This is a genomic window from Allobosea sp. P4_H5, assembly GCF_056400825.1.
On sequence record NZ_JBFUKM010000006.1, the window covers coordinates 105,875 to 216,024 of the forward strand.

General features: G+C 66.2%; 108 protein-coding genes, 3 tRNA genes and 1 riboswitch (1 of these 112 cut by a window edge). Of the genes, 61 read left to right on the forward strand and 50 right to left on the reverse strand.

The annotated features are described in order from the left end of the window. A protein-coding gene (locus AC1DS0_RS14050; RefSeq protein ID WP_476814926.1) for a hypothetical protein crosses the window boundary here: on the reverse strand, positions 1–91 show its 5' portion. 65 nt of this gene lie to the left of the window's left edge; only the first 91 of its 156 coding nucleotides appear in the window; it begins with the start codon at positions 89–91; its stop codon lies off the left edge, out of view. 145 nt (positions 92–236) lie between these two features. Between AC1DS0_RS14050 and AC1DS0_RS14055 the strand changes: the two genes are divergently transcribed. The 3 genes from AC1DS0_RS14055 (at position 237) to AC1DS0_RS14065 (ending at position 2,898) form a co-directional block, all read left to right on the forward strand. After that, positions 237–1,304 (forward strand): class I SAM-dependent methyltransferase, encoded by a 1,068-nt coding sequence (locus AC1DS0_RS14055; RefSeq protein WP_476814927.1) that lies wholly within the window; start codon positions 237–239, stop codon positions 1,302–1,304. 8 nt (positions 1,305–1,312) lie between these two features. Then, positions 1,313–2,140 (forward strand): phytanoyl-CoA dioxygenase family protein, encoded by an 828-nt coding sequence (locus AC1DS0_RS14060; RefSeq protein WP_476814928.1) that lies wholly within the window; start codon positions 1,313–1,315, stop codon positions 2,138–2,140. A 428-nt stretch (positions 2,141–2,568) separates the two neighbouring features. Then, the gene (locus AC1DS0_RS14065) at positions 2,569–2,898 is read left to right on the forward strand and encodes a tyrosine-type recombinase/integrase (RefSeq protein WP_476814929.1); all 330 of its coding nucleotides are present in this window, start codon (positions 2,569–2,571) and stop codon (positions 2,896–2,898) included. 12 nt (positions 2,899–2,910) lie between these two features. Here the strand turns inward: AC1DS0_RS14065 and AC1DS0_RS14070 are convergent. After that, a tRNA-Cys gene (locus tag AC1DS0_RS14070) sits at positions 2,911–2,984 on the reverse strand. A 191-nt stretch (positions 2,985–3,175) separates the two neighbouring features. Here AC1DS0_RS14070 and AC1DS0_RS14075 point away from each other — a divergent pair. From AC1DS0_RS14075 to AC1DS0_RS14110, 8 genes are all read left to right on the forward strand, one after another. After that, positions 3,176–3,250 (forward strand) — tRNA-Asn (locus AC1DS0_RS14075). A 115-nt stretch (positions 3,251–3,365) separates the two neighbouring features. After that, complete coding sequence (locus AC1DS0_RS14080; RefSeq protein WP_476814930.1) at positions 3,366–3,737, forward strand: VanZ family protein; 372 nt, start codon at positions 3,366–3,368, stop codon at positions 3,735–3,737. 249 nt (positions 3,738–3,986) lie between these two features. Next, positions 3,987–5,159 carry a hypothetical protein gene (locus AC1DS0_RS14085; protein WP_476814931.1) on the forward strand — a complete coding sequence of 391 codons (1,173 nt, stop codon included), beginning with the start codon at positions 3,987–3,989 and terminating at the stop codon, positions 5,157–5,159. A gap of 95 nt (positions 5,160–5,254) precedes the next feature. Next, on the forward strand, positions 5,255–5,902 hold the full coding sequence (locus AC1DS0_RS14090) for a TenA family protein (RefSeq protein ID WP_476814932.1): 648 nt from the start codon (positions 5,255–5,257) through the stop codon (positions 5,900–5,902). A 59-nt stretch (positions 5,903–5,961) separates the two neighbouring features. Beyond that, a riboswitch (TPP riboswitch) is annotated at positions 5,962–6,058 on the forward strand. Positions 6,059–6,156: 98 nt separating this feature from the next. Next, entirely contained in the window at positions 6,157–6,900 is a 744-nt protein-coding gene (locus tag AC1DS0_RS14095) for an ABC transporter permease (protein WP_476815170.1), read from the forward strand. A gap of 43 nt (positions 6,901–6,943) precedes the next feature. Then, the gene (locus AC1DS0_RS14100; protein WP_476814933.1) at positions 6,944–7,903 is read left to right on the forward strand and encodes an ABC transporter substrate-binding protein; all 960 of its coding nucleotides are present in this window, start codon (positions 6,944–6,946) and stop codon (positions 7,901–7,903) included. A gap of 151 nt (positions 7,904–8,054) precedes the next feature. Further along, positions 8,055–9,278: an MFS transporter gene (locus tag AC1DS0_RS14105; RefSeq protein ID WP_476814934.1), complete on the forward strand. Its 1,224-nt coding sequence runs from the start codon at positions 8,055–8,057 to the stop codon at positions 9,276–9,278. A gap of 105 nt (positions 9,279–9,383) precedes the next feature. Beyond that, the gene (locus AC1DS0_RS14110; RefSeq protein ID WP_476814935.1) at positions 9,384–9,710 is read left to right on the forward strand and encodes an NIPSNAP family protein; all 327 of its coding nucleotides are present in this window, start codon (positions 9,384–9,386) and stop codon (positions 9,708–9,710) included. 253 nt (positions 9,711–9,963) lie between these two features. Here AC1DS0_RS14110 and AC1DS0_RS14115 read toward each other — a convergent pair whose 3' ends face one another. From AC1DS0_RS14115 to AC1DS0_RS14130, 4 genes are all read right to left on the reverse strand, one after another. After that, on the reverse strand, positions 9,964–10,971 hold the full coding sequence (locus tag AC1DS0_RS14115) for a DUF1254 domain-containing protein (protein WP_476814936.1): 1,008 nt from the start codon (positions 10,969–10,971) through the stop codon (positions 9,964–9,966). Between the two features lie 51 nt (positions 10,972–11,022). Next, complete coding sequence (locus AC1DS0_RS14120; RefSeq protein ID WP_476814937.1) at positions 11,023–11,856, reverse strand: acid phosphatase; 834 nt, start codon at positions 11,854–11,856, stop codon at positions 11,023–11,025. 41 nt (positions 11,857–11,897) lie between these two features. After that, on the reverse strand, positions 11,898–12,560 hold the full coding sequence (locus tag AC1DS0_RS14125) for a hypothetical protein (protein WP_476814938.1): 663 nt from the start codon (positions 12,558–12,560) through the stop codon (positions 11,898–11,900). Between the two features lie 395 nt (positions 12,561–12,955). Continuing rightward, positions 12,956–13,786: a transporter gene (locus tag AC1DS0_RS14130; protein WP_476814939.1), complete on the reverse strand. Its 831-nt coding sequence runs from the start codon at positions 13,784–13,786 to the stop codon at positions 12,956–12,958. A gap of 392 nt (positions 13,787–14,178) precedes the next feature. Between AC1DS0_RS14130 and AC1DS0_RS14135 the strand changes: the two genes are divergently transcribed. The 4 genes from AC1DS0_RS14135 (at position 14,179) to AC1DS0_RS14150 (ending at position 19,523) form a co-directional block, all read left to right on the forward strand. Further along, entirely contained in the window at positions 14,179–15,177 is a 999-nt protein-coding gene (locus AC1DS0_RS14135) for a helix-turn-helix transcriptional regulator (protein WP_476814940.1), read from the forward strand. Positions 15,178–15,424: 247 nt separating this feature from the next. Next, entirely contained in the window at positions 15,425–15,826 is a 402-nt protein-coding gene (locus AC1DS0_RS14140; RefSeq protein WP_476814941.1) for a BPSL0067 family protein, read from the forward strand. Between the two features lie 15 nt (positions 15,827–15,841). Next, positions 15,842–16,264 (forward strand): STY0301 family protein, encoded by a 423-nt coding sequence (locus tag AC1DS0_RS14145; protein ID WP_476814942.1) that lies wholly within the window; start codon positions 15,842–15,844, stop codon positions 16,262–16,264. 355 nt (positions 16,265–16,619) lie between these two features. Beyond that, on the forward strand, positions 16,620–19,523 hold the full coding sequence (locus AC1DS0_RS14150) for an autotransporter family protein (RefSeq protein ID WP_476815171.1): 2,904 nt from the start codon (positions 16,620–16,622) through the stop codon (positions 19,521–19,523). Between the two features lie 148 nt (positions 19,524–19,671). Here the strand turns inward: AC1DS0_RS14150 and AC1DS0_RS14155 are convergent. The 3 genes from AC1DS0_RS14155 to AC1DS0_RS14165 form a co-directional block, all read right to left on the reverse strand. After that, a tRNA-Leu gene (locus AC1DS0_RS14155) sits at positions 19,672–19,758 on the reverse strand. Between the two features lie 60 nt (positions 19,759–19,818). After that, entirely contained in the window at positions 19,819–20,469 is a 651-nt protein-coding gene (locus AC1DS0_RS14160; RefSeq protein WP_476814943.1) for a DUF1190 domain-containing protein, read from the reverse strand. Positions 20,470–20,498: 29 nt separating this feature from the next. Then, the gene (locus AC1DS0_RS14165; RefSeq protein WP_476814944.1) at positions 20,499–22,079 is read right to left on the reverse strand and encodes an AMP-binding protein; all 1,581 of its coding nucleotides are present in this window, start codon (positions 22,077–22,079) and stop codon (positions 20,499–20,501) included. Between the two features lie 133 nt (positions 22,080–22,212). On the opposite strand from AC1DS0_RS14165, the gene AC1DS0_RS14170 reads away from it, so the two are divergent. The 5 genes from AC1DS0_RS14170 (at position 22,213) to AC1DS0_RS14190 (ending at position 25,804) form a co-directional block, all read left to right on the forward strand. Then, positions 22,213–22,482: a hypothetical protein gene (locus tag AC1DS0_RS14170; protein WP_476814945.1), complete on the forward strand. Its 270-nt coding sequence runs from the start codon at positions 22,213–22,215 to the stop codon at positions 22,480–22,482. Next, positions 22,479–24,155, forward strand: a complete 1,677-nt coding sequence (locus AC1DS0_RS14175; RefSeq protein WP_476814946.1) for an SGNH/GDSL hydrolase family protein — start codon at positions 22,479–22,481, stop codon at positions 24,153–24,155. Before AC1DS0_RS14170 ends, AC1DS0_RS14175 begins: the two co-directional genes overlap by 4 nt. 218 nt (positions 24,156–24,373) lie before the next feature. Next, the gene (locus AC1DS0_RS14180; protein WP_476814947.1) at positions 24,374–24,898 is read left to right on the forward strand and encodes a hypothetical protein; all 525 of its coding nucleotides are present in this window, start codon (positions 24,374–24,376) and stop codon (positions 24,896–24,898) included. A 173-nt stretch (positions 24,899–25,071) separates the two neighbouring features. Then, positions 25,072–25,407 (forward strand): hypothetical protein, encoded by a 336-nt coding sequence (locus AC1DS0_RS14185; RefSeq protein ID WP_476814948.1) that lies wholly within the window; start codon positions 25,072–25,074, stop codon positions 25,405–25,407. 106 nt (positions 25,408–25,513) lie between these two features. Next, positions 25,514–25,804, forward strand: coding sequence for a hypothetical protein (locus tag AC1DS0_RS14190; protein WP_476814949.1), 291 nt, complete (start codon positions 25,514–25,516; stop codon positions 25,802–25,804). A 53-nt stretch (positions 25,805–25,857) separates the two neighbouring features. Here the strand turns inward: AC1DS0_RS14190 and AC1DS0_RS14195 are convergent, their stop codons facing one another. Further along, complete coding sequence (locus AC1DS0_RS14195) at positions 25,858–28,533, reverse strand: phosphoenolpyruvate carboxylase (RefSeq protein ID WP_476815172.1); 2,676 nt, start codon at positions 28,531–28,533, stop codon at positions 25,858–25,860. 372 nt (positions 28,534–28,905) lie between these two features. On the opposite strand from AC1DS0_RS14195, the gene AC1DS0_RS14200 reads away from it, so the two are divergent. Together AC1DS0_RS14200 and AC1DS0_RS14205 are read left to right on the forward strand one after the other, a co-directional pair. Beyond that, entirely contained in the window at positions 28,906–29,163 is a 258-nt protein-coding gene (locus tag AC1DS0_RS14200; protein WP_476814950.1) for a hypothetical protein, read from the forward strand. Between the two features lie 429 nt (positions 29,164–29,592). Then, the gene (locus AC1DS0_RS14205) at positions 29,593–29,820 is read left to right on the forward strand and encodes a DUF4167 domain-containing protein (RefSeq protein ID WP_476814951.1); all 228 of its coding nucleotides are present in this window, start codon (positions 29,593–29,595) and stop codon (positions 29,818–29,820) included. 34 nt (positions 29,821–29,854) lie between these two features. Here AC1DS0_RS14205 and AC1DS0_RS14210 read toward each other — a convergent pair whose 3' ends face one another. Next, positions 29,855–30,187 carry a GatB/YqeY domain-containing protein gene (locus AC1DS0_RS14210; protein WP_476814952.1) on the reverse strand — a complete coding sequence of 111 codons (333 nt, stop codon included), beginning with the start codon at positions 30,185–30,187 and terminating at the stop codon, positions 29,855–29,857. 108 nt (positions 30,188–30,295) lie between these two features. On the opposite strand from AC1DS0_RS14210, the gene AC1DS0_RS14215 reads away from it, so the two are divergent. Next, positions 30,296–30,718, forward strand: a complete 423-nt coding sequence (locus AC1DS0_RS14215; RefSeq protein WP_476814953.1) for a helix-turn-helix domain-containing protein — start codon at positions 30,296–30,298, stop codon at positions 30,716–30,718. Beyond that, entirely contained in the window at positions 30,715–31,587 is an 873-nt protein-coding gene (locus tag AC1DS0_RS14220; protein ID WP_476814954.1) for an alpha/beta fold hydrolase, read from the forward strand. Before AC1DS0_RS14215 ends, AC1DS0_RS14220 begins: the two co-directional genes overlap by 4 nt. A 282-nt stretch (positions 31,588–31,869) precedes the next feature. Here AC1DS0_RS14220 and AC1DS0_RS14225 read toward each other — a convergent pair whose 3' ends face one another. Further along, complete coding sequence (locus tag AC1DS0_RS14225; protein WP_476814955.1) at positions 31,870–32,343, reverse strand: hypothetical protein; 474 nt, start codon at positions 32,341–32,343, stop codon at positions 31,870–31,872. Positions 32,344–32,570: 227 nt separating this feature from the next. Here AC1DS0_RS14225 and AC1DS0_RS14230 point away from each other — a divergent pair, with 227 nt between their 5' ends. After that, the gene (locus tag AC1DS0_RS14230) at positions 32,571–33,641 is read left to right on the forward strand and encodes a serine hydrolase domain-containing protein (protein WP_476814956.1); all 1,071 of its coding nucleotides are present in this window, start codon (positions 32,571–32,573) and stop codon (positions 33,639–33,641) included. A 263-nt stretch (positions 33,642–33,904) separates the two neighbouring features. Further along, a complete protein-coding gene (locus tag AC1DS0_RS14235; protein WP_476814957.1) occupies positions 33,905–34,807 on the forward strand; it encodes a DMT family transporter in 903 nt (300 codons plus the stop codon). A gap of 165 nt (positions 34,808–34,972) precedes the next feature. Here AC1DS0_RS14235 and gpt read toward each other — a convergent pair whose 3' ends face one another. The 4 genes from gpt to AC1DS0_RS14255 all read right to left on the reverse strand — a co-directional run bounded on the left by gpt (position 34,973) and on the right by AC1DS0_RS14255 (position 39,625). Next, positions 34,973–35,482, reverse strand: a complete 510-nt coding sequence (gpt, locus tag AC1DS0_RS14240; RefSeq protein ID WP_152012686.1) for a xanthine phosphoribosyltransferase — start codon at positions 35,480–35,482, stop codon at positions 34,973–34,975. A gap of 107 nt (positions 35,483–35,589) precedes the next feature. Beyond that, positions 35,590–37,410 carry a methyl-accepting chemotaxis protein gene (locus AC1DS0_RS14245; RefSeq protein WP_476814958.1) on the reverse strand — a complete coding sequence of 607 codons (1,821 nt, stop codon included), beginning with the start codon at positions 37,408–37,410 and terminating at the stop codon, positions 35,590–35,592. Between the two features lie 445 nt (positions 37,411–37,855). Further along, the gene (locus tag AC1DS0_RS14250) at positions 37,856–38,620 is read right to left on the reverse strand and encodes a competence/damage-inducible protein A (RefSeq protein ID WP_476814959.1); all 765 of its coding nucleotides are present in this window, start codon (positions 38,618–38,620) and stop codon (positions 37,856–37,858) included. A gap of 126 nt (positions 38,621–38,746) precedes the next feature. Further along, entirely contained in the window at positions 38,747–39,625 is an 879-nt protein-coding gene (locus tag AC1DS0_RS14255) for an FkbM family methyltransferase (RefSeq protein WP_476814960.1), read from the reverse strand. A 118-nt stretch (positions 39,626–39,743) separates the two neighbouring features. On the opposite strand from AC1DS0_RS14255, the gene AC1DS0_RS14260 reads away from it, so the two are divergent. The 3 genes from AC1DS0_RS14260 (at position 39,744) to radC (ending at position 42,314) form a co-directional block, all read left to right on the forward strand. Then, entirely contained in the window at positions 39,744–40,664 is a 921-nt protein-coding gene (locus AC1DS0_RS14260; RefSeq protein ID WP_476814961.1) for an alpha/beta fold hydrolase, read from the forward strand. Between the two features lie 103 nt (positions 40,665–40,767). After that, on the forward strand, positions 40,768–41,589 hold the full coding sequence (map, locus tag AC1DS0_RS14265; protein ID WP_476814962.1) for a type I methionyl aminopeptidase: 822 nt from the start codon (positions 40,768–40,770) through the stop codon (positions 41,587–41,589). Next, complete coding sequence (radC, locus tag AC1DS0_RS14270) at positions 41,586–42,314, forward strand: RadC family protein (RefSeq protein WP_476814963.1); 729 nt, start codon at positions 41,586–41,588, stop codon at positions 42,312–42,314. Before map ends, radC begins: the two co-directional genes overlap by 4 nt. A gap of 148 nt (positions 42,315–42,462) precedes the next feature. Here radC and AC1DS0_RS14275 read toward each other — a convergent pair whose 3' ends face one another. Continuing rightward, on the reverse strand, positions 42,463–43,500 hold the full coding sequence (locus AC1DS0_RS14275) for a Bug family tripartite tricarboxylate transporter substrate binding protein (RefSeq protein WP_476814964.1): 1,038 nt from the start codon (positions 43,498–43,500) through the stop codon (positions 42,463–42,465). Positions 43,501–43,722: 222 nt separating this feature from the next. Here AC1DS0_RS14275 and AC1DS0_RS14280 point away from each other — a divergent pair, with 222 nt between their 5' ends. Then, positions 43,723–44,034 (forward strand): hypothetical protein, encoded by a 312-nt coding sequence (locus AC1DS0_RS14280; protein WP_476814965.1) that lies wholly within the window; start codon positions 43,723–43,725, stop codon positions 44,032–44,034. A 12-nt stretch (positions 44,035–44,046) separates the two neighbouring features. On the opposite strand, the gene AC1DS0_RS14285 is transcribed toward AC1DS0_RS14280, so the two are convergent. Continuing rightward, positions 44,047–44,670, reverse strand: a complete 624-nt coding sequence (locus AC1DS0_RS14285) for an NAD(P)H-dependent oxidoreductase (RefSeq protein ID WP_476814966.1) — start codon at positions 44,668–44,670, stop codon at positions 44,047–44,049. A 231-nt stretch (positions 44,671–44,901) separates the two neighbouring features. Between AC1DS0_RS14285 and AC1DS0_RS14290 the strand changes: the two genes are divergently transcribed. The 5 genes from AC1DS0_RS14290 to AC1DS0_RS14310 all read left to right on the forward strand — a co-directional run bounded on the left by AC1DS0_RS14290 (position 44,902) and on the right by AC1DS0_RS14310 (position 51,335). After that, positions 44,902–46,317, forward strand: a complete 1,416-nt coding sequence (locus tag AC1DS0_RS14290) for a circularly permuted type 2 ATP-grasp protein (protein WP_476814967.1) — start codon at positions 44,902–44,904, stop codon at positions 46,315–46,317. Positions 46,318–46,369: 52 nt separating this feature from the next. Beyond that, positions 46,370–47,311, forward strand: coding sequence for an alpha-E domain-containing protein (locus AC1DS0_RS14295; protein WP_152012696.1), 942 nt, complete (start codon positions 46,370–46,372; stop codon positions 47,309–47,311). A gap of 39 nt (positions 47,312–47,350) precedes the next feature. After that, positions 47,351–48,178: a transglutaminase family protein gene (locus AC1DS0_RS14300; RefSeq protein WP_476814968.1), complete on the forward strand. Its 828-nt coding sequence runs from the start codon at positions 47,351–47,353 to the stop codon at positions 48,176–48,178. 78 nt (positions 48,179–48,256) lie between these two features. Continuing rightward, the gene (locus AC1DS0_RS14305) at positions 48,257–49,006 is read left to right on the forward strand and encodes a proteasome-type protease (protein WP_476814969.1); all 750 of its coding nucleotides are present in this window, start codon (positions 48,257–48,259) and stop codon (positions 49,004–49,006) included. Between the two features lie 142 nt (positions 49,007–49,148). Then, entirely contained in the window at positions 49,149–51,335 is a 2,187-nt protein-coding gene (locus AC1DS0_RS14310; RefSeq protein WP_476814970.1) for a putative bifunctional diguanylate cyclase/phosphodiesterase, read from the forward strand. Positions 51,336–51,344: 9 nt separating this feature from the next. On the opposite strand, the gene AC1DS0_RS14315 is transcribed toward AC1DS0_RS14310, so the two are convergent. Continuing rightward, positions 51,345–51,941, reverse strand: coding sequence for an exopolysaccharide biosynthesis protein (locus AC1DS0_RS14315; protein ID WP_476814971.1), 597 nt, complete (start codon positions 51,939–51,941; stop codon positions 51,345–51,347). 82 nt (positions 51,942–52,023) lie between these two features. After that, entirely contained in the window at positions 52,024–52,293 is a 270-nt protein-coding gene (locus tag AC1DS0_RS14320; RefSeq protein ID WP_152012701.1) for an usg protein, read from the reverse strand. Positions 52,294–52,471: 178 nt separating this feature from the next. On the opposite strand from AC1DS0_RS14320, the gene bcsS reads away from it, so the two are divergent. Further along, positions 52,472–53,185: a cellulose biosynthesis protein BcsS gene (gene bcsS / locus AC1DS0_RS14325; RefSeq protein WP_476814972.1), complete on the forward strand. Its 714-nt coding sequence runs from the start codon at positions 52,472–52,474 to the stop codon at positions 53,183–53,185. A 3-nt stretch (positions 53,186–53,188) separates the two neighbouring features. Here the strand turns inward: bcsS and AC1DS0_RS14330 are convergent, their stop codons facing one another. The 8 genes from AC1DS0_RS14330 to AC1DS0_RS14365 all read right to left on the reverse strand — a co-directional run bounded on the left by AC1DS0_RS14330 (position 53,189) and on the right by AC1DS0_RS14365 (position 59,916). Beyond that, positions 53,189–54,805 carry an NTP transferase domain-containing protein gene (locus AC1DS0_RS14330; protein WP_476814973.1) on the reverse strand — a complete coding sequence of 539 codons (1,617 nt, stop codon included), beginning with the start codon at positions 54,803–54,805 and terminating at the stop codon, positions 53,189–53,191. A gap of 10 nt (positions 54,806–54,815) precedes the next feature. Further along, positions 54,816–55,508: an XdhC family protein gene (locus AC1DS0_RS14335; protein WP_476814974.1), complete on the reverse strand. Its 693-nt coding sequence runs from the start codon at positions 55,506–55,508 to the stop codon at positions 54,816–54,818. A gap of 3 nt (positions 55,509–55,511) precedes the next feature. Then, the gene (locus AC1DS0_RS14340; RefSeq protein WP_476814975.1) at positions 55,512–56,141 is read right to left on the reverse strand and encodes a LysE family translocator; all 630 of its coding nucleotides are present in this window, start codon (positions 56,139–56,141) and stop codon (positions 55,512–55,514) included. A 4-nt stretch (positions 56,142–56,145) separates the two neighbouring features. After that, on the reverse strand, positions 56,146–56,775 hold the full coding sequence (locus AC1DS0_RS14345; RefSeq protein ID WP_476814976.1) for a LysE family translocator: 630 nt from the start codon (positions 56,773–56,775) through the stop codon (positions 56,146–56,148). 12 nt (positions 56,776–56,787) lie between these two features. Then, positions 56,788–57,114: an XdhC family protein gene (locus AC1DS0_RS14350; RefSeq protein WP_476814977.1), complete on the reverse strand. Its 327-nt coding sequence runs from the start codon at positions 57,112–57,114 to the stop codon at positions 56,788–56,790. Between the two features lie 38 nt (positions 57,115–57,152). Next, the gene (locus AC1DS0_RS14355) at positions 57,153–58,352 is read right to left on the reverse strand and encodes a vWA domain-containing protein (protein ID WP_476814978.1); all 1,200 of its coding nucleotides are present in this window, start codon (positions 58,350–58,352) and stop codon (positions 57,153–57,155) included. Between the two features lie 163 nt (positions 58,353–58,515). After that, positions 58,516–58,890 carry a nuclear transport factor 2 family protein gene (locus AC1DS0_RS14360; RefSeq protein WP_476814979.1) on the reverse strand — a complete coding sequence of 125 codons (375 nt, stop codon included), beginning with the start codon at positions 58,888–58,890 and terminating at the stop codon, positions 58,516–58,518. Positions 58,891–58,998: 108 nt separating this feature from the next. Continuing rightward, positions 58,999–59,916 carry an AAA family ATPase gene (locus tag AC1DS0_RS14365; protein WP_476814980.1) on the reverse strand — a complete coding sequence of 306 codons (918 nt, stop codon included), beginning with the start codon at positions 59,914–59,916 and terminating at the stop codon, positions 58,999–59,001. Between the two features lie 125 nt (positions 59,917–60,041). On the opposite strand from AC1DS0_RS14365, the gene AC1DS0_RS14370 reads away from it, so the two are divergent. The 3 genes from AC1DS0_RS14370 to AC1DS0_RS14380 all read left to right on the forward strand — a co-directional run bounded on the left by AC1DS0_RS14370 (position 60,042) and on the right by AC1DS0_RS14380 (position 61,620). Then, positions 60,042–60,644, forward strand: a complete 603-nt coding sequence (locus tag AC1DS0_RS14370) for a trimeric intracellular cation channel family protein (protein WP_476815173.1) — start codon at positions 60,042–60,044, stop codon at positions 60,642–60,644. A 74-nt stretch (positions 60,645–60,718) separates the two neighbouring features. Further along, positions 60,719–61,075 carry a SnoaL-like domain-containing protein gene (locus tag AC1DS0_RS14375; RefSeq protein WP_476814981.1) on the forward strand — a complete coding sequence of 119 codons (357 nt, stop codon included), beginning with the start codon at positions 60,719–60,721 and terminating at the stop codon, positions 61,073–61,075. A 65-nt stretch (positions 61,076–61,140) separates the two neighbouring features. Further along, complete coding sequence (locus tag AC1DS0_RS14380; RefSeq protein WP_476814982.1) at positions 61,141–61,620, forward strand: hypothetical protein; 480 nt, start codon at positions 61,141–61,143, stop codon at positions 61,618–61,620. Here the strand turns inward: AC1DS0_RS14380 and AC1DS0_RS14385 are convergent. The 3 genes from AC1DS0_RS14385 to AC1DS0_RS14395 all read right to left on the reverse strand — a co-directional run bounded on the left by AC1DS0_RS14385 (position 61,617) and on the right by AC1DS0_RS14395 (position 65,472). Next, positions 61,617–62,426 carry an FAD binding domain-containing protein gene (locus AC1DS0_RS14385; RefSeq protein WP_476814983.1) on the reverse strand — a complete coding sequence of 270 codons (810 nt, stop codon included), beginning with the start codon at positions 62,424–62,426 and terminating at the stop codon, positions 61,617–61,619. The genes AC1DS0_RS14380 and AC1DS0_RS14385 overlap by 4 nt on opposite strands. Positions 62,427–62,443: 17 nt before the next feature. Then, the gene (locus AC1DS0_RS14390) at positions 62,444–64,807 is read right to left on the reverse strand and encodes a xanthine dehydrogenase family protein molybdopterin-binding subunit (protein ID WP_476814984.1); all 2,364 of its coding nucleotides are present in this window, start codon (positions 64,805–64,807) and stop codon (positions 62,444–62,446) included. Positions 64,808–64,971: 164 nt separating this feature from the next. Beyond that, a complete protein-coding gene (locus AC1DS0_RS14395; protein WP_476814985.1) occupies positions 64,972–65,472 on the reverse strand; it encodes a (2Fe-2S)-binding protein in 501 nt (166 codons plus the stop codon). Between the two features lie 336 nt (positions 65,473–65,808). On the opposite strand from AC1DS0_RS14395, the gene AC1DS0_RS14400 reads away from it, so the two are divergent. Continuing rightward, a complete protein-coding gene (locus tag AC1DS0_RS14400; protein ID WP_476814986.1) occupies positions 65,809–67,152 on the forward strand; it encodes a methyl-accepting chemotaxis protein in 1,344 nt (447 codons plus the stop codon). A 3-nt stretch (positions 67,153–67,155) separates the two neighbouring features. Here the strand turns inward: AC1DS0_RS14400 and AC1DS0_RS14405 are convergent, their stop codons facing one another. Then, positions 67,156–67,608: an SRPBCC family protein gene (locus AC1DS0_RS14405; protein ID WP_476814987.1), complete on the reverse strand. Its 453-nt coding sequence runs from the start codon at positions 67,606–67,608 to the stop codon at positions 67,156–67,158. A gap of 168 nt (positions 67,609–67,776) precedes the next feature. Between AC1DS0_RS14405 and pcaB the strand changes: the two genes are divergently transcribed. Further along, complete coding sequence (gene pcaB, locus AC1DS0_RS14410) at positions 67,777–69,147, forward strand: 3-carboxy-cis,cis-muconate cycloisomerase (protein WP_476814988.1); 1,371 nt, start codon at positions 67,777–67,779, stop codon at positions 69,145–69,147. 58 nt (positions 69,148–69,205) lie between these two features. Here pcaB and AC1DS0_RS14415 read toward each other — a convergent pair whose 3' ends face one another. Together AC1DS0_RS14415 and AC1DS0_RS14420 are read right to left on the reverse strand one after the other, a co-directional pair. Beyond that, positions 69,206–69,721: a flavin reductase gene (locus tag AC1DS0_RS14415; RefSeq protein WP_476814989.1), complete on the reverse strand. Its 516-nt coding sequence runs from the start codon at positions 69,719–69,721 to the stop codon at positions 69,206–69,208. A gap of 129 nt (positions 69,722–69,850) precedes the next feature. Beyond that, positions 69,851–70,537 carry a GntR family transcriptional regulator gene (locus tag AC1DS0_RS14420; protein ID WP_476814990.1) on the reverse strand — a complete coding sequence of 229 codons (687 nt, stop codon included), beginning with the start codon at positions 70,535–70,537 and terminating at the stop codon, positions 69,851–69,853. A gap of 118 nt (positions 70,538–70,655) precedes the next feature. Between AC1DS0_RS14420 and AC1DS0_RS14425 the strand changes: the two genes are divergently transcribed. The 4 genes from AC1DS0_RS14425 (at position 70,656) to AC1DS0_RS14440 (ending at position 73,702) form a co-directional block, all read left to right on the forward strand. Next, entirely contained in the window at positions 70,656–70,982 is a 327-nt protein-coding gene (locus tag AC1DS0_RS14425) for a cupin domain-containing protein (RefSeq protein WP_326877114.1), read from the forward strand. Beyond that, a complete protein-coding gene (locus tag AC1DS0_RS14430; RefSeq protein WP_476814991.1) occupies positions 70,979–72,211 on the forward strand; it encodes an FAD-binding oxidoreductase in 1,233 nt (410 codons plus the stop codon). The genes AC1DS0_RS14425 and AC1DS0_RS14430 overlap by 4 nt, the downstream gene beginning before the upstream one ends. Before the next feature lie 78 nt (positions 72,212–72,289). Beyond that, the gene (locus tag AC1DS0_RS14435) at positions 72,290–72,700 is read left to right on the forward strand and encodes a DUF3574 domain-containing protein (RefSeq protein WP_476814992.1); all 411 of its coding nucleotides are present in this window, start codon (positions 72,290–72,292) and stop codon (positions 72,698–72,700) included. Between the two features lie 129 nt (positions 72,701–72,829). Next, positions 72,830–73,702 (forward strand): bile acid:sodium symporter family protein, encoded by an 873-nt coding sequence (locus AC1DS0_RS14440; protein WP_476814993.1) that lies wholly within the window; start codon positions 72,830–72,832, stop codon positions 73,700–73,702. A 3-nt stretch (positions 73,703–73,705) separates the two neighbouring features. On the opposite strand, the gene AC1DS0_RS14445 is transcribed toward AC1DS0_RS14440, so the two are convergent. The 3 genes from AC1DS0_RS14445 to AC1DS0_RS14455 all read right to left on the reverse strand — a co-directional run bounded on the left by AC1DS0_RS14445 (position 73,706) and on the right by AC1DS0_RS14455 (position 77,160). Continuing rightward, the gene (locus AC1DS0_RS14445; RefSeq protein ID WP_476814994.1) at positions 73,706–74,953 is read right to left on the reverse strand and encodes an NAD(P)/FAD-dependent oxidoreductase; all 1,248 of its coding nucleotides are present in this window, start codon (positions 74,951–74,953) and stop codon (positions 73,706–73,708) included. A 188-nt stretch (positions 74,954–75,141) separates the two neighbouring features. After that, positions 75,142–76,089 carry a citrulline utilization hydrolase CtlX gene (ctlX, locus tag AC1DS0_RS14450; protein ID WP_476814995.1) on the reverse strand — a complete coding sequence of 316 codons (948 nt, stop codon included), beginning with the start codon at positions 76,087–76,089 and terminating at the stop codon, positions 75,142–75,144. Positions 76,090–76,107: 18 nt separating this feature from the next. Next, the gene (locus tag AC1DS0_RS14455) at positions 76,108–77,160 is read right to left on the reverse strand and encodes an ornithine cyclodeaminase (protein WP_476814996.1); all 1,053 of its coding nucleotides are present in this window, start codon (positions 77,158–77,160) and stop codon (positions 76,108–76,110) included. Between the two features lie 139 nt (positions 77,161–77,299). On the opposite strand from AC1DS0_RS14455, the gene AC1DS0_RS14460 reads away from it, so the two are divergent. The 5 genes from AC1DS0_RS14460 to rpe all read left to right on the forward strand — a co-directional run bounded on the left by AC1DS0_RS14460 (position 77,300) and on the right by rpe (position 81,116). Next, positions 77,300–77,743, forward strand: a complete 444-nt coding sequence (locus AC1DS0_RS14460) for an Lrp/AsnC family transcriptional regulator (protein ID WP_476814997.1) — start codon at positions 77,300–77,302, stop codon at positions 77,741–77,743. 104 nt (positions 77,744–77,847) lie between these two features. Beyond that, positions 77,848–78,846: a hypothetical protein gene (locus AC1DS0_RS14465; RefSeq protein ID WP_476814998.1), complete on the forward strand. Its 999-nt coding sequence runs from the start codon at positions 77,848–77,850 to the stop codon at positions 78,844–78,846. 67 nt (positions 78,847–78,913) lie between these two features. Beyond that, on the forward strand, positions 78,914–79,585 hold the full coding sequence (locus AC1DS0_RS14470; protein WP_476814999.1) for a glutathione S-transferase family protein: 672 nt from the start codon (positions 78,914–78,916) through the stop codon (positions 79,583–79,585). Between the two features lie 120 nt (positions 79,586–79,705). Further along, positions 79,706–80,383, forward strand: coding sequence for a glutathione S-transferase family protein (locus AC1DS0_RS14475; protein ID WP_476815000.1), 678 nt, complete (start codon positions 79,706–79,708; stop codon positions 80,381–80,383). A 52-nt stretch (positions 80,384–80,435) separates the two neighbouring features. Next, positions 80,436–81,116 (forward strand): ribulose-phosphate 3-epimerase, encoded by a 681-nt coding sequence (rpe, locus tag AC1DS0_RS14480; protein WP_476815001.1) that lies wholly within the window; start codon positions 80,436–80,438, stop codon positions 81,114–81,116. A gap of 5 nt (positions 81,117–81,121) precedes the next feature. Here the strand turns inward: rpe and AC1DS0_RS14485 are convergent, their stop codons facing one another. Continuing rightward, positions 81,122–81,472, reverse strand: coding sequence for a DUF1428 domain-containing protein (locus AC1DS0_RS14485; RefSeq protein WP_476815002.1), 351 nt, complete (start codon positions 81,470–81,472; stop codon positions 81,122–81,124). 367 nt (positions 81,473–81,839) lie between these two features. Here AC1DS0_RS14485 and purB point away from each other — a divergent pair, with 367 nt between their 5' ends. The 3 genes from purB (at position 81,840) to AC1DS0_RS14500 (ending at position 84,563) form a co-directional block, all read left to right on the forward strand. Next, positions 81,840–83,147 carry an adenylosuccinate lyase gene (gene purB / locus AC1DS0_RS14490; RefSeq protein WP_476815003.1) on the forward strand — a complete coding sequence of 436 codons (1,308 nt, stop codon included), beginning with the start codon at positions 81,840–81,842 and terminating at the stop codon, positions 83,145–83,147. 43 nt (positions 83,148–83,190) lie between these two features. Continuing rightward, the gene (locus AC1DS0_RS14495; protein ID WP_476815004.1) at positions 83,191–83,751 is read left to right on the forward strand and encodes an RBBP9/YdeN family alpha/beta hydrolase; all 561 of its coding nucleotides are present in this window, start codon (positions 83,191–83,193) and stop codon (positions 83,749–83,751) included. Between the two features lie 173 nt (positions 83,752–83,924). Then, positions 83,925–84,563: a LysE family translocator gene (locus AC1DS0_RS14500; protein WP_476815005.1), complete on the forward strand. Its 639-nt coding sequence runs from the start codon at positions 83,925–83,927 to the stop codon at positions 84,561–84,563. Positions 84,564–84,614: 51 nt separating this feature from the next. On the opposite strand, the gene AC1DS0_RS14505 is transcribed toward AC1DS0_RS14500, so the two are convergent. The 7 genes from AC1DS0_RS14505 to AC1DS0_RS14535 form a co-directional block, all read right to left on the reverse strand. Further along, positions 84,615–85,265 carry a glutathione S-transferase family protein gene (locus AC1DS0_RS14505; protein WP_476815006.1) on the reverse strand — a complete coding sequence of 217 codons (651 nt, stop codon included), beginning with the start codon at positions 85,263–85,265 and terminating at the stop codon, positions 84,615–84,617. A gap of 192 nt (positions 85,266–85,457) precedes the next feature. Beyond that, positions 85,458–86,573 carry a branched-chain amino acid ABC transporter substrate-binding protein gene (locus AC1DS0_RS14510; RefSeq protein WP_152012737.1) on the reverse strand — a complete coding sequence of 372 codons (1,116 nt, stop codon included), beginning with the start codon at positions 86,571–86,573 and terminating at the stop codon, positions 85,458–85,460. A gap of 147 nt (positions 86,574–86,720) precedes the next feature. Next, a complete protein-coding gene (locus tag AC1DS0_RS14515) occupies positions 86,721–87,074 on the reverse strand; it encodes a DUF6867 family protein (RefSeq protein WP_476815007.1) in 354 nt (117 codons plus the stop codon). Positions 87,075–87,102: 28 nt separating this feature from the next. After that, entirely contained in the window at positions 87,103–87,834 is a 732-nt protein-coding gene (locus AC1DS0_RS14520) for an ABC transporter ATP-binding protein (RefSeq protein ID WP_476815008.1), read from the reverse strand. Continuing rightward, complete coding sequence (locus AC1DS0_RS14525; protein ID WP_476815009.1) at positions 87,831–88,682, reverse strand: ABC transporter ATP-binding protein; 852 nt, start codon at positions 88,680–88,682, stop codon at positions 87,831–87,833. Before AC1DS0_RS14525 ends, AC1DS0_RS14520 begins: the two co-directional genes overlap by 4 nt. Further along, entirely contained in the window at positions 88,682–90,064 is a 1,383-nt protein-coding gene (gene livM, locus AC1DS0_RS14530) for a high-affinity branched-chain amino acid ABC transporter permease LivM (protein ID WP_476815010.1), read from the reverse strand. Before livM ends, AC1DS0_RS14525 begins: the two co-directional genes overlap by 1 nt. A 5-nt stretch (positions 90,065–90,069) precedes the next feature. Further along, positions 90,070–90,987: a branched-chain amino acid ABC transporter permease gene (locus tag AC1DS0_RS14535; protein ID WP_152012742.1), complete on the reverse strand. Its 918-nt coding sequence runs from the start codon at positions 90,985–90,987 to the stop codon at positions 90,070–90,072. 414 nt (positions 90,988–91,401) lie between these two features. On the opposite strand from AC1DS0_RS14535, the gene AC1DS0_RS14540 reads away from it, so the two are divergent. From AC1DS0_RS14540 to AC1DS0_RS14555, 4 genes are all read left to right on the forward strand, one after another. After that, on the forward strand, positions 91,402–92,544 hold the full coding sequence (locus tag AC1DS0_RS14540; RefSeq protein ID WP_476815011.1) for a dipeptidase: 1,143 nt from the start codon (positions 91,402–91,404) through the stop codon (positions 92,542–92,544). A 134-nt stretch (positions 92,545–92,678) separates the two neighbouring features. Next, on the forward strand, positions 92,679–95,192 hold the full coding sequence (locus AC1DS0_RS14545) for a methyl-accepting chemotaxis protein (RefSeq protein WP_476815012.1): 2,514 nt from the start codon (positions 92,679–92,681) through the stop codon (positions 95,190–95,192). A gap of 119 nt (positions 95,193–95,311) precedes the next feature. Continuing rightward, the gene (locus AC1DS0_RS14550; RefSeq protein ID WP_476815013.1) at positions 95,312–97,495 is read left to right on the forward strand and encodes a methyl-accepting chemotaxis protein; all 2,184 of its coding nucleotides are present in this window, start codon (positions 95,312–95,314) and stop codon (positions 97,493–97,495) included. A gap of 77 nt (positions 97,496–97,572) precedes the next feature. Continuing rightward, complete coding sequence (locus AC1DS0_RS14555) at positions 97,573–98,373, forward strand: RNA methyltransferase (protein WP_476815014.1); 801 nt, start codon at positions 97,573–97,575, stop codon at positions 98,371–98,373. 70 nt (positions 98,374–98,443) lie between these two features. On the opposite strand, the gene AC1DS0_RS14560 is transcribed toward AC1DS0_RS14555, so the two are convergent. The 3 genes from AC1DS0_RS14560 to AC1DS0_RS14570 are packed head-to-tail and all read right to left on the reverse strand — an operon-like array spanning position 98,444 to position 101,173. Continuing rightward, positions 98,444–99,460: an ABC transporter substrate-binding protein gene (locus AC1DS0_RS14560; protein WP_476815015.1), complete on the reverse strand. Its 1,017-nt coding sequence runs from the start codon at positions 99,458–99,460 to the stop codon at positions 98,444–98,446. A gap of 50 nt (positions 99,461–99,510) precedes the next feature. After that, complete coding sequence (locus AC1DS0_RS14565; RefSeq protein ID WP_454024124.1) at positions 99,511–100,377, reverse strand: ABC transporter permease; 867 nt, start codon at positions 100,375–100,377, stop codon at positions 99,511–99,513. A gap of 16 nt (positions 100,378–100,393) precedes the next feature. Next, a complete protein-coding gene (locus AC1DS0_RS14570; protein ID WP_476815016.1) occupies positions 100,394–101,173 on the reverse strand; it encodes an ABC transporter ATP-binding protein in 780 nt (259 codons plus the stop codon). A gap of 102 nt (positions 101,174–101,275) precedes the next feature. Between AC1DS0_RS14570 and AC1DS0_RS14575 the strand changes: the two genes are divergently transcribed. The 4 genes from AC1DS0_RS14575 (at position 101,276) to AC1DS0_RS14590 (ending at position 104,448) form a co-directional block, all read left to right on the forward strand. Continuing rightward, positions 101,276–101,941: a response regulator gene (locus AC1DS0_RS14575; protein ID WP_476815017.1), complete on the forward strand. Its 666-nt coding sequence runs from the start codon at positions 101,276–101,278 to the stop codon at positions 101,939–101,941. Beyond that, the gene (locus AC1DS0_RS14580) at positions 101,928–103,289 is read left to right on the forward strand and encodes a sensor histidine kinase (protein WP_476815018.1); all 1,362 of its coding nucleotides are present in this window, start codon (positions 101,928–101,930) and stop codon (positions 103,287–103,289) included. The genes AC1DS0_RS14575 and AC1DS0_RS14580 overlap by 14 nt, the downstream gene beginning before the upstream one ends. 46 nt (positions 103,290–103,335) lie before the next feature. Next, positions 103,336–103,695 (forward strand): VOC family protein, encoded by a 360-nt coding sequence (locus tag AC1DS0_RS14585; protein ID WP_476815019.1) that lies wholly within the window; start codon positions 103,336–103,338, stop codon positions 103,693–103,695. 114 nt (positions 103,696–103,809) lie between these two features. Next, complete coding sequence (locus tag AC1DS0_RS14590; RefSeq protein ID WP_476815020.1) at positions 103,810–104,448, forward strand: LysE family translocator; 639 nt, start codon at positions 103,810–103,812, stop codon at positions 104,446–104,448. Positions 104,449–104,508: 60 nt separating this feature from the next. Here the strand turns inward: AC1DS0_RS14590 and AC1DS0_RS14595 are convergent, their stop codons facing one another. Both AC1DS0_RS14595 and AC1DS0_RS14600 read right to left on the reverse strand, forming a co-directional pair. Continuing rightward, positions 104,509–107,580 carry an autotransporter outer membrane beta-barrel domain-containing protein gene (locus tag AC1DS0_RS14595; protein WP_476815021.1) on the reverse strand — a complete coding sequence of 1,024 codons (3,072 nt, stop codon included), beginning with the start codon at positions 107,578–107,580 and terminating at the stop codon, positions 104,509–104,511. Positions 107,581–107,794: 214 nt separating this feature from the next. Then, entirely contained in the window at positions 107,795–110,062 is a 2,268-nt protein-coding gene (locus tag AC1DS0_RS14600; RefSeq protein ID WP_476815022.1) for a TonB-dependent hemoglobin/transferrin/lactoferrin family receptor, read from the reverse strand. Between the last annotated feature and the right edge of the window lie 88 nt (positions 110,063–110,150).

The following is a 110,150-nucleotide window of genomic DNA, read 5'->3' on the forward strand; positions in this document are numbered from 1 at the left end:
CGCGGGACGTGCCGCGGAGCTCGGTGGCCATATCCATGATCTTCTGGCGGCCCTCGGCGGCGGCGCGGCGGGCCTTCTGGAAACTGGCCACCCGGCCTTCTCCTATGGTTAGCATTGAGACGGCCAACAAAAGGACCTCCAGCTTGCGGAAGCGCGGCGGCGTGTTAAGCCGGGGCGCGCAAAAGGGCCTCCGACGAATGGCTGAAGCATCTTGCTACCTCTGCGGGTGGGCCAAGTTGACCGCTCTCCCGCTTCTGCCGCAGTCAATGCTGAGCGACGGCCGCGTGGTGGATACCCCACTTGCCAAGCTGAGTTGCGAGCGGTGCGGCGCGGTCATGCATGTGACGCCTCCCGATCCAACAGAAGTCCAGTCCTGGTACGCGACCGACTACTCCTTGCCCGCGGCTGCCCCTGGGGCTGACCGCGACCGCGCAAGGCGTTACCGGAGGCTCATCGAGCCGCTACTTGCGATTGGCGCTCGTGATGTCCTCGAAATAGGAGCAGGCTCCGGGGCCTTGATGCTGGAGATGTCCGAAGCCCTGCCGGGCGCGGAATTGCTCGGAGTTGAACCCGCTTCAGCAGGAGATATTGCTCTTTCCGACAGGGTGCGCCTTCGCCGGGGCGACATCTCCGCCGTGCCTGATATCCAGGCCTTCGATGTCGCGATCACGGTCAACGTGATCGAGCACACGACCGATCCGGTCTCGTTCTTGCTGGAAATATCGCAGCGCCTTCGTCCGGGTGGTGAAATCATCGTCATCTGCCCCGACGGCGACACTCCCAATGTCGAACTGCTCTTCACCGATCACATCCATTCGCTCAGTAGCGCGGCGATGCAGCAAATCGCCCACGCCGCCGGCCTGTCGATCACCGGCTCCGGCCCGGCGGGGGCAAACATTGGCGACTTCCGTTACTACGTCCTGAGATCAGGCAGGCAGGCACCGCCACACCTTGCATCAGATCTAGCGGTTCCTCGGTCGGAATATTTGCGCAGATGGCAGTTGCTAGACGAAGCTCTGGCCGTCCGTGCCCCGAAAGGGGAACTCCTCGCATTCGGGGCCGGACAAATGGCGGCGCTGCTTCGAGCCTATGCCCCGGCGACGTGGTCGCGCGTATCGGCTATGACGCTTGACGCGCCCGCTGAAGCTTGGTCTCTCGACAAACCAATTCTGGCGTATCCCGACATCCCCAATAGCGCGAACGTCCTGGTTGCGGCTGCTCCTGCGTCCCAACAGAAAATCGCTACCCGCTTGAAGGCAGACGGTCACCTCCCGATTTGCTTTGACGATATGATCCCGAGGTAGAGGCCAATATGACCGATCAGCAGGCATTGCCACGTTACGGTGTCATTCATCAAACCACCTCGGCAGATGAAGTCGAGCGCGTTGCAGAGGCCATTCGTACCTTTGGCTATGCAGTTCTGGATTCAGGCCTCTCCCCGGCGGAGATCAACAGCATTCGCGCTCGCTTCGATGCGGCGCGGGAGAAATCCGCCGCCGAATATGGCGAGGAGCGGCTGAAGGCCATCGGCGAACACAACACCATCCGATGCCCCCTAGCCATCGACCCCATCTTCCTCGACCTAGCCATGAACAAGCGGGTTTTGGCGCTGGCCAAGAACCTGATGCGGACAGGTGTCATGCTCAACCAGCAGAACGGCATCATCAACCCTGGCAGCGGTGGAAGCTACAGCCAATCCCTCTACCATCGGGATTTGCCCTACCAGCATTTCGTCTCGTCGCGCCCTCTGGCGCTCAACGCCCTTTACTGCGTGGACGATTTTACGTCCGAAAACGGGTCTACGCTGGTGGTGCCGGCGACGCACAAGGAAGAGGCCTTCCCCTCTGATGATCTCATCCGGGCTCACGAAAAGACCGTGACCGCTCCGGCCGGCTCCTTCATCGTTCTGGACTGCATGGTGTACCACCGCGGCGGTGAAAACCGCAGCGGGCGCGATCGGCGCGCAGTCAACCATGTCTACACGATCGGTCTGATGCGGCAGCAGCTCGATTTGCCGGCGTATCTCGGGGACGGCTTCACCGACGACCCGGAGACAAGAGCGCTGCTGGGTTTCAATTTCGGGGCGCCCCGCAGCCCTGCGGAGTATTACGAGCAAAGAGAAGGCCGGGCTCGCAATTGAGCATCGCTGCGCCCTGGAGGGCCGGCACTCCGTCCAGAAATCATTGATTTCGGCGACATCGTAGCCACAGGCGGCGCTAATCGCATCCACTAGAGAACAGGATGCGCCGATGGAGTTCGTTTCTGATTGCGATCCGCTTTTTTGAGTGCCCCGCGTGCGGGCGTAGGCAGCGTCGACGTCCCTGTGGGATCAGCAAGGTCGGACAATGGGCGATAAGCGTGGGCCGCCTTCTATCGAAGAGTGCTCACTAGCCAAAAGCCAGTCGACTGCCGCTTGAACCGTGGAGACCCTCAGATTGGTCCCTCTCGCTGCCGGAGCCCTGGTTGCCAAGGATGGCACTGGAGCCGCAAGCCGCGATCGATGCGGCCAGCGTCTCACGCAAGGGCCCCCTGCATTTTTTGATCAACGAGTGAGACAAGCCCTTCTCAGTGAAGAGCCTCGGCCAGCACATGCGCAAATGGTGCGATTCGATCGGGCCGAACCGCTGCTCCAGCCACGGCATCCGCAAGGCCGGCGCAACGATCGCTACGGACAATGGCGCATCCGAGCATGAGCTCATGGCGACCTTCGGTTGGGAATCACCAAAGCAGGCCGCGATCTACACGAAGACGGCCAATCGGCGCCGTCTGGCGGGCTCCGGAGCGGCCAAAATCACGCTCTCGAAGGTCGAAAAGGCGAACAAAATTGCCCCGCCGCTTGAGAGGGTGGAAACTCAGCGGGACAATGAGGCCGAAAACCGTAAGGAAATCAGCGCATGAAAAAAGGGAATTTGGAGGCCTCGCCCGGAATCGAACCGGGGTGCAAGGATTTGCAGTCCTCTGCGTAACCACTCCGCCACGAGGCCATCCGAGAGCGTCGCCTGAAGCTCGCTCCACGGCTGGGCCTATAACCACATGCCGCGGCGCACCGCAACCGAAACTCTCGCGCCAATGTGAATTGACGATAGGGCAGATCGCCTGCCCACGATTTTCTAGGGCCCGATGCCAGCAAAGGGGTTGCGTGTTCCGGGCAGCGTCGGTATACGCCGCCCACCGATCCCGGATAGCTCAGCGGTAGAGCAATCGACTGTTAATCGATTGGTCGCAGGTTCGAATCCTGCTCCGGGAGCCAGCATTTTCGAGGGCTTGAGCGATGACCGCTTGGGCCCTTTCTGCTTTCCGGGGACGGAATGGTGCAACGGCAGACGCAGAAGGCGGCGATGCGGTTCTTCGGGGACGAACGTTCCATGCGCCGCTGGGCTGCGCTGATCGGCTGGGGCGCCGTCGCCCTCGTCGTGTTCGCGACGCTGTCGCCGATCGGCGCCCGCCCGCATCTTGCGCATATGGGGCCGCAGCTCGAACGCTTCATCGCCTATCTGGTCGCCGCAGCTGCACTCGCCACCGCCTACCCGGCGCGCAAGGGCGCGATTCTCCTGTGCATCGTCGCCGGCGCCGCCGGCCTCGAGATCGCCCAGCATTTCGAGGCGAGCCGGCATGCCCGCGCGCTGGATGCGCTGGTCAAGATCATGGGCGGCGTCAGCGGACTTGCCGTCGTGAGCCTGTGCGAGCGGCTCTGGTCGAAGCGCGCCGCCCTCGCGATCGCCCGCCGGCCGAACTGATTCCCCAGCGCCTCATCGCGCCGCAGCATGCTCGCGAACAGCGCGCACCCTGTACCAGCGATTCGCCCGGAGGGGCGGCGCCGGTGCGCCCCAGCTGGGGCCGCCCTCCGGCTGACAGTCCTTGTCAGCAATCATCATCGCGGCCTGTGCGGTGCCATGATCGCGCCACCATCGCCCCTAGCGTGACGCCTCCCTGAACGGCGCAGCCGCGATCGACCGTGGCGCGCCCGTCCCTGGAGACCCGATCCGATGCTCGCCCGTTCCGTGCTCGTGACCCCGCTGCTGCTGGCGCTCGCCGGCCCCGCTCTTGCCCAGACCGCAACGACGACGGCCACCACCGAGCCGATTGCCGCACCGGGCAAGACTCCCGACGCCTGCCGGCTGCTGCCGCAGGCCGATCTGGAGGCGCTTTTCCCCGGCCGCCCGATCACAGCCAAGGGCCCGACGCTGAGCCCGATCAGCCGCGGGCCGCAATATGCCGAGAGCTGCATGTATTCGGTGAAGCTGCCGAGCCCGACCTCGAAGCTCGACCATGCCCGCTTTGCCTCGGTCACGGTGATCCGCTGGGACGGCATCGCCAAGGGCCGCGAGACCCCGGCGCAGGCCTTCGCCTCGATCAAGACGACGCGCGAGAAGGTCGCGAGCGATCCCAAACTCACGCTCAAGCTCGAAGCGCTTTCCGGCGTCGGCGACGAGGCCTTCCAGGAGACGACAAGCTCCAGCGTGGTGGTCCGCGCCCGCAAGGACGATCTGATCTACGCCATCTCGCTCGACCTCTATTCCGAGCAGACCGCGCCAAATGCGCTCGCTTTGGCCAAACAGGCGGCGGCGCGCTGGCAGGGCGGCACCGGAATGGTCGACGCGTCGACCCAGGTTGCCGCCAATAGCGCGGTGACGGTGCCGGCGGACACCCGCCCCTCCTCCGTCGCCCCGGTCGATCAGTGGCCGGACGCCTGCGCCCTGCTGACGCCGGCCGATGTCAAGGCCGCCTTCCCCGGCATGACCGTCAGCGAGCCGCGCAAGCTGATGGGCAAGATCACCCATGAGAGCCGCGAGAACCGGCAGGAGGCGCTGCCGAACCCGATCGGCTGCCAGTTCGACGCCAAGCGCACCCTCGAGAAGGACGGCAAGCGCACGATCGAGCTCAACCAGATCCAGGTCAGCGTCCGCAACGTCGCCGCCACCGAGGATCTGTCGAAGCGCTGGTTCCAGAGCGCGATCAAGGTCTCCGAGGCGAAGACGCCTGTCGAAGGCCTCGGCGACGAGGCGGCGCTCGACATCATGAACCGCATCCACATCCGCAAGGGGCTGACGACGGTCGATGTCCGCGTCTCCGGCGGCGAGCGCGACCAGGCGCTGCACGCGGAGGCGAAGGCGCGCGTCGGCGAGCTCGCGAAGATTGTGGCGGCGCGGCTGAAGTAGCGCGATAGCGGCGCGATTGCCGCATGCAGCCGCCGCGAGTTCCGGCGCGGCGGCGGTGCTGCTAGGGAGGGGCCGATCAGCGAAAGGCCAACCTTATGACCACCCGCTTTACCGAGACCCTCCGCCAGGAAAGCCAGCCGGCCTGGGCGCAATCCGTCGGCCACCGCTTTGTGCGCGAGCTGCTGGACGGCACGGTGTCCGACGCGGTCATGGTTCGTTACCTCGTCCAGGACCATCGCTTCATCGACAGCTTCCTGACCTTGCTCGGCGCGGCGCTCGCCAGCGCCGACAGCTTCGAGGCCCGCATCCGCTTCGGCCGCTTCATCGGCATGGTCAGCGGCGAGGAGAACACCTATTTCCTGCGCGCCTTCGACGCGCTCGGTGTCGGCGAGCAGGAGCGCAGCACGCCTCCCGACAGCAAGGCCACCGCCGGCTTCAAGGAGCTGATGCGCGAGGCCGCCGCGACGCGCTCCTATGCCGCTGCCCTCTCCGTGCTGGTCGTGGCCGAATGGCTCTATCTCGACTGGGCCCAGCAGGCGTCGCCGCCGCTGCCGGCGAACTTCATCCATGCCGAATGGATCACCCTGCACGACAACCCCGACTTCCGCGATTTCGTCGGCTTCCTGCGCGCCGAGCTCGACCGCGTCGGCCCCGGCGAGGCAGAAACGAGCCGCGATTTCTTCCTGCGCGCCGTGGCGCTGGAGAAGGCGTTCTTCGATTCAGCCTATGATGGCGAGGGCTGATCGACGCCACCTGGCCTGAGACAGGCGTGACAGCCGCAAGCCGCTCTGTCACAAGGGCGGTCGAGAGACGGGGGCGTTCGCCGCAAGGCGAGCTGAGAAGCACCCTTCGAACCTGAACCAGATCATGCTGGCGGAGGGAGTCGCTCGGGGCAGCCTCGCCAGCGTTTCCCCGTGCTCGCCTTCCACCGGAAAGGCGAGCCTTGACGACGCAGGACGCGACAGAGCGGGACCCACCTCCCGGCGCAAAGCCGGTGATGGTCGTGCTCGCTCCGGCCCTGCGCACCATTCTCGTCCTGCTCCTGGCCTGGCAAGGCGCGATCTGGCTGTTCCAGCCGCCGCGCTACATCCTGCCCTCGCCGCTCGACGTCGCCCTGGCCTTCCAGCGCCAGCCCGGCTTCCTCTTCAGCCATAGCCTCACCACCATCGCCGAGATGGCGCTCGGCTTCGTGCTCGGCTCAGCGTTCGGCGCGTTGACGGCGCTCGCCATCGTGGCGCTGCCGCGGTTCGGGCGCCTGCTCTGGCCGGTGCTGCTCGTCCTCCAGTCCTTCCCGGTCTTCGTCATCGCGCCGCTATTGGTCGTCTGGTTCGGCTTCGGCATGGGCTCGAAGGTGATCATGGCGACGATCATCATCTTCTTCCCCATCGCCTCCGCCTTCACCGACGGCCTGCGCCGGACCGATCCCGAACTGATCGACGCCACCGCGCTGACCACGGCGACGCATTGGCAGACGCTGCGTTATGTCCGCCTGCCGCTCGCCATGCCCGCTCTCCTCACCGGCCTGCGGGTCGCGGCCCCGCTGGCGCCGCTCGGCGCGGTGATCGGCGAATGGGTCGGTGCCTCCGCTGGCCTCGGCTTCGTCATGGTCCAGGCCAATGCCCGCATGCAGACCGACACGGTCTTCGCCGCGATGACCGTGCTCGCCGTGCTCAGCCTCGTCCTGCGCCATCTCGTCGATGCGCTCGGCCCGCGCCTGCTTCCCTGGGCAAGCGAGCCGTGACGCCGCCCCGCCTCAAGCCGATCACGCAGAAGGATTTCGCCTGATGACCCTCCGCGCCCTCTCTAGACGCGCCCTCCTCGCCACCGGCCTCGTCCTGGCCGCCGGCCTCGCCAGCCCGGCCCGCGCTGCCGACAAGCTGACCGTGATGCTCGAATGGTTCGTCAATCCGGATCACGCGCCGCTGGTCGTCGCGCAGCAGCTCGGCCTGTTCAAGGAAGCCGGGCTCGAGGTCGCCATGGTGCCGCCCTCCGACCCCTCCGCCGTGCCCCGTCTCGTTGCCGCCGGGCAGGCTGATATCGGCATCCACTACCAGCCCAATCTCTATCTCGACCACGCCGCCGGCATTCCGATCGTCCGCGTCGGCACGCTGGTCGAGACCCCGCTCAACAGCGTCATCGTCAAGGCCGACGGGCCGATCAAGAGCCTCGCCGACCTCAAGGGCAAGACGATCGGCTATGCCGTCTCGGGCACGGAAACCACCCTGCTCGGCCAGATGCTGGCCAAGGCCGGCTTGAAGCTCGACGACGTCAAGCTGGTCAACGTCAATTTCGCGCTCTCGGCAGCCCTGATCGGCGGCAAGGTCGACGCCACCATCGGCGGCTACCGCAATTTCGAGCTGACGCAGCTCAAGCTCGAAGGCCATCCCGGCACGGCCTTCTATCCCGAGGAGCACGGCGTTCCCGCCTATGACGAGCTGATCCTGATCACCCGCCGCGACGCCCTCGCCGACAGCCGCCTGCCCCGCTTCCTCGATGCGATCGAGAAGGCGGCGCTCTACCTCACGAACCACCCGCAGGAGGCCTGGAAGCTCTTCATCGCCGCCCATCCCGATCTCGACGACGCCCTCAACCGCCAGGCCTGGACCGACACGCTGCCGCGCTTCGCCAAGCGCCCGCGCGCCCTCGACCAGGGCCGCTATGAGCGCTTCGGTGCCTTCCTCGTCGAGCGTGGGCTGATCCAGAAGGCCCCGGCACTCACTGAGATCGCAGGCGAGGTGAAATAACGGCGGCAGCACCTCATCCCGCGTCCACATCAGAGCGGCTCTGTGCCGATGGCTCTGGGTTTGGCGTCGATTGCGATGCTATGAGCCGACTTTGCAGCTATCCAGCGGGCCCTCGCCCGCCCTCCGGGCTGCCTCCGGTGAAATCAGCCGCATGAACGCCAGCCAGCCGATCGCCCAGACCCGCCGCGCCGACCTGCCGGTGCTGTTCGTGCTCAGCGCGACACATCTGCTCAACGACATGATCCAGTCGCTGATCCCGGCGATCTACCCGATCATCAAGACGGCCTATGCGCTCGATTTCGGCCAGATCGGCCTGATTACGCTCACTTTCCAGATCACCGCCTCGCTGCTGCAGCCGGTCGTCGGCCATTACACCGACAAGAATCCGATGCCCTATTCGATGGTCGTCGGCATGGGCTGCACCCTGACCGGATTGATCGGTCTCGCCTATGCCGGCAGCTATGCGCTGCTGCTGATTTCGGCGGCCTGCGTCGGCTTGGGCTCCTCGATCTTCCATCCCGAGGCGACCCGGATGGCCCGCAACGCCTCGGGCGGCCAGCAGGGGCTGGCGCAGGGCATCTTCCAGGTCGGCGGCCAGAGCGGCGGCGCGCTCGGTCCCTTGCTCGCCGCCTTCATCATCGTCCCGCGCGGCCAGACCAGCGTCGCCTGGTTCTCGGCCGCAGCCTTGCTCGCCATGGTCCTGATGGTCTGGACGGCGCGCCGCTATGCCGAGCTAAGCAAGGCGGCCGCTGCCGCGGCTGCGGCAAAGCCCGTGAAGGTCGCGGTGGCCGCACCCGCCGCCCCCACGCATACCAAGGGCCAGATCGCCTTCGCGATCACCATCCTGGTGATCCTGCTGTTCTCGAAGAACGCCTATTCGTCGAGCTTCAGCTCCTATTACACCTTCTACCTGATCGGGAAGTTCGGCGTCTCCGTGCAGGGCTCGCAGCTGATGCTGTTTCTCTTCCTCGCGGCTGCCGCTGTCGGCGCGCTCGCCGGCGGCATCATCGGCGACCGGATCGGCCGCAACCGCATCCTCTGGTTCTCGATCCTCGGCGCCCTGCCCTTCTCGCTGATCCTGCCCTTCGCCGACCTGTTCTGGACCGGTGTACTGACGGTGGTGATCAACCTGATCATGGCGAGTTCCTTCGCTGCGATCCTGATCTACGCGATGGAGCTGATGCCGGGCCGGATCGGCCTGATCGGCGGGCTGTTCTACGGCCTGTCCTTCGGCCTCGGCGGGCTCGCGGCGGCGATCCTCGGCGAAGTCGCCGACTGGATCGGCATCGAGGCGGTCTACCGCATCTGTGCCTTCCTGCCGGCGATCGGCCTGCTCGCCCGGTTCCTGCCCAAGGTCGAGCACCGGCGGGGATAGAATTTGCTAAGCCGTCAGCGGGATCGAGGTCGGGTCACTCGATCGGGGCAGGCCTCCTTGCGGCCAATTGCTGGCCGCAAGACCAATAATAGGACGTGATTTTCGATGATCTACGAAATGCGCGTGTATCGCTGCCTGCCTGGCCGGCTTCCGGCTTTGCTCGACCGCTTTGACAAAGCCACACTGAAGCTGTGGGAAAAGCACGGCATCCGGCAAGCCGGATTCTTCACCACGCTGATCGGGGAGTCCAATCAGGACCTGACCTATTTCCTGGCTTGGGAATCGCTCGCCGAGCGCGAGACGAAATGGACGGCGTTTGCTACCGATCCTGAGTGGACCGAGGCGCGCACCAAGAGTGAAGCGGACGGCCAGATTGTTGGCAACATCGTCAGCCAGATTTTGGCGCCGACAGCCTTCTCCGCGGTGAAGTAAGCGCCGGGCAGGCGATTGCCCATGCCAGAACAAAAGCAGCAAGGGCGATGTCGCCCTTGCTGTCAGGTGAGTTGAAGCCCCTGCGGCTACGCGGCCGTGGCAACGGTCCGGAGTTCGTCGCCGAGGCCGGTTGGGCTTGTAGTACCCCCGCACGGTGGGCAACCGCCGAGCCAGTTCAACATTCGGCCAACGGCAAGATTGGGCGGAAAGCTACCGCTGCTTTGCCGGACCAATCGGGCGAAGCTGATACCTTCTACGAAGCGGGCTGCGCCTCCGGCATCTTCCAGGTACCGTTCAGGAACACGGCGCGAGGACGGTAGAGCCGGAATGTGTAGTTCCAGCCTTGCGTGATCGGCAGGCAGTTCGCGATCTTGCCGTCGCAGCCGCCGAACTGGATGTCGATCGCGCCATCGGCGCTTGTCTTGCCGGTGATGCTGTTGACCGAATAGGCGTCGTACTCGTTCTTCTGGAAGAAGCCCTTGTCGTTGTAGACGCTGATCGACCAGAACGCGTCGACGGGGACCTCCTTGAGCTTGAGCTTGTAGACCGTCTTGCCGTCGTTCCTGGCCGGGGTGAATGAGGGATAGGACGCGTCCTTGTCAGGGTTGCCGCCCCAGCCGGCTGCCGTGCCGAGCAGGTGCATCACCGGATCGACCTTTCCCTTCGGGCCGAAAGCGTTGGTGAAGCTGCCCGATGATGCGGCGGACAGCCCTTCGAGCGCGTCACGGATCTTCTTCTGTTGCGCCAGGTCCCAGTTCGGGGCCTCGAACTTGCCGGCCGACTTCTGCTCCACCTTCAGCGCATCCTGCAGGGCGTGAACCTGCGCGAGGTCCTTAGCGTCATTGGGATCAACAAGGATACGAACCGCGATGAACACATAGCGGGTACCGACCTTGGCCCTGGTGAGCGTCGTACGGCCCGGCTTGTAGACCACCATCGGGGTGTAATGGTCTTCGCTGATGACCTGCATCGAGACAAAGCGCTTGCCGGCATCGGGAAGCGTGATGGTCACCGGGCCGGCGTCGAGGTCGAAGAGCGCCTGGGAATAGAGCGTATCCCGGTTCATCCGGACCACGGGCTGGTTGTCGATCGGCGTCGGCGTCCTGCTATGGGCGAACTTGCCGAGGGCGCCGGCGTCGGCCGTCTTGCGCATATAGAAATCGCTCTCGGCTCGCTTGAAGTTGTCGAGATTGACCGGAACGGACTGTGCGGACGCCACGCATGGCGCGAGAACCAGGAAACCCAGGCTGTAGACCGACATCATTCGCATCGAACGGTACCTCATTGGTGTCTTTGATCCACGTGCTCGTCGTTACCGCGCAGACAGCGCAGTAGCCTCCGCGGCGCACTCGGAGGCCGAGAGCGGCCGCCTCGCCTTCGCGGCCTTCACTTCCGCTTTCGCGGCTTTGAGATCGGCGAGGAAGGTCGCATCGGTCTGCAGCCGCGCGACGGTCGCCGCGCCCATGATCCGGCCGGCATCGACATCGCTCTGCCAATGCGCGTTGCAGATCACGCGGCTCTGCCCGAATTCGATGCCGCGTTTGAGCAGCGCATCCGCACGCTCGGGATTGATCTGCGCGAAGACGAGCGCCCAGCCCCAGCCCGCAGCCGTGTGGCCGGACGGATAGGAGCCGTCGCTGCGCAGGATCGCCTCCTGATCCGCCCGGCAGGTCGCTTCGTTATGAACCACGAAGGGACGGACCCGGTTGTACTTGTTCTTCACGCCATAGGTGGACAGGCCGAAATCCGAGAGCATCTTCTGCGTCATCGCATAGAGGCGCGGCGTCTGCTTGCCGTCGATCCTGACACCCATCGCGCAGGAGAAGTTGTCGGCGGCCTGCGGAAAGGCGAGGTCGGCGTCGGTATAGGCGAGCTTCGAGCGCGCGGTGTCTCGCAAAGGAATCGTCGCCTTGCGCGCTTCCTCGTCCCGGGCCAGCGCAGCAGAACCCGTCTCCGGCGGCGGGCCGAGCAGGACCAGGCTGTCCGGCAGGTCCGACCGCTTCAGATAGCCCAGCGCGATCTTGAAATGTGGGTCGGTGACCTTGGGCTGCGCTTCGGCCGCTTGCGCCAGAGCCTGCCCGCAGAGCGCGAGCAGCGCCAGCGCGGAAACACCTGCGGTCCGAAGCGCATTCGCAGTCATCGCCATTCCCATTCCTTTCGACATTGCCGAACTCATGAAGGCTCCCGTCAGAACCGGTACGTTGCTGCAACGGCGGGCCCGTGCTGGGTCACGTCGTACGAGAAGCCACCGCTGCGATAATCGACATGGAGCGCCCGGTAGCCGGCTTTCAGCGTCAGGTTTTCACTCCAGGCGTAGTTGACGCTGCCCAGGCCCTGCCAGGTCAGGCGCGAGCCGGCGCCGAAGCCGCCGCCATCTCCTGCGAGCGTCAGGCTCCAAGGACCGCCGAGCTTCACGCCGAGGCGGGCGCCGATGACGGGATCGGCCCACATCTCGGATTGACGGTGGTCGATCCGAAGATTGGCGAAGCCGGGCAGGATCTCGAGCTTGTTGTTCAGGTTCCAGAACCGGACGCCGCCGCCGACATCGAGCGCAAGCACGCTGTCCTCATAGACCCGGTAAAAGACGGAGCCCTGAATAGTGGTGGTCTGCGAGCGCAGCTTCAGCCCCGAAAAGAACGGCCCGGGCAGATTGCCGCCGGTGGTCACCTGCGAGAACTGCCCGTCGACCAGGACGCTCCAGCGGTCGATGCGCATCTCGGCAGATGCCATCAGCGCGCCGTTCAACTCCTTGAGCACGTCCCGGAAGCGCAGGTGGATATCCGCCGCTGGCAGCGGCGGCAGGGTCGCACTCTTGCCGTCGATCGCCGTCGCCCAGACATAGCTGGTCACCGAAAAGCTCGGTCCCGACGTAAGGACGGGAGCCGGCGGCGCGGGGGGCTGCCGGAGATCCGATGCCCAGGCCGGCCCGCACAAGGAAGCCACCATCGAGCCGATGGCGAGATTGCGCGCCGTTGCGCCTGACATTGCTGCTTGTCCCCTGCCTTGCCCGCCCTGACGGCACGTGCGCGAACGCTCCGGCTCAGCAGCACGCAATCGCGGCCCGAACGGCCGGCGACTATCGTTGCGAGCATTTCGTGCATGGGCAGCCCGCCCGTCTTGCCATTTCGCGCCAATCGCGACCGGCTATTCTTTATCCCCGCGGGGCGGAAATCCCCCGAGGACCAGCCTTTTGGCGCTGGTTTCACCGGGATGCGGCCGAACCTGCGTTGCATCGCCGACTGCAGCTATGTCGGAAACAGGAACGTCAACCCCACGCGGGGACCCCAGCCGCGCGGTCCGTTCTTCGGCGCGGCCGCCCAATAGCGCACTCCTGCGGAGAGACTCACCGGTTGCTCACCAAATTTCACAAGCTTCGAAATCTGGACGTTGATGGGCACCGACCATTGTTCGGCCGTCCAGTCATAGGTGCTCTCGGTATTGAGCGTGAACGTCCAGGCGTCCGATGTCCTGTAGGAGATGAAGGGCTGTAGGTAGGTCGCGCTGATGTCTGACCTGCTTCCCTTCCCCGCGACGGACCAGATGTGGTTTGCAAGTGCGCCGACCGTCCATGGCCCTTCCTGCTTCAGAACGACGGCAGTCAGACCCATCCCGAACTTGCCGCCTCCGAGCAGATCGTCGGTCGCCGTCGGAAGYAGGAAGACGGGACCTGCTCCCCAGATGATCCCGCCAGCGGTCGGCTGTTTCGGGGAAATGAAGAAGCTTTGCGTGACGTCTCCAAGACCGGACTGGTTGCCGGAGGGGCCTGCGATGTCGTGCTGCCAGATGATCGGGACGACGGTCCGGGAAATGACATTCCAGTCCTCGTTCAATGAAAACGGGATAACCGGTTGGATATCGAGCGTTTTTCGGTCGCCACGGTTGTTCGGTCCGAAGCCTCGGTCGTAGTTGAACTGGAAGGGCACGCTGATCAGCGCTGACACGGGATTGCTGAGCTTTTTCGCCAGATCGGCAGTCGCGTCCTGTGCCAGTGCGACACCGGTGCCAGTCAAGCCAATGCCTTGACCAACCAATGCGAAGGCCGAGAACACAGCCAGTTGGGAGAGTCTCGACAGCATTCAGGTCTCCTCAATATGCAATCTCAGAGGGCCATCTGCGGATGGCCGAGCAATTCAATGGCGATCAAAATGGCCGGCCAAGCAGGGCTTCGAGCAGCTTGCGGTGACGCTCACTCGCCAAATGATGACTGGAAGGCATGCAAGCCCCGGCTTTGCGAATAGGAAGGCCCCCTTGCCGACTTTCCGTGAGATGGAGGCTCCCGGTCGTGGATGCTCCGTGCGGCGGGTCACTTTCGGATCAGCCGACACGCCCTGTTTGGTGCATAGGCAGGTTGTCGGTCTTGCCATTTTGCGCCACCCGCAAACGGCTATTGTTCACGCTCGCCGGCCGCGAATCCTCGGAAGATTCGGCCTTGTGAAAAGCGTCAACGCGGTGACCGCGGCGAGGTCCGATGGCTGATATCCCCTTGACGCGCGGGCAGTTCCTGCTGCCCTTCGTCAGTATCCTCGACGATATCGGCGCCCCGACGGAGACGCTGCTGGAGCGCTCCCGGCTGCCATCGTCCCTGGCCGAAAAGAGCGAGCTCTATTTGCCGCTTCTGCCGGCGCTGCGTTTCGTCGAGAGCGCCCAGAGAACCCAAGGCATCGAGGATTTCGGCTTTCTCGCCGCCCAGCGCCTGCACTTCTCGCATATGCGGGAAAAGACACGGGCCTTGATCGCGCATTCACCGACACTGCTCGTCGCGCTCCGGCACGCCTGCCATGAGGCGTCACGGGAAGACACCATTCTGAGCATGTGGATCGAACATGACGCGGATCATGTTCGGGTCTGCAGCAGGCTCGCCGGGAAGGGGTTCCTGCATCTGAAATACGCGCAATGGATCCAGAATATCTTCTCGGTCTACATCATCAGGCAATTTGCAGGGCCTGGCTGGATGCCGACGGCGATCGCCTTTGAATCGTCTTATGCGCCAAGCCCGGCGACGCGGTCCTTCTGGCCGAATGTGCGGTTCCTGTCGGGCCAGCATGCCGCCTGGATCAGCCTGCCGATCGCGCTGCTCAGCCTTCCCAACCGTTCGACCCTCTCGTTTGCGCCGACACGCAACCAGGAGGACGGCCCTTCCGCCTACGACATCGTCGAACTGCTCAAGCTGATGCTGCCGGCTTACCTTGACGAGGGAACCACGGCTCTTGCAGACGTCGCCGAGATCGCAGGCGTCAGCACGCGGACGCTTCAGCGCAAGCTCGCCCTCATCGGCCTGTCCTACTCGGACGTCCTCGACACCGTCCGGTACGAGCATGCGAGCCGGCTGCTGCAGGACACCGATTGCAGGATCATCGACGTCGCCTTTTCCTCCGGCTACACCGATCCGGCGCATTTCAGCCGCGCCTTCCGCCGGATGACGGGCATCACGCCGCGCCAGTTTCGCGAGCAATCGCGCCTTGGCTAAACGGCACCGTGTTCGAGAGCGCGCCAGCAGGGGCCGGCGCAGGGCTCTTCCAGGTGACGGCCAGAGCGGCGGCGATCCTCGGCGAGGTCGCCGACCGGATCTCGGTAGATGTTACTACCGATAGTCGTTCAAATGCGCGTAAAGGCATCCGGGGCAAGGCTTCCGCCAATTTTATGCAGCCTGCTCGTTGAATTGACCCAATACCTTGAAGCCACCCGTTGGTTTAAATAGTTTATGGAGCTTCAGAATGGAGCATATCTTGAAGCCCGAGAGCGGCAAGTCTCTCGAGGCAAGCTACAGTGGAACCTCATATACAAACGCAAAAGGCAACGCCGAGTGCGTGGAGTTCATTCAGCAGACTCTCAAAGCGCCGCAGACCAGTGCCTGGAAAGAGGGGCGCAAGGTCACCAAGGACGGCCCCGTGCTTCCGGTGGGCACGGCCATCGCGACATTCGTCGACGGGAAATATCCGCAGACCGGGAGCACCGGCAAGCACGCGGCGATCTATCTGGGGCAGGATGCCGTCGGGATTCAGGTCCTGGATCAATGGCGCGCGCAAGGCGAAGTCAGACGTCGTACAATTCGCTGGACACCGACAAAATCGGGATTGAGCAACGACGGCAACGCGTTTTCAGCGATCGAATGGTAGCGAGGCGATAGCGGCATGAGCAGGATTCTAGTTGCAGCAGGACTGTTCGTGGTCCTCGCCGGCGAGGCGGTCGCAGCGCCGCAATGCCCGTCCGAAGTGGACACGCAGCAGCAGCTCACGGCGGCAGTTCCGGGCTGGCGCGACCTGCGCAGCAAAACGCCGCATCGCTTCAGCCAGGTCACCTTCTATGACGGCCAGCCGGCCGAGCAGGTCAGTTTGGCCCCGGATGCGACAAGGAAAGTTAGGGATCGCGAGGTCTCGACCTGGCGGTTCGCAAGCACATCGGAGCGCCGGATCTGGATCGAATGCGGCTATGCCGGCACCTCGATCTCATTGGCCCAGGAGCTTCCGGCTGGCACGAAAAGCTGTTCCGTCAGCTATAATTCCGAGGTCCGTCTGTCGGGCCTGCCGCGGATCGAGCAGCTGGAGTGCAAGTAAAGGCCTTCGGCAAGGCATCATTCGGGAGCCCGTCTCGAAAACCACTCCGGCAAGTCGGCAGATGCTGTTTTAGAGAACCGGACCGCAGCTGACCATCGAACCGAAAAGCAAAATCTGCTTTTCGGAGAAGTTCGACGCGATGCCAATGCGATAGATTCTCGCGATGGCGCCCGTTTGGACCCGCGATGACCTAATGCGCTCGCGCCTCTCACCTGCGCTTAAGTTTTGAACAACAGTTTACGAATTAGAAACATCGCTGATTCTCTCTTCAGTTGAGTTTGCACGCTCCGAGTCGCGTCCATGTGGCGTAGCTGACCACGTTGAGACACCGTCGACCGGGGGGTGACAATTGACGATGGGAACCGTGAAGGACGGCACAGCCGCTCGCAACTATCGCCGATCCTTGTTGTTCACGACGGCGCTCGCCACGCTGATCTGCGCGATCTCCGGCACACGGCCAGCCAGCGCGCAATCAGTAACGGGCGGAGGCGATCTGGTTCCCGGCCCCGCACAAACGCCGAACTGGAATGTCGGCAGCGATCTTAGGGTTGGAGATACCGGCACTGGTCAGCTCGATATCACAGCTGGCGGAACGGTGGTGAATGATCTCGGCTACATCGCCTTCGGCTTGGGCAGTGCTGGCACAGTCACTGTTTCAGGGGCCGACGGCAGCGGCAATCGGTCGACCTGGACCAATTCGAGCGACCTCGTCATCGGCCAGGCAGGAACCGGCTCGCTGACGATCGCCGACGGCGGTGTCGTCAATAATCGGGACGGCTACATCGGCGCCGGCTCGACGGCTGACGGGACAGTCACCGTTTCGGGCGTCGGCAGCAACGGCAGCGCCTCGACATGGACCAATGCCGGCGATCTCTATGTCGGGTACGACGGAGCCGGAACACTGAACATTCTGGCTGGCGGCCGGGTTTCAAACATCACCGGCAGCATCAATAGCAACAGCGCCGCGCTGGTCAGCGGACAGGGCTCATCCTGGCAGAACAGCGGCCGACTGACCGTCGGTGGGTTCTCTGCCGGAACCCTGCGCGTCGAAGGCGGTGCGACGGTTTCGAGCGCGGACGGCATCGTCGGCGGTAGTGCCCAAGGCAGTGCCGTGCTGACCGGCACAGGCACGACATGGACCAATACCGGGCAATTCACCGTCGGTAGCTTCGGCGAGGGCACCTTGCGTATCGAAGACGGCGCCACCGTCACCAGCAATCAGGGCTATATCGGCGCCAACGACACAGGTACCGTCACGGTGACCGGAGCGGGGTCGAAATGGTCGATGTCGCCGTACAGCCTGACCATCGGCAATATCGGCACCGGCTCGCTGACGGTCGAGAACGGCGGGCTGGTTCGCACTGAAGGCGGTGTCCTGCTCGGCGTTGCCTCGGGTTCCGGCGGGACGTTGCTTCTGCAGGGCTCCACGAACAATCGCGGCGTTCTGGAAACCAGCCGGATCTTCGCTGGCGATGGCACGGTAAGCGTCACGTTCAACGGCGGCCTGCTGCGTGCGACAGACGACAACTCCAATTTCTTCGCGGGTTTCGACACGCGCACCATCACCATCGGCGCGAATGGCGCCATCATCGACACGAATGGCCATGACATCGGCATCTCTACGACCTTCACCGGCGCAGGAGCCCTGATCAAGGATGGCCTAGGCAAGCTGACGCTGACTGGCGACAGCGGTTCGACCTTCACCGGTGCCGGCAGTGTCGTGGCGGGCACTCTCGCCGTGAACGGCATCCTCGGCGGGACGATCGAGGTCATCGGCGGCCGCCTGCAGGGCATCGGCGCGGTCGGGACCACGACCAATCAGCCAGGGGGCACGATCGCGCCGGGCAATTCGATCGGCACGTTGACCATCAACGGCGACTATGTCGGGAATGGCGGCCGGCTCGAGATCGAAACCGTGCTCGGTGGCGATGCCTCGCCATCGGACCGTCTCGTCATCACCGGCAGCACCTCCGGGACCACCACGGTCAGGGTGGTGAACCAGGGAGGGACTGGCGCAGGAACAGTCGAAGGCATCAAGATCATCGATGTCGGCGGAGCCTCGAACGGCACCTTCTCCCTGCAGGGCGACTACGTCTTCCAGGGGCAACAGGCCGTCATCGCCGGCGCCTATGCTTATACCCTGCACAAGAACGGCGTCCGCACGCCGAATGACGGCGACTGGTATCTGCGCTCGGCCTATACCGTGTCTTCTGATTCCGGCTCGTCGTCGACCGGATCGTCCGGGGACGGCACCGGCTCGGCGACGGGATCGCCCGGAGTAATCATCTCCCCGATCTATCAGCCGGGCGCTCCGCTCTACGAAGCCTATGGGCAAGTGCTGCAGAGCATGAACCGGTTGCAGACGTTGCGCCAGCGCGTCGGCGAGCGCTTCAACGGCCAGCCGGGTGCCTCCTCGCCCGCAACCGGGCGCGGGATCTGGGCGCGCATCGACGGCGCTCACGACCGTGTGACGCCGGCCTTTTCGAGCAGCAGCGCCGGTTACAAGATCGATAGCTGGCGGCTGCAGGCCGGTGTCGACGGGCAGGTGCTCGCCAGCGACGCCGGCATCCTGGTGGGCGGGCTCTCGCTGCACCATGGCGAAGCGCTGGCTGATGTCTCCTCGATCTTCGGGCGTGGCAAGATCGCCTCGCGCGGCAGCGGTTTCGCCGGCACACTGACCTGGTATGGGTCGAGCGGCTTCTATGCCGATGCCCAGGCGCAGCTCAGCTGGTTCGACAGCGATCTGTCCTCGACCACGACCGGGCGCCGGCTCGCCAAGGGCAAGGCCGGCTTTGGCTCCGTTCTGGGGCTGGAACTTGGGCAGCGCTTCGCGCTTGCCGGCGGCTGGTCGCTGACGCCACAGGCTCAGTTGAGTTATGCCCGCATCGATGCCGACAGCTTCGTCGATCCGTTCGGAGCCCGTGTCTCCCTCAGCGACGGCGATAGCCTGCGCGGCCGCCTCGGCTTCTCGGCCGACTATCGGACGAGCTGGCGCAACAGTATCGGCCAGAAGGTCGATATGGCCTTTTACGGCATCGCCAACCTGCACTACGAGTTTCTCGACGGGGTGACGGCAATGGTCGCAGACCTCCGCTTGACCAGCCGCGAGGAACGGCTCCAGGGCGGGCTCGGCCTCGGCGCGAAATACGCATGGGATCGTTATGCGCTCTATGGCGAGGTCGAGGCGCGCACCAGTCTCGCCCATTTCGCCGACAGCCATAGCATCACCGGGCGGGCCGGGCTCAGGGTCAGCTGGTAGAGAGCTCACTCTGGCCGCAAACCATATGCAGCCTGCGGTCGACTGAGCGCTGGTTGCCACTTCAGCCACTTGCCGCTTCCAGCCCGGGGCCGGCCAGGCGCTCCCATGCCGAAACGGGCGGATTACGGGCGCTGGGCCCTCAAGAGCATGGTGCGGACGGCGGGGATCGAACCCGCATGCCGTTTCCGGCGAGGCATTTTAAGTGCCTTGCGTCTACCAGTTTCGCCACGTCCGCGCGGCGAGACTGGTTAGCGATACCAGCGCCCGGCGACAAGCGCCGGTTGCGCACGTCCGCTCAGCGCCGATGCGCCGGCTTGTACCATTCGACCCCGTCCGGATCGACATAGAGCCCCGGTGCGACGTCGGAGCCGATCTTCTTCTCCTGCATCGGCACACGCACCGTGTCGTCGCGGTCGCCGCGGCGGACATAGGGGCCGCTCGCCTGCTGGCTGTGCTGGCCGCGCCCGCCATCGCCGCCGCCCATCACCGCCCGGCGGGCCGCGACCTTGTCGTCGAGCGCCGCGACTTGGCGCGCCGAGAAGGCGACTCTGGCCGTCCCCTCGATGATTGGCAGCGCCTTGCCCGCGGAGCCTTCGCCGGTGACGCGAATGCCGACGAAGCGCGGCACGTAAGTCTGTCCGCCGCCGCCGCGCGCCAGCGCGTCCCAGCCGCCGGTGGTCGAGACCTGGGCACCGCAGCGCTTATGGGCGCGCTCGCAGGCGCTGCGCGAGGCATAGCGCGGCGCCTTCTGCTCGAATTCGGCGCGGGCATTGCGATAGGCGTGCTCGCACTGCTCGGCCGAGAGCTTGCCGGCTTCGATGCATTCGTCGCGGCGGACATAGGTCTGGCCGGCGGCCTGGGCGGCGAGATCGGCAGGCGCAAGGGCGATCCCGGCCACGGCGAAGGCCGCCGCGCGGGCGAAGACAAGGGGAAGAAGCGTGATCATGCGGCTTCCCTGAGCATGCGATTGTGGCGTCACAGCAGCGGCCTCATCGTGATGGCGAGCTCGCGCGTGCCACCATAATCGATCTTGCCGTTGCCGAGCACCGGAATCGTGGCGGTGACGAGAATGGCCTTGGGCAGCCATAATTCCGGAAAACCCTGGCGCTTGGCCTCGTCCTGCAGCGCCTTCTTCTCGGCATCGGGCTTTTCGGTGACGAGGACGAGCTGCTCGCCCTTCCGCAGATCCGGCAGCGCCACGACCACGTGATTGTGACCGGGCCATAAGCCAGCGACCATCGATTCGACCGCCGCCAGCGAGACCATCTCGCCGCCGAGCTTGGCGAAGCGCTTGGCCCGGCCCTTGATCGCGACGAAGCCGTCATCGACCGTGACGATGTCGCCGGTGTCGTGCCAGCCGCCCTCCGGCGGCACGATCGCGCCGGGATTGTCGGCGTTGAGATAGCCGAGCATCACGTTCGGCCCCTTCACGCAGAGCCGCCCGCCCTCGGTGATGCCCTCGACGGGCTCGAGCCTGGCCGTGATGCCGGGCAGGAGCCGCCCGACCGTGCCCTCGCGCATCGCCACCGGCGTATTGCAGGCCAGCACCGGCGAGCACTCGGTGCAGCCATAGCCTTCGAGGATGGTGGTACCATAGGGCTCCCACATCCGGCGTGTCTCAGGCTTCACCCGCTCGGCCCCGGCTACGACATAGCGCACGCTCTTGAGGTCACCCTCATCCGCAGCGCGCGCGTACCCCTGCAAGAACGTGTCGGTGGCGAACAGGAAGGTCGCGCCGGTCTCCCCGATCAGCTTGGGCACCTGCTTGTAATGCAGCGGGCTCGGATAGAGCACGACCTTCATGCCGTGGATCAGCGGCATCAGCAGCGCCGCCGTCAGCCCGAAGGAGTGGAAGGCCGGCAGCGGGTTCATGACGATGTCGCGCTCGCTGAGAAAGCCGGCAGCGAGCTGGAAGATCTGGTTGGCGTTCGAGACCAGATTGGCATGGCTGAGCACCACGCCTTTGGGCTTGCCCTCGGTGCCGGAGGTGAACAGCACGACCGCCGGATCGTCGGCCCTGGCCGCATGGCTGCGAAGGGCCAGCCCGGGCGCCAGCGAGGCGAGCGCGCCGAGCGCCTTGTCGAGGCTGGTCAGCTCCTTGCGGACATCTTCGAGATAGATCACTCGCCGCCCCGGCGTGAGTGCCTCAACGATATCGTCGAGCTTGGCCTGGTCGATGAAGCGGCGCGAGGTGACGATGGTCGAGATCGGCCCGATCTCGCAGGCGGCGGTGAGGTTCTTCAGGCCCGCGGTGAAGTTGAGCAGCGCCGGCACGCGGCCGAAGGCCGAGAGCCCGAACAGCGTCACCGCCATGCCCTGCACGTTTGGCAGCATCAACCCGACCTTTTCGCCGGGCCTGGTCAGCGCCGAAAGCTTGCGGCCGAGCACCAGCGCGCCCAGCACCAGATTGCCATAGCTGAGCGGCTTGCGCTCGGGATCCTCCAGCGCGATGCGGCTCTTGCCGTGCCTGCCGGCGGCAGCCAGCAGCGCCTGGAACAGCGTCGTCCGGGCGCCTTCGACGTCGAAGGGCTGTGCCGGCAGTTCGATCGCGGCCATTCGGCTCGTGCTCCCCTTGTCGTTCCTCTTGCCCGCAACCTAAGGCCAATGGGCGGCGATACAATGCGCCGACGGCAACTTCCCCAGCGTTACCCAACCCGCTAGGGTTGTGCCGCCACTGGAGGCTGCCGCGATGCCTCGACTGCGCCTGCTCCTGTCATCGCTTCTCATTGTGACAGCCGGATTCGTCGCTGGCGGCGCATTCGCGCAGCCGCGCATCGAATGGGAAATCGCCAACCGCTTCCGTCTGTTCCGCGACGAGGCGCAATTCCGCAAGTTGGCCGAGATCTATGCCGCCCTCCCTTCAGCCGACCGGCGCGAGCGTCCAGCCTTCGCCTTCGAGGATGCGATGCAGCGCGCCGCAGCCGCGCGCATGCTCGGGCCGGCCTTCGGCGATCCGTGAGCATCGCGCGCTGGGGCTGGACCTCGGCGGTCACGCGCCGGACCTGCTTCCAGAACGGCAATCGCGGCCATTGGCAATGCCCGCTCGATACCGGCGACCAGTTCATGGAGCCACGCGTCGCCGATGTGCTCGTGCGGCTCGCCGAGCTGCCGCCGTCGCTCGCCGGCAAGACCTGCCGCTGGACGGCCGGCGAGCTTGCCGTAGCCGCTTCCTGTTCCGGGGAGGCCAGGCTGGCGCGCCGCGCCTTCGGCGAGCCGTTCGACATCGCGGTCAGCGCCGAGAATGCACCCCTCGCCGAAGCCAAAGCGGTCAAGCTGCGCCACATCGCCATCGCCGGCTTCGGCGATTCCTTCTCCTCGGGCGAAGGCAATCCCGACCGGCCGGCCGAGTTCGTCGACGACGGCATCAACACCTACCGGAATTCCTCGCCGCTGCCCGATCGGCCCGGCTTCCGCAATTATCCGCGGCGGCGCGGCGCGACCGACAGCTCGCTGGGCGGCGCAGCCGCGGCGATCTGGCTCAACGCGCAATGCCACCGCTCGCTCTATTCGCAGCATGTCCGCGCCGCACTCGTCCTGGCTTTGGCCCATCGCGACGTGGCGGTGACGCTGACGCCCTATAGCTGCACCGGGGCGGAGGTGAGCGCCGGGCTCCTCAGCTATTACGCGGCGCGCGACGATGTCGGCGATGCCGTTTACGATGCCTCGCCGCAATTGATGCGCTACTGGCGCGACTATTGCCGCAGCTTCGCCGGCTATAACCGCTTCGACGACGAGGGCTCAGGCTTCGACTGGCGCCGCGACCTCCCGCGCTGCAGCCAGCCGCGCGCCATGAAACCCGATGCGGTCCTGCTCAGCATCGGCGGCAACGACATCGGCTTCTCCAGCGTCATCGCCGAGGAGGTGATCGGGCGCGGCCGCTTCGGCCTGCGCATCGGCCTGCTCTACAAGCTCTGGCTCAGCCAGATCGACACCAAGACCTTCGCCGAGGCGCGCCGGGCCGTCGACGAGGTGATCCCGGCGCGCATCCGCGAGCTCTCCGCAGCCTTCGAGAAACATCTCGATGTCCCGGCTTCGGCCATCGTCCAGACCGCCTATCCGCAGATCACGCGCGGCGAGAGCGGCCCTTGCGGCGTCAGCACCACCGGCATGGACGTGCACCGCATCCTCGCGATCAGCAAGGAGAGCACGGGCAGCGAGGCAGCGTCGTTCGTCCCCCATCTCAACCGCGGCATCGCCGCCGCGATCGCCACCCTGCCCGAGGCGCGGCGCTGGCGTTTCGTCGATGCCCATGTCGAGCGCTTCGCCGGTCATGCTCTGTGCTCGGCCGGAGCACCCGCCGACGCGCCAGACCGTGTGGTCTCCGGCGCCATGCGCTTTCCGACCTGGAATTTCGTCCAGCGCCGCTGGGAGCCGTTCGCACCGAGCGCCTGGCGGGCCTATCGCCCGCGCCAGCGCTGGTTCGTCACACCCAACGACTCGTTCCTGACCGGGCACTATATGCGTATCGGCACCATCGAAGGCTCCGACACCACCGATCCGCTCAGCCCGGAGCAGCCGCTTTTCGCTGCCACGCTTGGCGGCTCCTTCCATCCCAACGCCAGCGGCCATGCCACGATCGCCGATGCGACCATTCCCGTACTGCGCGAGGTGCTAGGCCTTCCACAGCCTTGAACCCTTTTCTGGCGCATGACCGAGATGCGCCGGGCGCGATAACCATGCTGCACCGCAGCGAGAATCGCCGCAAAATCGCCCCCGGTTCAACGATCCCGAAACGCCGACGCTGCAATCGCTGAAATTTGACGAAGAAGCCGTTCATCACGTCGTGCTGTCGTCATTGAGATCGGGTATGTTTATCGCTATCTCCGGTTGCGGAGCTGGGGATTGCAGCCGTGCCGACCATTTCGAAACAGATCATCGCCGCTGCTGCCTTGGCAGCGGCTTCCGTCGCACTCGCCTCGCCGGCGAGCGCCGCGGGATTCTGGGAGACGTTGTTCGGCGTCCCGCAGCGGCCGACCTATGCGCCTGCCCCCGACAATCCGCTGCATATGACGGTGCGGCCGAAGCGCAAGAAGGCCACGGCCACGCTCGACGCAGGCAAGGACGGGCCGAAACCGAAGCTCGTCAAGCCGATGGAATATGCCAACGACCCGTTCTGGTACCTCAAGGACGAGACGCTGAAGAAGGGCGACATCGTCGTCCTGAAGGATCGCGTCGTGATCTTCGACGGCGGCACCCGTGGTTATGCCAACTTCGCCAGTTTCCAGTCGAGCCCACTGCTCTCGGCCAAGGCCAAGAGCCAGCTCAAATACCTGGTCTCGACCCCGCGGGACAACCACACCGTCTGGGAGCCGGTCCAGTCGATCTCGGATCGCAACACCAGCGCATCGGCCGAGCTCTCCGAGCGCACGCGCTGAGCCTCGGGGCCAGGCCAGCTCGATCGCATTCCCGTCGCATTGATACCTTCGAACGGTCAGACCTCGGACAGAGGCTGACCGGATTTCGGCTCTAGCCTTGCTCCGCATCGGGCGTTTGCCCCTCCCTCCAGCGATGGAAAGGAGCCAATGATGCGCAAGCTCGCCAGAGTCGCATGCCTGTCCTTCGCGCTGGTCGCGGTGCGGCCGCGTCGCAGGACCTGCCGCCATCCCTCCCCGGATCCGAGCATCCCGGCCTGGAGGAGCCCTCCGCGATCCGCACTGCAACGGTGATCGAGCGTCGCTCGCTGCCGCCGCAATTGCGCGTGCAGGTCGATAGCACCATCGCCCAGACCAGCCCCGACGACCTGCGCCAGCTCAGGCAGGCGATCGAGACCATCCCCGCCGCCACCCGGGCCCTTCAGGCCAGAGGCATGAACGCAGCCGCGGTGATCGCGGTCGCCGTCGATGAGGACGGCGATCTGACCCTGATCGCCGAAGAATCGATCTGAAGAACCAGACCATCCGCGGGATGCCGGCCGCACGGCCGACGCGTTTCCATGGGCAGTCCGGCGCTCCTGCCCGTTCCTGCGCAGCGCCGTACCGAAAGGATCGATCATGAAGCTCACTGAAGCACACATCGACAGCGCCCTGCACCAGATCGAGGCCCAGGCGATTCCGGAGAACCATCCCGCCACGGTGCAGCTCGGCGAGCTGTTCGGCGATCACACCTTCTTTCTCGACGCCGGCGGGCTGACCATCATCGAGCCGGTCAAGACGGATGGAGCCGCCGAAGCGATGGGCCGCGTGGTCAAGCTCGCCAGATGGGGCGACGAGACCCGCAGGAACCTGTCGCCGCATGAGCCGGAATATACCGACGTCGTGGTCGCGCTCGACAAGGCGGCCTGACGTCGTCCGACACCATCATGCTTGCCGCAAGGCGAGCATGATGGTGTTTGAATTCAACCGAACGCCCCGATCTCGTGCTGGATCGCGCCCGAGATCTCGCGCAGCAGCGCAAAGCACTCTCGCATCGGCTCGACCACGTCGCGATGGAAGGCCGCATAGGCGCCGCCTTCGCGAGGGCCGGCAGGCTCGCCGAAATCGAGCCCCAGCGCCGGGTCGGGGTTAAGCGGGAAAATCTCGCCGAGCAGCGCGAGCGCGCCGGTCATGTCGAGTCGCAGGATGCGCTCGAGCAGGAGTTCGCGCGTCACTCCGGCATGCGGCCGGAAGTCCGGGATATGCGTCGCCGACAGCCAGATCCGGTGCAGCAGCGAAAGGCGCAGCGTGTGCAGCGCCACCAGCCGGACCGGCATCGCCGGCGGCTCGCCCGCCGCCTCCTTTAGCTTCAGCCGATCGGAGGCGAAGCGCCAGAACAGCCTTCGCAGCGAAGGCGCAAGATCGAGTCGCGCCAGCGTCTCGGCCACCGCGAGCAGTTCGTCGCGGCGCCCCTCCTTCTCGGTACGCCGGGCCCGGTCGAACCAGGAGCCGGCATCGAGCGTGTCGAGATAGGCGCGCAGCACGTCAAGATCGCTGTTTGCCATGGCATGGGCCGCAAGCCGGTAGGCCCGGCCGAAGCGTTCGGAACTCTCGCGCATGCTGGCGAACAGATCCGGCGCCCGCGCCGCCGCCTGGCCGATACCGTGCACGCTGTTCGCCAGCCAGCCGAGCTGCTGCAGGATCGCATTGTTGGGTATGGCGCGCAGCTCGCGGGGATGGCGGATCACCGTCGGCCCGCCGGCATCGCTCTGCCGCGCCGCCGGGCGCGAGCCGGTCTTGTCGAGCAGCGACGGGCCGAAGGTACCGATGAGCGCCGCATAGCCGGGATCGTCGACGAGATGCGTCATCTCCTCGCGCACCGTCTGGAAGAACTCCGTGGCGAAATCCGGCTCGGCGTAGATCGGATCGTCTGCGCCGGCAGCCGCGTCAGCGAAGACGGCTTCGGCGATGCGCGCCACCGTCGCGCCCGCAAGCCCCTTGGTGCCGAACAGCAGATAGCCGTCGCTGCCCTGGAAGCTGGTCTCGCGCGTCACCTTGACACCAGCCTTGGCGAAGGCGCGCCGCGGCCATTCCGGATCGAGATAGGCCAGTCGGTCGGCCAGGCTGTCGGGATGGGCGCCGCGTCCGGCCGACTCGCCATGCGTGTCGAAGATCACCAGCTCGATATCGGTGAGCCCGTAGCGCTGTAGCAATTCGAGGATGCGGCTGCGCAGCCGCTCGACCCAGAAGGTCGCGGCGACCTGGCCGATATAGCGGCCGGAATCGGAATAGCCGAACTGGACGCAGAGCCGGCCGTGGCGCTTGAGATAGTCGCGCCAATGCGGGCTGCGCAGCGCCTCGTCGATGATGCGGGGCCCTTGCTCGAGCGCATCTGAAGTCTCAAAGAGCGGCGAGATCTCGACGAGATCGGCGATGCCGAAGCGCCTGGCGAGATAGAGCGCCGACAAGAGCGTATAGCCCGTCTCGGTTTCGGCGATCAGGAAGCGCACCGGCCGCGAGCCGTCGACATGCTTCACGATCTGCGCGACCATCATCATCATTCGCGCCGCCGAGGCGCGCTCGACCGCCAGCGCCCCGAAATCGACCGGCGTCGGCTTCACTTTGGCGAGCGCCTGGTTGACGGCGGCCAGGAAGGCGCGCCGCTGCGCCGGCTGGGCCGGCTCCTCATCGAGCGAGATCACGCCGCGCATGGCGTTGTGAAGCTGCGAGGCGTTCAGCCGGAAATGCGGCAGCGCGATCGAGACGCCATGGGCGATGACGCCCGCCCGCGCCAGGATCAGAGCTTCCGCCGTCGCCTCATCCTCGGCCAGCACGATCGCCTTGTCGAGCGCCGCCAGCAGCTTCGAGGCCTCCGGCAACGCCGCCTCGCGCTCGCCGACCAGCGCCAGCGAGAACGCCTGCAACGGCTCGATTGCGGGCTGGCTGTTGAGCGCCGGACAGAGCGCCAGCTGCCGCTCGACCGCGGCGAGCGCGCCCTCGACCAGCGCCTTCACCTCGGAGGTCGCCGGCGCCTCCGGCAGCTTCTCCAGCAGGCGGAAGAACTGGCCGCGCTTCGACTCCAGCCGGTAGCGCAGCGTGTCCCACCAGCCGATATCGGTGCGCCCGTCGGTGTCGCAGCCGACCCAGGACGCGAGCTGCAGGGCGCGCGGCCTAAGCTCGCGCCAGCGCTGCGGCCAGCGCGCCCGCGCCTCGGCCAGGAAGGCGCCGTTCAGCCGGTCGATCGCGTCGCGGGCGTTGCGCACCGAAAAGCGCGCCTGCTCGAACTCGTCCTGCAGGGTGATCGCCGCATCCGGCCGGAAGGAGAGGTCTGCGGCCCTCAGCGCCGTCGCCTCGCCCTCGTTCGAAGCGAGCTCGGCCAGCGCATGCGCCACTGCCCGGCTCATGCCGAAGGTTGGATGCGCGGTGAAGACGGCGGCGAAGCGTACCCGCGCCAGCGCCGCCGCGTAGGCTTCGAAGGGCTGCGCCGAAGCGCTCGCCTCGTCCGCGACACGCCGGGCCAGCGCGGCATAGGCTTCACTCTCATCGCGCTCCAGCCCGACATAGGCGGCGACGCGCGCTGCCCGGTCGGCGAGTGCGGCGCGGCCGAGCTGGCGGATCAGTGCGGCGGTGTCGGCAAGTGTCACCTCGCCGCGATCCATCTTCCGGGTCAGCCAGAGCGTGACGCGCAGGACCGGATTGCCGAACGGGTCCTCCCGCGCATCCGAGCGCGCCTGCACGATCGCCGCCGACAAGTCGCCCGCCAGCGCCGATGGCGACAATTCCTCCGCACCCGCCACGCCGCTCTCCGCTTTTCAATCGTTTGATGAGCGGGAGCAGGTGAGCAGGAATCCGATTTTGCTGCAACCGCGAAATGGAATGCGGCTCTGCAGCAAGAGTGTGTTGCGCCTGTTGCAGGCGCTCGCCCTCGCGTCGGCAGCGCGGCTGCGGACATGACGCCTGTGTCGCACGCCGCATCCCGCCCTTACAATCACCGTTTCCATAGCCATATCGATATGGACCCGGAGGAGGCCATGGATACGACCGTGCGGCGTAATCTCTCCGGCAACTGGGGCGTCTCCGACCTGCTCGAACGCTCGATCTGCTCGATCATTYGTGACCCGCATGGCAGCTGCTGGATCGTTCTCTCGCAGGATCAGGTCGCGCGCCTGAGCGATATTCGGAAGGGGCCGTTCCTGTCGGTGGATGCCGCCATGACGGCCATCGAGAAAAATCTCAACGGACCATGCCGTCATCGTACGGCAACTGTTCCGACAAACTATTTCCCGTAGAATCCCGGCAGGCGCGAAATAGCCGGCCCCGTCTGTACAACTTCATTTGGCCACATTGCTTCGATAGAAACAGCAAGCAGGCGAAGACTGACCAGCGGGCTCCCTTGATCGGAACCAGCGTCGAGCCTCCTACCCTACCCATCGAGAACAGATCGCTGCTCATGGCAGCCGCATCGCCGCACGCATGTGCTCGGCGAGCTCACCACAAGACCGTGCGGCCTTTGCCGAGCGGCACAAGGACTAAATGCAAGAATCAACCCGACTGAAGTCCCCCGAGACCAGGCGTGTCGCCGATGCGATCGCCAATATGCTTCCGCCGAAATCCGCGCCCGCAAAATCCGCGCCCGATTGGAAGCCGCAGCCCTGCGGCCTCTCCCGTGAGGAACTGCGTCGGATCGTCAGGAAGATGCTGGGATGAGGAGGCTGGACATGACCACACGCCAACCCGGATCCGCGGACTACGACATCCACTTCGCCTCTTCGGGCCCACGCACCAACGCCGCGCCGGTACGGCGGGGCTCATCCGCGCAGGCCAGTTACGAGCGTTATCTCGCTCTGGCCAAGGCCAAGGCCCTCGCCGGCGACCGGATCGAGGCCGAGCGCTTCTATCAATACGCCGAGCACTATCATCGCCTGATCAAGGGCACGGCGGCCTGAGGCCCCGTCTCACCTTTCCGGCGCACGAAGGTCATCACGCGACATAGCACCTGGCCAGGGCGATCTCGGCGCGCAGCGTTTCCGCCAGCTCGGCCCGTCCAAGACGCTCCATTTCGCCAGCCGCATGCTCGCGCTCGCCGATTTCCGCCAAGACCGCCGCCCGCACCTCGGAGCGGCCGAGCAGAAGCCGCTCGACCTCGGCCGAGCCGCTGCGGAAATCATGCTGGGCCATCGCCCCCTGGCCGGCCATTGCGGGCGGTGCCTCGGCATTGTCGATCGCGGCGATGAGTGCCCGGATCAGCTTTGCATCGCCAGTGCGCCCGTTCTTCATCGCGATGCGCAGATCGGTGCGCAACCGGGTTTTCATCTCCGCACCCGCGTCCATTTGCGGGACGATTCCTTCTGTCGTCATTATCCTTATTGATCTCTAAAATTCCTTATATTAGGATTTTATGGTAACAATAGGGAATATTCAATGTCGGATGGACTCGTCACGGTCGAGCAGGCGGCCGCGGAGCTGAACCTCCACCCCAAGACGGTCCTGCGCTACATCCGCGAGGGGCGACTGCCGGCGACGCGGGTCGGAAAATCCTATCGGATCGCCCGCTCCCGGCTGGACGCCTTCGCCGGTCTCGCCAGCGGCAAGTCGGAGGGAACGGCCGCCGCCCGGGCGACCTGCATCCTCGATATCCCCGACATTGCCGTCGAACGGGCGGAGCGCATCGCGACCTTCCTGCAGGCCGTGGCGCTGACCGGCGATGCCGACACCCCACCCTTGCACCTCAGCACAGCGTTCGATCCGCAGGCGAGGAGCCTCAAGGTCGTGCTGATCGGCGCTCCGGCCGATGTCGGACGGCTCCTCGAGATGCTGCAGATGCAGATCGGGAACCGGCCATGAGCGACCCCGTCTACGCGAGCGCCGAGACCGCCGCGGCGATCGAGGCGCATTACCGGCGTGTGCTCGCGAAATGGCCGGTGCCGAGCACGCAGTGGCATCTGCCGACACGCCAGGGCCCAACCTTCGTCGTCGCCTGCGGGCCGGAAGACGCGCCGCCCGTCGTACTGCTCCACGGCTCGCACGCCAATTCGGCAGCCTGGCTGCTCGATGTCGCGCTCTGGTCGACCAGGTTCCGGCTCTACGCGATCGACATGATCGGCGAGCCCGGCCTCAGTGCGAGAGTCCGGCCCGTGCTCGCCGGAGATGCCCACGCCCTCTGGCTCGACGACGTCTTCGCGGGCCTCGGGCTGTCGCAGGCTGCGCTTGTCGGCATGTCGCTGGGCGGCTGGCTGGCGCTCGACTATGCTAGCAGGCGGCCCGGCTTCGCTCGGGCGCTCGCCTTGATCAGCCCGGCCGGTATCGGCCGGCAGAAGAACTTCCTGCTGAAGGCGCTGCCGTTGCTGCTGCTCGGCGGCTGGGGCAGGCGCAAGGCGCGGGAACTGGTGCTGGGTCCCTTTCCAACAGTGCTGCCGGACGCCGTGCGGCCGCTCGCCGAGCTCATGGAGGATATCGGCCGGGCCGTACGTCCACGTATCGTCAGCATCCCCCGGCTGACGGATGCCGAGCTTGCCGACCTCGGCGTGCCGATCCTGGCCGTCCTGGGCGGGCGGGACGTCATGCTCGACTCGGCGGATACGGAGGTAAGGCTGCAACGCGCCGCCCCGCAGGCCGAAATCTGCTTCCTCGCGGACGGCTACCATTTCCTTCCGGATCAGACGGCCCGGGTGATGGCGTTCCTGGAACGGAGCGCCGTCCTGGCGGGGGGCTGACATAGATGAGGACCGCGCCGCAGAACCCCTCTCCTGTAAGGAGAGGGGGAGGGGTAAGGTGTTCGGAGCTGAATCGTTGGCCTGAACCCGACCGCGCGGTCAGCAGTCGCGGAACTGGTCGAACGGCCTGCATCTCACCCTGCCCTCTCCTTCCAGGAGAGGTTTCCCCGCGCCTTCGTCTGACACGCAGCAGCCTCCAACGGGGAAGAAAATGCAATAAGACAAAGACTTGGAGCAGGCCTGCGATTCAAAGAAGCGCGGAACTGCTCTGGCGATCCCGTCTCAAGGAAGCATGTGGCTCCACACACGTGGAAGAGGGGCTTGCATTTCTGTTTGAATGCCAAGCCAGGTTACAACCCAGTTATCCGACGCCCTCTTGTGAAGAACGAATCGGAAAAAATAGACATTAGTATCCGAAGAGATCTTGAATATCAGATCCTTACCTGTCTTTCCATAGAATCTGTCGATAATCTTGTCGTAATAAAAGGGGGTGCCGATGATATCGAGTCCCATAATGGTCTTCCTGAACTGGTCGCCCTCGTAAGGGTGACCAAGCAGGTTCATCGCGCGAATGGCTTCTTCGAATTTGCGAGCAGAAATATTGTCAATAAACTCGATTATTATCGCTTCAACGTCTTCAAGCCTCGTCTCCTTTGGAGCGGCTTGCGGAATGGAGGGATTGGTCTGAGCGATCGAAGAGGAAGGAGTCAGAAGAAGGAGTAAAACCAGCGAGATTGAACGAATAAGGACAGTCACGTCATTATCTCCAGCCTATCGGCAGCTAAGCTCAGAGCCACATCTATTGCAAGGCGTCGATTTCCAAAGCCATTGCCTATCGGCATATGCTGACGCCACGGCGGCGACCGCCCCGCATCCGCACCAGCCATTGCATCCGGCACAACTCATATGCGCCAGCAGCCGCAGACGCCTCCCGGCAGCAATGCTAAACCGGCCTCTTCAGCCACAGCTCGCGAGACCTCGCCTTGCCCAGCTCCCTCTCCCCCGCCCGACTCCAGGCCGCCGTCGATTTCGCGCAGGCGCATGACTCGCCCTGGCCGCGCAGCATGTTCTATCCGGACGGCGCCTATGTCGGGAATCGCGAATGGGACGAGAAGGGCCCCTGGACCGAAATCGTCGGACCGGTCGAGCCGCGCGGCGGACCGGCCGGCGTGGTGCTGCAGGGCGGCAAGGTCGTTGCCGAATGGGGCGATGTCGAGCGCGCCGACATGACCTTCTCGATCGCCAAGAGCTATCTCTCGGTGCTGGCCGGCCTCGCCGTCGCCGACGGCCTGATCGCCGATATCGACGAGCCGGTCGGCAAAAGCGTCGACGGCCCGCATTTCTCCAGCCCGCACAATGCCAGGATCACCTGGCGGCATCTGCTCAACATGAACAGCGAGTGGCAGGGCGAGATCTTCGGCAAATCCGACCAGGTCGACCATTTCAGGCAGATCGGCATCGGCGCCGACAATAGCCGAAAAGGCCAGCGCCGCGACTTGCGCGAGCCCGGCAGCCTCTACGAATACAACGACGTCCGGGTGAATGCGCTGGGATACGCGCTGCTGCGCCGCTTCCGGAAGCCGCTGCCGCAGGTGCTGCGCGAGCGGATCATGGACCCGATCGGCGCCTCAACGGGCTGGCGCTGGGAGGGCTACGAGACCTCTTGGCTCGAGATCGACGGTGAGCGCATGCAGTCGGTCCCCGGCGGCGGCCATTGGGGCGGCGGCCTCTTCATCAGCGCCCGCGACCATGCCCGCTTCGGCCAGCTGATCGCGCAGAAAGGCGTCTGGGACGGGCGCGAGCTGATCCCGTCCTCCTGGCTGGCGCAATCGGTCGTGCCCTCGCCGACCCTGCCGAATTACGGCTTCCTCTGGTGGCTGAACCGCGGCCCCGCCGCCAATCCGAAGTTGCCGGCGAGCGCCTTCAGCGCGCAAGGAGCGGGCAACAACCTGATCTGGATCGACCCCGAGCACGAGCTCGTCGCGGTGCTGCGCTGGATCGACAAGGCCGCGATCGACGGTTTCCTGGAACGGCTGGTCGCGGCGGTGGAATGAAGGGTCTCCTTCTCCCCTCGGGGGGAGAAGGTCCTGGCAGGGGGATGAGGGCGGTACGACCGGGTGAGACAAGGACAGACCGCAGTCAGTCCTTCCCTCATCCGTCAGCGCTTCGCGCTGCCACCTTCTCCCCCGAGGGGAGAAGGGTCGCGTCGCGGTTCGCTCGCCCATGCACCCAGCGTAATGCCTCGTGACGCGGCCACCCTTGCCGCCAACCCCTCCCGCGCCCATAAGCCGCCCTGCTCCCGCAAGGCCCCCGCCCCGTGCCCAATCCCACTTCCCCTCGCCTCGCCATCGGCTTTTCCTGCGGCATCCTCGCCTCGGTCATCTGGGGCGTGCAGGCGGTGGTCTCGCGGCAATCGGTGGCGGCCGGGCTCTCGGCCGGCGACGTCACGATCCTGCGCTTCCTCGCCGCCTCGCTGGTGCTGCTGCCCTTCGCGCTCAAGCGCTTGAAGCCGTTCCCGGTCGGCCGGCTCGGCTGGAAGCGGGCGCTGATCCTCACCGCCTTGGTCGGGCCGAGCTACAGCCTGTTCCTGGTCGGCGGCGCGCATTTCGCCCCGGCGCTGCACTCCTCGGTGATCACGCCCGGGCTGATCCCGGTCGCGACAGCGCTGGTCGCCGTCCTCGTGCTCGGCGACCGCATCAGCCCGCTGCGGGTCATCGGGCTTGCGATCATCGTCGCCGGGGTCGTGGTCTTCTCCTTCGAGGCGATGGCGAACACCCCGACGCGGGAAGGCGCCTGGATCGGCGACCTGCTCTTCGTCCTGATCGCCCTGCTCTGGTCGACATTCGGCCTGCTCGCCCGGCGTTGGGGGGCGGACGCGGTCGAGGTCACCATGGCGACCTGCCTGCTGTCGGTGCCGCTGCTGCCGCTGCTGGCGCTGGTCCAGCCGATCCATCTGCTGCAGGTGGCGCCGCAGGCGATTGCGCTGCAGGCCTTCTATCAGGGCGTGCTGGTCGGCGCGGGCGCACTCTTCCTCTACACCCAGTCCGTCGCCATCCTCGGCGCCGGCCGGGCGGCGCTGTTCCTGCCGCTGGTGCCGGTGATCACGGCACTGGCCGGCGCGATCCTGCTCGGCGAGCAGGCTTCGACGCTGGAGATCGCCGGCATGGCGCTCGCCGTCATCGGCATGGTGGTGGCGCTGAAGGCCCCGAGCAGCGCGTGATCTCCGGCGTCATTCCGGGGCAGGCCGCAGGCCTGAGCCCGGAACCCAGAACCGATGAGAGATATAGGAAGGGCGCGGCGATGGCAGCGCCGCATCGACGGGCGGTAACGGCTCTGGATTCCGGGCTCTTCGCTTCGCGAAGCCCCGGAAAGACGAGCAGCAGCCTCAGCCCTTGTGATCCTTGGCGATCGGCTCGACATAGGCCAGGCCCATGTCCCAGGGAAAATAGATCCAGGTGTCCTGGCTGACCTCGGTGACGAAGGTGTCGACCACCGGCACACCGGCCGGCTTGGCGTAGACCGTGGCGAAATGGGCGTTCGGCAGCATCTCGCGCACGATGCGGGCGGTCTTGCCGGTATCGGTCAGGTCGTCGACGACGAGCACGCCCTTGCCCTTGCCGTCGCCGATGGCGCGGATCGAGGGGGCGATCTCCTTCATCACCTTGAGCTCGGACTGGTTCTTGTAATCGTGATAGCTCGCGATGCAGACCGTCTCGATCATGCGCAGGCCGAGCTCGCGACAGATGATCGCCGCCGGCACGAGCCCGCCGCGGGTGATGCAGACCATCGCCTCGAACGGGCCGGCATCGGCAAGGCGCCAGGCAAGAGCCCGGGCGTCGCGGTGGAACTGGTCCCAGGAAACGGGGAAGGCCTTGTTGGCGGAAGCGTCGGCCATGGCTGGTCCTGCGGCAGGCTGGAAAAGAGCCTTTCGGCAAAGCGCATCCGGAGGGCGCTGGCAATAGCTGCGCGGCGATAATCCCCGCCGCGCGGCGCTTTAATCGCCTAGAACTCGGCCCAGCCGTCGTCGCCCCGGCCGCCGGCCACCCTGGCGCGCGGCGGCGGCATGGGCCTTGCCGGAGCGGCTGCGGCCTTCATCACCGGCAGGACCGCGCGCAAATCCGCGGCCAGTCGCGCAGGCTGGTCGCCGCCAAGCCGGAAGGCGCCGACCAGCGCCGCCAGCGCCTGCGTCTCGCCCTGCAGACCGCGCGACAGCTTCGAGCTGGCGTCGGCCATCAGCGAGTTGCGCTGGGTGATCTCGTCCATATGGGCGACGGTCTTGGCCATTTCCTCGACGCCATTGGCCTGCTCGGTCGCCGCGCTCGAGATCTCGGCGATGGTGCCGGCGACCCGGTTGGCCGCATCGACGATCTCGTCGAGCGTGCGGCCGGCATCCTTGACGAGCTGGACGCCGGAGCGGACCTGCTCGCTCGAATTGGCGATCAGCGACTTGATGCCGTTGGCGGATTCGCTGGAGCGGCCGGCGAGCGCCCTGACCTCCGAGGCGACGACCGCAAAGCCCCGCCCGGCATCGCCGGCGCGGGCCGCCTCGACCGCGGCGTTGAGCGCGAGCAGGTTGGTCTGGAACGAGATCTCGTCGATCATCGAGATGATGTCGGCGATCGAGGCCGAGGCCTGCTCGATCCGGCCCATCGCCGCGACCGCATCGGTGACGATCGCTCCGCCCCGCGAGGCGACGGTCTTGGCCTCGTCGCCGAGCGCCGCCGCCTGGCGCGAATTGCCGGCGCTGGTCTTGATCGAGGCAGCGAGCTCCTCGGTCGTCGCCGCCGTCTCCTGCAGGCTCGCGGCCTGGGATTCGGCGCGCTCGGCCAATTCGACGCTCTCGCTCGCCATCTTGTCGGCGGCGGCACCGACCTTGCTGGAGATCACGCCGACGGCGCTGATCATCTCGGCCATCGTCTCGATCAATTCGTTGATGCCGCCGCAGAGGACCGCGACCTCGCCCTCCTTGCCGGCCATGTCGATGCGCGTCGTCAGGTCCTTGTCCTTGGCCTGGCCGATCACGGCTTGCGCCTCGCCGACCGCCTTGGCGAGCTGGCGCGCAGCCTTCTGCTCGGTGATGTCGGTAGCGTATTTCACCACCTTGGTCGGCCGGCCCTTGGCGTCCATGATCGGATTGTAGCTCGCCTGGATCCAGACCTCGCGGCCACCCTTGCCGAAGCGCTGATACTGGCCGGAATCATATTCGCCGCGGCCGAGCTTCTCCCAGAAAGTGCGGTATTCCGGCGAGCTGCGATAGGCGGCTTCGCAGAACATGGAATGATGCTTGCCCTTGATCTCGCCAAGCGAATAGCCGGTGACGGCGAGGAAGTTCTCGTTGGCATCGAGGATATGGCCGTCGAGCGTGAACTCGATCACCGCCATCGCCTTGCGGATCGCCGAGACCTGCCCGGCCATGTCGGCCTCATGGTTCTTCTGCTCGGTGATGACAGTCGCGAACTTGACCACCTTGACCGGCTTGCCGCCGGAATTGAGGACCGGGTTGTAGCTCGCCTCGATCCAGAGCTCGCGACCGTCGGCGCCGACGCGCAGGAACTGGCGCGCCTCGTATTCGCCGCGCGCCAGCCGCGCCCAGAACGCCTTGTATTCGGCGCTCGCAGCTTCTTCCTTGGTAACGAAGATGCTGTGATGGCGTCCGCGCACCTGATCGAGCGTGTAGCCCATCGCCTTGAGGAAATTCTCGTTGGCATCGAGGATCGTGCCGTCGAGCGCGAAGCTGATCACCGCCGTCGAACGGTTCAGCGCCGCCATTTCTGCCGCGAGATCTCGGCGCGAGGCGCCGCTCCCGAAAGGATTGAGCCGCATGCCTCTTGCCCCCATTTGAATAAGTCAAGAGTGCAAGTAATTGGTTTATGGATTGATAACGACGACGCGAATGCTTTGCGCTCTAGCCGCCGAATACAACGAAAACGCCCCTGAATGTGTCGACGCCACAGATATACGCCTTCATATGCACACAAATGATACAGAAACGCCCCATCTCAATGGAAGACTAAGTCCCAATATCTGGGGCAATGGCAACGATCGCCGTAAAATCGCGAATCAGGATGAGTAACTCGACACTTTATCGGCTATGAACGGTACGTCACACTCTCATAAGGTGTATTTATATGCGCCACAATCAGAAGGGGAATCGCTCGCTTGAGGTGAGTTGATCCTGAGCCGAGGCAATTTTCATCAACTTGCTCCGTAATTTCGACCGCGGCGAAACACGCGCCGGAATGACGGCTCAACCTGACCCTGGCACGTTCTAGCCGCGCAGCCGTACCCGCTCCGCCTCGACCATCGCCCTCACCGCCGCCGTCGCCAGCGCCAGCTTCTCCGGGTCGCGCGAGCGGACGACGATGTTGGTGTCCGGGCCGGTCTCGGACCAGAACGGGTAGGAGCCGATCGAGCAGTCGCCATGGGCTTTGGCGATCTCGGCGAGCGGCGTGCCGATATCGCCCTCGCGCAGGCCCGCCTGCACCGTCTCCGATAGGATCTTGGCGCCGGTCTTCAGCGTCGGCCCGACGACATCGAGCATCGCCTGCATGATCGCCGGCACGCCGGCCATGACATGGACGTTGCCGATCTTGAAGCCCGGCGCCTTCGACACTGAATTGGCAATCAGGTCGGCCCCCGCCGGAATGCGCGCCATCCGCATCCTGGCCTCGTTGAGCTGGTCCTTCGGGAAACGCTCCAGCAGCATGTCGATCGCGCGCTGGTCGTAGTCGATCGGCACGCCGAAGGCGGTGGCGACCGCATCCGCCGTGATGTCGTCATGGGTCGGGCCGATGCCGCCGGTGGTGAAGACATAGGTATAGCGCGAGCGCAGCGCGTTCAGCGCCGAGACGATCTCGTCGGTCAGGTCGGGCACGACCCGGACCTCGCGCAGCTCGATGCCGATATTGGTCAGGTACTCGGCAATGTAGCCGATGTTCTTGTCCTTGGTCCGCCCCGACAGAATCTCGTCGCCGATCACCAGGATCGCGGCGGTGACCACGGGTTGGAAGGCGGGCGATGGCGCTGCCGTCATGGGCTTGTCCCTGCTGTTCGATGTCGCCGCATGCGTGCCCCGATAGGCCAGCGAGCTAAGCCGCTTGCGCGCGAGTGCTCAAGCGTCACGCCAGTCGGGGCGGCCATGCGCGCGCGGCGCAGCGGGTCACGAGGTCGTGCGCTCGTAGACCAGGTTGAGCCGGGTCTGGGCGATCAGCCTGTAGCCCTTGCTCTCCAGCAGGGCCGGCAGGTCGGCCTGCCAGCGGCCGCGCGAATCCTCGACGATGACGAAGCCGGGCCAGAGTGCCTCGGGCGCATCGCGCAGGAAGGGTTCGAGGATCAGGTCCTCGGCGCCCTCGACGTCGAGCTTGATCGCATCGATCCGCTCATAGCCCTCGCTCTGCACCAGAGCGAGCAGGGTCGTCGCCGGCACGCGCACCGAGTTCGCATTGCTGGAGCGCAGGATGCGCACGCTCGATTCGCCCTTGTTGGCGGGGTCGAGGAAGAGCGTCAGCTCGCCCGGCTTGTCGGCAAGCGCGCAGGCGATCGCCTTGACCGTGCCGAACGGGTTCTGGGCGATGTTGTAGGTCAGCCGCGCGAAGATGTCGGGCTGCGGCTCGACTGCGAGAATGCGCGCGCCCCGCCCTGCCCGCGCCGCGACGAACAGCGAATAGGCGCCGATATTGGCGCCGACATCAATGAAGCTGAAACCGTCGCGGATGCGCGAGGCCAGTAGTTCGCGCTCCTGGGCATCGAAATACTGCGGCGTGAACAGCACCCGCTTCTCGCAGACATTGCCCTCGGGGTAGAGCCGCATCTGGGCGCCGAGCGCCTCGATGTCGACGGGCTGGCCCTTGAGCCGGTTGAGCCCGAGGCGGCGCAGCGCGAAGGCGAGCTTGCGGCCGAGGAAGGTGCTGGAGGCGCAGCGCGTCCAGCCGATGATGCGGGCGATGAGCCCCTGCGGCGCGAAAGTGCCGAAAGGCTGGTCCTCGACCGGTCTGATCTCATTGAAAGCCATCGGCGCGCTGTACACCTCGCCGGCCATTCGCGCCAGCCGGATGACGGCGGGCCGCCGACCGCGCTTGCATCCCGCGAGATTCTGGCGCGCTGATGGAGCCCGCGCGCGCATCGTACCGCGAGAGCCCGTTGCATTGGGGTCCAACATGCTCAGATTCGCCTCCACTCTCGTTGCGGTTTTCCTTCTGGCGTTGCCGGCGCAAGCACAGGTCGAGCCGTTCCCCGCGGACTTCAAGACGCAAGAGATCGTCACCAACGGTACAACGCTGCATGTCCGCATCGGCGGCAGTGGGCCGGCGGTTGTGTTACTGCACGGCTACGGTGAGACGGGCGACATGTGGGCGCCAATGGCGGCCGACCTGGCGCGCGAGCGCACCGTGGTCATACCCGATCTGCGCGGCATGGGGCTTTCGGCCCAGACACCCGGCGGTTTCGACAAGAAGAACCAGGCGCACGACATCGCCGGTGTCCTCGACAAGCTCGGCATCGCCAAGGCCGACCTCGTGACCCATGACATCGGCAACATGGTCGGCTTTGCCCTTGCCGCCCAGTACCGGGACCGCATCTCCCGCTTCGTCCTGATCGACGCGCCGGTCCCCGGTGTCGGCCCCTGGGAGGAAATCCTCAAGAACCCGCTGCTCTGGCACTTCCGCTTCGGCGGGCCGGACATGGAGCGCTTGGTCGCCGGGCGCGAGCGCATCTATCTCGACCGCTTCTGGAACGAGTTTTCCGCGACGCCCAGCCGCTTCAGCGAGGCGGCACGCCAGCATTACACGGCACTCTACGCCCGTCCGGGCGCGATGCATTCCGGCTTCGCCCAATTCGCGGCTTTCGACCAGGACGCGATCGACAACAAGGCCTTCCTCGCGCAGCAGGGCAAACTCGCGATGCCGGTACTGGCACTGGGTGGCGAGAAGTCGTTCGGACTGACCATGGCCGTGGTGATGCGCTTTGCCGCGACAGATGTCAGCGAAGGCATCGTCCCGGATTCCGGCCACTGGATCATGGAAGAGAATCCGAAGGCGACCGTCGCGGCAGTCCGCAGCTTCCTCATCCGCGTACCCTGAGCGTCGCTGTCGCCGGAGCGAGCCATCGAGCCGGCTCGGTCGGCGGCGCTTGCACCGCTACCCAAACCCAATAGATAAGGAGGTCAAGGAGCGGCCTTACGGAATGACCCTGAACGAATCGATCTCGCGCGGGCGGCGCGACCCCGCCATCAAGCTGCATGGACCAGAGGCCTTCGCGGCGATGCGCAAGGCCGGGCAGCTGACCGCGCGCGGCCTCGACATGCTCGCCGGCGAAGTCAAGCCCGGCGTGACCACCCAACGCCTCGACGATCTCGCCTTCCAGTTCGCCATGGACAATGGCGCCTATCCGGCAACGCTGTTCTATCGCGGCTACACCAAGTCGATCTGCACCTCGATCAACCACGTCGTCTGTCACGGCATCCCTGACGACAAGCCGATGCGCGAGGGCGACATCGTCAACATCGACTACACCCTGATCGTCGATGGTTGGCATGGCGATTCCAGCCGGATGTTCGCGGTCGGCGATATCCCGCGCAAGGCCGAGCGGCTGGTCGAGATCACCTATGAGAGCCTGCTGCGCGGCATCCGCGCCACGCGCCCTGGTGCGACCACCGGCGATATCGGCTTTGCCATCCAGCGCTATGCCGAGGGCGAGCGCTGCTCTGTCGTGCGCGATTTCTGCGGCCACGGCCTCGGCCAAGTCTTCCACGACGCGCCGAACATCCTGCACTATGGCAGCCCCGGCGAAGGCGTCGAGCTCAAGCCCGGCATGCTCTTCACCATCGAGCCGATGATCAATCTCGGCAAGGCGAGCGTGAAGGTGCTCTCCGACGGCTGGACGGCGGTGACGCGCGACCGCTCGCTCTCGGCCCAGTTCGAGCACACGGTCGGCGTGACCGAGACGGGCTGCGAGATATTCACGCTCTCGCCCGCCGGCCTCGACAATCCGCTCGCCCGCACATGAAGACCAGCGGCAACGGCAAACCAGCCCCGATTGCCGCTGCCTCGGACGACGCCCCGCCGCACCATCTCGGCCATCGCGACCGTTTGCGCCAGCGCTTCCTCGACGCCGGCGACGCCGCTTTGCCCGATTACGAACTGCTCGAGCTCCTGCTCTTCCGCTCGATCCCGCAGCGCGACGTCAAGCCGCTCGCCAAGCAGCTGATCCAGTATTTCGGCTCCTTCGCCGAAGTGATCGGCGCGCCGGTCGCACGGCTGAGGGAGGTCAAGGGCGTCGGCGAGAGCGTCGCGCTCGATCTCAAGATCGTCGAGGCGGCGCTGAAGCGCACGATGAAGGGCCAGGTCGCCAAGAAGCCGGTGCTCTCCTCCTGGTCTTCGGTGATCGACTATTGCCGCCTCGCCATGGCCTTCGCCGAGCGCGAGCAGTTCCGCATCCTCTTCCTCGACAAGAAGAACGCGCTGATCGCCGACGAGGTGCAGCAGACCGGCACGGTCGACCACACCCCGGTCTACCCGCGCGAGGTGATGCGCCGGGCGCTGGAGCTCTCGGCGACCGCACTGATCCTGGTGCACAACCACCCGTCCGGCGACCCGACTCCATCCGGGGCCGATATGCGCATGACGCGCGAGCTCGTCGACATCGCCAAACCACTCGGCATCGCCATCCACGACCACATCATCGTCGGTCGCGACGGCCATGCCAGCTTCAAGGGGCTGGGGCTGATCTGACGCCGCTCACGGGCACAAACGCCGGGCAGCGTCATGGCCGGCCTTGAGCCCGCTATCTCGGGCCGAAAGAGGTTCCAGCCCGAGAATGACGAGAGCTGTCACACCTCCCGCATCGCGATGCCGAACTCCCCCAGCCTCCGCATCGCTGTCACTGCGCCGTGATGCCGATCTTCTTGATCAGCGCGCCCCAGCGCTCGGTTTCGGCTCGCACGAAGGCGTCGAGCTCCTCCGGCGTCGAATGCGTCAGCTCGATCGAACTCATGCGCTTGCCAACATCCGGCGAGGCCATGATGCGTTTCAGTTCGGCGTTGAGCTTGGCGATAATCGGCTTTGGCGTCGCCGCCGGCGCGAACAGGCCGTACCATTCGGTGACGACGACGTCGAAGCCCTGCTCGGCGAAGGTCGGCGTCTCCTTCATCGAGGGATAACGCTCAGCCGACGAGATCGCGAGCGCCTTGACCTGGCCGGCGCGGTATTGCTCATAAGCTTGGCCGACGGTGCCGAATTGCAAGGCGAGATGACCGGCGATGAGATCGTTCAACGCCGGCGCGCCGCCGCGATAGAGCACATGCGTCATCGCGGCGCCCGATGCGATCTTGAACTGTTCGGCGGTCAAATGCGTCATTGTGCCGACGCCGGCGGAACCGAAATCGACGCCTCCCTGCTTGGTCTTCGCCAGCGCGACGAGTTCGACCAGATCGTTCGCGGGCAGCGACGGCGTGGCGTATAGCACCACCGGCGTGCGCGCGAGCATGGCGATGGGCGCGAAATCGCGCTGCGCGTCATACGCGACCTTCGCATAGAGCGCCGGATTGGTGGTGAGGTTGCTCACCGTCATGAGCAGCGTGTAGCCGTCGGGCTCCGCCTTCGCCGCCGCGCCGGTGCCGACCATCGTGCTTGCGCCAGGCCGCGCCTCGACGATCACCTGCTGGCCCCATCGCTCCGACAGGCTGTGCGCCACCACCCGCGCCAGCGCATCGACCGATCCGCCGGCCGGAAACGGCACGATGATCTTGATCGGACGATCCGGATATTTCTCAGACCCGGTTTGCGCGTCGACCGCGGGCGCGAACGCAAAAAGGAAAACGCCCGCCAACGCAGACAGCCGCCTGCATGCGCGCCAAAGAAGCTGCCGCATCTCATCCTCCCAGAAGACCGCGGTCTGTTGCGCATCGCCGCCGGCCAACGCCAGGCGGCCTGCCTATTGCCGCGATTGCCGTGGACAATACCACTGAATAAGCAGATATTGCGAATCGTAACTGCTTATAGAGCAAATATATAAACATTAATCTGCTGAAACAGCATTATTTTTTGGATTCAGCAGCAAGCGGCAGGGCCTCCCTGCGCGGCCGCATTGGCATCGACGCATACGCGAGCCGGCTGCTGACGATCGATTGCCACCGCCTATATGAGCTGCGCCCGCGAGGTCGGCACCGAATGGTACGCGCTCTCTGCCGCGCTGAAGGGCAGCGAGGCCATGGAGGCGGTGCAGCGCGAGCTCGTCGCCCGCTATGTCGGAATCTGGCGTGACGCCTTCGCGCCGCATGCGAGCCATCTGCCAGCGGACGAATTGAACCTGCGCTGCACCGGCATCCTTGGCGCAGGCGAGGCGATCTCGCTCGAGCTGCTACGCAGCCATGTCGACGAGGCGCGGGCTGCCGCCAGCCTCGAGGTCTTGATCACGGCTGCGATCGGCGCCCCGCCCGCCTTCCCAGGCTGAACCCCACCGCTATCAATCCGGGTCAAACAGCGTCCGGCCGACGGTTTCGGCTTCGGTGAGCCAATGTGCCCGCTCGTCGTCGGAGCTGCCGACGACCGGCCGAAAAACATGCCGGGTATAGGTCTCCACGCCGCAATACGGCAGTACACAGCGCCCCCAGATCGCTTCGAGCGGATCACCCAACTCCTTCTCCTCACGCTGCGCTGGCGTGTCGGAGGTGTTCAGGATGAGCGCAGTCCTGATCGCCAGCAGCCCCTCCGGCAAACCGGCCGCAGTGCTCAGGCGATAGGCCACGCCTGGAACCAGAACGCGATCCATCCAGCCCGATAAAATCGCGGGTGGCTTACCCCACCAATTCGGATGGACGACGAACAGGCCATCGGCATCCGCGATATCGGACCGATGCTGTCGAACAACCGGGTCTTCGGCGCGCGAGAGCGCCGCCTCGAGCGTATCGCCGACCGTATAAGCTTCATCGGCCTTCAGACAGGGATCGAACCCTTCGGCGTAAAGGTCGTGATGGATGACAATGTGTCCAGCATCCGACAGCACGGTCCGAACACGGTCCGAAATCGCATGGCAGAAACTCGACTCGCGAGGATGAGCGACCAGGGACAGAATGCGCATGATCGACATGCGACTACACCGCGCCGGAGTCCGCAAGACCATTGCTGATCTCCTAAACCTGGCTCGCATCCGCGGTCTGCCGTCCTGTTCGATTGGGCTCGGCTGCGCTTCGGGCCAGACGACCGCGCGCCGTCACCTGCCCAAGAATGAGGCAAGCCCAGCCAAAGTGCTTGGCAAAGAACCCCTTTCCGAACGCGAGCGAATGCGCATAGGCTACCTCAAACAGGGGAAGACGGCTGCATGGTCGCATTCGACGAGATGACAGGGGGAGAAGGCGGCCTGCGGGCGGCCTATGGCGAACTCGATCGCTGGCTGAAGGAGGCGCCGCCAGAGATGCTGGCGCTGCGCCGCTCACAGGCCGAGCTGTTCTTTCGCCGGATCGGCATCACCTTTGCCGTCTATGGCGACGAGGAATCGACCGAACGCCTGATCCCCTTCGACATCATCCCGCGCGTGCTGACCAAGCCGGAATGGACAAAGCTGGAAAAGGGCCTGCGCCAGCGCGTCACCGCGCTCAACATGTTCCTGGCCGACGTCTACGGGAAGAAGGAGTGCCTGAAGGCCGGCATCATCCCGCCTGAGCTGGTCTATCGCAACGCCTGCTACCAGTTGCAGATGGTCGATTTCCAGGTGCCGCACGGCATCTACTGCCACATCGCCGGCATCGACATCGTCCGCGTCGACGCCGACACCTTCTATGTGCTCGAAGACAACGCCCGCACGCCGTCGGGCGTCTCCTACATGATGGAGAACCGTGAGGTGATGCTTCGGCTCTTCCCGGAGCTCTTCGCCACGCACCGTGTCGCGCCGGTCGACAATTACCCCGACCAGTTGCTGGCGACCTTGCGCTCGGTTGCCCCGCGCTCGGCCTCCTCCGATCCGACGATCTGCCTGCTGACCCCCGGCCAGTACAATTCGGCCTTCTACGAGCACTCCTTCCTGGCCGACAAGCTCGGCGTCGAACTGGTCGAAGGCTCGGACCTGCTGGTCAAGGACGACGTCGTCTACATGCGCACGACGCAGGGTCCGAAGCGCGTCGACGTGATCTACCGCCGCATCGACGACGACTTCATCGACCCGCTGGTCTTCCGTAGCGACTCGATACTCGGCGTACCCGGCATCATCGGCGCCTACAAAGCCGGCAACGTCACGCTCGCCAATGCAGTCGGCACCGGCGTCGCCGACGACAAGGCGGTCTACAGCTACATGCCGGAAATCGTGAAATTCTTCACCGGCGAGGAGCCGATCCTGAAGAACGTCCCGACCTATCGCTGCCGCGAGCGCGAGGCCAACGCCTATGTGCTCGACAATCTCGACAAGCTCGTCGTCAAGGAGGTCAACGGCTCCGGCGGTTACGGCATGCTGGTCGGCCCACATGCCAGCAAGGCGCAGCTCGAGACCTTCCGCCAGAAGCTGAAGGACCAGCCCGAGGGCTTCATCGCCCAGCCGACGCTGGCGCTCTCGACCTGCCCGACCTTCGTCGCCTCGGGCGTGGCGCCGCGCCATGTCGATCTGCGCCCCTACGTCCTCTCCGGTGCCAACGGCATCTCCTGCGTCCCGGGCGGCCTGACCCGCGTCGCGCTCAAGGAGGGCTCGCTCGTGGTCAATTCCAGCCAGGGCGGCGGCACTAAGGACACCTGGGTGCTCGACGCATGACGAAACCCGCCTTCACCCCAGTTCGCATCACCCCGGAAGCCCGGACCTGAGCATGCTTTCCCGTACCGCCGACAGTCTCTACTGGGTCTCGCGCTATGTGGAGCGGGCCGAGTACCTCGCCCGTATCCTCGATGCCACCACCCGCCTGACCAACCTGCCCTCCGCTTATGGCGGCGCCGGCACCGAATGGCAGAGCGCGGTCGCCACCGCCGGCTGCGAGGAGACCTTCGCCAAGGCCTATGGCGAGGCGAACGAGCGCAATGTCTGCGATTTCCTCAGCTTCAACCCGGACAACCCGACCTCGATCCGCAACTGCTTCGCGCTGGCCCGCTCGAACGCCCGCGCCGTCCGCACCGCGCTGACCTCGGAGATGTGGGATGCGCTCAACGGCGCCTGGCTCGAGCTCCAGCGCTTCGAGCGCAGGCGCATGGACCGCGAGGAGTTCGCCCGCTTCCTCGACTGGGTGAAGAACGTTTCACTGACCTTCGACGGCTCGGCCTACCGGACCATGCTGCGCGACGACGGCTACTGGTTCTCACGCCTCGGCGTGAACATCGAACGGGCCGACAACACCGCCCGCATCCTCGACGTGAAATACCATGTCCTCCTGCCCGAGACCGAGCAGGTCGGCGGCTCGCTCGACTATTTCCAGTGGACGACGATGCTGCGCGAGGTCTCGGCGCTGACGGCCTATCACTGGGTCTACCGCCAGGCTGTGAAGCCGACGCTGATCGCCGATCTTCTGATCCTCAACAAGCGCATGCCGCGCTCGCTGGCGAGCTGCTACGAGAACATCTCGCGCTTCCTCGACCAGATCGGCGATGCCTATAACCGGCATGGCCCGGCCCAGCGCCAGGCCCGCAAGACGCTGACCAATTTCGACAACACGCCGATCGAGCAGGTACTCCAGCGCGGGCTGCACGAATTCATCGAGGACTTCATCACCGAGAACAACCGCCTCGGACACGTCATCGTCGAACAATATCTGCAGTAAGGGCTTCCCTTCCGCTCCTCAATTTGGATTGCTTGCCGCATGCGGATCCGGATTTCCCACAGCATCGCCTATTCTTATGCCGAGCCGGTGCGTCAGCTTCGGCAGGTGTTGCGGCTGACGCCGCGCGATCATGAGGGCCAGCACGTCGTCTCCTGGCGGATCGCGCCCAATATCGACGGACGCCTGCATGCCGGACAGGATCCGTTTGGCAACATCACCCACGACTTCTCGGCTGAGGGCCCGATCGAAGGCTATACGATCGAGATCAACGGCCTGGTCGAGACGGTCGATCTCGCGGGCGCGGTCCGCGGCACGGTCGAGAAGGTGCCGCCGGACGTGTTCATGCGCGACACCCTCCTGACGCAAGCCAACGAGGCGGTGCGGGCGCTCGCCGGCACCGCCGCCGGCCGCGGCGGCAGCGACCTCACCAAGCTGCACGCGCTCATGGAGACGATCAACGCCGAGATTCGCTGCATCCCGACGGCCGACCATCTCGGCATCGGCGCCGCGGCCTGCGCGAAAGCCGGCGAAGGCATCCCGCAGGACGTCGCCCATGTCTTCATGACCTGCGCCCGCCTGCTCGGCGCGCCGGCGCGTTATGTCTCCGGCTATGTCGCGGCCTCGGACACCCTGCGCCATGCCGACGGCGCCCATGCCTGGGCCGAGGCCTGGCTGCCCGATTATGGCTGGATCGGTTTCGATGCCGCCAACGGGCTCTGCCCGATCGACACCCATGTGCGCGTCGCCGCCGGGCTCGACTTCGCCGACGCCGCCCCGGTCCGCGGTGCCCGTACCGGGGGCCAGGGCGAGAGCCTCCTGGTCGAGGTCAGCGCCCAGGCGGCCAAGCCACGATTCCAGGGGCAGTAACTGCCTGTGCGCATTGTCCCCGTCACGAGCGCCTGATACCAGCTCGCTCGCCCTTCCGGCGTGCCCTGGAGATCGATCGTGACCTATTGCGCCGGCATCCTCGTCCAGGACGGGCTCGTGATGATCGCCGACACCCGCACCAATGCCGGGCTCGACGACATCTCGACCTTCCGCAAGCTGCACGTCTTCTCCTGGCCGGGTGAGCGGACGATGGCGCTCGCCACCGCCGGCAACCTCTCGGTCACGCAGTCGGTCGTCAGCCTGCTCCATGAAGGCATTCCCAATCCGGAGACGGGCGAGGTCGAGACGCTGCAGAACGCGCCCTCGATGTTCCGCGCCGCGCAGCTCGTCGGCCGCGCCGTGCGCATCGTGCGCGAGACCGATGGCGAGGCGCTGCGCGAGGCCGGTCTCAAATACGACATGTCGCTGCTGTTCGGCGGCCAGATCGTCGGCCAACCGATGCGGCTCTTCATGGTCTATTCGGCCGGCAACTTCATCGAATGCGGCATGGACGCGCCCTTCCTGCAGATCGGCGAGCACAAATACGGCAAGCCGATCCTCGACCGCGCCGTCACCTTCAAGTCGCATCTCTACGACGCGCTCAAGGTCGGGTTGATCTCGATGGATTCGACCATGCGCTCGAATCTCGGCGTCGGCCTGCCGATCGATATCATCGTGCTCCGGCGCGATGCCGCAGCGCCTGAGCTGAACCGCCGCATCGAGGCCGGCGAGCCCTATTTCCATGATCTGCGCGAGCGCTGGTCGGCTGCCTTGCGCGCCGCCCATATGGCGATCCCGCGCCCGCCCTACGAGCCGACCGGCGAATAGCCTCGAGCCGGCGATTTCGGCCGGAAAATCCGTAGCTTCGCTGACTTCCCGGCGATTCTGGAAACCGGATAGCAAGATTCCCCTGCCAAAGTCCGCCGTCAGCGTGCCGCTACAGGTCTGAGTCTTGCCGACGAACGTTAAGATGACGAACACCGAATCGTCGGCACGGATGCTGACACGCACGCTGGCGACTTTGGCCGGTGCGTTCGCGCTCGTCCTGGCGGCGGTACTCGGCGTGATGTCGGCCATGGTGAGCGACACCAACCAGCTCGAAGCCACCCGCCAGCGTGACCGCGTCGAGACGGCGCTGGCGACGCAGGTGCGCCTGCGCCAGCTGCGCTTCGAGAATCTGCAGGCCGCGGGCGTGTTGCAGCCAATCCTCAACAGCCTCCTGCCGAGCGTCACCTTGCAATGGGCCTTTGCCCAGGTCAGCAATCGCTTCCTCGATTTCGACGGCACCTATCTGGTGACCGCCTCCGGCCGCATCCTCGCCGGCGTCCAACATGGCGAAACCGCAACCCAGGCCGACTACGACGCCCTGGCCCGGATCAGGCCGGACCTGCCTGGCGGCACGGCTCAGACAGAACCACAGGGCATCGGCGAAGGTCCGGTCACGGCCAGGCTGATCCAGAACGGCACCGACATCGTCGGTGTCATGGCCGCCGACCTGCGCAAGGGCGAGCAGACCGGCCGTCCCGCGTCGCCCGAGGCGGCTGCCTTCATCGTCGGCTATCGCAAGGTGACGCAGGCCCAGCTCGACGAGCTCGGCCTGCGCTATCGCCTCCCCCGTCTGGCAGTCGTGACCGAACGCCCCGTCAACCCGCTGGGACGGCGCGACATCTCCTCACCCGACGGCTCCGTCAACGCCTGGCTGAGCTGGACGCCGGAGCGGCCGGGCGATGCGATGATCCACCAGTTCGCCTGGGCACTCGGCGCGGTCGTCCTGCTGTTCGTCGCCCTGTTCGCCTATGTCTTCCATCGCCTGCGGAGCGCCGCCCAGCAGATCGCCGCACGCGAGAGCCAGATCCATCGCCTCGCCGGCCAGGACGAACTCTCTGGCCTGCCCAACCGCCGCACCTTCGACCTCCGGCTCGACCAGGAGATCGCACAGCTCGGTCGGACCAAAAGCGGCCTCGCCGTACTGCTGCTCGACCTCGACCGCTTCAAGGCCGTCAACGACACCTACGGCCACAATGCCGGCGACGAGCTGATCCGCCAGGCCGCCAGGCGCCTGACCACCGTCCTGCGGCTGGGTGACACGGTCGCGCGCCTCGGCGGCGACGAGTTCGGCATCATCCAGACCCATATGGAGGCGCCGAACGCCAGTGCCGTGCTCGGCCAGCGCATCCTCGACGCGCTGACCGAGCCTTTCGAGATTGGCGGCGTTGCCGTCAGCATCGGCTGCTCGATCGGCATCGCCCATGCACCGCGCGACGGCGCCGACCGCAGCACGCTGCTGCGCCTCGCCGACACCGCGCTTTATCAGGCCAAGAACGAAGGCCGGAACCGCTACTCCTTCTTCGAGCCGCAGATGAACCGGGCGCTGCATCTCAAGCGCATGGTCGAAGAGGATCTGCGCAACGCCATCGCCCGTGACCAGTTGCTGCTGCACTATCAGCCGCAGGTCTCGATCGACGGCTCCACCATCGTCGGCGTCGAGGCGCTGGTGCGCTGGCCGCATCCCGAGCACGGGATGATCCCTCCGTCCGAGTTCATCGGCATCGCCGAAGAGCGTGGCTTGATCGTGCCGCTCAGCGAGTGGGTGCTGCGCCGCGCCTGCGAGCAGGCGCGGCAATGGCCCGGCATCAAGCTCGCCGTCAACGTCTCGCCGATCCAGTTCCGCCATAAGGATTTCGTCGCGAGCGTGATCCGTGTCCTCAAGGAGACCGGCTTCGACCCCGAGCGGCTCGAGCTGGAGCTGACCGAGGGTGTCGTGGTCGAGGACGCCGATGCTGCCGAAGCCGCGATGATGGATTTGCGCGCCCATGGCGTCAGCCTGGCGCTCGACGATTTCGGCACCGGCTATTCGAGCCTGATCTATCTGCGCCGCTTCGCCTTCGACAAGATCAAGATCGACCGCTCCTTCCTCGAATACATGGAAGCGACCGGCGAATCGGCGATCCTGGTCCATTCGGTCGTGCATCTCGGCCGGGCGCTCGGCCTGCGCGTCTGCGCCGAGGGCGTCGAGACGGTCGAGCAGCACCGTTTCCTGCAGGCGATCGGCTGCCACGAATTGCAGGGCTTCCTGTTCTCCAAGGGCGTGCCCCCCGAGGAGATCGACCGCCTGCTGACACTCGACCGGCCGTTCGAGCAGGCGCTCGCAGCCTGAGCGAGAAGCTTAGAAGAAGCTCGCCAGCCAGCTCACCAGCGCGTAGGCGAAGCCCGCCGACAAAGCGAGGCCGACCGCGCCGACCACGGCTCCGGCGATGATCAGCACGCCGTCACGCTCGACCAGGCCGAGACCGACCAGGCAGACCGCGAGCCCAAGCGGGATCTGGCCGATGAAGGGCGCGGCCACGATCAGCCCGAGCGCCAGGAACAGCAGCACCGCGCCAAGCACCGGCAGCGCGAAGGGGCCGCCCAGCATGGTCAGCCGCGGCTTCGAGAAGCGCTCGAGCCGGATCAGTGGCGGCAAGGCGCGTTCGACGGCGCGCGCGAGGTCCGTCTGGGCGATGCTGCGGTTCAGCAGCCGCTGCGGCAGCCAGGGCGTCGCCCGTGCCATCAGCATCTGCGCGGCGACGAAGGCGAGGACCAGGCCGCAGACCAGCGGGATCGGCGGCGGCATCGGCAGGCAGTTCGGCAGGCCGAGCAGCACGACGAGCAACGCATAGGCCCGGTCGCGCAGCGCCGCGACGATGTCGCGGACGGCAACCCGCGGGCCCGGCAGATGAGCGAGCGCGATCAGCAGTCCGGAGGTGCGCAAAGGGGAGGACAAGCAGGCTCGCCAGGCGATGAGCAGGGCCTGCGGCCTAGCATGCCCCGCGGCGGACCAACAACCCCGCCGGGACGCATGCCTGTCAGTGCAACGTCAATACGCCGTTCACATTGACGATCTCGGCCGGGCGAATGAGGTGCGAATGCGCCACGGTGATCGAATGCAAGGGACCGTCGAGCTCGCGCCGCCAGAAATCGAGGAACTTGTGCAGCTCCGGGAAGCGCGGGGCGAGGTCGTATTCCTGCCAGACGTAAGCCTGCAGGAAGTCGGGATGATCGGGCATGCGGTAGAGGATTCTGGCTGTCGTCAGCCCGTAACCTGCAAGTTGGCGTAGGAAATCCTGCGAGACCATGACTGATACCCTCCTTGACCCAGGAAGACGATGAGCCGGCTGCCTTCAGGCTGCTCCGCGATGGTTAACAAACACTTGCGGGAATTTCTCCAACTGCCACACTCATGACATGTGGGGCGCCGTCCATCGGGACGGAAGGGGCGTTGGCGTGGCGTGGGGGGTCGCGAAGCGTTCGAGGTTGCTCGCGCGCGCCGCCGGCGCGGTGATCGCGCTCGCCTCCTCCCCTCTGAAGGCCGATCCGGCCCTGATGGAGCGCAGCCCGCTCTCGCTGGCGATCTTCGGCTCGCTCGAAGCCGACGCCAGCAAGACCTACGGCTCTGTCGGACTGAAATGGGCGTTCGGCAACAACGGTGGGCTCGATGCCAGCGGCTTCCGCCTCGGCCTGAAATGGGGCGAGAGCGTCGAGCCGGCCCAGCGCAAGCCGACGCAGGGGCGCCTCTACAAGACCGAGTTCAACGCGCTGCTCGGCCATGAATGGCGGATCGACGATACGTTCCTGTCGCTCTCGGCCGGCCCCGAGATCGAGGCCCGCTATAGCGAGAACCGCGGCAAGCGCAGCTTCGAGCAGCGCGGCATGTTGCGCCTGCAGGCCGATCTCTGGTCGAAACCCACCGATAACTGGCTCGTGCAGGCCAATGCCTATGCGATCCCTGGCGATCGCAGCCGCTATTGGGGGCGCCTGGCCGGAGGCTGGCGGCTGATGGATGAGCTTTATCTCGGCCCCGAGATCGAGGGCTACCGCGAGCGCGACTATCACAAGCTGCGGCTCGGCCTGCATCTCACCGGCTTGCGCCTCTTCGGCCTGGACTGGCGCCTGGCCAGCGGCGTCCAGAAGACGCGCGACGACAAGGCCGGCGCCTATGTCACGCTCGGGCTGCTCTGGAAGCGGTGAGGCTCAGCCGCGCGGCCCCTGCCCCGTCAGTGCGCGCAGCGCTTCCGGCGTATCGATGTCGAGCGCGATGGCGGGATCGTCGAGCGCGATCTCCTCGACCGCGTCGCCGACGGCATCGAGCAGGCGGCGCGCGCCCTGGTCGCCGTCGAGCTTGGCGACCTCGGGAAAGAGCTTTCGCGCCAGCAGCACCGGGTTGCCGCGCTGGCCGAGCAGCGTCGGCGCCACGGCGAGCGCATCGGCACGATCGGCGAAGGCCTGGGCCAGCCGGTCGATCACCCCCGCGGTGACGTTCGGCATATCGCCAAGCGAGACGACGACGCCGGGCACATCCTTCGGCAGCGCCGCAAGCCCGGCCTTGAGCGAGCCGGCGAGCCCCTCAGTGAAGGCCGGGTTGTGCACGAAGGTGACGTCGAGCCCGGCGAGCGCGGCGCGGACCTCATCCTGCTGATGACCGGTGACGACGATGACAGGCGCGGCGCGCGAGGCGATCTGTGCCTCGACCGCGTGGCGCACCAGCGGCTTGCCGCGCACCTGCTGCAGCAGCTTGTTGCCGGCGCCCATCCGGGTCGAACGCCCGGCCGCCAGCACGATACCGGCAACGGGGGCCGCCTCGCCACGTCCCGGCGCGCGCGGCTGCGGACGCGAGACGATCTCCATCAGCAGCCCGCCGACGCCCATCTTCTGGATTTCGGCGCGCGTCACCGGCACCTTGGCAAGGCTGCGCTGCAGCACCCAGTCGAAGCCGTTTTCCTTGGGCGAACGGGCGCAGCCCGGCGCGCCGATCACCGGCTTGCCGTCGAGTTCGCCGAGCATCAGCAGGTTGCCGGGATCGACCGGCATGCCGAGATGCTCGACCGTGCCGCCGGCTTCGACCAGCGCCTTCGGCACGACGTCGCGCCGGTCGGTGATGGCGGAGGCGCCGAAGACGACGACGATCTCGGCGGGCCCGGCGACCGCCTCGCGGATCGCCTGCGCCAGCGGCGGGCTTTCATGCGGCACGCGGGCATCGCGCTCGATCGCGGCGCTGGCCGGCTCCAGCCGCTCGGCCATGGTGCGCAAGGTCTTGTCGATCACGCTGGTCTTCAGGCCCGGCAGCAGGGTCGAGACCACCGCGACCGATTTCAGTTTGTATTCGGCGATCGAAATCGGCTTGTCGGCGCCAAGCCGTTCAAGCGCCTCGGCGATCCGCTTCTCCGGCACGGCATAGGGGATGATCTTGACCGTCCCGACCATCTCGCCGGCGACCACCGGCTTCAGAGCCGGCAGGGTCGCGACCGTGATCGCCTCGTCGACGGCGTTCAGCGCATCGATCACGGCGGTATCGATCTGCAGGATGCCCGCCGCCGCGGCGAACAGATTGACCCGGCCGGTGAACGGCGCCTCGGTCACCACCGCCCGGCCGGCCAGCGCCCGCGCCAGTTGCTCGGCGGCGGCGTTCTCGTCGATGTCGCCGGTTTCGAGCTGTACCGCGACGATCTCGGTCAAGCCGGCGGCGGCGAGCTTGCGCGCATCCTCCTCGCCGATCGTTGCGCCCTTGCGCACGATCGCCTCTCCAGCGCGTACGGTATGGGCCGCAACCGCACCCGCGGCTTCAGCGATGGGAATAGGACCGAACTTCATCAGCAGTCTTTCAAACAGGCTTGCGGCGCGGGCCACGCAGGGCCTGCACGATCTCTCCGAGGATGGCGAGCGCGATCTCGGCCGGCGAGACCGCCCCGATGTCGAGCCCGATCGGCGCGTGGATACGCTTCACATCGGCCTCGCCGAAGCCGGCCTCGGCCAGCCGCTCCAGCCGCTTGCCATGCGTCTTCCGGCTGCCGAGCGCGCCGATATAGAAACAGGTCGAGCGCAGCGCCGACTGCAAGGCGGGATCGTCGATCTTCGGATCATGCGTCAGCGCGACTAAGGCGGTGTAGCCGTCGAACCGCACCTTCTGCAGCGCTTCATCCGGCCACTCGGCGAGCAACGTCACCTCCGGGAAGCGCTCCTGCGTGGCGAAGGCGGTGCGCGGGTCGATGACCACGATGTCGAGATCCAGGAGCTTCGCCATCGGCGCCAGCGCCTGCGAGATATGGACCGCACCGGTGACGACGATGCGCGGCGGCGGCGCCTGCACGGTCAGGAAATAGGTCTTGCCGTCGACTTCGACAGTGCCGCTCTTGCCGCTGCGCAATTGCTTGTCGATGATCTCCGCCAGCACATCGCCGGCAAGGTCGATCTCCTTGACCAGGCGCTGCTCGCCCGAGCCGAGCTCAGTGACCAGCACCGTCGCGCGCCGGGCAGCGCGCTCGGCATTGAGCGTGGAGAGAAGCTTGAGATCCATGGCTCAGTTCCGGTCGAGCGCGATGCGGGCGCCAAGCCCGATCAGGATGGTGCCGCCGATCGCCCGGATCACGCGCTGCGCGGAGCCGTTGGCGGCAACCTTCGCCTGCATGTAGGAGGCGGTCAGCACCGTCAGGATCGACGAGGAGGTGAAGAGCAGGTTCACCACCACGCCGAGCACCAGGAACTGCGCCCAGAGCGGCAGGCTCGCCGACGGATCGACGAATTGCGGCAGGAAGGACACGAAGAAGATCGTCGTCTTCGGATTGAGCAATTCGACCGCGAGGCTGTCGGCAAGAGCTCGCATCGGCGTGCGCGGCGCGACATCGGCAGTGGCCTGCACCGGCGCCACGCGGCGGAAGAAGCTGATGCCGAGCCAGATCAGATAGGCAGCGCCGAGCAGCTTCATTGCCAGATAGAGTTCCGGCACATGCCGGAAGATCGCCGACAGGCCAAAGGCCGCGGCAAGGACATGGACATAATCGGCGAGGTGAACGCCGAGCACCGCCATGAAGCCGGCCTTGCGGCCACGCGACATGGTCTGGGCGGCGATGTAAAGCACCGCCGGTCCGGGGATATAGGCGAAGACGAGCGTCGCCAGGACGAGTGCGAAGAGGACTTCTATCGGCGCCATCGGGTCAGCCCTTGTCGGTGGCGAGCTTGAGGCCGAGCCCGATCATCAGCGAGCCACCGAGCCAGCGCCCGAAGGCAAAGCCGGCACGGCTCGCCTTCATCGTCTTCATCACCAGGCTGGCAGCGAGGACAGTGATCAGGTCGGCCGAGGAGAAGGCGAAGTTGACGATGGTGCCAAGGATCAGGAACTGCGCCCAGACCGGCAGCGCCGCAGCGGGATCGACGAACTGCGGCAAGAGCGCGATGAAGAACAGCGCGACTTTCGGGTTCAGCACTTCGACGATGAAGGAATCGACCAGTGCGCGCCGGACCGTCTTGGCCGGCACCACGGCCTGCGCCTCCACTCCCAGCTTGGAACGGATCATGCCGATGCCGAGCCAGACAAGATAAAGCGCGCCGACGATTTTCACGGCGACATAGAGCTCGGGCACATGCTTGAACACCGCCGACAGGCCGAAGGCCGCAGCGACGACGTGGACGTAGCAGCCGAGATGGATGCCGAGCATTGCCATCAGGCCGGCTTTGCGGCCATGGGCGATGGTCTGCGCCGCCGTGTAAAGCAGCGCCGGACCGGGAAAATAGGCGATGACCAGCGTCACCGTCGCGAAGGCGAGAAGCGTTTCCCAGGAGGGCATCGATAGGCTCCCTTAAGCCTTGACCGGCTCGACATAGACCTTGATCCGGCCTCCACAGGACAGGCCAACCTGCCAGGCAGCCTCGTCGGCGACTCCGAATTCGAGCATGCGAGGCTTGCCGTCGGCGATCACGTCGCCGGCTTCGGCGACGACCGCGCCCTCGACGCAGCCGCCCGAGACCGAGCCGAGGAAATTGCCCTCGCCATCGATGACGAGATGCGAGCCGACCGGGCGCGGGGCCGAGCCCCAGGTCTCGACCACCGTGGCGAGTGCGACGCCGCGCCCGGCCCTGGCCCAGGCCTCGGCGGTCGCCAGGATGTCGGTGTCGGTGCTGATCATGGAAGCGGTCCCGCTACGGATACGGTTGAGATCATGCCTCAACCGGCCTTCTTCAACCACTGGCGCGGATCGGTGATCTGCCGTGCATCGGATGACAGCGCGGCGCAGAGATCGGCCATCGCCGCGAGATTGTGGATCGGCCGGAACTGGTCGACATGCGGCAGCATCGCCCGGATGCCGCTGGCCCGCGCCTCGAAGGCGTCATAGCGCAGCAGCGGGTTGAGCCAGGTCAGTTGCCGGCAGGAGCGGTGCAGGCGGTCCATCTCGAAGGAAAGATCGGGGCCAAGATGTCGCTCCAGCCCGTCGGTGAAGAGCAGCACCACCGCCCCGCCCGTGAGCACCCGGCGGGACCAGACCCGGTTGAAGGCGTGCAGCGCCGAAGCGATGCGCGTGCCGCCTTCCCAGTCGGGCGCCGCCTTGCCGGCGAGCGCCAGTGCCTCGTCGGGATCGCGGGCGCGGAGCATGCGCGTGACATTGGTCAGGCGCGTGCCGAAGACGAATGAATGCACGCGCCGACGCTGCTCGGTGACGGCGTGCAGGAAATGCAGGAAGATGCGCGAATACTCCGCCATCGAGCCGGAGATGTCGACGAGTGCAACCAATGGCGGATGAACCTCGGCTCGCTCGCGGAAGGCCAGATCGATCGAGGCGCCGCCGCTGCGCAAGGAGCGGCGGAAGGTTCGGCGCGGATCGATCCGCGCTCCGACATGGGCGGGCTGGAAGCGCCGCGTCGGCACGGCATCATCGGGCAATCGCAGCTCGGCGATGAGCTGGCGTGCTTTGGCGATCTCGGCCGCGCTCATCTGGGCGAAATCGCGCGATTTCAGCGTCTCGCGCTCGGAAACGGTGAGCCGCGCGCTGAGTTCGGTCAGCTCGACCGGCGGCTCCTCCTCGCGCGGCGGCGGGGTGAAGGCCTCGGCGACGCGCAAGGCACCGGCTTCCGGCTTCTGCGGCTCGCTGTCGACCCGCGGCGTCACCGGCGACATCTGCGCCATCAGTTTCTCGATCAGCCCGCGCCGGCGCCAGAACAGCCGGAAGGCCTGGTCGTAGACGGCCGAATCCTCGTGCTTCTTCACGAAGATCGCATGCAGCGCCCAATAGACATCGTCACGCCCGCCGAGCGCGCCATCGGCCAGCGCCTCGACGGCCTCGACCACGGCACCCGGCCCGACGCGCAGGCCGGCGCCCCGCAAAGCGCGGGCAAAATAGGCGACGTTTTCGGGCAGCTTGCCGGTCATTGTTCCCTTCCCCCCGCTTGCGGTGGGGAAGGGTTAGGGATGGGGGGCCGGAAAGCTGGAACCCTACCCTTCATCGCCTCGCCAAGCGGCACTGCCCCCCACCCCAACCCWCCCCACCGCAAGCGGGGAGAGGGAGAAAGGCGGCAGCGCTTCGACGAAATCATCAAGCAGCCGTCTCGGTCATGAACACCTTCTGGGCCACGACCCATTTACCGTCGACCTTCAGGAAGGACAGAAGATCGGTGAAATAGCGCGGTGGCACCTGGCACTTGACCTTGACCAGCGCCATGGACGGCCCGATCAGGTCGACCGCCAGCACATGGTCGCCGCGCTCGAGGCCGTTTTCCTTCGGCGACTTGCGGTTGCGCACCGCCTCGAACCATTGCTCGGCCGGCAGAATCTTGAGCTCGCCGTCGAGCGACTGCGTCAACGCGCTGCTCGGATGGAACACCGAGATCAGCTTGTCGACGTTCCCCTCATAGAGCCCGTCGAGATAGGTCCAGGTCGCGGCCTCGATCGCCTTGATGTCGCTGTTCATCGCTTCTCTCCCACTGCCTGTCATGGCCGGCTTCGCGCCGGCCTTACGGAGACTAGTACCGTCTTGCGATGGAATTCTCGGGTCTGCGCTTGACCCAAGCATGACGACCTACCCCCGCGCCGCCTGCTTGGCCTGATCGAGCAGTTCGCCGACCTTGGAGCCCTGCATCGCCTGGATGTCGTCCTGGTACTTGAGCAGCGCGCCCAGCGTATCGGAGACGATTCTCGGGTCGAGCGCCACCGCGTCGAGCTCGACCAGCGCGCTCGCCCAGTCGAGCGTCTCGGCAACGCCCGGCGCCTTGAACAATTCCTCCTTGCGGATCGCCTGCACGAAGGAAACCACCTGCTTCGCCAGCTTGGCCGGGGCGCCCGGCGCCTTCGCCTTCAGAATGGCGAGCTCGCGGGCGGCGTCGGGATAGCCGACCCAGTGATAGAGACAGCGGCGCTTCAGCGCGTCATGGATCTCGCGGGTGCGGTTCGAGGTCAGGATCACGATCGGCGGCTCGGCCGCCTTGATCGTGCCGAGCTCGGGGATCGTCACCTGCGCATCGGCCAGCACTTCGAGCAGGAAGGCCTCGAAGGCTTCGTCGGTGCGGTCGAGCTCGTCGATCAGCAGGATCGGCGCTCCGCCTTCCTGCGGCTCCAGCGCCTGCAGCAGCGGGCGCTTGACCAGATAGCGCTCGGAGAACAGGTCGCTCTCCAGCCGCGCGCGGTCGCCAGCCACGCCACCGGCCTCGGCGAGGCGGATCGCCATCATCTGGCCGGCATAGTTCCACTCGTAGACGGCGGAGGCGAGGTCGAGCCCCTCATAGCATTGCAGGCGGATCAGCCGGCGCCCGAGCGCGGCGGAGAGCACCTTGGCGATCTCGGTCTTGCCGGTGCCGGCTTCCCCCTCGAGCAGCAGCGGCCGCTTCATCCGGAGCGCCAGGAAGAGCACGGTCGCCAGCGCCCGGTCGGAGACATAGCCCTGGGATTGCAGCAGGGACAGCGTGGCGTCGATGGAGGTCGGCAGTGAGGCAGTAGTCATGCGGTCCCGGTCTTGGCAGATGTCGCAGCGGCGCCAGCCTGGCAAGGCCGGTTTGACCTGTCACGATCCTTAGTCCCTAACAGGCCGAAGGGATAGCAAGCGGAGAGTCCGGCGTGCTCGGCGTAATGTACATCGTCGCGATCATCGTCGAAGCCATGTCGGCTGCATTGGCGGCCGGCCGCCGAAGCATGGACTGGGTCGGCGTCTGCATGCTCGGCTGCATCACGGCGCTCGGCGGCGGCTCGGTGCGCGACATGCTGCTCGGTCATTATCCGCTGAGCTGGGTCAAGCATCCGCATTACCTGCTGATCACGGCCGGCGCGGCGCTCGTCACCATCGGCCTCGCCCGGTTCATGCACAGGCTGCGCAAGATCTTCCTGCTGCTCGACGCCATCGGCCTCGTCCTGTTCACCGTGATCGGCTGCAATGTCGCGCTGGAGATGCAGCAGCCTTTCATCATCGTGATCACCGCCGGGTTGATCACCGGCTGCGTCGGCGGCGTGCTGCGCGACATGCTCTGCGCCGACATTCCATTGCTCTTTCGCAGCGAGCTCTACGCCACCGTCTCGGTGGTGACCGGGCTGATCTATGTCGCCGGGCTCGGCGTCGAGCTGCCGCATGATTTCGTCACGGTGCTGGCCATGACGGTCGGATTGCTGCTTCGCCTGCTGGCGCTCCGCTTCAACTGGAGCATGCCGAAATTCATCTACACGCGCGATCTGCACTGAGTGCCTCGGTCGACGTCACTCTGCTGCCGGGTTCTGGTCGCAGGCTCCGCCAGATTGCAGGCGGAGGACAAGCCATGACCGAGACAGCCCAACTCGCCGCCGATTTCGTCGCCCTTCTCAAGGACGGCAAGCACGAGGACGCGGCACGCAGCTACAACGCCGACGATATCGCCAGCTACGAGAACATGCCCGGGCCGATGGCGGAGTGCCATGGCAAGCAGGCGGTGAAGGGCAAGGGCGAGTGGTGGACCGCCAATCACGAGGTGCATGAGTTCACCACCGCAGGCCCCTATCTCAATGGCGACCAGTTCGCCGTGCACTTCTACTTCGACGTCACCGTCAAGGAGAGCGGCGAGCGCCGCAAGATGCGCGAGATCGGGCTCTACACCGTGAAGGGCGGCAAGATCGCCGAGGAGCGGTTCTTCTATTGACGGACCGCCGTCTCGGCGCTTCTTCTGCGCGCCCTTGAGCGCCGATACGCCGCGAAAGGCCTGTCATGACCCGCCATGTCGTTTCCGCACCGCTGGTCAGTCGCCATCATGTCCAGAGGATCGAAGGCTCTCCCGCGAGGGCCTTCGCGCTGCTCTGCCCATCCGCCGAGGAAGACTGGCTCGACGGCTGGCGTTTCGAGATGGTGCATTCCGTCTCGGGCATGGCGGAGAAGGGCTGCGTCTTCCTCACCCGGCAGCATGGCGCCGAGCCGACCTTGTGGTTCACCAGCGACTACGAGCCGGACGAGCGCATCCGCTTCATCCGCTTCACGCCGGGCGAAGCGCTGACCGAGATTGACATCCGCCTGACGCCGGCAGCGCATGGCTGCGATGTCGACATCCGCTATACCGTGACCGGCCTTGCCCCCGGGGCGGGAGCAGCGCTCGCTGCCTTTTCGCAGGAGCGCTGGATCGCAATGATGGGCTTCTGGGAGCAGTCCATGAACCACTACCTGAAGACCGGCGAGCGCCTGCTCGCCGGTTAGCCCGCCTTCCCCGTCGCCTGCGCCACGGCCTGCTTGGCCATTACGCCGATGAGATGGGCGCGGTACTCGGCATCGGCATGGATATCGCCGTTGATGCCCTTGGCGGTGTGCTTGAGGCCGTCGAGCGACTTGCCCGCAAAGCGCGCCTTCAGCGCCGCTTCCGCTTCCGGCCAGCGGAAGACACCGCCCTCGCCCGCCCCGGTGACCGCCACCGCGATCTCGCTGCCGCGCTTGGCGACGAAGACGCCGACCAGCGCATAGCGCGAGGCCGGATTGCGGAACTTGGCATAGCCCGCCTTGGAGGCGACCGGGAACGAGATCCTGACGACGATCTCACCCTCATCCAGCGCCGTCTCGTAGAGGCCGCTGAAGAATTCGTCGGCCGGCAGCTTGCGCTTGTTGGTCACCACCGTCGCGCCGAGCGCCAGCAGCGCCGCCGGATAATCGGCCGCCGGGTCGTTGTTGGCGACCGAGCCGCCGATCGTGCCGCGATGGCGCACATGCGGGTCGCCGATATGGCTGGCGAGATAGGCCAGCGCCGGGATCGCCTCCTGCACATCGGGCGAGGCGGCGACCTCGGCATGGGTCGTCATCGCGCCGATCACGAGGTTGCGGCCCTTGCGGGCGATGCCCTTGAGGTCGGCGCAGGAGGAAAGGTCGACCAGCGCGCCGGGTGAGGCCAGGCGCTGCTTCATCGTCGGCAGGAGCGTGTGCCCGCCCGCGAGGAGCTTGGCGTCCTCCTTCTTGGCGAGGAGGCTGGCGGCCTGACGCGCGGTCGCCGGGCGGTGATAGGTGAAGGCGTACATCGTCTCGTCCTTTCAGATCACTCGGCAGCCATGCGGCTGAGCGTTTTCTGTGCGGCGCGCCAGACGGCCTGCGGCGTCGCCGGCATGGCGATGTCCTCATGCCCGAGCGCGTCGGTGATGGCGTTGATGACTGCGGGCGGCGCGGCGATAGCGCCGGCCTCGCCGCAGCCCTTGATCCCCAGCGGGTTCGACGGGCACGGCGTCACCGTCATGCCGACCTCGAAGGACGGCAGATCGTCGGCGCGCGGCATGCAGTAGTCCATGAAGCTCGCGGTCACGAGCTGGCCGTCGGCATTGTAGCGGGCGCCTTCGAGCAGCGCCTGGCCGACGCCCTGGGCGATGCCGCCATGGACCTGGCCCTCGACGATCATCGGATTGATGACATTGCCGAAATCATCGACCGCGGCCCAGCGCTCGATCCTGGTGATACCGGTGTCCGGATCGATCTCAAGCTCGCAGATATGGACGCCGGCCGGGAAGGTGAAGTTGGTCGGGTCGTAGAATGCCCCCTCCTTCAGCCCCGGCTCGAGGTCCTGGCCGTTGAACTTGTGCGCGACATAGGCCTGCAGCGCGCAGGAACCGAAATCGAGCGTCCGGTCGGTGCCCTTGACGGTGAAGTTACCATCCTTGAAGTCGATATCGGCCTCGTCGGCCTCCAGCACATAGGCTGCGACCTTCTTGCCCTTGGCGATCACCTTGTCGATCGCCTTGAAGATCGCCGACATGCCGACGGCGCCCGAGCGCGAGCCATAGGTGCCCATGCCCATCTGCACCTTGTCGGTGTCGCCATGGATGATCGAGACGTTCTCCAGCGGCACGCCGAGCCGGTCGGAGACGAGCTGGGCGAAGGTGGTCTCATGGCCCTGGCCATGGCTGTGCGAGCCGGTCAGGACCTCGACCGTGCCGATCGGGTTGACCCGGACCTCGGCCGATTCCCACAGGCCAACGCCGGCACCGAGCGAGCCGACCGCAGCGGACGGGGCGATGCCGCAGGCCTCGATATAGGCGGAGAAGCCGATGCCGCGCAGCTTGCCGTTGCGCCCGGAGTCGCGCCGGCGCTTGGCGAAACCCTTGTAGTCGATCGTCTCCAGCGCCTTCTTCAGCGAGGCGCTGTAGTTGCCGGTGTCGTACATCATGATCACCGGCGTCTGGTGCGGGAACTTCCTGACGAAGTTCTGCGTGCGGAACTTGGCCGGATCCTTGCCGAGCTCGCGTGCCGCGACCTCGACCAGCCGCTCGACCACGAAGGTCGCTTCGGGACGCCCCGCGCCGCGATAGGCATCGACCGGAGCGGTGTTAGTGTAGACCGCATCGACCTCGCAATAGATCGCCGGGATGTCGTATTGGCCCGACAGCAGCGGCGCGTACAGATAGGTCGGCACCGACGACGAGAAGGTCGAGAGATAGGCGCCGAGATTAGCGGTGGTGTGCACCCGCATCGCCAGCATCTTGCCGTCGGCGTCCATGGCGAGCTCGGCATGGGTGACGTGATCGCGGCCATGCGCGTCGGAGAGGAAGGCCTCGGTCCGGTCCGAGGTCCATTTCACCGGCCGGCCGACCTTCTTCGCCGCCCAGACGCAGACCGTCTCCTCGGCATAGATGAAGATCTTCGAGCCGAAACCGCCGCCGACATCGGGGGCGATCACGCGCAGCTTGTTCTCCGGCGCGATGCCGATGAAGGCCGAGAGCACGAGCCGCGCCACATGCGGATTCTGACTCGTCGTGTAGAGCGTGAAGGCGCCCTCACCCTGGTCGTAATCGCCGACCGCGGCGCGTGGCTCCATCGGGTTCGGCACCAGCCGGTTGTTGACGATGTCGAGCTTGGTGACGTGCTTGGCCGCCTTGAAGGCTGCATCGGTCGCAGCCTTGTCGCCGAGATGCCAGTTGAACACCGTATTGTCCGGCGCCTCGGCATGAACCTGCGTCTTCGATTTCGCAGCGCCCGCCGTATCGACCACCGCCGGCAGCACACCGTAATCGACGACGATAGCCTCGGCAGCGTCGCGCGCCTGCGCCAGCGTCTCCGCGACGACGACCGCAATGTGGTCGCCAACATAGCGGACCTTGCCCTGGGCCAGCGCCGGATGCGGGCCGGCCCTCATCGGCGAGCCGTCCTTGTTGTGGATCATCCAGCCGCAGATCAGCCCGCCGACCTTGTCGGCAGCAAGATCGTCGCCGGTGAAGATCCCCAGCACGCCGGGCATCGCCGCAGCGGCTTTCGTATCGATCGTCTTCAGCGTGGCATGCGCATGCGGCGAACGCAGGAAATAGGCATGGGCCTGGCCAGGCCGGTTGATGTCGTCGGTATAGCGGCCCTGGCCCGTGATGAAGCGGTGGTCTTCCTTGCGGCGTACGGGAGCGCCGATTCCGGTGGCGGACATGGATTCCTCCTGGCGGTGGAGCAGGATCAGCGCGAAGAACCGGTTCCCACTTTTTCGCATCCTGCTCTGGCGTGGCACCTCTTGGCGGGCGCTATCAGCATGTTTCGGGGATCACATCGGAAGAAGGCGGCGCCGGCCTTAGCTGGCACAGCCTGGGGAACAGGCTATTCGGCGGCCTGCCGGGCCGGCTTGGCGCCCGTGCCCATCGCCTCGGCGCCGGCAGCGATCGCCTTGACGATGTTGTGGTAGCCGGTGCAGCGGCAGATATTGCCTTCGAGGTCCTCGCGGATCGTCTTCTCGTCGAGGTGGTTGCCGCGCCGGTTCACGATATCGACCGCCGACATGATCATGCCCGGCGTACAGAAGCCGCATTGCAGGCCGTGATGCTCGCGGAAGGCCTCCTGCATCGGATGCAGTGCCCCGCCATTGGCCAGCCCCTCGATCGTCGTCACCGAGGCGCCCTCGCAGGACAGCGCCAGCGTGGTGCAGGCCTTCACCGCCTTGCCGTCGAGATGCACGACGCAGGCGCCGCATTGGCTGGTATCGCAGCCGACATGCGTTCCGGTCAGCCGGAGATTTTCTCTGAGGAACTGCACCAGGAGGGTGCGCGGATCGACATTCGCGGTGACGGACTTGCCGTTCACCGTCATGGACAGATTGGCCATGGGGCACTCCTCCGAAAGCCTGTTTTCTGTACGGCCGACGACATCTCGAAGGCCGAACGATCCATGCGCCGGCCCGTCACGAGCCAGCGGAGAATTTCCTTGGAACAACTTCAAAAAACAATGTGGACCCGGGATTTTCCGCGGTCAAGCGGGCAGCCATTCCGCAAGCAGCCCCGTTTGGCGATGTTTTTGCATGGTTTTGGCAGTTGACGCTCGCGGACCATCATCGGGATGTCACAACTGGCGGGCGAGCGCTTCGCAGAATCTTAACGACATCGGAGCACCATCTCCCGCTGGAATGACGATCTCCGATCGTCGCGCTCACGGATGGCGCGGTTGGCCACGATCCTCGAACACGTCCAACGTCGCCTGATGGCGATCGGCTTCGACGAACGCCAGCGCCGGCGCCTGCGCCGTTACCGCGCCACGGTCGAGCGCGTCATCGTCGAGGTCGTCGAGCAGGATTTCGCGCGCGCCTTCTCGATCCATCCAATGCTGAAACTGGCGGTAGAGCCGGTTGCGACCGAGCTTTTCGCGGCCGAAGCCAATCATTTCCGCCTGCTCTTCGACGGCGATTTCGACCAAAATTACTGCGACTCGCTCGAGCAGCTCACGCTTCTGGAGCGGCACGGCCAGGTCGGCGCCCGCGCCCGCGCCTCGATCGCCTTCACCTTGTTCCGGATATTTCTGGAAGAGAGCCGCACCCGGCTGATCTTCTCGCGGCACGACATCCCGCATGATCTCTTCATCATCGAGCGGGTGCTGACCTATGACGTCAACACCGCCATGTCGCTCGACCGCGAATTCGAGGCAGCGGAGGCCCGCCGCCGCGGCGTCGCGCTCGACGAGGTCGCCGCGACGCTGACCTCGCGCATCGGCCAGCTCGACGGCGCGATCAGCAAGGCGGTCGATCTCTTCGTCGAAACCGCCGGCGAGACCTCGGCGGCCAGCAGCTTCATCAAGGATCAGGTCGGTTCGGTCACCCAGAGCTCGCTGCTCGTCCGCGAGAAGGCGATGCAGACCGCGGCCGCGACCGAGGAGATGTCGGCGAACATCGCCGAGATCGGCCAGCGCGCCCGCCAGAGCCTCGAGATCGCCAACCGCGCCGTCGCCGATGCCGAGGCGATGGACGAGGCGATCGCCCGGCTGCGCCACGTCACCAGCAGCATCGGCACCGTGGTCGGCATGATCGCCGACATCGCCGCGCAGACCAATCTCCTCGCCCTCAACGCCACCATCGAGGCAGCCCGCGCCGGCGAATCCGGCCGGGGCTTCGCCGTGGTGGCAGCCGAGGTGAAGTCGCTGGCGACGCAGACCGCCTCGGCGACGCAGGAGATCGCCGCCCAGATCGCCGAATTGTCGGCTAGCGCCGAAGCCTGCGGCGTCCGTGCCGCCTCGATCGGCGCGACGATCGGCGAGATCAAGTCGGATTCGGAGGCGATCTCGGACGCGGTCGCCCAGCAGAGCAGCGTCACCGGCGGCATCGCCCGGCACGCCGCCGAGGTCGCGCACGGTTCGGACGAGGCGATCGGCAGCGCGACCCGCGTCACTGACAGCCTCGGCAAGACCGAGAAGGCGCTGGAACGCGCCAACAGCGCCGCCGCCGACATCGCCCTCCAGGTCGGCGCGGCCGAAGCGACGGTCAGCGAGGCACTGGCGGCCCTGCGCCGCGCCTCGTGAGCGTCAGCCCTCGCTGACCGCCTTGGCGAAATTGGCGAAGAACTCGTCGGCCAGCTTCTTCGAGACCGAATCGATCAGGCGCGAGCCGAGCTGCATCAGCTTGCCGCCGACCTGAGCATCGACCTCGTAGCGCAGCAGGGTCTGTCCGCCCTCGGCATCTTCGAGCATGACCTTGGCGCCGCCTTTGGCGAAGCCGGCGATGCCGCCCTCGCCCTCGCCGACGATGCGATAGCCGTTCGGCGGGTCGAGGTCCTGCAATTCGACCTTGCCCTTGAAGGTCGCCTTCACCGGGCCGAGCTTGATCTTCACCACCGCCGAGAAATGCGTCTCGTCATCCTTGGTGAGCTGCTCGCAGCCGGGGATGCAGGCCTTCAGCACCTCGGCGTCGTTGAGCTTTTCCCAGACCACCTGCTTGGCCGCGGGCAGCGTCGCCTCGCCGTTCATCGTCATCGCCATGGGCTGAGTTCCTCACCGTTTTCCGAAGCCACTGACATGTTGCAGCCCGGCCCGCCTCGGGTCTATCCAAGTTCCCTTAATCCATGGCCGGAAACGACCGGTGCGCACAAGAGGACGAAGCTGGGATGTGGGTTGCAATGACCGCTCCGCACCAAGGCGCGCCCCGACATGGCTGAGGGTGGCCTCTATGGCGAGCTCTTCGCCGACCGCGAGATGGCAGCCGTCCTCGACGATCGCGCCGCGCTGCAGGGCATGCTCGATTTCGAGGCTGCCCTCGCCCGGGCCGAAGCGGAATCCGGCGTCATCCCTACTGCGGCGGCCGAGGCGATCGCTCCGCAGTGCAAGGCCGAGCTCTACGACATCGCCGCGATCGGCAAGGCCGCGACGCTCGCCGGCAATCCGGCGATCCCGCTGGTCAAGGCTCTGACGGCCCGCGTCGCCGCCGCCGATGCCGACGCAGCGAAATGGGTGCATTACGGCGCGACCAGCCAGGACGTGATCGATTCCGGCCAGGCCCAGCAGTACCGGGCCGCGCAGGAGCTGATCCTCGCCCGCTCCGCCCGCCTCGCCCATGCCCTTGCCGCTCTCGCCCGCGATCATCGCCGCACCCCGATGATCGGCCGCACCTTCCTCCAGCATGCGGTCCCGATCTCCTTCGGGCTCAAGGCGGCCAACTGGCTGGACCCGATCGTCTCCTTCCATGACGACTTCATGATCTGGGGAGAGTCGGCGCATCAGCTCGGCGGCGCCGCCGGCAGCCTCGCCTCGCTCGGCGACAAGGCCGATGCGGTCTCGGAAGCCTTCGCCCGCATCATGCCCTCGATCGGCGCCGTGCGCGTGCCCTGGCACACGCAGCGCCGGCGCCCGGCCCGGATCGCCACCGAGCTCGGCCTGCTGCTGGGCCATCTCGGCAAGATGGCCGGTGACATCGCCCTGATGGCGCAGACCGAGATCGGCGAGCTGGCCGAGCCCGAGGCGCCGGGCAAGGGCGGCTCCTCCGCCATGCCGCACAAGCGTAACCCGGTGCTGTGCACGCTGATCCTGACCGCGGCCAAGCGCGCGCCGGGATTGGTCGCGACCATGCTCGCGGCGATGCCACAGGAGCATGAGCGCGCCATGGGCGGCTGGCACGCCGAATGGCCGACTTTGCGCGAGCTCTTCCTGATCGCCGGCAGTGCGCTCGACCATGCAGTCGCCCTGGTCGAGGGGCTGCAGGTCTTCCCCGAGCAGATGCAGTACAATCTCGACCTCACCAACGGCCTCGTCATGGCCGAACGCGTCTCGCTCGCGCTGGCGCAGACGATCGGCCGCGGTGAGGCCCATCATTTGCTCGAGGATGCCAGCCGCGACTGCATCGCCACCGGCCGCCATCTCAAGGATGTCCTGGCCGAGCATCCGACACTGGCAGGCAGGCTCACCGGCGAGGAACTCGACGACCTCTTCGACCCGACCACCTATCGCGGCGCGACCGACGCGATCATCGACCGCATCCTCGTGCTCTACGAGGAGGAGCGGGAATACATGAGCGGCAATGCCTGAGGGCCCGGCCGGGCAAAGGTCGCGGCGAAAGGCCTGCCGAAGTCTGGAAAAGCCTGCTTCAGAAGCCTCCGAAGCGGCGATGGCGATAGACCAGCCCCGGACCGGAACCGCCCCCGCCGAGCGCGACCACCTGGCCGATCAGGATGCGATGGGTGGTGACGCGGTGAACAGCCGCCACGCGGCAATCGAAGCTGGCGAGCGCGCTCGCCAGCGCGGGCGCCCCGGTCGAAAGCTCGCCCCATTCGCCGATGGCGAAGCGCTCCTCGCCCATCAGGCCGCGCCGGCCCGAGAACACCGTGGCGAGCTCGTGATCGGCCGCCGCCAGCGTATTCACGCAGAAGATGCCGCTCTCCTCGATCGCCGCCAGCGTCCGGCTGGCGGCCTCGATGCAGACGAGTACGGTCGGAGGCGAAACCGAGACCGAGCTGACGGCGGTCGCCGTCAGCCCCGAACGGCCCGCCGGACCCAGGGTCGTCACGATATGGGTGGCGCTCGCCACCTGCGCCATCGCCTCGCGAAAGGCCTGCGCATCGGGAAGCGCGGCGCGTAAGGCGGCATCGACCATGCTGTTCATCGCCCAACTCTGCGCGAGGTTACTGCCTTTTATCTAAGCGCGCAGGGGTAAAAGGCCAGTTGCATCAATTGTCGACATTCCGGACGATTCTGCAGCAAGGTTAAGATATATCACGACGGCGCGCCTCGCTCACTCGCGCCTGAGGGCCGCGAGCAGCCCGGCACGCAGATGCCCCATCAACGCATCGCTCGCCTCGCTGGCCGCCTCCGGCTCACCCGCGACCAGCGCCTGGGCGAGGATCACATGATGCTGCGCGGCCGGCACCAGATCGATCTGCCGGTCGAAGAAGTACCAGGCCCGGCGGATCAGCGCCTGCAGCGGCTCGACCGCCCGGCTGGCATAGGGGCTGCGCGCCGCCGCCGCGACCAGCGTATCGAGCTCCTTGTCGAGGCGCATATAGGCGTTGACGTCGTCCGCCTGCGCCGCCTCGCGCATCGCCCGGGCTTTGGCCAGGATAGCGCTGCGCTCAGCCGGACCGGCACGCTTGGCCGCCTCGGCCGCGATCAGCCGCTCCAGTACCTCGCGGGCGTCGAGTGCCGCCATCACGTCGATCGCATCGATGGCAGTGACGGCGACACCCTTGCGCGGCAGGATCTCGACCAGCCCTTGCTGCGCCAGCCGGATCAGTGCCTCGCGCACCGGCGTGCGGCCGACGCCGACGAGGTCGATCATCTGCGCCTCGGTCAGCACTGCGCCCGGCCGCAGCGACAGGGTCACGATCGCCTCCTCGAGGCGGCGATAGGCCAAATCCGACAGGCTGGCGGAGGCGCGAGCGCCGACGGAATCCTCGCCGGAAACGCGGGCATCCTCGGTCATGAGCGGCACCCGCAATGCTTGACGCTTCGGATAGCATTGATATATCAGAACTTTCAACAGAACCGCAAGGCGGGCAAGCCGGCCGATCCGCGGTTAAGAATCCGCGCATGGAGGCGACATGGCGTTCACCTGCACGATCCCCGCCGTCGCCACGCTCCAGCAGGACGACGACACGGTCCGGATCACGCGCTGGGACTTCGAACCCGGCGCAGTCACCGGCTGGCACAGCCATGGCTGGCCCTATTTCGTGATCATGCTGGTCGCCGGGACCTTGCGCATCCATGACGGCGCCAAGGAGACCGACGTGCCGCTGGCAGAAGGCCAAGCCTATATGCGCCAGGCCGGCATCCAGCACGATGTGATGAACGGCTCGCCCCACCCGATCGCCTTCGTCGAGATCGAGGTGAAGCAGCCGGCGGCGCTCAAGCTCCTGCCCACCACATGAAGATCGCGATCATCGGCGCCGGCATCGTCGGCTCGGCAACCGCCCACGCTCTGCTCGACGAGGGTCACGAAGTCCTGATCCTCGACAAGGAAGGTCCGGCTTTCGGTCCCTCGCGCGGCAATGCCGGCATCATCGCGCATACCGACGTCCTGCCGATCGCCAGCCCGAACATGCTGCGCAAGGTGCCCGGCTTCCTGCTCGATCCGCTCGGGCCGCTGGCGATCCGCCTTGGCTATCTGCCGCAATTGCTGCCCTGGCTGGCGCGCTTCCTGCTCGCAGCCCGCCCTGCCGCCTATGAGCGTTCGATCGCCGGCATGATCGCCATCCAGCAACTGGCGCTGCCGGCCTGGCTGGCGCGCGCCGAGAAGGCCGGGATCAGCGACCATATCCATCGCCGCGGCGCGCTCTACACCTACAGCAATCCGCGCGACACCGCCGGGCTCGAAGCACTCGCCCGGCGCCAGCACGCCGCCGGCATCGCCGTCGACATGCTGCAGCCGCAGGAATTGCGCCAGCTCGAGCCGGCGCTCAGGGACCGCTTCGCCGGCGCCGCCTTCCATCCCGATTGTGCCCATATCAGCGACCCGCTCGCCCTCACCATGGCGCTGTTCGAGACGGCGCTGGCGCGCGGCGCCACCTATGAGAAGGCCGAGGTCACGAACATCTCGCTGGGCGAGCGCCCTGCCTTGGTCAGCCCCGATGGCTGGCAGCGCGTCGTCGATCGCGTCGTCGTCGCGGCCGGCGCCTGGTCGAAGCCCTTGGCGGCGGCGATGGGCGACACCATCCCGCTCGACACCGAGCGCGGCTACAATGTCAGCTTCCCGGGCGTGACCGGCCTGACCAGCCGCCCGATCGGCTTCAAGGATGACGGCTTCGTCATGACCCCGCTGGAAAGCGGCCTGCGCATCGGCGGAGCGGTCGAGTTCGGTGGCCTGCAGGCACCGCCGAACCACGCCCGGACCAGGGCCCTTTACGACAAGGCGACGAAGCTGGTGGACGGTCTGCCGGCCTTCGAGAGCGGCAAGCTCTGGATGGGCTTCCGCCCCTCGCTGCCGGACTCCCTGCCTGTCATCGGCAAGGCGAGCCGCAATCCCAATGTCGTCTACGCCTTCGGCCACGGTCATTACGGCATGACTCAGTCGACCGCGACCGCCGATCTCGTCGCCGCGTTGATCGCCGGCCGGCCGCCCGCGATCGACATGAGCTATTTCAGCCCGCAGCGCTTCTGATGAGACCTCGCCGGCGTTAGACTTTGAATCGGCTGCTGAAGCCGTTGAATCAAAGCCTCAGCCGACAAGGGCAACGTCATGATCCGATTCGGCTTTGCCTTTCTTCTCGCCGGCTTGATCTCCGGTTGCGCCGGCCTCGCGCCGCAGGCCTGCGCGCCCGGCCAGCAGGCGATGCTGAGCGCCGAATTGCTCTTCGGCCGCAAGATCGGCGACCGCATCGGCGTCAGCGACGCCGCCTTCCGCCGTTTCGTCGACGAGGAGGTGACGCCGCGCTTTCCCGATGGGCTGACCATCCTCGACGCGACTGGGCAGTATCGCGACAGCGAGCGTGGCCGGCTGATCCGCGAGCCGAGCAAGCTCGTGCTGATCGCCATGCGCAACGAGACCGATAATCGCGACAAGCTCACCGCCATCGCCGAGGCCTACAAGCAACGCTTCGATCAACAATCTGTCGGACTGATCCTGAACCCGGCCTGCGCCTCGTTCTAACGCCAGATCGCCCGGGCGAGGAAAGTGGAAACCTTGTCGCGAAAAGACTCCGCGAGGTCAGTGGCCTGGCCACCGTTCCTCAACTAGCCTGCCGCAACGGCATAGAAAATGCCGACAAGGGAAACGCGCATGCAGGCCTCGATCCTGACCGATCTGCTGTTGCCGCTCGCCATCGGCATCGTCATGCTCGGTCTGGGCCTGAGCCTGACGATCGAGGATTTCCGCCGCGTCGCGCGCTATCCGCTCGCCGTCGGCTTCGGCCTCTTTCTCCAGGTCCTGCTGCTGCCGCTCGCCGCCTTTGCGATCGCGATCGGCCTTGAGCTCTCGGCCGATCACGCCGTCGGGCTGATGCTGCTCGCGGCTGCGCCGGGCGGGGCGACAGCCAACATCTACAGCCACCTCGCCCGCGGCGACGTCGCGCTCAACATCACGCTGACGGCAGTCAACAGCCTGCTCTGCCTGTTCACCTTGCCGATCGTGCTCGACCTCTCGCTGAGCCATTTCCTCGGGGACGGCCAATATGTGCCACCGCCGCACCGCAAGGTCATCGAGGTCGGCGCGATCATCCTGATCCCGGTCGCGCTCGGCATGCTGCTGCGGGCGCAGGCTGCGCGCTTCGCCATCCGCGCCGAGAGGCCGATCAAGGTCTTCTCGATCCTGGTCCTCGCCGTGCTGATCGCCGGCGCGATCTATATCGAGCGCAAGGCGCTGCTGCCGAGCCTGATCGCGGTCGGCGGCGCCTGCCTCGCCTTCAACCTCGTGAGCATGCTCACCGGCTATCTCGCCCCGCTGGCGCTGCGCCTGCCAAAGGGCCAGGCGGTGGCGATCGCCATGGAGATCGGCATCCACAATGCCGCGCTGGCGATCTTCATCGCCCTCAACGTGCTGCGGAACCCGGCTGCGGCGGTGGTGCCCGGCATCTACAGCCTGGTCATGTACGTGACGGCGTCGGCCTTCGCCGTCTGGTTGCTGCGGCGGAACGCAACGCCACAGGCCGCCTGAGCCTTAGCCGAAGCGCGCCGGCGCGAATGGCGTCGGATCGACGAAGACCTTCTGGCCGCTGACCATCTCGGCGACCATGCGTCCGGTCACCGCAGCCAGCGTCAGCCCATGATGGGCGTGGCCGAAGGAGAACCACAGGTTCCGATGCTTCGGCGCCGGGCCGATGATCGGCATCATGTCCGGCGTGCACGGCCGGTTGCCGAGCCAGGGCTCGGCGTCGAGCCGCTCGCCCAGCGGGAACAGGGTCTTGGCGATCGGCTCGGCGCGGGCGAGCTGCACCGGCGTCTTCGGCGCGCCGCGATTGGCGAATTCGGCTCCCGTGGTGAGGCGCACGCCCTGGCGCATCGGCGCCAGGAAATAGCCGCGCTCGGTGTCGAGCACCGGATGATTCAGCACGGCGTTGCCGAGCGGCTTGTAATGCATGTGATAGCCGCGCTTGACCGCCAGCGGCAGGCGGTAGCCGAGCCGGTTCGTCAGCACGTCGGCCCAGGGGCCGAGCGCGACGATCGCGTCCATGCCGAGCGCCTTGGTACCATCAGCCAGCGTCACGCTCCAGCGATCGCCGTCCTGCGTGAGCGTGCCGGCATCGCCCTGGGCGAAACGTCCACCGAGCTTTTCGAACAGCGCCAGATAGGCCTTGGACAGGCCGAGCGGATCGATCACCGTCACCGGATCAGTCCAATGCAGGCCGCCGATCAGGCTCTGGTCGAGATGCGGCTCCTCGGCGCGCAGCTCGGCCGCGTCGAGCGCACGATGGTTCAGGCCGTAATCGCGCTTCCAGCGCGCCGCCTCGGCCAGGCGGGTCTCCTGTTCGAAGGGCGTCCGGAACACCTTCATCCAGCCCTTGCGGCGGAGCAGGTCGGTCGCGCCCGCTTCCTGCGCCAGCGCGTCGTGCTCGGTGACGCAATGCTCGATCAAGGTCGCATACTTGTGGGCGATCGCCTCGTGCTGCGAGGCGCGCGAATGCATCCAGTACGACCAGAGGAAGGGCGCGAGCTTGGGGATCGCGTTCCAATGGTAGTGCGCATCGATGGTGTTGTTCATCGCATAGCGGATGAGCGCGCCGAAATCGTGCGGGAAGCCATAGGGATAGACGCCCTCGCGCTGGATCAGCCCGGCATTGCCATAGCTGGTCTCAGCCCCAGGCTGGCCGCGATCGACCAGCAGCACCGAGCGACCTGCCTTCTGCAGATGCAGCGCCACAGAAATCCCGACGATGCCCGCCCCAACAACGATCGCATCCGTGCGCATCAGCCCTGTCTCCGCCAGCCTTCCCCGCCAGCAAGAATAACGCCAGCTGCAGCGCTGTCAGCCATTTCGTTGAATGTTGCGGATAAACCGGCAAAGTTTCGCAGCTTCTGCTGCACTTGTTGCAGTACAGCGACCCTGCTTGGCATCCAAGCTGATCCTGCGCAATTTTCTGCGTAGGCTCGCACCCGTCATTCAGATGAAGGGAAAGAACGCGGGCTCAGATGCACTCCGGCGATGGTGCAGCGGGTCGAGCCACCTGCCCGCTCGATCGTCGGGATCGCGAGCGGCAGCGGCCGCGCACTCTCGCCGATGATGGCAAGCTGTTCGGGCGTCAGGGCGGAGAAGGCCGTCGTCGACAAGGCCAGGACGCGCCCGTTCCGGCCCTGGAGCTCGATCGCATTGCCGGCGAATGCCTCGATCTGCGCATTGCTGAGCGCGATCACCTGGCGGCCGGCGCGCTCGAAACGATCGACGATCTCGCTGCGCCGCACCGCGTCGGTGATCATGTCGAGGCCGATCATGGCAAAATCGGTCGCGACGCACATCAGCACATTGGTGTGGTAGATGTCGGCGCCGTTGCCATCCTTCGCCGAGAACACCATCGGCTCGAAATTGAACTGGGTGCAGAAGCGCTCCAGGATGATCGGATCCGTACGTTCGGATTTGGCCGCATAGGCGATCCGGTCGATATGATCGAGCACCATGGCGCCGGTGCCTTCGAGGAAGAGACCGTCCGGTTCGAGGCCGGAATAGTCGATCACCTCCTGCACCCGGTAGCGGCGCTTCAGCATCTCGATGACGTCGCTGCGGCGCTCGCGACGCCGGCTCACCGCCTTCATCGGATAGATGGCGACATGGCCGCCGGCATGGGTGGAGAACCAGTTGTTCGGGAAGACGGAATCCGGCGTCAGCGTGCCCTCGTCCTCGAACAGATGCACGGTGACGCCATGCTCCTCCAGCAGCGCGGCCGCCTCCGTGATCTCCTGGAAAGCGAGCTCAGCGAGATCGTCCCCCTCCTCCTGCAGACGCTGGAAATGATTGTCGGCCGCGGTCTCGGTGTTGACCGTGAAATGATGCGGCCGGACCATGACAACGGCGGAAGGCGCCTGTACGGAGAAGGCTGGCTGGCGTGCCATCGAACTATCCTTGAAGGGTCAATCAGCAGCGCGCTGCAGCATGCCGAAGAGGTCGCGCGGCTCATCGGGATCGGCGATCATGTCGAGGTTCTGGTAGAGGTCCGTGCCTGCGATGCGCTCGCGCAGATAGCGCAGCGCCGAGAAATCCTCGATCGCGAAGCCGACGCTGTCGAACAGCGTGATCTGCCTGGAATCACGCCGGCCCGGAACCTGCCCCGTGATGACGCGCCAGAGCTCGGTGATCGGGTAGTCCGTGTCCATCTGCTGGATCTCGCCCTCGATCCAGGTCTGCGGCGGGTATTCGACGAAGGTGTCGGCGCGCAGCAGGATGTCGCGGTGCAACTCGGTCTTGCCGGGGCAATCACCACCGATGGCGTTGAGGTGAACGCCGCGCCCGACCATGTTGTCGGTCAGGATCGTCGCGAACTGCTTGTCGGCAGTGCAGGTGGTGATGATCTCGGCTCCCTCGACTGCGGCCTGCGCCGTGCTGCAGGCGGTGACCGAGAGCCCACTCCCCTGCAGATTGCGCCGCGTCTTTTCGGTGGCGGCAGGATCGATGTCGTAGAGCCTGACCGACTCGATGCCGATGACCGCCTTCATCGCCAGCGCCTGGAACTCGGCCTGCGCGCCATTGCCGACCATCGCCATGGTGCGGGCGCCCTTCGGCGCCAGATGTCGCGCTGCCATGGCCGAGGTCGCGGCAGTACGCAGCGCGGTCAGCAGCGTCATCTCGGTGAGCAGGACGGGATAGCCGCTGGCGACCTCGGCGAGCAGCCCGAAGGCGGTGACGGTCTGCAGGCCGGAGGCGACGTTCTTCGGATGGCCGTTGACGTATTTGCAGCCGTAGATCGTACCATCCGAGGTCGGCATCAATTCGATCACGCCGTCGCGGGAATGGCTGGCAATGCGCGGCGTCTTGTCGAAGCTCTCCCAGCGCCGGAAATCCTCCTCGATGCGATCAGTGAGCTCGCGCAGCATCGTCTCGATGCCGACCCGATGGACGAGGCGCATCATGTTGTCGACGCTGACGAAAGGCACCATCGCCTTCGCGGAGGGAGGTAATGCGGTCATGGGTGGCGCCAGGTCCCGTGCTGTTGAGAGGTGACTCTACAGCCGGCGGCATGCTGTCCGAAATACCAGAACTGTGGTATTTCGGGCAGTTGATTGAACAGGTTGCTTATACAGATTGCCCATTCGGTCAGGAGCTTCGATGGTCGCCGAAATCGCCAAATATGTCCCCGACACACTCGACCGTGCGCTGATCACGCAGCTGCGGGCCGATGGCCGGGCCTCGCTCTCCAAGCTTGCGATCGTACTGGGGGTCGCCCGCGGCACCGTCCAGAACAGACTGGACCGGCTGATCGAGACCGGAACGCTGCTCGGCTTCACCGCCCGCGTCCGCGACGACTACGACACGAATGCGGTGCATGCGGTGATGATGATCGAGGTCGTCGGCAAGTCGACCACTCAAGTCATCCGCAAGCTGCGCGGGCTGCCGGAGGTCCACACGCTGCACACCACCAACGGCAATTGGGACCTGGTCGCCAACATCCGCACCGGCAGCCTCGCCGAATTCGACCGCATCCTGCGCGAGGTGCGGATGATCGACGGTGTCGCGAACAGCGAAACCAGCCTGCTACTGAGCAGCGCCTAGAGCATTTTCGAGCGAAGTGGGCGCCGGTTCGCGGACCAGCCACGCAATGACGGCGGGCCGCCCTGCGCCGGCACCAGATGACGCCGCCCTCCGGATCGGCCAGTGTGACGCCCCGCTTCGCTATTCCGGTCTCGATGTTCGCCGCCCTCGCCTCCGCTCTCGCTCTGCTCGGCCGCTACGGCACGCAGGGCTTCGCGCTCTCGATATTCCTCGGCCTGGCCCTACCGCAGTTCTCGGCGGCGGCGCGCCCGCTCCTGCCGATCACGATCTTCTGCTTCACCACCGTCGTGTTCATGCGCGCCGACCTGCGCGTCATCGCCGGGCTGGTGCGCCGGCCGGCGAAGCTGATCGTGACCTGCCTCTGGCTGCTCTTCACGCCGGCGCTGCTCATCGCCGCGGCCCTCGCTCTGCTCGGGCGCGAGGCGCTCGATCCTGGCCTGCTGCTCGGCATCGCGATCATGGGCGCAGCGCCGCCGATCATGTCCTCACCCGCCGTCGCCATCCTCTACGGCTTCGAGCCCTCGCTGATCATCGCCGGGGTGATCGTCACCACGATCGTGAGCCCGATCATTGCGCCATTCCTGGTGGACTGGCTGGCGGGGGCCGCCGTCCCGCTCGACCGGCTGGCGCTGGCCTTGCGGCTCGTCATGTTCATCGGCGGCGGCATGGTCGTCGCTTTTGCCATAAGGCGTTGGCTCGGGGCCGAGCGCATCCGGGAGCTCAAGCCCAATCTCGATGGCTTCGGCGTGCTGATGTATTTCGTCTTCGCCATCGCGGCGATGGACGGCGTCACCAGGGCGGCGCTGGAGCGGCCGGGTCAGGTCGGCCTCTTCCTGGCCGTCGCCTTCCTGGTTTCGGCGGTCGGCCTCGCCAGCGCCTGGCTGGCCCTGCGCCGCTTCCCCGTCTCCGAGCGCTTCATGATCGGCTACGGCACCGGCCAGCGGAACATGGGCCTGCTGGTTGCAGCGCTCGGCGCGGGCGTACCGCCGACCACCTATCTCTATTTCGCGCTGGCCCAGTTCCCGATCTATCTGCTGCCCTGGCTGCTGCGCGGTGTCGCAGCGCGGATCAGGCGCAAGGAAGCCTCTGCTGACGCGAACTGACCAGACCGGCTCCCAGGCTGCTCTTAACCAGCCGCTTTGACGGCTTGGAGCGGGGGGAACCATGCCGATGAAACTCTATTCCGGACCACTCAGCCTGTTCGGCCGCAAGGTCGAGATCGCACTTGCCGAAAAGGGGCTAGCCTTCGAGCGTGTCGTGGTGCCGTTCAACCAGATGGTCGGCTATAATCCGAAGCACCCCGACGTGCTCGCCGCCAACCCGAAGGCGCAGGTGCCCGTCCTGATCGATGGCGAGCTGAGCCTCTACGATTCCACTCTGATCCTCGAATATCTCGACGAGGCCTATCCGCAGCCGCCGCTCTACCCCGCGACGCCGATCGAGCGGGCGCGCTGCCGCCAGCACGAGCTTTTCGCGGACGAGGTGCTGTTCGGCGCGCTGCGCCAGCTCTTCCACCGCAACGGCGAACGCCTGCCGCAGGCGGAGCTGGAGCGGGCGGAGGGCGAGGCCAGGGCAGCCGAAGCCCTGCTGGCGCGCTACTTCGTCGAGATCGAAGCGGCGCTCGGCCAGAACCCCTATCTCTGCGGCGCCTTCTCTGTCGCCGACATCGGGATGTTCCTGATGGTTCACTATGTCCGCCGGCTGGAAGGTCCGTCATTCGCTGCTCTTCCGGCACTCGCCGCCTGGTACGAGCGAGTCGGCGCGCGTCCCGTCTTCGCGACACAACTGGCCGAGATCGCCGATTGGGACCGCAAGCTCTCGCTGCCGCTCCAGCGCCTCTGACTCCGAGGGGCGATGGCCAAGGCGCATAGGCCGGCGTCGCCGTCTCGAAGAAATCCCTGCTGACGCGAGCTGACTGCAAGCTTTGTCAGAGTTCCGGCAAGCAAAACCGGAGTTCCTGTTATGATCACGCTCTATTCGGGGCCGCTCAGCCTGTTCTCGCGCAAGGTCGAGATCGCACTGCGCGAGAAAGGTCTCGCCTTCGAGCGCATCATGGTGCCGTTCAACCAGACGACCGGCTACGACCCCAAGCATCCCGAAGTCGTTGCCCTCAACCCCAAGCGGCAGGTCCCAGTGCTGAACGATGACGGGATCGTGCTCTACGATTCCACGATAATCCTCGAATATCTCGAAGACGCCTATCGTGAGCCGCCGCTCTTGCCGCTCTGCCCCGGCGCCCGCGCCCGCTGCCGGCTCGACGAGCTGTATGCCGACGAGATCATGCTGCAGGCGCTGAAGCCGCTGATGCACCGCACCAGCCCGCCGAGCAGCGACCAGACCAGGCGCCTCGCTCAGGAAGCCGACGCGCTGATCGCCGAGAATGCGCTGGAGAAGCACTATGCCGAGCTTGAAGATCGGCTCGCCGGCCGTGAGTTCTTCGGCGACGCCGTCTCGGTCGCCGATATCGCCCTGTTCATGAGCGTACTGTTCTCGCTTCGCCTCGGCGGTCCATCGCTCGCCCCATTCGACGGCCTGTCGCGCTGGTTCGAGCGGCTGAAGCTGCGGCCGGCCTTCACCCAGGCCGCCGTCGAGATCGCCGAGGCCGACCGGCGCCTGTCATTCCCGTTGAAGCGGGCGTGAAAGCAGGCCTTCGCGATTGCGAGAGGAGCAGAGCGGCGCTAGACCACGCCGCATGAGCACGATCCGCATCGCCCCATCCATCCTCTCCGCCGATTTCGCCAAGCTCGGCGAAGAGGTCCGCGCCATCGATGAGGCCGGCGCCGACTGGATCCATTGCGACGTGATGGACGGGCATTTCGTGCCCAACATCACCTTCGGCCCCGATGTGCTGAAGGCGATCCGGCCGCATACGACGAAGTTCTTCGATGTCCACCTGATGATCGCGCCGGTCGATCCCTACATCGAGGCCTTCGCCAAGGCCGGCGCCGACCTGATCTCCTTCCATGTCGAGGCCGGCGCCCATCCGCACCGGACGCTGCAGGCGATCAAGACGCAGGGCAAGAAGGCCGGAATCGTGCTCAACCCCGGCACGCCGGCAAGCGCGGCCGAGCCGCTGATCGGCGATGTCGACCTGATCCTGCTGATGACGGTCAACCCTGGCTTCGGCGGCCAGAGCTTCATCCATTCGGTGGTCGAGAAGATCGCGCAGGTGCGCGCCTTGATCGGCGAGCGCCCGATCGCGCTCGAGATCGACGGCGGCGTCACGCCGCAGACGGCGCCGCTCTGCGTCAAGGCCGGCGCCGACACGCTCGTCGCCGGCTCGGCCGTGTTCAAGGGCGGGCCGTCAGCCTATGCCGACAACATCGCCGCCATCCGCAAGGCGGCGGAGGCGGCGCGCGGCGACTGGGTCTGAGAGCTCTAAAGATCGATCCCGGCAAAGCCGCCATAGATCATGCGGGCGCCGTCGAACGGCATCGGGTTGGCATCCGGCGCCATGCGCGGATCCTCCATCATCTTCTGCCAGCCGGCATCACGCGCCTCCTTGTTCGGCCATTCGACCCAGGAAAAGACGACGACCTCGTCGTCCTTGGCCGCGACGGCCCGGTAGAAATCAGTCTGCTTGCCATGCGGGACGTCGTCGCCCCAGTGCTCGGCGATCCGCGTCGCACCATATTCCTTGAATAGCGGCGCCATCTTGCGGGCGTGCTCGATATAAGCCTCGCGATTGGCGGCCGGCACGGCCGCGACGAAACCATCGACATAGGACATCGGTCTTTTCCTCCTTGGGTCTGTCGGCGCTCCAAAGCTACGGAGCATCCCGCCCAGCCGGCGCGGACGCTAGGCAGGATATGGGTCCGAAGCTGTCAGCAGTTGCTCGGTTCGGTGAGTGTTCAAATGCATGCTGCGCCGCCCACGGCGGGTTCAAGCCCTCCCCCCGCTTGCGGTGGGGAGGGTTGGGTGGGGGGCAGTGCCGCTTAGCGTCGGACTGGAAGAAGTCCCTAGCCCCGCTTTCCGGCCCCCCATCCCTAGCCCTTCCCACCGCAAGCGGGGGGAAGGGCACTACCCGGCATTCCGTCAGCGGCCTGTCCGTGCTAGCGAGCCGGCGAGTCTTTCATCGTCACGTCGCGAGCCCGCTATGATCCCTCGTTATTCCCGCCCCGAGATGGTCGCGATATGGGAGCCGCAGACGCGCTTCCGCATCTGGTTCGAGATCGAGGCGCACGCCACCGACAAGCTCGCCGAGCTCGGAGTCGTGCCGAAGGAAGCGGCGGCGACGATCTGGGCTAAGGCCCAGGACGCCACCTTCGATGTCGCCCGCATCGACGAGATCGAGCGTGTCACCAAGCATGACGTCATCGCCTTCCTGACCCATCTCGCCGAGATCGTCGGCCCCGAGGCGCGCTTCGTCCACCAGGGCATGACCTCCTCGGATGTGCTCGACACTACGCTCTCGGTCCAGTTGGCGCGCGCCACCGACATCCTGATCGCCGATGTCGACGCCCTGCTCGCCGCCATTAAGCGCCGGGCCTTCGAGCACAAGCTGACCCCGACCATCGGCCGCTCGCACGGCATCCATGCCGAACCGGTGACCTTCGGCCTGAAGCTCGCCCAGGCCTATGCCGAGTTCGACCGCTGCCGCGCCCGGCTCATTGCCGCTCGCGCCGAGATCGCGACCTGCGCCATCTCCGGCGCCGTCGGCACCTTCGCCAATATCGACCCGCAGGTGGAGGAATACGTCGCGGAGAAGATGGGGCTGACTCCCGAGCCGGTCTCGACCCAGGTCATTCCGCGCGACCGTCACGCCATGTTCTTCGCCACGCTCGGCGTCGTCGCCTCGTCGGTCGAGCGCCTCGCCACCGAGATCCGCCATCTCCAGCGCACCGAGGTCTATGAGGCCGAGGAGTATTTCTCGCCGGGCCAGAAGGGCTCCTCGGCGATGCCGCACAAGCGCAATCCGGTGCTGACCGAGAACCTGACCGGCCTCGCCCGGCTGGTGCGCGGCATGGTCACCCCTGCGCTCGAGAACGTCGCGCTCTGGCATGAGCGCGACATTTCGCACTCGTCGGTCGAGCGCATGATCGGCCCCGACGCGACGGTGACGCTCGATTTCGCGCTCGCCCGCCTCACCGGCGTCGTCGACAAGCTGCTGATCTATCCGCAGAACATGCGCAAGAACCTCGACAAGCTCGGCGGCCTGCACAATTCGCAGCGCGTCCTGCTCGCTTTGACTCAGGCCGGCGCCAGCCGTGAGGACAGCTACTCCATGGTCCAGCGCAATGCGATGCGCACCTGGGAGCACGGCGAGGACTTCCTCACCAACCTCAAGGCCGACAAGGACGTCACGGCGAAGCTCTCGGTGGCGCAGCTGGAGGCGATGTTCGACGAGGGCTATCACTTCAAGCATGTCGACACGATCTTCCGCCGGGTGTTCGGGGAAGCGTGAGGCGCCTGCTGGATTTCACGGAACCGAACGCTATCTAGCGGCTATGAAAACCTCCGACACCGACATCCTGATCGTTCCCGGCTGGTCGGGCTCCGGGCCCGACCATTGGCAGAGCCGCTGGGAAGCCAAGCTGCCCACCGCTCGCCGCGTCGAGCAGGAGGACTGGTACAAGCCGACCCGCGACGGCTGGGCCGATCGCATCGTCGCTGCCGTCCGCGCCGCGACGAAGCCGGTCGTCATCGTCGCCCATTCGGCCGGCTGCAGCGCGGTCGCGCATGCTGCCGGGCATCTGAAGCCGCATGAGATCACCGGCGCCTTTCTGGTCGCCCCGGCCTCCGAGCGGGCCAAGCGCGCCATCCCCGGCATGGCCGACGATTTCACCGCGATCCCGCTGAAGCTCCTGCCCTTCCGCTCGGTGCTGATCGCCAGCGCGACCGATCCCTATTGCACGCAGGACGAGGCCAGGGCGTTGGCCGAAGCCTGGGGCTCGGAGTTCGTCGATGCCGGCGACAGCGGCCATATCAACACCGAATCCGGCCATGGCCCCTGGCCTGACGGCCTGCTGCGCTTCGCCGGCTTCATGAAGAGCCTGACGGCGGTGTGAGCAATGCGGGCGCCGCCCCGCACTTTGCGAGCTGAAGCAAGAACCCGCAGCGTTCCGAAGTTGCATCAAAATGGCGGGGTTCGATCCGTTCCAGACGCCGACTGACAATCGTCGCCGCTAGATTGGTCATCCGCCGACACAGACCGGCAAAGTGAAGCTAGCGAGGAATAGCCATGCATGAACTTGCCGTTCTGGTCTCGATCCTCGGTGTTTTCCTGCTTGGCGCGATCAGCCCCGGCCCGAGCTTCGTCGTGGTCTCGCGCATCGCCATCTCCGGATCCCGCGCCGATGGCGTGATGGCGGCGATCGGCATGGGTATTGGCGGCTTCATCTTCGCGACGATTGCAGTCGCCGGCCTCAGCGCGATCCTGTTGCAGGTCGAGTGGCTCAACCTGGCGCTCAGGCTGGCCGGCGGCGCCTATCTGGTCTGGCTCGGCATCAATATCTGGCGCGCCGCGCCCGAACCGCTCGAGGTCGCCGACACAGCGGGCGAGAGATCGGGCACGCTCTGGAAGTCGCTGCTGAAGGCGCTCTTCGTCCAGCTCTCCAATCCGAAGACGGCGATCTTCTACGCCTCCATGTTCGCCGCGCTGCTGCCCTCGCCCACGCCGTCATGGATGTATTTCACCTTGCCGCCGATGCTCTTCCTCATCGAATTCACCTGGTACACGGTCGTCGCCGTCGGGTTTTCGGCCCGGGCCCCGAAAGCGGCCTATCTGCGCTCGAAGGTCTGGATCGACCGCGCGGCCGGAGCAGTGGTCGGAGCCCTTGGCCTCAAGCTGATGACGGATAGCGTGCGCTCATCCGTTTGACTTTGGGAAGCGCGGCAGTCGCGAGCCTCTGCCGCGCCTCCCCGCTCCTTGTCAGCCGGATGATGAGGCCGTGAAGACCGCTCGCTGAGCCTCGAACGCGCGCTGGTAGGCTGGGCGCGCCTCGGCGCGGGTGACATAGGCGGCGAGGTTCGGCCGCTCCTCCAGCAAGTCCGAACCCTGCAGCCGCCGCAGCACCGTCACCATCAGGAGGTCGCCGGCGCTGAATGCGCCGTCGAGCCAGTCGGCATCGCCGAGGTGGCTGGAGAGGCCTTCGAGCCGCTTGCGTATGATGTCGTCGAGGGCGCTCAGGCGCTCCTCGTACCATGGCTTGTCGCGCTCGAGGATCCTGACCAGGCTTCGGTCGAAAATCTGTGGCTCCAGCGTGTTGAGCGCCGCGAACATCCACATGATCGCCCGCGCCCGGGCCTTCGCCTCGTCCGGCAGCAGGCCGGGATGGCGCTCCGCGATATGGAAGACGATCGCCCCCGACTCGAACAGGGTGAGATCGCCATCCTCATAGGTCGGGATCTGCCCGAAGGGCTGAATCGCGAGATGCGCGGGCTCCTTCATCGCCTTGAACGACAGCAGGCGAACCGCGTAGGGCTGGCCGGCCTCTTCAAGCGCCCAACGCACGCGCATATCGCGCGCCAGGCCATTGCCCCGATCGGGCGAGCGCTCAAAGGCGGTGATGGTGACGGTCATCGGCAGGCTCCCGGGGACTGCTTGGCGGGCTTCGCATCCAGAGGACGAAAAGCCATCGCCGCTCCCGACAATCCCAGCGTTCTTTTTCCGCCTCGTGGCCCCGTGATCCTATGCAGGGCAGCCTCAAAGAAAAACCCGCTCCGGATCGCTCCGGAGCGGGCTCGTCTCATGCCTTGCGGCGATCAGCGACGATCAGTTCTCGACGTAGCCGATCTTGCCGTCGGCACCCTTCTTCCAGGTGTAGACGGTGTAGTCCGGGCGGGTGATGTCGCCCTTCTTGTCGAAGCCGAGCTTGCCGATCACGGTATCGACCGGGGCAGCGCCGTGCAGCGCCGCAGCGATCTTCTTCGGATCGAGCGAGTTCGCACGCTTGGCACCTTCGGCCATGACCTGGACAGCGGCGTAGCTGTACAGGGTGTAGGCTTCCGGCTTGAACTTGCGGGCCTCGAACTTCTTCAGGACGGCAGCCGCCTCAGGACGCTTCTGCGGATCCGGCGGGAAGGTCATCAGCGTGCCTTCGACGCCCGGGCCGCCGATCGTGGCGAACTCGTCGGTGGTGATGCCGTCGCCCGAGATCAGCACGGTCTTCAGGCCCTGGTCGCGCATCTGGCGCACGATCAGGCCGCCTTCGGTGTGCAGGCCACCCCAGTAGAGGTAGTCGGCGCCCGTCGACTTCAGCTTCGAGATCAACGCCGAGAAATCCTTCTCGCCGGCGTTGACGCCTTCATAGAGCACGTCCTTGATGCCGGCCTTGGTCAGACCCTTGCGCGTCTCGTCGGCGAGGCCCTGGCCATAGGTCGTCTTGTCGTGGACGACGGCGATCTTCTTGCCCTTGAGGTTCTTGGCGATGTATTCCGCCGCCACCGAACCCTGCTGATCGTCACGGCCGCAGGTGCGGAACACGTTCCACAGGCCGCGCTCGGTGATCTTCGGGTTGGTCGCCGACGGGCTGATCATCAGGATGCCGTTCTCGGCGTAGACTTCCGACGCCGGCATGGTGACGCCGGAGTTGAAGTGGCCGAGCACCATCTTGACGCCGTCACCGACGAACTTGTTGGCGACGGAGACGCCCTGCTTCGGATCCGAGACGTCGTCGCCGACCACGACCTGGATCTTCTGGCCGAGGATGCCGCCGGCAGCGTTGATGTCTTCGGCAGCCTGTTCGGCCCCGTTCTTCAGCTGCGCGCCGAAGGCCGCATTCGGCCCCGTGATCGGGCCGCCGACGCCGAGCTTGATCTGTGCGTTCGCTACGCCGGAAAAGGCGAGGACCGCGCCAAGGGCAATACCGCCCAAGAGCAGCTTCTTCATGCGTTGTGACTCCCCTGTGAGTATATTACGGGTCGGCTTGGCCGTCCCGTCTCGGCGCGTGGTGCCACCGGAATGCGCAGTCTTGCGCTTTTTCGAGGTGCTGTCACGCGGCAAGCCCGGTGAACTTTGGTGGTGTTTTCGGCGGCGTCAGGAGCTCTCGCGAGCCCTCCAGCTGAAGGGTCCGGTGCGCTCGTAGAGCCAGCGATATTGCGTGGTCATCTGGCGCGCCCGGTTGTAACGCCAGCCGGCGAAGCTGAAGGCGAACAGCACCAGCGTGTCGACGATGTAGTAATGCGGCGTCAGCAGCGTCGCCTCGAACAGCGCGAAATGGATGAACCGGATCACCAGCCCGAGGATCAGTGTGTAGAAGACGAGCTGGAGTGGCGGGCGCCAGGTGATCGCCACCGCCCGGCCGGCCATCCAGGCGGCCCAGCCGCCCATCACTACCGTCACAAGCAGGAAGAGCCAGATGGTCGGCTCCTCATAGAGAATGCCCTGCATCATCGTGCTCCGTTCAAGCTCGCGGCGCTCAATGCCGCCCGCCTTCGAGATAGGCCGCCCGCACTTGCGGATTGGCGAGCAGCTCCTTGCCGGAGCCACTCATGGTGATGACGCCGTTGACCATGACATAGCCGCGATGGGCGAGCTTGAGCGCATGGAAGGCGTTCTGCTCGACCAGGAACACGGTCAGCCCCTGGCTGCGGTTGAGCTCCTTGATCGCCTCGAAGATCTGCTTGACGATCAGCGGCGCGAGACCCAGCGAAGGCTCGTCGAGCATCAGGAGCTTCGGCCGCGCCATCAGCGCGCGGGCGATCGCCACCATCTGCTGCTCGCCGCCCGAGAGCGTGCCGCCGCGCTGCTGCAGCCGCTCCTTCACGCGGGGAAAGAGCGTGCAGATCTTCTCGAGATCCTCGTCGAAATGCTGCATGCCGGCGACAGCCGCACCCATCTGCAGGTTCTCGAACACCGTCATGCGCGGGAAGATGCGGCGGCCTTCCGGCGATTGCGCGATGCCGAGGCGCGAAATCTGATGGCTCGGCATCTTGGTGATGTCGCGCCCCTCATAGGTGATGGTGCCTTCGCGCGCCTGCGGAGTGCCGAAGATCGTCATCATCAGCGTCGACTTGCCGGCGCCGTTGGCGCCGATCATGGTCACGATCTCGCCCTGGCGGACGTCGACGTCGACACCCTTCAGCGCGATGATCTTGCCGTAATAGGTCTTGACGCCGCGGACGGAGAGAAGCGCCCCTGCTTCGCTCATAGGCCGACCTCCGCTTCCACCGCCTCGACCTCTTCGTCGTCGACGCCGAGATAGGCCGCGATCACCTTCGGATCCGCCTGCACCTCGGCCGGCGTGCCGTCCGCGATCTTGGTGCCGTAGTCGAGCACCACGACATGATCAGAGATTTCCATCACCACCGACATGTCGTGTTCGATCAGCAGCAGCGCCGTGCCATGATCCTTGCGGATCGACAGGAGCAGATTGTTGAGGTCGAGACTCTCGCGCGGGTTGAGGCCTGCGGCCGGCTCGTCGAGGCAGAGCAGCACCGGATCGGTGCACATCGCCCGGGCGATCTCGAGGCGGCGCTGATCGCCATAGGGCAGATCGGCGGCCGGATCGTCGGCGCGATCGATCAGATTGATCTTCTCCAGCCAGAGCTTGGCCTTCTCGATCGCCTCCTTCTCGCGCGCCTTGTAGCCGCCGATGCCGAGCACGCCGAGGAAGGTGAAGCCCGAGGCGATCATCAGCGGGTTGTGCTGCGCGACCAGCAGGTTCTCCAGCACCGTCATGCCGCCGAACAGGCGGATGTTCTGGAAGGTGCGGGCGACCTTGGCCTTCCAGGCGATGCGGAAGTCCGGCATGCGCTCGAGCAGGTAGCTGTCTCCGCTGTCCTGCGTCAGCGTCATCATGCCTTCGGTCGGCTTGTAGAAGCCGGTGATGCAGTTGAACACCGTGGTCTTGCCGGCGCCGTTGGGACCGATCAGCGCCGTGATGTCGCCCTTGCGGGCCTCGAAGGAGAGGTCGTTGACGGCGGTCAGGCCGCCGAAGCGCATGGTGACATGCTCGACTTGCAGGAGAGGCTTTTGGAGAAGCGGCGTGGTCGTCATCAGCCGTGCCCCTCCTGAACCATATCGGCCGAGATCACCTTCTTCTCCTTGAGGAAGGCGGTCGGCTCGCGGGTCGAGATCAGCCCGCGCGGCTTCCAGATCATGATCACCACCATGGCGAAGCCGAAGATCAGCATGCGGTATTTGGTCGGGTCGAAATCGGGACCGAAGATCTGCTTCAGCCAGTCGAGTTCGCGCAGCAGCTCGGTGCCGCCGATCATCGCGATCGCGGCGATGGCGCAGCCCCAGAGCGAGCCCATGCCGCCGAGCACGACGATGGCGAGGATCACCGCCGATTCCATGAAGACGAAGGATTCAGGGGAGATGAAGCCCTGCCGCGCAGCGAAGAACGAGCCGGCGAAACCGCCGAACATGGCGCCGAGCGAGAAGGCCGTCAGCTTGGTATTGGTGGTGTTGATACCGAGCGAGCGGCAGGCGATCTCGTCCTCGCGCAGCGCCTCCCAGGCGCGCCCGACCGGCAGACGCCGCAGGCGCAGGCTGACATAGGCGGTCAGCAAGGCCATGCACAGGATGACGTAATAGAGGAAGATCGTTCGGTAGAGCGGCGAGAATTCCAACCCGAACACCGCCGCGAAGCCGTCATCTGCCGCCGTGAACGGTATGCCGAAGAAGCTCGGCCGCGGAATGCCGGAGATGCCGGCATAGCCGTTCGAGAAGTCCGTCCAGTTGATCAGGACGAGGCGGATGATCTCGCCGAAGGCCAGCGTCACGATGGCGAGGTAGTCACCGCGCAGACGCAGGACCGGAAAGCCCAGGATCATGCCCCAGAAGGCGGCGAGAATGCCGGCGAGCGGCAGCAGGATCCAGAAGGACAGGCCGAAATTCTTGGCCAGCAGCGCGTAGGAATAGGCGCCGACCGCGTAGAAGGCGACGTAGCCGAGATCGAGCAAGCCGGCGAGGCCGACGACGATGTTCAGCCCCCAGCCGAGCATCACGTAGATCAGGATCTGAACACCGAAATTGTCGATCCATTTCAGCGCCCCGCCCCAGCCCGCGAGGTTGATCGCGATGATCGGGAAGGTGAGCAGGAAGCCGAGGCCGAACAGCGAGAAGATCCGCGAATGGCGCTGGAAGAAGCCGATCGTGCCATGCGGCAGCAGCCGCACCGCCGGCTTGCCTTCGCCGCGCGTCTGCTGGCGCAGCGCCATCAGGAAGCGGCCGACGAAGATGATCGCCACGGCCCAGGCCACCGCATCCCAGCGCGGATCGAGCACGAGCTGGTTGTCGAGATTCTGGCGCGTGCCCCAGGCGATGATCGGGATGCACAGGCCGAAGGTGACCAGCGCCGCGAAGGCCGCCTCCTTCAATGCCTTCATCATGTCAGCCTGGCGCTTGGCCGGGGTCGATGCCTCTCCTGCCATGAGCTTCAGACCTTCTCGACTTCAGGCCGGCCGAGGATGCCGGAGGGCATGAACACGAGGACGACCGCGAGAATGCAGAAGGCGGCGACGTCCTTGTAGTCGATGGTGAAATAGGCCGACCACATCACCTCGATCAGGCCGATCAGCAGCCCGCCGAGCACCGCGCCGGGCAATGAGCCGATGCCGCCCAGCACTGCCGCGGTGAAGGCCTTGACGCCGGGCGTGAAGCCGTCGGCGAAGTTCACGACGCCGTAGAGCACGAGGTACATGACGCCGGCGACCGCCGCGAGCGCCGCTCCCATCACGAAGGTGATCGAGATCGTGCGATCGACGTCCACGCCGAGCAGCGAGGCCATCTTGCGATCCTGCTCGCAGGCGCGCTGGGCGCGGCCGAGCGGCGTCTTCTGCACCAGGTACCAGAAGGCCGCGAGCAGCACGATCGTGGTCACGATGATGACGATCTGCTTGTAGGAGATCGAGACCGGATAGGTCGCGCTGTCGATCAGCAAGATCGACTTGTTCAGCATCGGCGGGATCGGCTTGTTGCGCGGCCCCTGCACGACCTGGACGAAGTTCATCAGGAAGATCGACATGCCGATCGCCGAGATCAGCGGCGCGAGGCGGAACGAACCGCGCAGCGGCCTGTAGGCGACGCGCTCGATCGTCCAGTTCCACAGCGAGGTGAAGAACATCGCAAGGATCAGGACGAAGATCAGCGCCAGCACGATCAGACCGGCCCCGAACCAGGCCGAGATCAGCATGAAGAAGATCAATGCGATGAACGCCGACAGCATGAAGACGTCGCCATGGGCGAAGTTCACCATGCCAATGATGCCGAAGACCATCGTGTAGCCGATGGCGATGAGGCCGTAGATTGACCCCAGGGTCAGCCCGTTGATGAGCTGCTGGACGAATACTTCCATTGAACGACGCCTAACCCCTCGAATCAATTACCCGTTCTTTTTTGCGCGGTATGACACCGACGCATGCGGGATGCGATTACGGCGCAGAGCTACCAACCGTCTGCGCGCTCGACAATCACCCCGCGCCACATTTCTGTCAAAAGCAATCTGCGTCACATTGCATATGCAATAGGCAGCCAATGCTGCGGCTCTGCGCGCATTCGGCGCAAGATGATTGCTCGGCATGCAGTACACGATCCTGCGATATCGGGCCCTGCGGTCGCTGATGTCGCACCACCTGGACGCGAGATACCGGAATGGTGGCTTCGATCGCGTTCAAGGCATGCGCTTTTGGTCTCGCGCAGGGGGCCGAGCGCTGCCACGATCACCCTCCTCGCGAATCCCGCTCCCCGAATCCTGCTTCCCAGGTGCGCCATGGTCCTCGCCGCCGCTCCCGTCACCGATGCCGCCTATGACAAGGCGCTCGCTTTGCTCGACCGCGTCCCGCTGATCGACGGCCACAACGACCTTCCCTTTGTCGTGCGGCTCGACCGGACGGCGAAGGGCGATCTCGCCGCCTACGACCTTGGCAAGATCCATCCCGAGACCGACACCGACATCCCGCGCATGCAGGCCGGCAAGCTCGCCGGGCAGTTCTTCGCGGCCTATGTCCCGCCGAATCACCCCAAGCCCGCCGGCTTCGCGCTGGCGCAGATCGCGCTGATGCGCCAGATCTGGGAGCGCCATGCCGATGTCTTCAGGCCGGGCCTGTCGGCCGACGACGTCGAAGCCGCCCGGAAGGAAGGCCGCATCGCCCTGTTCATGACGATCGAGAACGGCTCGGCGCTCGACAACGAGCTCGATGCGCTCGACGCCTATTGGGACCTCGGCGTCCGGCTGATGACGCTCTGCCACAACGACACCCATGACTGGTGCGATTCGGCCACCGACGCGCCGCGCCACAACGGGCTCACCGCCTTCGGCAAAGAGGTGATCGGCCGGATGAACCGGCTCGGCATGGTGGTCGACCTCGCCCATGTCGCGCCCAAGGTGATGCACGACGTGCTCGACGTCAGCACGGCCCCGGTGGTCTGGTCGCACTCCAATGCCTTCTCGCTCTGCGACCACCCGCGCAATGTCCCGGACGACGTGCTCGATCGGGTCGCCAAGAACGATGGGCTGGTGATGGCGACCTTCGTGCCCGACTTCATCAGCCAGGCCTCGCGCGACTGGCACCGGCCGGCCAAGGACCAGTACGGCAAGACGCCGGAAGGGCTCGACTACCAGAAGGCCGAGGCCGAGATCGTCCGCACCGCCGGTCCCCGCCCCAAGGCGACGCTGGTGCAGTACTGCGACCATGTCGAATACCTCGCCGGGCGGATCAGCCATGATCATATCGGTATCGGCTCCGACTTCTTCGGCGGCCTCAATCCCGACGGGCTGGAGGATGCCTCGACCTTCCCGCGCGTGATCGCCGAGCTGATCCGGCGCGGCTGGTCGGACGAGAACCTCGCCAAGCTCGCCGGCGGCAACATGCTCAGGGTGATGCGCTCGGTCGCGAGCGCTGCCGCGCGCTGAGCGCGGCAATCGTCAAGGCGGAAATGAGGCAAAATTTTAAAGGTATGCTGCCAACGCTGCCGGACCCGACATTGCGAACGGGGGCGGAGCGCTAACTCCTCCCTGTCCGCGCCAGAACAGCCCGGACAGCGCCCGTGAATCTCTTCCCCGCTTCGATCAGGAACTACCTCGTCGCCACCATGGCATGCCTGTGCGTGCCCGGCCTCGGCGCGCTCGCCTTTCTCGCCGAGCAGGCCGTCGAGGACGTTCTGACCAGCAGGCGCCTCGTCGAGCTGGTCGCAGCCGACGAAGCCCTCCTCAACGCCGGCAACACGATCCGCTCCAATCGCGGCCAGGCCCAGACCGCGATCCAGGTCGCCGACGATCCCGCGCCGACGCTGAAGAAGATCGAGCAGGCCAATCGCGACGCGCTCGCCAGCGCCATGACCCTGCTGCGGAGCACCGATCTCGCCGACCGCAAGGGGCTCGCCGACGCGATCGACCAGAAGGAGAAGGCAACTACCGCCAAGCTGCCGGAGATCTATGCGGAGGCTGCCAAGCCGAAGGCGCAGCGCAGCCTTGCCGCGACGATGCCCTGGTACAATGGCGTCGGCGATATCGAGACCGCGATGACGACGGCCTCCGACGCGACCTCGACCGCGGTCCGCATGTCCGATCCGGCGCTCGCCGACCTGCAGAACTTCAAGGCGGCCGGCTGGCGCGTACGTTCGAGCTACGGCACGCAGTGCTCGGTGCTTCGTCCCGTCTTCGGCAGCAACAAGCCGATGGACGCGGCGCAGCTGCGCCGGCTCGGCGAAATGCGCGGCGCTTCCGACGCCAGCGTCGCGCAGCTGACCCAGCTCGCGGCGCGCCCGGGCGTCAACCCCGAGCTGGTGCGCAAGGTCGGCGCCATGAACAGCGAGGTCACCGCCGCCAACCGGCTGATGGACGAGCAGATCGGCCGCGTCGGCCAGGGCAGCAGCCCGGTCGTCGGCGCCGAGGAATGGACCAAGCAGTGCAACGGCCCGTTCAACACGATCCTCGCTGCCGTCGGCCAGTCCTTCGACGAGATGGAGAATGTGACGCAGGCGACGCTGACGCGGGCCTGGACCCGGCTCGCGATCACCGGCGGCCTCTTCCTCGCCTTGCTCGCCATCTGCGTCGTGAGCTGGCGCGGCGTGCAGCGCCGCATCACCCGGCCACTGGTCCAGCTGCAGACCGCACTGGCCGGCATGCAGGCCGGTGACTTCGCCCAGAAGATCCCGGCCCCGCCCTGCCCCGACGAGATTGGTACGCTGAGCGAGGCGCTAGAGGACTACCGCCAGAACGCGCTCGCACTCGAAACCAACCGGCGCGACCGCGAGGTCGCCATGCTCGCCGATGCCGAGCAGGCCGCCAAGGTCCGCACCCTCGTCGGCGAGGTCGCCGGGATCGTTGCGGCCGCCCGCGCCGGCGATTTCTCCGGCCAGGCCGAGGCCGGCGATGTCGACGGACCACTGCGCGAACTGGTCGAGGGCGTCAACGAGATCAACGCCGTCGTCGATGCCGCGACCACCGAGTTCGCCGATGCGATGCAGTCGCTCGCCGCCGGCGACCTGACCCACCGCGTGACGACCGGCTATCGCGGCCGCTTCGCCGCGCTGCAGGAGGCCATCAACCAGACCGCCGAGCGGCTCTCGACGACGATGCGGACGATCCAGGCCAACGCTTCCGATGTCGGCCTCTCGGCCCGCGAAATCTCGACCGGCGCCGATGACCTCTCCAAGCGCACCGAGGAGCAGGCCTCCTCGCTGGAGGAGAGCGCCGCGACGACCGAGGAGCTCGCCGCTTCCGTCAAGGCGTCCGCCCAGGCCTCGCAGCAGGCGGTCCGCCAGGCCGGCCAGGCCATGCAGGTCGCCCAGGATGGCGGTGTGATCGCCGGCGAGGCCGTCGCGGCCATGGCCCGGATCGAGGGCGCCTCGAAGAAGATCTCCGAGATCGTCTCGGTCATCGACGGCATCGCCTTCCAGACCAATCTGCTCGCGCTCAATGCCGCGGTCGAAGCTGCCCGCGCCGGCGATGCCGGCAAGGGTTTTGCCGTGGTCGCCTCCGAGGTGCGCACACTCGCGCAGCGCTCGGGCGAGGCGGCCAAGGACATTTCGGGGCTGATCTCCTCCTCGAACACCGAGGTCGAGGCGGGCGTGAAGCTGGTCAAGCAGGCCGGCGATGCCCTGACCCGCATCGTCGAGGCCTCGCGCGGCGTCCAGACCACCATCTCCGAGGTCGCGACCGCCTCGAGCGAACAGGCCAATGGCATCGAGGAGATGAGCCAGACCGTCGCGCATATGGACGAGATGACCCAGGCCAATGCTGCACTCGCCGAACAGAGCGCCGCCTCGGCCAACGCGCTCGCCGGCAAGATCGCCGAGCTCAATGCGCTGGTCGCGACGTTCAGGACCGGCGACGAGCTCGCGCCGATCGCCCGCTCGCCGCTCCCGGCCGCCGCGCACACACGGGCGCCGCTGCGCACCACGGAGCTGGCGGCGATCGCGACCGGCCCGGGCGCAGAGCCGCAGCGGCTGCGCAAGCTCGCCGCGGCGCTCTCCGACCAGCAGAAGGCGCCGCGCCAGGCTCCCGCCCGCAAGCACGCCAATGCCCGCTCGGACGAGTCCGGCTGGGAAGAGTTCTAGGACACACAGGCCGCCACAAAAAAGCGGGCACAGCCTCGAGGCTGTGCCCGCTTTTCGTTTAGCGGAACATTAAGCCTGTTTTGCCATGCTTTCGCCCGATCTCGACAGGTGTGAGGGCCATGGCGTTGTCTACCGAACAATCGCGCTCGGCCGCATCACGCCTGACGATCCAGCTCCGGATCGCGCTGGTCAGCGTCGTCTTCGTCCTCGGCCTCGTGCTGATCGGCATGGCATCCTGGACCGGCAGTGGCCGCCTCACCGCAGCTTTCGAGGATCACAAGGCCTATTCCGCCCTCGCCGCCCGTTCGCGCGAGGTCCGCGCCGCCAGTTTTGCGCTGAAGGCCTTGAGCCGCGATGTCCGTTTTCGCCAGGAAGCCACTGATCTCAAGGACTTCGGCACCGGTCTTGAATCACTGAAGGAGGCGATCGCGCGCCTCGGCAACGCCAATGGCGCCGAGCGCGTGCGCGACAGCATCGCCGCACTCGACGCGCCGATGAAGGCGATCGAAGCCGACTTCAAGGCGATCAGCGCGATGCAGCTCGCCCTCCGTTCGGCCGCTCCGGAAGGCCTCGCCGCCAAGCTGGAAGACGCCGCAGAGGCGCTGGAGACCAAGGTGCGCTCCAACAGCATGGGCTCTGATTCGGCCGACCTCGCGCGTCTCCCCGGCATCCTCGCGGCCCTGCGCCGGATCGATGCCGCCTATCGCCTTTCCCTCGACGAGAGCCTGCTCGGGCAATGGGAGGTCGAGCAGGGTCGCTTCGAGCGTGCGCTTGGCCGCCAGGGCGTTCCCGCCGAGGCCAAGGCCGAGATCGAGCCGGCCTTCAAGGCCTATGCCGAGGTCGTCCCTGGCTGGAGCAAGGCGGAGAAGGACTTCATGCTCGCCGGCGAGAAACTCTCCGGCGAATTCGATCTGATCGCCCCGCCGCTGCAAGAGCTCGAAACCCGTCTTTCTACGGAGGAGGCGCAGGCCGGCGCCCGCCTCGCCGAGGCCCAGAGCTGGACCCAGATGATCATCCTGGGGACGATCGCGGCCGCGCTCGTGCTCGGCCTGATCGCCGCCTTCCTCGTCGGCCGCACCACCGCGCTCCCGCTGCGCCGCCTGCGCGACGCCATGCTGAAGCTCGCCGCCGGCGACTACGAGGTCGCCATCGCCGGCCTGTCGCGCCGCGACGAGATCGGCCAGATGGCGCAGGCCGTGCAGGTCTTCAAGGACAACGGCCTCGCCGTGCAGCGGCTCGAGGCCGAGACCAGCGAGGGCCGGGCCGCAGCCGAGCGCCAGAACCTCGCCATCGCCCGCCAGCGTGAGGAGGCCGCCGCGGAGCAAGGCTCCAGGCTCTCCGAGCAGCGCGAGGTCGTCGCCCTCCTGGCCGATGCGCTCGCCCGCCTCTCGCAGGGCGACCTCACCGTGCGGATCGAGGATGCGGTCGCGCTCGACTACGAGACGCTGAAGCAGGACTTCAACAGCGCCATCGAGCGCCTCGCCGCCACCGTCGACGCGATCAAGGCGACCTCGGTCGAGGTCGCGACCGCCGGCCGCGAGATCACCAGCGGCGCCGACGATCTCTCCAAGCGCACCGAGGAACAGGCGTCTTCGCTGGAAGAAAGCGCCGCCACGACCGAGGAACTCGCCGCCTCGGTCAAGGCTGCGGCCGACGCCTCGCGCCAAGCCGCGAAACTCTCGCATGAAGCGAGCGGAATCGCCCGCAAGGGTGGTGCCATCGTCGACGATGCAGTCCAGGCGATGAGCCGGATCGAGGACGCCTCGAAGAAGATCTCCGACATCACCGCGGTCATCGACGAGATCGCCTTCCAGACCAACCTGCTGGCGCTGAACGCTGCCGTCGAGGCCGCCCGCGCCGGCGATGCCGGCAAGGGCTTCGCCGTCGTCGCCAGCGAGGTCCGCACCCTCGCCCAGCGCTCGGCGGAAGCCGCCAAGAGCATCTCGGGGCTGATCAAGGCCTCGAACACGCAGGTCGGCGACGGCGTCGAGCTGGTGCGCTCGGCCGGCGCCGTGCTCAGCCAGATCGTCGAGGCCTCGCAGCGCGTCGCAACCACCGTAACCGAGGTCTCCTCGGCCTCGTCCGAGCAGGCCAGCGGCATCGATGAGATGAGCCAGACCATCGCCCATATGGACGAGATGACTCAGCAAAATGCCGCCCTCGCCGAGCAGAGCGCCGCCTCTGCGACCGCCCTGGCGCAGCAGATCGAGCGGCTGAACGGGCTGGTCGCGGCGTTCAGGACGCATGACGGCGGCCAGGCCGGCCACATGGTCGATCTCCGGCACGAGCGCCGCCGCGCCTGATCGAAGCGAGGCGGTTGACGGGAGCGGCACAGCCGGCGCATGGCTGCGCCCTCTTTCAGGACGCAAGCCTTCATCACATGACCGGTTCCGGCACCGACCGCACCCGCCCGTCCATCGCGGGACAGGCCCCCATCGTCATCCTCGTCGAACCGCAGCTCGCCGAGAACATCGGCATGTGCGCGCGCGCCATGGCGAATTTCGGCCTGACCGAACTGCGTCTGGTGGCGCCGCGCGATGGCTGGCCGAGCGGCGGAGGCCTCAAGAAGGGCGCGACGGCGGCCGCGTCCGGCGCCACCCATATCCTCGACAACGCCCGGCTCTTTCCCGATGCCGCCGCGGCGATCGCCGACCTCAACCATGTGCTGGCGACGACGGCGCGCGAGCGCGGCCAGATGAAGCGCGTCTTCACCCCGGCCGAGGCGATGCCGAATCTCTCGGAGCGCATCGCCTCGGATGAGCGCGTCGGCATTCTGTTCGGGCGCGAGCGCATCGGGCTGACCAATGAGGAGATCAGCTTCGCCGACGCGATCCTGACCTTCCCGGTCAATCCGGCGTTCGCCTCGCTCAACCTGGCGCAGGCGGTGCTGCTCTGCGGTTACGAATGGCTGAAGGCGAGTGGCGGCGAGCCGCCCTTCCGCGAGAACAACCCCTCGCCGCCGGCAAGCCGGGCCACCGTCCTCTCGATGTTCGACTATCTCGAGGGTGAGCTCGAGCGCTGCGGCTTCTTTCCGCCCGGCAAGAAGCCGGTCATGACTGCCAATCTGCGCGACATCCTGCACCGGCTGGACATGACCGAGCAGGAGGCCCGTACCCTGCGCGGCGTCTTCAAGTCGTTGGCCGAGGGGCCGAGAGCCGGGCGCAGCGAACCGAAGGCCTGAGGATCTCCAGATAAAAACGCCGCCGCATAACCTGCGGCGGCGCTTTGCAATTGTCAGCTCGCGAAGGGCCTCAGCTTCCCGAGCGCCCGGCGAGCTGCGGCACGAACATGTCGCTCCACTTGGTCGGCTTGACCTTGATCGAGCCGGCCTTGTGCATGAACTCGGTGAACTTCATCACGCCTTCGGGCGTCGCCGTGAAGCGCGCATCCTTGTCCTCGATCATCTCCTGGACCTCGGCCGCGTCGACCTTGACCTTCGAGCTCCGGGCGAAGATCTCGGCCGCGAGCTTCTTGTCCTTGGCGATCAGGGCGGTGGCGTCGTCCATCGCGTCGATGAAGGCCTGCGTCATCTTCGGATTGGCGTCGACGAACTTCTTCGGCGCGAAGGTGACGTCGAGCGTCAGGTTGCCGAGATAGTCGACCGAGTTGAGCACCCGGTGGATGCCGGGGCTCTTCGCCTCGATGTACTGGAAGGGCGGCGAGGTGAAATGCGCCTTGATCTCGGTCTTGCCGCCGATCAGCGCCGCCAGCGCCTCCGGATGCGGCAGGCTCACCGTCATCGGGTCCATCTTGGCATAAGCGGCATCGCCGAATTCCTTGGCCGCGATCATCTGCAGCACCACCGCGGCGAGCGAGGTCTTGATCCCCGGCAGTGCGATCTTGTCGGTCGTGGTGAAGTCCTTCAGCGCCTTCAGCTCCGGCTTGTTCGACATCAGCCAGAGCGAGGTCGAGCTCATGCCGGAGACGCCGACGACCTCGACGCCCGGAATGCCCTTGGCCTTGGCCCAGAGCGTGACGAAGCCCGGCGCGCCGGTGCCGGCGAAATCGAGCGTACCGGCCATCATCGCGTCGTTGATGACGTTGCCGCCGTCGAGCATCAGCCAGTTGACCTTGACGTCGCCGAGCCCGGCCGCCTTGGCGCGCTTCTCCAGGAACTGCTGATCCTGCATCACGATCAGCGGCAGATAGAGGATGCCGAAGCCCTTGGAGATGCGGACCTCGCTGACCTCGGCCCGGGCCGGGGCGATGAAGGCGGCGCCGAGCGCCAGGGCCGCGATCGCGGCGCGAAGACAGGTCTTGATCGTCATTGGGGTCTCTCCCTTAGAATTTTGGCCGTTCGGCCTTCTGATGCGGATAGTTAGTGCTGCATGCCCCAGCGGCGGATGGTCTTGCGCTCGATGGTGGCGAAGATGATGTTTTCGACGAACAGGCCGATCAGGATCACCGTGAACAGGCCGGCGAAGACGTTCGCAGTCTCGAGCTGGTTGCGGTTCTCGAAGATGAACCAGCCGAGGCCGCCGGAGCCCGAGGACACGCCGAAGACCAGCTCGGCCGCGATCAGCGTGCGCCAGGCGAAGGCCCAGCCGACTTTGAGGCCGGTCAGGATCGCCGGGAATGCCGCCGGGATCAGGATGAGGCGGACCAGCTTCAGGCCGCGCAACCCGTAGTTCTGGCCGACCATGCGTAGCGTGTTCGAAACCGAACGGAAGCCGGCATGGGTGTTGAGCGCGATCGCCCACAGCACCGAATGCACCAGCACGAAGATGATGCTGCCGGTGCCGAGCCCGAACCAGATCAGCGCCAGCGGCAGCAGTGCGATCGCCGGCAACGGGTTGAACATCGAGGTCAGCGTCTCCAGCAGGTCGGCGCCGATGCGCGAGCCGATCGCCAGCGTGGTCAGAAGCGCGGCGAGGCCGATGCCGATGCCGTAGCCGATGACGAGCGTCTGCAGCGAGACCAGCATGCGCTGGGGGATGACGCCGTTGACGATGTTGCCGACGAACGCCTCGACCGTCTGGCCGAAGGTCGGGAACAGCAGGGGATTGCCGAGCCAGCGGCCATAGAGTTCCCAGGCAAGCGCGAGCACGGCGAGGATGAAAGCCTTGCGGACGAAGCCGAGGCGATAGATCCGCTCGGCGAGGCCGATCGATTTGGCCACCACGGGCGCGTCGCTCGAATGGACTTCGCGGATGATTTCGGGGCGGAAGCTGACGAGATCGGTCATGACGGTCACCTCCGGCTCAATGATGAGCGAACAGCATGTCGTTGATGCGGGTTTCGAGCTCGGCCTGCTTGCCGGTGCCCAATTCCTCGGGCGGCACGCTGTTGAGCTCGGCCTTGACCTCGCCGGGATGCGGCGAGAGCAGCAGGATGCGGGTGCCGATCCGGATCGCCTCCTCGATCGAATGGGTGACGAAGAGCACGGTGAACTGCGTGTCGTCCCAGAGCCGCAGCAATTCGTCCTGCATCTTGCGGCGGGTCAGCGCGTCGAGCGCCGCGAAGGGCTCGTCCATCAGCAGCACGTCGGGCTCCATCGCCATGCCGCGGGCGATCGCGACGCGCTGCTTCATGCCGCCCGACAGCATATGCGGATAGCTGTCGATGAACTTGGCGAGGCCGACCTTCTCGATATAGGAGCGCGCCCGCTCCTCGGCCTCGGCCTCACTCGCCCGGCCCGAGGCCGTCAGCGCGAAGACGACGTTCTCGCGCACCGTCTTCCACGGCAGCAGCTGGTCGAACTCCTGGAACACCATCATCCGGTCCGGGCCGGGGCCGGTGACCGCGCGCCCTTTCAGGGAAATCTCTCCCTCCACCGGCGAAAGATATCCGCCGATCGCCTTGAGCAGGGTCGACTTGCCGCAGCCGGAGGGGCCGAGCAGGACGAAACGGTCGGACGGGTAGACGTCGAACGAGACCTGCCGCGTCGCGGTGACCACGACGTCCGGCGTCTTGTATTGCAGCGTCACGCCCTCGACGGAGAGGAGCGGTGTCGCGGATGCGGCATCGAACGGGGCTAGCATGAACCCTCCCTTGCTTCGTTTCCCAGCGCACTTATGGGCGCTTGCCGGATGGGATAGCCTGCTCCGCTGACACCAACCTGACTCAAGGACCGGAGCCCGCGTTTGCGCATCCTCGTCGTCGAAGACACCGCCGACATCGCCGAAGCCGTCGTGATGCGGCTGGAAAAGATCGGCCACGCCGTCGACTGGGAGCAGGACGGCCAGACCGCAGCGGAGCTGATCACGGTGCAGGCCTATGACCTCATCATCCTCGACCTCACTTTGCCCGGCCAGGACGGGCTCGCGATCCTGAAGGGCATGCGGGCCCGCAAGCTCAAGACGCCGGTGCTGGTGCTCACCGCCCGCTCGCATGTCGACGAGCGCATCGGTGCCCTCGACCTCGGCGCCGACGACTATCTGATCAAGCCCTTCGACTATGGCGAGCTCGAAGCGCGGGCACGGGCGCTGCTGCGGCGTAGCGCGGGGCAATCCGACAACCTCCTGCGCGTCGGCCCGCTGGTCATCGATCGCGCCGGCCGCATCGCCAGCATCGGCGACCGCCCGCTCAACCTGACGCGACGCGAGCTCACCGTGCTGGAGATCCTCGCCGCTCGCCCCGAACGCATCGTGCCGAAGGAGGAGCTGGTCGAGCAGCTCTTCAATTTCGAGCAGGAGGCGAGCCCGAACGCCGTCGAGCAGTTCGTGGCGCGGCTGCGGCGCAAGCTCGCCGACGCGCCGATCGAGATCCGCACCTTGCGCGGGCTGGGCTACCAACTTGCCGCTCTCTGACCTGCGCCTCTCGCTGCGGGCCCGCATCATCGCCGTGCTCTCGGCGGTGCTGGCGGGCGGGGCCGTGGCGCTCGGCCTGATCGCCTGGCATTCCGCCGGGCTCGCGGCGCAGCAGGCCTATGACCGGCTCCTTTCCGGCGGCGCCGTCCAGATTGCCGAGAACGTCTACCTCCAGGGCAGCGTGCTGACGCTCGACCCGCCGGCCTCGGCGATCGCGACGCTCTCCGATTACGACCTCGTCTTCTACAAGGTCGTCGATCCCCGCGGCATCGTCGTCGCCGGCTATGACGATCTCCAGTCGCGGGCGACCTGGGAGGCGACGCGCAGCGGCGTCGTGCTGGAGGATGGCATCTATCAGGGCCATCCGGTCCGCATCGCGACGCTGTCGCGCCGCTTCGACGATCCGCTCGCCGGCGGCTGGGCCACCATCGTCGTCGCGCAGACCATGCAGGCACGCGTATCGCTGGCGCGCGACCTGACCTTCAAGGCGCTCGGCGTCATCGCGATCATGAGCGCGCTCGCGCTGCTGGCGACGGGCTTCGCCGTCCGGCTCGCGCTGAAGCCTCTTGCCCGCATCGAGCAGGAGATCGCGAGGCGCGCCCCAGACGATCTCAGCCCGATCAAGGCTGAGCCGCCGGTCGAGGTCCGCAACCTCGTCGAGGCGATCGACGGCTTCATGCGCCGCCTCTCCGACCGCGTCGCGCTGATGCAGCGCTTCATCGCCGACGCCGCCCACCAGATCCGCACGCCGCTGGCCGCGCTCGACGCGCAGGTCGAGATCCTCTCGGCGACCGCGCCGTCGCGGCGCAAGGCCGAGACGATCACACGCGTCCGCGAGCGCACCACCGAGCTCGGCCGGCTGACCGGCCAGCTCCTCGACCACGCCATGGTGATCCACCGCGCCGATGCGGCGGCGCTTGCCCCGGTCGACCTCAATGCGCTGGCCAAGACCGTGCTCAGCACCGCGGTACCGCTGTCGCTGCCGCGCGAGGTCGACATCAGCTTCGAACCGGCGGTACCGGCGCCGATCATCCCCGGCGACGCCGTCAGCCTGCGCGAAGCGCTCGGCAACCTGATCGATAACGCCCTCGCCCACGGCGCCCATAGCCGCCTCCTCGTCAAGGTCGGCGCCAACGAGACACATGTCTGGATCGAGGTCGCCGACGATGGCGACGGCTTCAGTGGTTCGCTGGCGGAGCTGGCCCAGCCCTTCGCCAAAGGCGCGAACTCACATGGCTCAGGTCTCGGCCTCGCCATCGCGGCGGAGGTGGCGCGGGCACACAAGGGCGAGCTTGCTTTGGCGCGCGAGGATGGGATGACGCGGATCAGGCTCGTCCTCGGCGGCTGAACCGCAAGGCGAACCCCGCAGGCGCCGCGAGGTCGGGAGAGACGACATGATTCTCGAACTGCATCACATCCAGCTGGCGATGCCCGAGGGCCGGGAAGAGGACGCACGGGCCTTCTACTGCGACGTCCTCGGCTTGCGCGAGATCGACAAGCCCGAAGCACTACGCTCGCGTGGCGGTGCCTGGTTCGAGAGCAGAACCATCAAGGTCCATCTCGGCGTCGAGACGCCGTTCTCGCCGGCAAAGAAGGCACATCCGGCATTCCGGGTGGAGAGCCTGGAGCAGACGATCGCCACGCTACGACTGAATGGCCTCGCAGTCCGGCCCGATGTCGATCTGCCGGGCATCAGGCGAATCTATGTCGACGATCCCTTCGGAAATCGCATCGAGTTCCTCGAGCTGGTGTAGCGGAGTGCCTTCGTTCCCATTGCGGATCCCGGCCTTTGACCAGAGAGTGTCTTTTTCCCGATCGGCCTGCCCGTCTGCGCAAGGCCGTCGAACCGGAGATGACGAGAGGCAGCCATGCATGAGCTTGCAATCCTGATTTCGATCCTCGGCGTATTCCTGCTCGGCGCGATCAGCCCCGGTCCGAGCTTCGTCGTGGTCTCGCGCATCGCCATCTCGCGATCGCGCATGGATGGCGTGATGGCCGCCATCGGCATGGGAATCGGCGGCTTCGTCTTCGCAACCGTCGCGGTCGCGGGGCTGACGGCGATCCTGTTGCAGGTCGAATGGCTCAACATCGCGCTCAGGCTGGCTGGCGGGGCCTATCTTCTATGGCTCGGCATCAATATCTGGCGTGCAGCTCCCGAGCCGCTGGAGGTCGCCGAAATGACAGGCGAGCGACCGAGCACGCTATGGACTTCGCTGCTGCGGGCGTTGTTCGTCCAGCTTTCCAACCCCAAGACGGCGATTTTCTATGCGTCGATGTTCGCCGCGCTGCTGCCGTCGCCGACGCCGTCCTGGATGTATTTTGCCCTGCCCCCGATGCTCTTCCTGATCGAGTTCGGCTGGTACACGGTGGTGGCTGTCGGGTTCTCGTCCCGCACGCCACGCGCAGCCTATCTCCGCTCCAAGGTCTGGATCGACCGTGCAGCCGGCGCGGTGGTCGGAGCCCTGGGCGCCAAGCTGATGGCGGACAGCGTACGCTCGGTCGCGTGAGCCTCGCCCACGCCGAGGTTCCACTAGCTTCGGCGGTCTTTCGTGTTGCTCCCCCGCCGATCAGAACCTCATCGCGAGGTTCGCCTTGAAGGCGTGGTCCTGAGCGTCGTTGGCGAGCTGGGCGGTGTAGGAGGCGCCGAGGCTGACGTTCGGGCCGAGCCCGAGGTCGAGCCCGGCCTCGACCAGGGCGGCGTCCCGCGCGATCGGCAGGCCGGCGATGGCGAACGGGTTGCTGCCGGCAAAAGCGAGCGTCGTCTTCGGATCGACATCGCCGAAGGCATGGCGCCAGCCGAGCCCACCGCGCAGGGTCAGGTCCATGCCGGAGAGACGGGTCGTCGTTGCGGCGCGCAGGCCGAGCGTGGTGTAGCCGAGGCCGGTATCGTCGCCGGTGCCGGATAGCGCGGCTGAGCTCCCACCACGTTCGGTGAAGCGGTCGCTGCGCAGCACGACATAGGCCAGGCCCGCGAAGGGTTCGAGCGCAACCTGGCCCAAAGCGGTCTGGCCGAGATCGAGGCGATAGCCGAGCTCGCCGAAGGCCTGCGCCGTGCCGGCATCGTAGTCGGCGCGCAAGGTATCGCCGAGGCCGGCCGAGACGATGCTGCGGCGGGTCGAGAGGTCGTGCCACGTGTAGCTCAGGCCGGTACGCAGGCCGAGCGCCCCCCATTGCCCGCCGCCATAGAGGCCGAGATGGTAGTTGTCGCTCTCGCCGGAGGAGAGCCGCCCGTTGACGTCGAACTTGCTGTGGCTGAAGCCGGCGACGACGCCGAGGCGCAGGCTGTCGAAGACAGCGGCGTCGGCGCCGACCAGCAGGCCGCCGGTCGAACGCGAGAGGCTCGCGGCATTGCCGTCGCTGCGCGTGCGGCCCCAGGAGCCATAGCCTTGGCCCCAGACGGCAAAGCGCTCGGCCGAAGGCGGCTTCGGCATCGGCCCCTTCACCGCCGGAGCGAGGTCGGCAGTGAAGCCGTAAGACAGCGTCGCCATCGGGGCGGCGCCGACCGCACCGAAGGCCGAGCGCAAGCGGTCGTTCACCGCCGAGCGCACATGCCAGCTCTCGTCGACCAGCATGGTGCGGGCCGAAGCATGGATCTCGCCGGCGAGCTGGCGGAGCGCGCCCTGGCCCGCCTCGACCGTCGGCTGGTTGTAGACGCCGGTCTGGACGGCATTGCCGGTCGGCAGGCTGTCGATCGCCTGGCCGACCGCCTGCTCATTGCCGGTACCGCCGATGTTGCCGGCCGTCGCGGTCTGGACCACCGTCAGATAGGCATTGGTCGCGTCGCTGCTGTTGCGCAAAGTGAGGAAGGCCGTCAGGGCCAGATCGCCGCTATAGCTGCCGGTCAGTCCAGCCGAGGTCAGGATGGTGTAGCGCTGGCCGGCGACATAGGTCGCGCCGGTGGTATTCACCACCGAGACCGTCGCGCCATTGGCGAGCGTCGCCGTCCCCTTCACGTCGATCCGGTCGGAGGTCGCGCTGCCCGGATCGATCTCGACCTCGTAGACCGCGCCGGCATTCTGGACATAGGCGCCGTTGACGGTGAGCGTGCCGATCGAGTTGCCCGGTGTGATCCTGGCACCCGAAGCCAGCGTCAGCGCCCCGACCGTACCCGATCCGCCGAGCCGCGCGCCCGACCCAACCGTCACCGCCGAGCCGGCAAGCGAGCCGTTCACCACCAGCGCGCCCTCGCTGATCGTCGTCGCCCCGGTGAAGCCGGAGCTATCGCCGGTCACGTTCAGCGTGGCGCTGCCGGTCTTGGTCAGCGCGCCCGAGCCGGTGACGGCGCCCGACCAGGTCAGGTCGGCATTGGTTTCGATTGTACCGCCGCCGGCATTGACCGTTGCGGTGCGGGTCATGGCGAAGTTCGCCGTGGTCTGCAGTGTGCCGCCGTCGAAAACGAGGCCGCTCTCCGTCGCGCCGAGGCTACCGTCGCTGGCGATCGACAAGGTACCGCCGACCAGCCGCCACGGCGTCACCGCAGTGGTCGCCCCCGTCAGCGTCCAGGTGCTGCTGCCGGTCTTCTCGAAGCGGTCGAAGCCCTGGTACTGCGCCGTCGCGCCGATCGACGAGGCGTCGAAGCTGGAATCCGTTGTACCACCAAGGCGCAGAACGTCGTTGGTTCCTGCAGAGCTGGCGTGCACGTTGCCGATGATCTGCGAGCCGGCCTGAAGCTCGAGGATGAGATTAACCCCGGCTGCCTGGTTGGACATTGAGATCGCGCTGGCCGCGCCAGCGCCGGCCCGGATCGTGCCGCTGTTGATGATCGAGATCGTCGATGGAAAATTGCTGTTCGTAATGGCGGCCGCGCCATTGCCGCCTTCGAGGACGCCGGTGCCGAGATTGTAGATCGTCACTGGAGTAGCGGAGGCGCCGCGGCCGACGATCGCCGCCTCGCCTGGGCCTGCGACGGCCGACCCGCCGCGGATCGTGCCGTAATTGGTGATGGTCGCCGCCTTGCTGGTCGTGCTCACGTACACGCCCGCGCCGGTATGCCCGCCCGCCGTGCTGTTGCCGCCCTGGATGACACCGCTGGCGTTGTTGATCAGCGTCGCGCCGGTGTTGAGGATGTTGACGCCGGAGCCATTGTTGCCGAGGCCCGAGCCCGTCCCGGTGCCGCCGCTGACCGTGCCGTTGTTGACGAAGGTCACGACATTGAGGAGCGAGACGCCGAGGCCTCCGGAAGCGGCAGCCCCGCCGCTGATCGAGCCATTGTTGACGACCTGCCCGGAGCTGGCGCCGACCGTCGTGATGCCGCTGTTGACAACCAGGCCGGAGCTCCCGGTCCCGCCGACGAAGGTGCCGGAAATGATCAGCGAACCGCTCGGAAAATTGCCGTTGACGGTGATGCTGCTGGCTCCGGCTCCCGACAGGACGAACCCTTGCGTGTCGATCGTCAGCGACTTGGTGGGCGTTGCCAGATTGGGCGCGGTTGTGACCGTGAAACTCTGGGTGAAGACGATCGTCGAGCTTGCATCGGGGCTCGCATTCGCCGCGGCGATCGCGTCGCGCAGCTCTGTTTCGTTGCCGACGAGATAGGTCGCGGCCGGGGCCGCCGAGTTGGCCAAGCCCAGCGCCAAAGCAGCGAGGCTGACGGTGCGGAGAAATTGTCCTGCTGCGAAACCCTTCGAACCAGCGCGCATGCGTTCCCCCGGTAGCCAGCGCCGCCTGAAACGATTCAAGCGGCGTACAACCATGACTAGAGTCGGTCCGCTAAGGGAATGTTAAGACCTGAGGCAAAAACCGTATCGGGGGCCTGCGTCCAGTGCAGGCGCAGGCGGAACCCGCACCCCTGCCCTCGCGCAATAAAAAAGCCGGCCCGTTGGGCCGGCTGAAGTGGTCTCGAAATCGTCGCGCTCAGAACTGGTACTTGAGCGTCGCCTTCACTGTGCGGCCAGGCTCGCTGTAGTAGTCGCGCGGCTGCGGACGGGAGAGCGGCACGTTGGCGGCATCCCAGTACTTGCGATCGAAGATGTTGTAGACACCGATCTGCAATTCGAGGTCGGCGATCTCCGGCATCGGTCGCCACCAGGCCGAGGCGTTGAAGAGCGTATAGCCCGGTGCCTTGAAGCCTGTGCCGGCCTGAACGGTCGAGACGTCGTCGCGCTTGCCGGCCATCTTGGCCGAGATCTCGGCGCCCCAGCGATCCGTGCCGTAGGCGACGGCGACGATGCCCTGCATCGGCGGGATCGAGTTCAGGAAGATATCGTCGGTCTTGTTGCGGCCGCGGGTATAGGCGAAGGAGCCGCGCACCAGCCAGTTCGGCGCAAAACCGTATTGCCCGTTGATCTCGACGCCCTGGATCTCGGCGCGCGGGATGTTGCGCAGGCCGACGATGCCGCCCTGCGGGTAGAGGCCACCCACGCCCGCTGCCTGCTGCTGGTACTGCTCGATATAGTTGCGGTAGCTGGTGTGGAAATAGGTGATCGAGCCGCCGAACTGCTTGTCGCCGAAGCGGACACCGACATCGACGCCATTGCCCTCCTCCGGACGCAGGAGCGGATTGCCGGCGCGCAGATAGGTGCTCGGCCCGCCGAAGCGGCCATAGAGCTCGTCCGCCGTCGGCGCCCGGAAGCTCTTGGCCCATTGCGCGAAAACGGTGACGTCCTTCACGAAAGGCGCGTTCTTCAGGATGTCGTATTCCAGCCTGACGCGCGGCGACCAGGCCGAGTCGCTCGACGACGGCGGCAGGCCGACCGGGCGCGAGCCGCCGGCTGAATAGGCCGGCGTCGTCTGCGGCTTCTCCTCATACCAGTCGAAGCGCACGCCGGGCGTGATACGCAGGCGGTTTTCGAGCAGGCCGATCTCGTCCTGGACGTAGATGCCGACGAGGCGCCCATCGATGTCGGGCTGGTCCGACTGGTTGGTGAAGAGGTTGTTGCAGGTGGCGAGTGCGCCGGTGAACGAACCGGAGGCCGGCCGCGTCGGGCAGTTGTCCATGCCGGACGAATACTGCTTCAGCGACGACATGCGCAGCTCGGTGCCGAGCAGGACGCGATGCGAGAGCCCGCCGGTCTGCAGGTTCTTGATGACGTGGCCGTTGAAGCCGTAGGCGGTCTGCTCGTTCTCGTTGTCGCGGCCATAGGGCCCGATGATGCTGGTATAGCGATAGGCGCTGACCAGGTCGTTGCGCTTCAGCCGCTGCCAGTAGAGATTCGCATGCGCCTCGTCGATGAGGAGGCCACCGGGCTGCTTGTAGTCATAGGTCAACGAGACGCGGTTGCGCTCGACATCCTCGCCAGTCTGATAGGCGCCCGGGCGGAAATTGCCGGTCAGCGACACCGTGCTGGTCCGGGTCTGGATCCGGTCGGCGCGCTTGAAGAACTCGCCGGTGATGCCGAAGCGATGGGCTTCGCCGACTTGCTGGTAGATCTTGCCGAGGAAGCTGTACTGGTTGAAGTCGGCCGGGTTCGGCGCCGTGCGGGTTGCGCCGATCGACTTGTCGTTGCCCTTGCTGTCGATCTCGTGGCCGTTGCGGAAGCCGCCCTGCAGCAGCACCGAGGTGTTGCCCATGCGCGCCGCCGCCGCCGCGCTGCCGAACCAGGCCCGGTCGGTGCTGTCATAGCCGGTCTTGGCGAGCGCTCCGTAGGAGCGCCCGTTGCGGATGATGTCCTCGGGATCGAGCGTACGTACCGCGAGCGCGCCGCCCAGCGCGCCGCCGCCGAGCGTGGCGCCACCGCTGCCGCCGCGCAGCAGGTCGAGCGAGGACAGCGAGTCGAAGTCGAAGGCGTTGGTGCCGGCGCGGTTGACGCGGGTGTCGATCAGGAAGGGCTGGCGGATGCCGTCGATCGTGGTCAGCACGCGCGCGCCGTCGAGGCCGCGAATGTTGAGCGAGCCGTTCTGACGGTTGAAGGTGATACCTGCCTCGACCCGGTTCGACAGGTCCGTCAGGCTCTGCACCTGCTGGCGGTCGAGCTGGGCGCGGGTGGTGGTGGTCGTTGTCGGCCCTTGCAGCAGCGGCGCCGCCTCACGCTCGCCCTGCACGTTGATCTGGTCGAGCTGCACCTGCTCGGTGACCGCGGGCGGAGCGGGATTGCGTTGCTGCTGCGCCAGCGCCGGCGCCGCCGCCAGCATCAAGGCTCCAAGCGCCACGCCCCGGCGCAGCCCGCTGCAATTCATCCCCATCGCCCATGTCCTGTCGCTGAGAAGCAGATCGGCTTGCCAAACTGACTTGCCAAGTCGAATTGCTTTTTATAATCCCTGAAAACTAAGC

What these genes read in the sequence shown, in the direction of transcription:
- AC1DS0_RS14495 (WP_476815004.1), top strand. Translation starts at nt 83,191, where the DNA reads ATGAAAACCTCCGACACCGACATCCTGATCGTTCCCGGCTGGTCGGGC.
- AC1DS0_RS14150 (WP_476815171.1), top strand. Translation starts at nt 16,620, where the DNA reads ATGGGAACCGTGAAGGACGGCACAGCCGCTCGCAACTATCGCCGATCC.
- AC1DS0_RS14085 (WP_476814931.1), top strand. Translation starts at nt 3,987, where the DNA reads ATGCTCGCCCGTTCCGTGCTCGTGACCCCGCTGCTGCTGGCGCTCGCC.
- AC1DS0_RS14355 (WP_476814978.1), bottom strand. Translation starts at nt 58,352, where the DNA reads ATGACCGGCAAGCTGCCCGAAAACGTCGCCTATTTTGCCCGCGCTTTG.
- AC1DS0_RS14215 (WP_476814953.1), top strand. Translation starts at nt 30,296, where the DNA reads ATGTCGGATGGACTCGTCACGGTCGAGCAGGCGGCCGCGGAGCTGAAC.
- AC1DS0_RS14165 (WP_476814944.1), bottom strand. Translation starts at nt 22,079, where the DNA reads ATGGCCGCGATCGAACTGCCGGCACAGCCCTTCGACGTCGAAGGCGCC.
- AC1DS0_RS14570 (WP_476815016.1), bottom strand. Translation starts at nt 101,173, where the DNA reads ATGCTAGCCCCGTTCGATGCCGCATCCGCGACACCGCTCCTCTCCGTC.
- AC1DS0_RS14100 (WP_476814933.1), top strand. Translation starts at nt 6,944, where the DNA reads ATGACCCTCCGCGCCCTCTCTAGACGCGCCCTCCTCGCCACCGGCCTC.
- AC1DS0_RS14375 (WP_476814981.1), top strand. Translation starts at nt 60,719, where the DNA reads ATGACCGAGACAGCCCAACTCGCCGCCGATTTCGTCGCCCTTCTCAAG.
- AC1DS0_RS14405 (WP_476814987.1), bottom strand. Translation starts at nt 67,608, where the DNA reads ATGGCGATGACGATGAACGGCGAGGCGACGCTGCCCGCGGCCAAGCAG.
- AC1DS0_RS14105 (WP_476814934.1), top strand. Translation starts at nt 8,055, where the DNA reads ATGAACGCCAGCCAGCCGATCGCCCAGACCCGCCGCGCCGACCTGCCG.
- ctlX (WP_476814995.1), bottom strand. Translation starts at nt 76,089, where the DNA reads ATGGCACGCCAGCCAGCCTTCTCCGTACAGGCGCCTTCCGCCGTTGTC.
- AC1DS0_RS14300 (WP_476814968.1), top strand. Translation starts at nt 47,351, where the DNA reads ATGCGGATCCGGATTTCCCACAGCATCGCCTATTCTTATGCCGAGCCG.
- AC1DS0_RS14440 (WP_476814993.1), top strand. Translation starts at nt 72,830, where the DNA reads ATGCAGGCCTCGATCCTGACCGATCTGCTGTTGCCGCTCGCCATCGGC.
- AC1DS0_RS14260 (WP_476814961.1), top strand. Translation starts at nt 39,744, where the DNA reads ATGCTCAGATTCGCCTCCACTCTCGTTGCGGTTTTCCTTCTGGCGTTG.
- AC1DS0_RS14430 (WP_476814991.1), top strand. Translation starts at nt 70,979, where the DNA reads ATGAAGATCGCGATCATCGGCGCCGGCATCGTCGGCTCGGCAACCGCC.
- AC1DS0_RS14590 (WP_476815020.1), top strand. Translation starts at nt 103,810, where the DNA reads ATGCATGAGCTTGCAATCCTGATTTCGATCCTCGGCGTATTCCTGCTC.
- AC1DS0_RS14420 (WP_476814990.1), bottom strand. Translation starts at nt 70,537, where the DNA reads ATGACCGAGGATGCCCGCGTTTCCGGCGAGGATTCCGTCGGCGCTCGC.
- gpt (WP_152012686.1), bottom strand. Translation starts at nt 35,482, where the DNA reads ATGGCCGACGCTTCCGCCAACAAGGCCTTCCCCGTTTCCTGGGACCAG.
- rpe (WP_476815001.1), top strand. Translation starts at nt 80,436, where the DNA reads ATGAGCACGATCCGCATCGCCCCATCCATCCTCTCCGCCGATTTCGCC.
- AC1DS0_RS14245 (WP_476814958.1), bottom strand. Translation starts at nt 37,410, where the DNA reads ATGCGGCTCAATCCTTTCGGGAGCGGCGCCTCGCGCCGAGATCTCGCG.
- pcaB (WP_476814988.1), top strand. Translation starts at nt 67,777, where the DNA reads ATGGCTGAGGGTGGCCTCTATGGCGAGCTCTTCGCCGACCGCGAGATG.
- AC1DS0_RS14140 (WP_476814941.1), top strand. Translation starts at nt 15,425, where the DNA reads ATGGAGCATATCTTGAAGCCCGAGAGCGGCAAGTCTCTCGAGGCAAGC.
- AC1DS0_RS14295 (WP_152012696.1), top strand. Translation starts at nt 46,370, where the DNA reads ATGCTTTCCCGTACCGCCGACAGTCTCTACTGGGTCTCGCGCTATGTG.
- AC1DS0_RS14160 (WP_476814943.1), bottom strand. Translation starts at nt 20,469, where the DNA reads ATGATCACGCTTCTTCCCCTTGTCTTCGCCCGCGCGGCGGCCTTCGCC.
- AC1DS0_RS14395 (WP_476814985.1), bottom strand. Translation starts at nt 65,472, where the DNA reads ATGGCCAATCTGTCCATGACGGTGAACGGCAAGTCCGTCACCGCGAAT.
- AC1DS0_RS14280 (WP_476814965.1), top strand. Translation starts at nt 43,723, where the DNA reads ATGAGCTGCGCCCGCGAGGTCGGCACCGAATGGTACGCGCTCTCTGCC.
- AC1DS0_RS14195 (WP_476815172.1), bottom strand. Translation starts at nt 28,533, where the DNA reads ATGGATCGCGGCGAGGTGACACTTGCCGACACCGCCGCACTGATCCGC.
- AC1DS0_RS14335 (WP_476814974.1), bottom strand. Translation starts at nt 55,508, where the DNA reads ATGGATCTCAAGCTTCTCTCCACGCTCAATGCCGAGCGCGCTGCCCGG.
- AC1DS0_RS14250 (WP_476814959.1), bottom strand. Translation starts at nt 38,620, where the DNA reads ATGACGGCAGCGCCATCGCCCGCCTTCCAACCCGTGGTCACCGCCGCG.
- AC1DS0_RS14310 (WP_476814970.1), top strand. Translation starts at nt 49,149, where the DNA reads ATGACGAACACCGAATCGTCGGCACGGATGCTGACACGCACGCTGGCG.
- AC1DS0_RS14285 (WP_476814966.1), bottom strand. Translation starts at nt 44,670, where the DNA reads ATGTCGATCATGCGCATTCTGTCCCTGGTCGCTCATCCTCGCGAGTCG.
- AC1DS0_RS14365 (WP_476814980.1), bottom strand. Translation starts at nt 59,916, where the DNA reads ATGACTACTGCCTCACTGCCGACCTCCATCGACGCCACGCTGTCCCTG.
- AC1DS0_RS14445 (WP_476814994.1), bottom strand. Translation starts at nt 74,953, where the DNA reads ATGCGCACGGATGCGATCGTTGTTGGGGCGGGCATCGTCGGGATTTCT.
- AC1DS0_RS14135 (WP_476814940.1), top strand. Translation starts at nt 14,179, where the DNA reads ATGGCTGATATCCCCTTGACGCGCGGGCAGTTCCTGCTGCCCTTCGTC.
- AC1DS0_RS14415 (WP_476814989.1), bottom strand. Translation starts at nt 69,721, where the DNA reads ATGAACAGCATGGTCGATGCCGCCTTACGCGCCGCGCTTCCCGATGCG.
- livM (WP_476815010.1), bottom strand. Translation starts at nt 90,064, where the DNA reads ATGGCAGGAGAGGCATCGACCCCGGCCAAGCGCCAGGCTGACATGATG.
- AC1DS0_RS14585 (WP_476815019.1), top strand. Translation starts at nt 103,336, where the DNA reads ATGATTCTCGAACTGCATCACATCCAGCTGGCGATGCCCGAGGGCCGG.
- AC1DS0_RS14560 (WP_476815015.1), bottom strand. Translation starts at nt 99,460, where the DNA reads ATGACGATCAAGACCTGTCTTCGCGCCGCGATCGCGGCCCTGGCGCTC.
- AC1DS0_RS14505 (WP_476815006.1), bottom strand. Translation starts at nt 85,265, where the DNA reads ATGACCGTCACCATCACCGCCTTTGAGCGCTCGCCCGATCGGGGCAAT.
- AC1DS0_RS14550 (WP_476815013.1), top strand. Translation starts at nt 95,312, where the DNA reads ATGGCGTTGTCTACCGAACAATCGCGCTCGGCCGCATCACGCCTGACG.
- AC1DS0_RS14370 (WP_476815173.1), top strand. Translation starts at nt 60,042, where the DNA reads ATGTACATCGTCGCGATCATCGTCGAAGCCATGTCGGCTGCATTGGCG.
- AC1DS0_RS14095 (WP_476815170.1), top strand. Translation starts at nt 6,157, where the DNA reads ATGGTCGTGCTCGCTCCGGCCCTGCGCACCATTCTCGTCCTGCTCCTG.
- AC1DS0_RS14290 (WP_476814967.1), top strand. Translation starts at nt 44,902, where the DNA reads ATGGTCGCATTCGACGAGATGACAGGGGGAGAAGGCGGCCTGCGGGCG.
- AC1DS0_RS14320 (WP_152012701.1), bottom strand. Translation starts at nt 52,293, where the DNA reads ATGGTCTCGCAGGATTTCCTACGCCAACTTGCAGGTTACGGGCTGACG.
- AC1DS0_RS14115 (WP_476814936.1), bottom strand. Translation starts at nt 10,971, where the DNA reads ATGTCGGTCTACAGCCTGGGTTTCCTGGTTCTCGCGCCATGCGTGGCG.
- AC1DS0_RS14185 (WP_476814948.1), top strand. Translation starts at nt 25,072, where the DNA reads ATGCCTGTCCTTCGCGCTGGTCGCGGTGCGGCCGCGTCGCAGGACCTG.
- AC1DS0_RS14090 (WP_476814932.1), top strand. Translation starts at nt 5,255, where the DNA reads ATGACCACCCGCTTTACCGAGACCCTCCGCCAGGAAAGCCAGCCGGCC.
- AC1DS0_RS14060 (WP_476814928.1), top strand. Translation starts at nt 1,313, where the DNA reads ATGACCGATCAGCAGGCATTGCCACGTTACGGTGTCATTCATCAAACC.
- AC1DS0_RS14555 (WP_476815014.1), top strand. Translation starts at nt 97,573, where the DNA reads ATGACCGGTTCCGGCACCGACCGCACCCGCCCGTCCATCGCGGGACAG.
- AC1DS0_RS14600 (WP_476815022.1), bottom strand. Translation starts at nt 110,062, where the DNA reads ATGGGGATGAATTGCAGCGGGCTGCGCCGGGGCGTGGCGCTTGGAGCC.
- AC1DS0_RS14120 (WP_476814937.1), bottom strand. Translation starts at nt 11,856, where the DNA reads ATGGCGATGACTGCGAATGCGCTTCGGACCGCAGGTGTTTCCGCGCTG.
- purB (WP_476815003.1), top strand. Translation starts at nt 81,840, where the DNA reads ATGATCCCTCGTTATTCCCGCCCCGAGATGGTCGCGATATGGGAGCCG.
- map (WP_476814962.1), top strand. Translation starts at nt 40,768, where the DNA reads ATGACCCTGAACGAATCGATCTCGCGCGGGCGGCGCGACCCCGCCATC.
- AC1DS0_RS14595 (WP_476815021.1), bottom strand. Translation starts at nt 107,580, where the DNA reads ATGCGCGCTGGTTCGAAGGGTTTCGCAGCAGGACAATTTCTCCGCACC.
- AC1DS0_RS14435 (WP_476814992.1), top strand. Translation starts at nt 72,290, where the DNA reads ATGATCCGATTCGGCTTTGCCTTTCTTCTCGCCGGCTTGATCTCCGGT.
- AC1DS0_RS14515 (WP_476815007.1), bottom strand. Translation starts at nt 87,074, where the DNA reads ATGCAGGGCATTCTCTATGAGGAGCCGACCATCTGGCTCTTCCTGCTT.
- AC1DS0_RS14255 (WP_476814960.1), bottom strand. Translation starts at nt 39,625, where the DNA reads ATGGCCGGCGAGGTGTACAGCGCGCCGATGGCTTTCAATGAGATCAGA.
- AC1DS0_RS14485 (WP_476815002.1), bottom strand. Translation starts at nt 81,472, where the DNA reads ATGTCCTATGTCGATGGTTTCGTCGCGGCCGTGCCGGCCGCCAATCGC.
- AC1DS0_RS14535 (WP_152012742.1), bottom strand. Translation starts at nt 90,987, where the DNA reads ATGGAAGTATTCGTCCAGCAGCTCATCAACGGGCTGACCCTGGGGTCA.
- AC1DS0_RS14520 (WP_476815008.1), bottom strand. Translation starts at nt 87,834, where the DNA reads ATGAGCGAAGCAGGGGCGCTTCTCTCCGTCCGCGGCGTCAAGACCTAT.
- AC1DS0_RS14540 (WP_476815011.1), top strand. Translation starts at nt 91,402, where the DNA reads ATGGTCCTCGCCGCCGCTCCCGTCACCGATGCCGCCTATGACAAGGCG.
- AC1DS0_RS14470 (WP_476814999.1), top strand. Translation starts at nt 78,914, where the DNA reads ATGAAACTCTATTCCGGACCACTCAGCCTGTTCGGCCGCAAGGTCGAG.
- AC1DS0_RS14330 (WP_476814973.1), bottom strand. Translation starts at nt 54,805, where the DNA reads ATGAAGTTCGGTCCTATTCCCATCGCTGAAGCCGCGGGTGCGGTTGCG.
- AC1DS0_RS14425 (WP_326877114.1), top strand. Translation starts at nt 70,656, where the DNA reads ATGGCGTTCACCTGCACGATCCCCGCCGTCGCCACGCTCCAGCAGGAC.
- AC1DS0_RS14475 (WP_476815000.1), top strand. Translation starts at nt 79,706, where the DNA reads ATGATCACGCTCTATTCGGGGCCGCTCAGCCTGTTCTCGCGCAAGGTC.
- AC1DS0_RS14455 (WP_476814996.1), bottom strand. Translation starts at nt 77,160, where the DNA reads ATGACCGCATTACCTCCCTCCGCGAAGGCGATGGTGCCTTTCGTCAGC.
- AC1DS0_RS14380 (WP_476814982.1), top strand. Translation starts at nt 61,141, where the DNA reads ATGACCCGCCATGTCGTTTCCGCACCGCTGGTCAGTCGCCATCATGTC.
- AC1DS0_RS14210 (WP_476814952.1), bottom strand. Translation starts at nt 30,187, where the DNA reads ATGAAAACCCGGTTGCGCACCGATCTGCGCATCGCGATGAAGAACGGG.
- AC1DS0_RS14340 (WP_476814975.1), bottom strand. Translation starts at nt 56,141, where the DNA reads ATGGCGCCGATAGAAGTCCTCTTCGCACTCGTCCTGGCGACGCTCGTC.
- AC1DS0_RS14385 (WP_476814983.1), bottom strand. Translation starts at nt 62,426, where the DNA reads ATGTACGCCTTCACCTATCACCGCCCGGCGACCGCGCGTCAGGCCGCC.
- AC1DS0_RS14500 (WP_476815005.1), top strand. Translation starts at nt 83,925, where the DNA reads ATGCATGAACTTGCCGTTCTGGTCTCGATCCTCGGTGTTTTCCTGCTT.
- AC1DS0_RS14565 (WP_454024124.1), bottom strand. Translation starts at nt 100,377, where the DNA reads ATGACCGATCTCGTCAGCTTCCGCCCCGAAATCATCCGCGAAGTCCAT.
- AC1DS0_RS14145 (WP_476814942.1), top strand. Translation starts at nt 15,842, where the DNA reads ATGAGCAGGATTCTAGTTGCAGCAGGACTGTTCGTGGTCCTCGCCGGC.
- AC1DS0_RS14190 (WP_476814949.1), top strand. Translation starts at nt 25,514, where the DNA reads ATGAAGCTCACTGAAGCACACATCGACAGCGCCCTGCACCAGATCGAG.
- AC1DS0_RS14220 (WP_476814954.1), top strand. Translation starts at nt 30,715, where the DNA reads ATGAGCGACCCCGTCTACGCGAGCGCCGAGACCGCCGCGGCGATCGAG.
- AC1DS0_RS14205 (WP_476814951.1), top strand. Translation starts at nt 29,593, where the DNA reads ATGACCACACGCCAACCCGGATCCGCGGACTACGACATCCACTTCGCC.
- AC1DS0_RS14510 (WP_152012737.1), bottom strand. Translation starts at nt 86,573, where the DNA reads ATGAAGAAGCTGCTCTTGGGCGGTATTGCCCTTGGCGCGGTCCTCGCC.
- AC1DS0_RS14345 (WP_476814976.1), bottom strand. Translation starts at nt 56,775, where the DNA reads ATGCCCTCCTGGGAAACGCTTCTCGCCTTCGCGACGGTGACGCTGGTC.
- AC1DS0_RS14460 (WP_476814997.1), top strand. Translation starts at nt 77,300, where the DNA reads ATGGTCGCCGAAATCGCCAAATATGTCCCCGACACACTCGACCGTGCG.
- AC1DS0_RS14525 (WP_476815009.1), bottom strand. Translation starts at nt 88,682, where the DNA reads ATGACGACCACGCCGCTTCTCCAAAAGCCTCTCCTGCAAGTCGAGCAT.
- AC1DS0_RS14360 (WP_476814979.1), bottom strand. Translation starts at nt 58,890, where the DNA reads ATGAACAGCGACATCAAGGCGATCGAGGCCGCGACCTGGACCTATCTC.
- AC1DS0_RS14350 (WP_476814977.1), bottom strand. Translation starts at nt 57,114, where the DNA reads ATGATCAGCACCGACACCGACATCCTGGCGACCGCCGAGGCCTGGGCC.
- AC1DS0_RS14110 (WP_476814935.1), top strand. Translation starts at nt 9,384, where the DNA reads ATGATCTACGAAATGCGCGTGTATCGCTGCCTGCCTGGCCGGCTTCCG.
- AC1DS0_RS14390 (WP_476814984.1), bottom strand. Translation starts at nt 64,807, where the DNA reads ATGTCCGCCACCGGAATCGGCGCTCCCGTACGCCGCAAGGAAGACCAC.
- radC (WP_476814963.1), top strand. Translation starts at nt 41,586, where the DNA reads ATGAAGACCAGCGGCAACGGCAAACCAGCCCCGATTGCCGCTGCCTCG.
- AC1DS0_RS14170 (WP_476814945.1), top strand. Translation starts at nt 22,213, where the DNA reads ATGCCTCGACTGCGCCTGCTCCTGTCATCGCTTCTCATTGTGACAGCC.
- AC1DS0_RS14080 (WP_476814930.1), top strand. Translation starts at nt 3,366, where the DNA reads ATGCGCCGCTGGGCTGCGCTGATCGGCTGGGGCGCCGTCGCCCTCGTC.